The sequence below is a fragment of the Prevotella sp. tc2-28 genome (genome assembly GCF_900107705.1).
GTDB lineage: Bacteria > Bacteroidota > Bacteroidia > Bacteroidales > Bacteroidaceae > Prevotella.
In genome coordinates this window covers 57,672-158,268 of sequence record NZ_FNRE01000010.1, presented here as the reverse complement: position 1 = coordinate 158,268, position 100,597 = coordinate 57,672, and the positions used below count along the sequence as shown (strand labels likewise).

The following is a 100,597-nucleotide window of genomic DNA, read 5'->3' as shown; positions in this document are numbered from 1 at the left end:
AACAAATATGCTCCATTGCATTCAAGGTTTTGTCGCTTGAACAAATAACAGCCAATGTCTTTCAACCAAACATCGCTTCAATACGGGTTCTACAGAAGAATGGTTTCAAGCATAAGGGTACCTTACCAAATGCCGTCGTTAAGGATGGGAATGATTATGACTTGCTTATTTACGGATTGACAAAAGAAACGATATAAAGCATAAGCAAGATGAAACATACAAAACTTCTCTTTCTCCTAATTGCCGCCCTCGCCTTCGCCTCTTGCGGCAGCGACGAACCAAGATATGCCGACCCGGAGGCACACGAAAAGACCGTGAAGCTGAATGAGCAGTACGGGCCGCTCATGGTCGGCACATGGCACTACGAGAACATCAGTGACACGCAGCGTTACTTTGAGTGCCTCACGTTTCAGGCCGACGGCACACTGACGGGAATGTGCAAATGGCAAACCCGCAAGCCCGTCACCATCGACGGCGAGCAACGCTACACCGACTGGGAGGACGTGGAACTGAGCGGCACGTTCACAGGGACATGGCAGCTGAGATACTGGAGTCCCGAAGGCAACAGCGGCGAGAAGCGCAACTGCCTGCAACTGACCGCCACATACGACGATGCGGATCGCGACTACATGGCCTACTCCTGCGCCCTCACCTTCGCCTACGCCGACGCCACCACCCTCCGCATCCAAGGCTATTACGTCAAAGACCCCGACGGCTGGATCAACTACCAGCGCGGCGAGGTAGAACCAAGTTTCTGAAATGACATTTAATCACCTGCATATGAAACAAGCAAAACTTCTCTTCCTCCTGATTGCCACCCTCGCATTCGTCTCTTGCCGCCCAACGGCACGGCAGACGGTGGCAGATGCAGAACAGCCGACGGACAGCACCGAGGCTGCGACCAGTGCGGACACCCTGCGGCTCGTCATCACCGACAAAAGCCTCTCGCAAACCAACTCCCTCATACGGAGGATACTGAAACTTCCATTGGACTCTATTGTCGTGGAAATGATGAATAACACGGATCGCACTTGTATGACAGGCGAGGCATACACCATTGAGCAACGGGTAAACGATGTGTGGACGATACTACCCATTAAGCCGAGGAAAGACGGAGGCGTCTATGCCTTCAATGATATTGGCTACGAACTCGCCCCACACAGTACCCGCCTGTTCACTATCCATGTGGAACCAGACAAATACGACTTCGAGCGAGGGATGGAATACCGCATTGCCAAGGAGTTCTTCAAGTCTGGGCAAAACAATCCCCAAAGCGTCTATTGTAATTTTACAATTGAATGAGCACCCCTTGTCGGGGGCTTTTGTTGTCTATCTTTCACTCTTCTTAATCCTTGCCCTCATGCTTCTCACTGACACACGCTTCACGTTGAGGGCGGCGGCAATGGCCTCATCATCGTAGCGGAGGTCATCCTGCATGATGAGGAAGATGTACTGCGCGGTGGAGAGTCCGCTGTACTTGCGTTCCCACTCCTGCCAGCGCTTCGGGCGCAGTTGGGCGAAGTAGTCCACCAGGCATTGCTGCTCTTTGGCGGTGGCCTCAGCGATACACTGGTGCTGCTGCAACTGGCTGAACATCTGCGTGCCAATCAGCAGCGTTCCCGATATGCGCTCCATTCGGTTTTCCAGTTCCTCTTTCAGCCGTGCCATTTCCTGACTGTTCTCGGCTCCGCTCTTCTCCTGCAGCTCAATCTTTGTGCGCAGTTCGCTGATGCGTCTTGCGTCCTCGTCCAGCCGGAAACTTAGGCGACGCACCTTCCTGCGATGCCACCACATACCAACCACGATAGCAAGTATCACAACCACGATAAGAGCAATTATCAGAACCTGCATCCACGACGTACGACGGTAGAATTCCTTCGTCTGTCGCACCTCGTCGAACTTCTGCTGCCACTCTGCCATTTTCATGACCTGATTAACATATCTCATCGAATCGTTATACGCTCTTATCTGTTCTTTTGTCTTTAATGCCTGATCTTGATCGCCTGTCAACTCATATAGTTCCATGAGAAGTTCCAGGTATTTGATGCGGTTATGATGGTCACTATTTATCACTCTCATGTCTGCCCTTACCAGCTCTAAGGCCCTCTCATATTGTCCTTGGCTTTTTCGCAAGCGAGCCGCTGTGAGGAGGCCTAATCTGTGGTAAGAGTTTATTTCATCCCATTTCTTCAAATATTCCTCTGCCCTTGCGGTATCCCCCCTCTCCTCATACATTAATGACGTCATGCTATAGAGTTCAGCCAAAACGGACTCGTCTGCGTGTCTTTCCAACTCAAGTCCTTTTAAAATATAGGTATATGCACTGTCCTTCTGTCCCATTTCAGCATGGGCAGTAGCACACATGAGCAGATTTCTTAGTATCTTCAAACTGTCCTTGAGTTCTATGCTGCTATCTAACCACTTATGTGCATATTTCAAGGTTTGCGGATGATTATTGATAATCTCATTCACATAGTGCAGCATATTATATACTTTATTTTTCAGATCCTCATCGTCGGCTTTTTCCGAAATGAACTCGGCCACTTTAAAGTCCTTAATAGCATCTGGATTATCGCCAAATTTGGACATTCTGACAGTCCCACGGTAATAGTAGGCACGCCCACGGTGCCAGTCGTCGCCATGCTGATTGTAATAGGCTATACTGGCAGTTATTAGCGAATCATCTTCTATTTTTTCTGAGGTCTTGTAGGCAGCTATCGTTCTCAGCAGTCCATATTCGGCCTTTTCACCCTCCGTCAGGGAGTTCATACGCACCTTGGCCAAAACGACTTTCGCGGATTCGGGCTTTTCTTCTATCAGTCCCCATGCCTGTCTTATCTGGGGATTCTGCCATTCGGTACAACCAAGCACTACGGCCATGACTGCCAGTATGATGAATAGTTTCTTCATATCGATTGCTATTTGCCTGCAAAATTACGGCTATTTCATCATACTAGCAAGTCTTTTTCATGGTTTTTGCCTTCTCTGCCCGTTCCTCTCAGCCACTTTTTTCTCTGTCCGTTTTTACTTATATATCTTATTACCAATCAATTAACTTCAAAAAGTATGCAACACCCCCTATGGCAATTTCCCCCTCAAAACCTTGCGCGGTTCATATATTCATACTAACTTTGCCATCGGATGAAATCAAACAAATCATTAAGACTATAACGTTTATGAAGAAGAAAAGTATCTTATTTTTATGTCTGATCGGCCTGGCATCATTCATGTCGTGTTCAGACAAAAGTGGTGCAGAGTTTGAAGTGTCTCTCAAGGGACAACTTGTAAAGACAGACGTGAATAAAGGAAAATGGCCCAAGTGGATGTTTGGCGACAACCTCTATGCCCGGGATAGGGAGTGGAATGTTTATGCTGGGAAACTGACAAGAACAGAATGGCAGAAGGCTGAAAAGGTCTTTGCGTGCGGACATGGGCTGAATGAGTTCGGGGATATGAATCTGTCGCAAGGCGGTGATGGCGCATTATATGGTATAGATTGTTATATGGAAGACAATATGGTTTATAGAAATAAGTTGATTGCTCTGACTAAGATTCAGCATCCAGATAATTTGGCCGCCATAAAGAATCCGGATAATTGGGAGAAGTATGACCTTTCGAAAATGCCTCCTTTTGAGTTATGTGGTGACAGGTTCGTCATATTGTCAGACTCCACCATACTCACGGTAGGAACACCCTTAGACGATATGCACCACATCTTCTCAATCCTCAATTTCAAGAAGCAGACAGTAACTCCGCTTGACTATTGGCCCAACGATAGTACGCCGGAGGTCCTGAATGATGAGAAATTGATGGTATATACTAATGGGAGTGGCATTAAAGGGAATGGTAAAGATAGGTACCTGTATTGGGATGATTCGGGAAAGTTAGCCTTTATCTTTACTATTAATGGTACAAAAACGAACATCCTGAATCATATCTATTCTGACCGCCTCCCAATCCCGGGAATTGCCAAGACACCGTCACTCGAACGGATACATTGCTGCGCAGATAACGACAGGATATTTCTGCTTTATAAGCATTCTACTATCAAGGGCGAAATCATGGAGAATTATGATATGAAAGACCCCTTCCCGTGGGGTAATACCGTCGAAGTATATGACTGGAATGGTGTCAAGCAACACATCATTCATCTTGATAAGTTTGGACAGGAGATTATGATATCCAAAGATGGCAAGACGCTTTACCTCTATTCTGACTATATGCAGGATGGATCAGATCCTTATATTTACTCGTACGATTTAAGTTCTCTAAAATAAAACTCTTATAAAAAAGGTTATGAACAAGAAGTATTTGAAGTCTGCGATTTGTTCAATCGCTGGATTATTACTCATTTGTGGTTGCACGCTAACATCAAAGAACACGACAGACTCCCAAAAAGGATCTAAGCAGGAAGCAGTTGATACTTTACATATTCTGGAGGTAGGAGAAAAAGCCGTTGATGCAGAACTCCTCGACATGCAAGGCAATAAACATCATCTATTTGAAGCCTTCGCCGATGGACGCTATGTATTGCTCGACTTCTGGAATCTCGGTTGTGGCGCTTGCCGACAGTCAGAGTCTGAGTTGCTGGAGGTCTATGACCGGATGAATGGCCGACTGGAAATCGTTGGTATCAACTTGGATTCAATACCAAGATGGCAGAATCATGAGTGGAGCAAAAAGATCGTCTGGAAAAACTGGAATGACGGGAAGGGGTATAAAGGAGGCGTCAAGAGCCACTATTACGATTGGAATGCTGCACCCTTCTACGTCTTATTGTCGCCCGATGGCCGTATCCTGTGGGAGATGACTGGTTATGGCGTAGGAAAATTCCTTGGAATAGTCGACGCTCTCAATGGCCCTAAGCAGGACAATTATGCCAATCCAAATCTTGCCATCAGGAAAATCGATACCAACGCCAACGGCACCACCATTAGTTTCCGCTGTTATACAGAGAAAGGTCTCTGGTTCAGCATTGCCCATGATTCTTACCTCACCGCTAATGGCAAGAAATACAAACTGACAGCAGCCGACGGCATCACGCTCGACGAGAACAACACACCCCAAACCAAAGCCTACACCGTCAGGGCAAAATACGGAATCGACATCAATTACTGCGACTTCACGCTAACCTTCGAGCCGTTCGACACCATCCCCACCACCTTCGACTTCAAGGAGGGCGATGGCGAGGACGTCTTTATCATCCGTAATATTTCATTAGAATAACAAATAAGAAGATAAATATGATCAAGAAAACTATTATTACGATGATGCTCGCTCTCGTCGCAATGACAGGACTGGCGCAGACGAAGACAGCAACTGTCACAGGTTATTCACCCGCACTTGAGGACAGTACTTTGGTTTTTGCAGGAACAGGTAACTTCCTAAATATTGTAGATACAGTGAAAGACGGACGTTTCGCCTTCACACTACCAGTAGAAGAACTCACCGAAGGCCATCTCTTTCTCAAAGGCAAAGGTTGTCCCAATTTTGCGATGCCCATCTTTCTCAGCCCTGGTATTAACGTAAGACTTACGGGTACTGACAATTTCTACCCATTGTGGAAGGTCGAGAGTCCGCTTCCAGAACAGCATACGCTAAACCGTTTCACAGAACATTGCCATGATGTGATAGCAGAATTGTTGCAAATGGATTTGGCCCAAGCGCCTCGAGAGAAAAAAGATTCCGTTGCAGGGAAATGGGAGAAGCGCCGAATGGACATCCTACCCTCAATGCCTGTGGATGCTGCTACGATTTACTGGTTATGGCGCGCATCTATGACGGCAAAAAACACCCCCAACTTTCCATATATGGACCAATTAAGGAATTTGGAAAGTTCCATTGCAGCACATGCACCTAAAGGATCTGAGGATAGATTGGCAGAGATACATGCCAATATCTACCCAACACGTGTCTTACAGATAGGTGACGAGGCCGAAGATGCAGAACTCACAGACATGCAGGGACAGAAACATCACTTACTTGAAGCACTTGCCAACGGACGCTATGTATTGCTCGACTTCTGGGGGATCAATTGCGGTCCTTGTATGGCTTCTGAGTCAGAAATGAAGGTATTTTATGAGATGATGAAGGATAAACTGGAAATCGTCTGCATCAACCAGGACAAACTTTCTGCATGGCAGAAACACGAATTCAGTAAACGTATCACTAGTATAAACCTGAATGACAGCAAGAAGAGTGTTAGCAGCAGATACTGCGACCATAGTTCCATACCTTATTATGTCCTGATTTCACCTGACAAGCGTATCGTTTGGAAACATATTGGTTATGGACTGGGGAATTTTCTGGGACTGGCGGAGGCTTTTAATGGCCCCAAACAGGACAATAGCTCTAATCTACAGCTCGCTATTCGCAAAATGGAACTCAATGGTGATTGTACTACCATCAGTTTCCGCTATTACACCCATAAAGATTATGGGTTCCGCATCGCCAAAGATTCTTACCTCACCGCTAACGGTAAGAAATACAAGTTGACAGCAGCCAATGGCATCAAACTTGATGAGGACAACTATACCCAGGTGAAAGCCTCCGAATCTACAGACGAACTTTTGGGCAACATCTACTACTCTGACTTCACGCTCACCTTCGAGCCGTTCGAAACCATCCCAACCACCTTCGATTTCATAGAGGGCGATGTACAGGGTGCTTTTATCATCCGCAATGTTTCAGTAGAATAAACCATTATGAACAAGAAAAGTATTATTACAATGATGCTCGCCCTCGTCACTATGACAGGGCTTGCACAGACAAAGACTGCAACAGTCACTGGTTATTCACCCGCACTAAAAGACGGCACGCTGGTATTTGCCGGTACTGGTAGTACAGTACCTGTGGTAGATACCGTGCAGGCGGGACGTTTCGCCTACACCCTGCCCGTAGAGGAATTTACTGAGAGCACTCTCTCTTTCTATGGTGAAGGCTGTCCTAATTCTTACACTGTAATCTTTCTGTGTCCCGATGTGACTGTGAAAGTGACGGGCAATGACTGTCTTAACCCCTTATGGAAAGTGGAAAGCCCGATACCTGAACAGCAGACCCAGAACCGTCTGACGGAATATTGCCGCGACGTGAGGACAGAAGCCTTGCAGATGGACTTGGCTAATGCACCTTGGGAGAAACGAGACTCCGTTACGCTGATATGGATGAAACAACAAATGGATATCCTGCCATCACTGCCTGTGGATGCAGCCACAATCCGGGCACTATTGGGCATATCTGAAACGGCAATGATAAGGAAAGACTTTCCGTATATGGAGCAGCTGAAAGAAGTGGAAAAGACTTTCGCCGCCCGTGCGCCTAAAGGATTTGAAAATCAGCTGGCAGAGATTCATTCCTATGTTTATGCGAAGGATGAGCAGCGGATAGCCGGGGAATTAGCCGGCAATGAGAGTGTATTTTTCAAGAAATACGACGGCGTAGCGCCAGAGAACATACTCCAGACCATCCTCGACAACTATAAGGGTAAGGCCGTGCTCATCGATATGTGGGCAACATGGTGCGGTCCCTGTCGTGCAGGCCATAAAGCGATGGCCCCTCTTAAAGAAGAGTTGAAGGGGCGCAACATCAAGTTCATCTACATCACCCCGCCCTCGTCGCCTCCTACCACTTGGCTGGAAATGATTAAGGATATCGACGGTGACCACTACTACCTGACGGAAGAACAAAACCACTACATCCTCCAGCACTTCGAGTCCAGTGGCATCCCCACTTACGCCATCTACGATACCAAAGGCCATCAGACCTACAAGAGTATCGGTTTCCCAGGCAATGATGTCATCCGCAAAGAATTAGAAGCAGCAAGCAAGTAATATGATTACATTCAAAGACACCGACCTCCGCGAAGCACTACGCCGCAAATACGCTAATACACCGACATTGCCCGCAGACTTTATGGAGAGAATAATGAAAAGAGTTTAGAGAAAGATGAAACAAGCAAAACTTCTCTTCCTCCTGATTGCCGCCCTCGCATTCGCCTCTTGCCGCCCAACGGCACGGCAGACGGTGGCAGATGCAGAACAGCCGACGGACAGCACCGAGGCTGCGACCAGTGCAGACACCCTGCGCCTCGTCATCATCGACAAAAGCATCTCGCGAATCGACTCCGTGGTGCAGGCGAGGATCATTAACCCCAACGACTACGATGTGAACTACGGACAGGAGTACACCATCGAGCGCGAGACTGACGGCCACTGGCAGCAAGTTCCATTCCCCAAGAACTTCGGCTTCACCTCTGTCCTGAGCACCGTAGCCGCCCACGGCTCCGCCACCGTCTATGGCCATATCGGCCTGCTCCATCTCACGCCCGGCCACTACCGCTTGACCAAACAAATAGACGGCCGCACTCTCTCCGACGACTTCTACATCCCCAGCAACATCACCTTCCCCACACCTGTCTATAGGTAAGAAGTTGCTGTATAACGTAAACCTGTCAGCCCCATTCGTCACAATGACGTATGGGGCTGACTGCATTTGTGGAAGATTGTTAGTTACCAGCAAGAAAAACAGGTGCCACAAGATGGCTGTTTTTCATCGTTTGCTCTTCCTGCTCTTCACTTTGTCACTTTCCTCTTTTATCTCTTTGATATAGTCTTCAAGGAAACCAATGTGTCCATGCAGGAAGTCAATCAGATCTTTATCCCGCTCTATGATTTCCTGCTGGCTTATTATGGTGTTATCCTCTATGATTCCACGATTGTAAAGCCCAGCATGATAAATAGCTAATAGAGTTAATCCAACAAGTAAGGTGAAGAAAGCACTATCATAGAAATCAAAGAGGTAGAAAACTGCACCAACTATCAGCACAAACACGGACATGAATGCGATACTCTTAAAATCCTTTCTCATCATATCAAGCTACGTTAATGTTACCCTTATGTTTGCTGGCCAGTTCAAGAGCCTTGTCAGCGTTGACTACAATCTTTCGGCCTACCTGAGTGATAGCGTCATTGATGATGCCACTCTTCTTGATGCGACTGGCCGTTGGTATGCTGCAGCCGAATATCTGGGCGATACCTGCTATACCATAGACATTATGCTCCTCCTGTTTGGGCTGAGTCAGCAGCATCTGTGCCTGTTGGTTTGATGTAATACTTGTAATAAGGAATGCAAGTTCCTCACCGTCCATCTTGCAGATGGGAGTCTTCAGCAGCTCTGCGAGCTTCAATGAATCATTTGTTGTTGTCATGTCTTTGATATTTTAATTGTTATTATCCTGATTCTTGCGATTGGCTGTTTTCCGAATCGCGGTGCAAAAATGCGATTTAGCGAGTGCCAACAAACTCGTTTGATTGGCCGAGCGTGAGCATCTTCGCCGTTTGCGACGGCAAAGATAGACAATGTTCATCAAACAAATGGTCGGTTGAAATACTCCTTAATTCAACCGACCATTATTTAAGCTCTGTTAGCCGTCGAGCCTTATGCCTCCATCGCTGCTGATGGATGGCCTCGGCTTTCAAAGTGTTTGAGCATCAAAACACCAAAAAATTGTGCGTAAATCAGCGGAATCTCAAAAAAAATGATAGATTCCGCTGGTTTAAGCACATTTTTTATTATCTTTGCACCAAAATTCTAAGATTATGCTGATAGGAAGAGACAACGAAAGAAAAATACTGCAAGACGCGCTTACTGATGAGTATTCTCAGTTTATAGCGGTCTATGGCCGTCGCCGTGTTGGCAAGACTTTCCTGATAAGGGAGTCATACGACTATCATTTTACGTTCCAGTTCACTGGAGCGGCTAAGATCCCAGCCAGGAAGCAGCTGGCTCGTTTCCGCATGGCACTGAAGGAGCATGGGCAGACGGATATGCCGCCAGTATTCTCCAATTGGATAATCGCATTCTCTGAACTGAAGCGATTTATCACCCTTCAGCCAGAAGGTAAAAAGATCATCTTCCTTGACGAACTGCCCTGGATGGATGCCCCTCGCTCTGGTTTTCTTTCTGAACTGGAATCGTTCTGGAACGGATGGGCATCGGCCAGAAAGGACATCGTATTCGTAGTGTGCGGCAGTGCTACATCTTGGATGGTCAAGAAGATTATCAAGAATAAGGGTGGACTGCATAACAGGCTCACTCATAGAATAGCCCTGAAGCCTTTCTCTCTCCGTCTGTGCGAAGAGTTGATGGCATCTCGTGGTATCGAGATGACACGCAAGCAGATACTGAACGGATATATGATATTCGGTGGAGTACCCTACTATTGGAGTCTGCTGCAAAAGGGAGCCAGTCTCTCGCAAGAGGTTGACCGTCTGATTTTCTCCAAGGAGGGAGATATGTATGATGAGTTTAGTATGCTCTATGCAGCACTCTTTAAGAAACCAGAGCCATACATCAAGGTAATCAGTCTTTTGGCTGGAAAGAAAGAGGGTATGACTAGACTGGAGCTTATTGAGGAAGGAGGATTGGAAGATAATGGAAAACTGACAGACCTGTTGAACGATTTGGAATGGTGTGGTTTCATCCGTGGTTACTCCGTCATTGGCAAACAAACAAAGGATGAGATATTTCAACTCATCGACCATTACACACTCTTCTATTATGAGTATATCAATGGAAAACGGCACGGCATAAATTTCTGGCAGGCGACGGAGGGAACGCCCCGATATTACAACTGGTGTGGCCGTGCCTTCGAGCGCGTCTGCCTCTGTCATACTGACCAGATAAAACAGAAACTTGGTATTAGCGGAATTCTGACAGAGGAATACGCATGGCGATACATTCCCAAGAAGAAAAAGGAGGATGAAGAACCTGCAGTGGCAAAAGGTAAGAGGAAAAAGGAAGGTTGCCAGGTAGATTTATTGATAGACCGAAGTGACGGTATTATCGACCTCTGTGAAATGAAGTACCATGAGGGTAAGTTTACTATTTCGGAATCTTACCAAGAGGACTTGAACAACAGGAAGAATATCTTTAAAGAGGCATCCAAGACCCAAAAAGCCGTGCATAATATCATGGTCACAACCGATGGCCTTGCACACAATGCCTATTCCAAGGAAATACAGAATGAAGTGTGCTTAGGAGACTTGTTCCTTTAGCATAAGAACGAGAAATGTACTCAAACCAGCGGAATCTACCGAAATTTTATAGATTCCGCTGATTTACGTGCAATTTTTATAGAGCCTTATGCCTCCATCGCTGCTGCCTGGAATAGCTCTATGCCAAGACCCTCTTCAATCTCTGAGATTGTCTTGAACGAGAAGTTTACCTTGCCGGAAAGGATCTTGCTCACATACTGAGGACTGCCCCCCAGCTTCTCAGCAACATCGTTACGGGAAAGCCCATTATCCTGCATGTAGTCCATGATGGCATAGGCTACGCGACGGGATCTTCTCAGCCACGAGGCATTCTCCTGCCTCCACTTGGCATCGTCAACGAACGTGGAACGCTCACCTGACTGGTTCGCCTCCAAAAACTGTACTGCTTTTGAATTCATATATGCTGCAAAATTAAATATATTCTTTTAATTGTGCAACTTTTAAGTTGCGTTTTTGTATTCTTATATGTCATTTTTGCCGAATAGGACAGTCCATCGGTCAATTATTGCCTTTGCCTGCTGCCATTTCTTTCCCTTTGAGCCTAACAGTTTTGGATCAGCCATCAGTTCATGGTAGCGTCTTTGGGGGACATCCGGGCCTCCAAGTGGTTTCGGTGACAACGACTGCAAGGCTCGATGGAAGGTGATATAGTTGCAAGACTCAATATGACCTGACTGGCGAAGGGCATAGAGCAGGTAGGCCAAACGGGATGTGCCAGGATTCTCAGATAGGTAATCTTTGATATGGGCTTTCAATCTGGCTTTATCGCCAATGAGCAATTCATCAAGTGTCCGGCTGTCCTTCTGCTGGCCACCATGAGACTGGCAGGAACGCAAGGTGAACATGATTTCTTTCCAACAGTCATCGCTTGATGTCTCGTTGGCCAACTGTTGCCAGCCTTCCTTCGTGTCAGTCCTACTGGTTAGGCTATGCGCTATGAATGTCCGCAGACACATCCTGAACATTTCGGCTGTAAAACTGGTACTTTGACCGTCTACCATCTGCTTGCTGAATACGTCCGCCATCTGTCGAAGACCGTGGTCGAATGTGACGAAGAAGTAGATGCAGTAGGCGAGAAGTTCACCTTCAACGGCAATACGCTTGTAAAGTTGTTCAAGGTATTCGGGCACAAACAGGAGCGAATAGACATAGACAGTCTTTGTGACAAGCAGAGCCAAGTTCTGCAGGGCTATCCTGTCTTGATCTGCTAATGGGGTGTCAATGCCAGAGGCTATTATCTGGTTGATCAAATCATTGAGGACACACTTCATCGATGAAGGCATAGACTCAAAGCTCTCGCCGAGGTCATCAGTCCTGATGATGATGCAGTCACTGTCTGGAGTCTTTGTTTCCTCTATCTCGCCAGTAGACGAGTCCACCTTGATCATTGCGTGATGGAAAATACACTCCGCAGCCAACTGGTCGTAATCGGAAAATGCCGTCTGATCATCTGCTACCGAATCAGGGTTCATTATATATTTATATATGTACGCGTAGAAGTTCCTTGCATTCTGTGGCATACAATCATCGAGAAGCCCCATCGTTCTCTCCATTAACGACAGGTCGCCACTACCTATGGCTGCAACCTGCCGTTTGAAGTCACTATACGTCTGCTGATGGTGGCTCTTCCATTCCCTTACGGCCTTATTTGCCGCCATTCTGTTATCCTTTTCTGTCATCATATAAGTGTTAATTCTAAATAAGGGCTATCATTCAAAAATGCCCTCAAAACGTCATTTTCCCAATTTTGTCACCCTTTTGACTATGTGAGGAACAACCCAAAAATCGACTATTTTGCTATCCTTACATAGCTACAAGTTCTTGTTCTAGTTGCTGTAGCTCTTTCTTTTTGAGCATTATCAAAGCCTCTTTCAAATCTGCCTCGGAGAAACTGTGCATCTTCTCAAAGATAGCTTGCTTACCTGACTCGAATATTGTAATATTCTCTTGGGGCTGGTCACTCTTCTTGTTATCAAGATTAAGCAACAGGTTATTATAGGTCATCCTATCCTCGATAGTCCAAGGCGAAATGTAACGCATGGTTATCTGTCCTCTGTTGCCAAGACTATGCCCCATCGCATCTGAGATATAGTCTCTTGGAACCTTAGCCGCATGAAGATTCGTTGCAAACGAATGCCTGGCGTAAGTACCCGTTGGAGATACTGTCCACCCGATTGCAGCGGACACTTTCTTCATTCTGTCTGATATATAACCGTTCACGTCGCTAACTCTACGACGAACCCTTTCTTCGCCTACACTAATAGCATCCTCAGCAATAAAAGGAAGCACCAACTGATCTAACTTTGGCTCAGCAGCATAGTTATCAAGAAGTTCCTTCAATGGCTCAATGATTGGAACAATCACCTCCATTCCCTCACCATTAACCGTCTCGTCCTCAGTCTTATGCCTGATAAACCGAAAGGCGCGCCCATTGCTTTCAAAATAGAAACTATTGTATCGAAGTAACGCTAAATCATACAGATTACAGCCACAACACAGGTATTGCATCAGGAACATTGCCAATGCCTGATACCTCTGGGTACGCGATTTCTCGTCTTTGATAGCATACAATGGATTATCCTTTCTACGGGTATTGTGAATCGAGAAGTCAATATCATGGTTCTTCCAATGCAAGTAAAGCTCCGTCATCTGTTCCACAGAGAGAAACCAGCCCTTACGTGATGAACCTGCTGGAATCTTTATCTTATCACGAGTCTTTCCAAACATATAAGCCTTTGGCATCATGTAGCCCTCGCCAATACAGCGGTTTACTACGACTCGGCAAGCTCGAAGCTGAATGCCTTGTGTCGAGGATTTGATATTACGTTCTGTCATACCGTCAATCCATTTGTTGATTACCGCAGAATCCAAGGCGAAACCATCAGCATAGGTGAAGCCAGTAATACGCTTGAAGCACCTATAGGCATCCCCATAGTTTTCGGCAGTACCAGCTTTACCCAAAGCTCGTTTCTCATTGATAATCTCTTCCCACACGGAAAGGAAAGACGCTGTTTCGCATCGACCTGTCAAGGCCACCTTGATTCGTTCCAAAGTAAGTATGCCGCGCTCACTAACAGTCGTTACAACGTGTACCATACTTGCAAAGACTTCCTGAAGTCTCACCTTTCGCTCAAAGGTTGTTTCAAGTCCTATCCGTTTTTCGCGGTTGCCCTGAGACCTCGAAAGCTTATCCAAATCTTCGTAAGAACATTTCTCGCCAAGTCTGTAGTAATACCGAGAATCATATATTGTGAACCTGATGCACAGAGGAAACAATTTGCTGTTTTCACTATCGGGATGTCTCTTGTCAAGACACATGGCAATGGTGCATGATCCTACCCTATCTTCAAAAAGGGTTCCTTTTCCTATTTTTCTATTTTTCGATGTCATATTTGCTCACTAAATACTATTTTTCGACATCAAAGTTACTTATAATCTCAAAAGCAATCTTTAAATGCACGTTAAAAAATGTAAACCAGAAAAGGGTGTCAATTTTAATTATTATCTTTGCAAGCGCAATATGGTATAGCATAAAGCGTTCTTTCGCAAAATGTGACAAAAATGGGAACAAAGGGGGAACAATGACCCCTAAAAAAGCCCATAAAAACCATAGATTGTGTAAAAATATAGGTGTGGGAACAAACAGGGAACAAAGAACTTTCAAAAGTTAAAAATCTCTGCCTATCATCTTGATTATTAAGAATTTAAAGAACAAAGAAAGTGCCAGTCATAGGGCGTCACAAAGCCTCACAGAATGCGGATTCTTCTGCAACTCATAATCTGGAGGTCCCAGGTTCAAGCCCTGGCTGGTCCACACTGAAAATCAAGCGGTTACACCAAATGTAGCCGCTTTTTCTTTGTTCGTTGTGAAATTCAGGTGAAATTCGTGGCGAAAAAGTTGGAGTATGAAATTCAGTGCAATCTTTCAATATGGTATGCGATACCATGAACTGTTTATATGGCTCGGTATGTTGCTTCCTGAAACCTCTCTTCGCTAATAATCTATAAAAGGTGGGTGGGTTTGCACAATTCCTCATTATTTTGCTGTACCTTTGCAAACGGATTTCGCAGGTAAAGCGCTTTCCAAAGGCATTACGGGCTAAAAGAAATGGCGTTCGCTATCTCACTCAAAAGCCTCGGGATGTAGGGAGTTTCAAGAATAATAGTCAGAGAATAATATAGAGTCAGATAAATCGGAATTAGCAGAATGAACATAAAAGATATTCAGCGAATTAAATTCCATTTTAGCGAAATGAATGCTATTAGGATTCTGACATACATAGGCATTTCATTCATCTATTATAGTTGCAGCGACTATGAATCACGAATGATTGATGGCGGTAATGCAATAGTTGAACGGATTGAATCGTACATAGATTCCGTTGGTACAACCCCTGAATCTCTTTCGGATATAGGTATAGTGATAGTGGACGAGAGCAATCCCCCTTATTATTACGAGCAGATAGATTCAGCCAACTATACATTATATTTCGGAACTGTGCTTGGAGAATCAAAAACATATTACTCAGATTCAAAGAAGTGGGAAGATTTCTATAGACCCATAAAGTGTGATTAATAGTCTTCGTTGACAAATTCCAATTTACCGAACAGAATAAGCGAGGCCACATGGCTTCGCTTATTGAGTATTTAATGTAGAGGTTTCCCACGAATACTTCAATAAGTCTCTTTTCTTTCTAATCGTTGTTCATCGACCTTGCATGAAACAAAGTCGGTATAAGTAATTGATTATAAGGACAAATCAACAATTTAAACTGTTCAATGTTCCCGATTTGAGCGCACGAATCCCCTCAGAAGCCATTTTTTATCGCAAATAGCACCTTGGAAATCCATTTTTGGGTGTCTGAGATAGCAAAATGTCAGTAAACTGGCTTAAATAACAATAAAAACAGAAGAGAAAGGCCATTATCTCATTAAAAATTTGTAACTTTGCGCCCATGTAATGTGCGCATGACGAACAATCTACGTTACATTCATCGAAATATATATAATGATTTTCTTGATAGTCAGCTTTCCCAGTATCCCAAAGGAACGGTTAAATATTATGGTAAAAAATATACAATTCCGGCATCTGTATTCACGGATAAAACAAATTGGCAGAGAGGTTCTTTTAGTTATAGTTGGTCAAACGCTTCTAAATCCTTATATAATTTAAAAGCTACGGGGACTGCAGGACATTCTATATTTTGGAGGACAGAAAAAAAGATGAAGTATGTTATAATTCTAATCACACTTATTACCTTTTCAACTCAAAAAGTGAAAGGTAATGAGTGTATATCACAAATATGTGATGTAGAATCTTCTATAATCATACGAACACAAGAAAAAGAATATTTTGTTGTTCAATTATTTAGAGGATTTACAAAAGAAGGCGAGTTTGTGAAAAAACTTTTAATCAGCAAGAATAGAAAAGACATTGTAAGTATAGTTCTTCCTTCATCAGAAGAAGTAAAAAACTTCGATGCCAATATAAAGAAATATAGAACTGGATTTATCCTTGAAACCTTGTATGGTGGAGGAGAAAATTTTTACACACGTTCCTTCTATTTCAAGTGTATTAAAGGTAATTTGTTCCTATACCAAATTGTCGGCACACACATCATTCCAAACTCTGATAAGAAGCTAGTTAATACAAAGAATATACGACCACAAATCAATGTCAGAAATTTTAATATCCAATATTATTTAGAGAATACTCCTTAAGTTGTCAATTGCAACTCATTAATCCAATCAGAGGGGTCGGTTCTTCTGATCATTAAACGAATTCCAATTTATATCAGCATGAAACGGTTTGTAATAAAATTCTGGTGGGTGTTCCCTTGCCTTGTGGCATTGTCTTTATGCTCTTGCGGAAATAACAATCTTACAGGCAAGAGTTATCAAGGCTATTACAATTCTTGCGAAAGGATTTGTTTAGAGTTCGAATCGAACTCACAAGTAGAGGGAGAAATCTCTTCAACTGATTTTGTTGGCAGTTTCACCGATTATGTATACGGACACTATGAATACAAACATCCCTATATCATAATTACTTGGACTAAGACTGATTCGGATAACGAAGTATATAAAAGCGTAATATCAAATCCAGACTCAACTATTGTAAATGGGTCATTAGACACACTCAGGCTATATGAAGGAAATGAAGAATATATATTGCCAAGATACCATCTCTATCAGATAGACGAAAACGCCTCTTTCATGGAAAAGGTTGGTCAGTATTGTGGTCAATCATTATTTCTTGTATTTATCTTTGTTATAAGACACTTCTTCACCTTGGTTGCTGCCATTGCAATATTGGCATATGCAATGAAGTGGTGTAAAAAACGGAAAAGCTAAATCCAAATTATCCCTTAAAGGCAAATAAGGCAGATTTGATTGGATGGTAGAATTGAAGATACAGATGATTCGGGTTCGAATCAGAGTGTTTAATTGGCACAGCAATCACTTCGATTACTGTGCCAATAACCCAGACATATTACAAATGGACTCCTCTGTTTCGATTTTTTTGATGCTCTTCCTTCATATCCTGTACGATGTTGAACAGTTGCCCTTTCACTCGTTCATGCTCATCTGCCTTTAAGAAAGGGAGTGAGGCACTAAGTACGGTTTCTGCTGCTTCCTCCTTGTCGGCCTGGCTATTCATGTAACGTTTGACATCGCCCTCCTGACGGTAGGTGAAATTGCGATAGCCAGACTGAACAAAGTCAATAACAGCCCTAACAGCACCTCTTAGCAGTTCAGAGAGGGTTGACAGATAATGGCCAAGCCGCTCGCGATAATCATTGATAATGCTATCCTTTAGGCGGATAATCCTGTCTTTCTCTTGATTATCCTGCTGATGGCGGAATTTCTCACCATTATATTTGCCCTGAAGTTCCTCTATCTTCTTGTCCTTTTCAGTAAGTTGCAGGTTCAGACGGCTACGTTCTGTTTCCAAAGCCTGCTGGTATCGCTGTTGCATGGCAGCTCTTTGCTTTGGAAGTTCCTCTTTCAGCCGTTTATTCTCCTTCTCCATATCAGCATACTTACCCTTACCAAAGAGATTGGCTACTCCAGACACGATAGCGTTGCCGTTCTCCGCGTCAAGCCTTTCCCGTTTCTCGGCTATCTCGTTGTCAAGCTCGGCACTCTGCTTCCTCTGATTAGCCAAGATGTAGTCGTTACGTTCCAGATGTTCGGCACTTGTCTCTTCTTTGCGCTTACCTCTCTCCATCTCCAACGTTTCTGCAACCATGTCCTGAATTTGGGACATGTCTTCGGCTTTTAGCTTGAAGGATTTGCCTGTCTGGTGGTCTATCCAGTCCCAGATGATATGCGCATGGAGGTTTGGCTGCCATGTCGATTTGTCCTCAGGATTCTCATAATGCCCTTCATCTCTGTGCATGTGTATCTGGATGGCTCTGATGCCCCACCTCTCATGCACTCGATTGACATAGTTCAACAAATCGTCCATTTTGGTGTCAGGCTTGATGTTTACCACGCCTTCACGAATGGGGCTGCTGCCTTTACGGACTCTCGTTTTACCATTCTTGTCCTTATACTCCACATCCTTTTCTTGCATGGCCCTGCCAGTTTTTTCCTTGACCAATGCCTTCAAATAGTCGTAGTGCTGCTGAAGGGTAACACCCTCCATGCCTGGTGCGATATAGCATTCATTGTTGTGGGTTAGTTCGAGGCGTATGTATAGCCGTGCTGGATCGAGAGATTTGATATAGTCCTCGTCCCTTCTGTTGTGTCGTTCGCACTGAGCAATATTGCACGGCTTGATATGCTCAGATGCTTTAGCTATTTTTTCCATAGATTTCTCAATTTAGATATTTATACCATTGTACTACTATCCCCAAAGAGGTATCGGGGTGTGAACCCTGATTGGTGGGTGCAGGGAGAGAGTCACTTCCTGCTCAGGGTTCTTAGGGGCAGATGCCACTGAGCGGGGCGGTCAAGGGGGAGGGTCACCCCCTTGCGAGGTTCCATAGGGCAAGCAGCCCTTGGTGGGTTCTTAGGGCAAAGCCCTGAGTCCCTCGGAAGAGCCCACTAACTACGAAAGCGAAGCTCGTAGTTATAGTGGGCTATATCAAGGGCAAGCCCTTTATTACTCTCCGCACACTCGTTTCGGCTTACGGCACTTGCTGGTTATGGATGAAGTCTATCAGGTACTGGTTAATGTCACGTTGGGTAAAACTGTCATCTACCTTGAATCTACCACCGAAATGCTCTGCCCAGAAGTCGTGACAGAAATCATCTGGATAGAGGACTACCTGCCGTCCCATGAGTTTCTTCATCATCCCTTCCGTCAGGTTATTGCCGATACCAACTGCCAGCCAGTCGATATTAGGGAATGCCAGTGACCCAAGTAAAGCAGTTTTCTCCTCCTGAACGATGACCGTCTTTCCGTTTCGGAACAGATGTTCGCCAAAGAACACGTCTGGGTCAACATAATAGTCAAAGGCATACCAGGAATAGAGGTGGGCAACGAGGCTGTCCTTTTCAATTATAGTCCCGCCATCGGTATTGTAGTAGATGACACTGCCGCCAACAATCATCCCTTTCTTGTTTATACGAGGCAGGATGGTGCCAAAGTGTTCATTCTTTGTCTTATCGACAGCCCCAAGCCGATAGCGCATCACAAGGTTGTCAATCCTGTTTTGCATCTCACGACTATCCCCTAACACGCTGTCCAGATAGTCAGTCAACGAGGAATGATGTGGCGCAAAGCAATCTTTCGGTATCTCTATGAGAGACCGTTGATAGGCTGGAGCCTTGGTTGCGAGTATCTGTTTCAATTCTTTATCGTCCATGTCTTATTCAGTTTTATGCAGAATATTCAATTATGCAGCATGAATAATGTGAATAATGAATAATCTGCGACTATTCTTTCAGCAGTCTCGACACCTTACTTTGCGAGATTCCGAACTTTTCGGCAATGGCTGTCTGTGTCATTCCTATGGCAGAGAGTTCCCTTACACGAGCTTTTATTTCTTCCCTTTCTTTGCTATTCTCGATACTCAGGTGCTCTTGCTCAGTACCAAAGCCACGACTGACGAATCCCAGATTACCATATTCATCCTTGCAGCGTTCATAGACTGCCACATGGTCGGCTCCCATTGTCAATTCCCCATTGCGCCACTTACATTGTTTGACGTAAACAAGGTTTGAGTCAATGCTGGATTGTGCTATTCCTATAGCATCGTCAATGAGCTGGTTAATCTTGGCAGAGCCTTGCATGGCTGAAAGGGAAAGAGGGACATTACCTGAAAACATCTTGGGCACATGGTTGAGTACAACCAGCGTCCAGTTGTACTTCTTCTTCAGAGCATTGAGTGAAGCCATCAGGGTTCCTGCATCGGCACTTCTGTCAAGTGACTGCCCAAGAGCCGTGATGTTATCTATAAACACCACATTCACATAGTTGGCTACGGCTACTTCTTCTATCCCTTTTAGGATATCCTCGGCAGGATGCTCCCTATCCATCTCGGCACGGAGAAAAGTGGAAGGGAAATTGGCTGTCCCGTAGCGGTTGCCAAGCTGACGGGGAGTCATCTCGCAGTCCACGTATAATACCCGCTTGTCATGCTCGGCGATGTATCGGGCAATCTGCATGGCAAAGATGGTCTTGCCGATGCCCGACTGTCCGAAGATGATACTGAGATCACCTTCGAGCACGATGTCAGGATAGAGCGGAATCAATGGTGGCAGAAGATGGGCATCTTCGATGCACTTGTTCATTGGCTCAACATGGAATCCACCGCCATCAACAGGCTCACTATTCAGAAGGTCATTGAATGACTGGCTAATAATGTCTGTTCCCATACCCTATCCTTTTTTAATCAGTACATCCAAATCATTCTTAGAATAGAGACAGCGGCCACCGACCTTGTGAACAGCAATTTCCCCTCGCTGTCTCATTCTCCACAGTGTACTGGGAGTGACGTGCATGTAGTCGCAAGCCTGGTCACTTGTTAAATACTTGTTCTCATCAGTTGAGGGCATTTCTGCTAACTTGTGCGTGCTGAGATAATTCTCAAGCATCTTGGTGAAAGCCTTTTCAAGGTCTTCCTCCGAAATCATAATGAAATTACCTGTCATACTTTGTGCGATTTAAAATTTCGCTGCAAAGGTCATGCGTGGAAAAGTGCTAGCAAGTGGCACGCAAAAAAAATAAGTATTTTCTCTATTTGTTTAAAATTGGTTGATAATCAGTTGATTATTTATGGTCACACCCTTATAATTCCTTGAAAAACTCCTCGCTGTTTGCGTGGAAATGCGTGGAAACGTGTTTGCATGGCATTACATGAAACAAAATCGGCGCATATTCGATGTGAATATACGCCGATTTCGTTTAGATGGAGGTCAAAAACTACATCTTGGTATCGTAGCTGTCAAATAGTGAACTTAACTCATGCAACAGCTTTACATTTCCTGGTTTCATATTTGTCTCGTCTTTATATTTCTTGCTGATGGTATCGACTTTGTAGCCGCATTCGGCTGCAATGTCATTTATCCAATCCTCTCGTTGTTCATCAGACAACAAATTACGCAATCGCCACAAGATGTGATAAGCCAACACCTTCTTGCCAGAACACTCTACCAGTTTCTCCTTGTGGTCTTTTCTCTTGATAATACATCCCAATTCAGACTTGGAGGAAATATGCTTGAAAACGATATTGTCATAGTCATAAAGTTCTGATATAAGTTCTTCTGGAAAAGGATATTGGGGGCTTTCGTCTGGCTGATTGCCCACCTGCTCAGGGCTATTTTCTTCTACTTTCGTGCCTTCATCCTTTACTTCTTTCTTCTGTACCTCGTCAAGAATACCAAGAAGTACATCCTTGTTGGCCTCATGCTGCCTACGAACGAAAGTACGCCAGTCATCAACAGTCCGATAATTCAGTTTGATAGTTGTCAAAACAATACTATCTTTCACGTCGCCAAAGATTTGGGTATAAATGCCCATGCCCTTCACTTTTGCAAGGCTATCCAATGTAAGAACGGCATCTTCGAATGGTGCACCAGGCCTGAAAGCCTCATTGAATGCAGCCAGCATTTCATCTTGTCCCTTCTTGTCTGCGTTGTTGTAATATTCCGCCATCTTCTCAGCACCACCATGAGCCTTGATATAGTCAAGGGTCTTGCTCATGGCATGAATGTCCACACGTTCAACAAGCCTCTCTATCTCGTTCTTGATACCAGGATAGACCTGTTCCAGAATGTCGTTGATGCCCTGAAGTTTCTTCGGATCTATGGATTTGAGAATTTTGAAAAGTTTCTGGAGAGTCATCAACTTACGAATAAAGCCCATCATAACTACTTTTCCTTCAGTTCGTTTTCAATATCCTCGATGGATGGGAGAGAACTCTTGAAATTCTCAGGGAATGCCTTTGAAAGCTCATATTCCGAGATGCCCAAGGGCTGGTTATAGCCTTCAAGTGCATAACGTGCCATCACCTCATCCTTGTTCTTGCAAATCAACAGACCTATGGTAGGATTGTCTCCTTCTCCCTTTAGGACGTGGTTGGCACAGGATACATAACCACTGAGCTGTCCGAGGAAAGAGGGCTCAAAGGGCTGTGTCTTGATTTCGCAAATGATGTAGGAATGGATTTTGGTATTATAGAAGAGCATATCGCAAAACAACTCCGTTTCACCGACTACCATTCTATACTCTCTGCCCATATAAGCAAAGCCGTTGCCCATTTCCAGAAGAAGCTTTTGGATGTTATTTACCAACGCATCCTTCAATTCTGTCTCATCGTACTTCTCTTTGAGTTGAGTAAAATCAAAACAATAAGGGTCTTTGGTAAGTTGCTGTGCTAAGTCGCTTTGAGGCTTCGGCAACGTAGTCGTGAAGTTGGTAAGGCTCTTACCTTGCCGCTCGTAGAGGTCTGTATCAAGGAAGTTAAGCAGAACATTGCGGCTCCAATTGTTCTCTAATGTTTTGATGACGTAGAAGTATGATTTATGTGCATCGTATTTCTTGTCCAGGATATATCGTATGTGCCCCCAGGGAATACTACAAATAGTGTCAAGTGCATTTTGCGCCACAAGTTGTGGCGTAATGTCTCTTTCATTTTGCGCCACAACTTGTGGCGTATTTTCTAAGAGGGGCATAAAAGTGTTATACATCTGCCTCATATATTGCAGATTTCGGACTGATAAGCCTGACACCCCTGGCAAAGCATCCTTTAGGTCGGCACTGAGGGTGACAAATATTTTATCGCCCCATTTGGCAACGACATCTTTTGCCACTATATCCTTGCCCAATGACCAGTAAAACTTCAACATTTCACTGTTCACTTTCACTGCTGCCTTAACCTGGCTTTGGCGAAAACGCTGGTTGAGGGACTTCACCCACTCGGCATATTCCTTATTTACATGTATCAGTTTGCTCATGTCTGTATTATTTTAGTGCAAAATTACTGCTTTTCTATTAAAACGAGTCAACAAGCCCGACATTTTTACGTTGGCGTTGTCACTTAATTGACTTGGATAAAGCATCAAGAATTTCTTTCTGCTCTGCCTCGCTTAGCCCTTGAAGCTGTTTCAATAACACAGCACTACTGCTTTTTCCTCCGTTTTCATCGAGCAGATAGGCATTGTACTCTAGCATTCTTTTCAGTGGGTAAGCTCCGATATATTTAGAGGTAATATCCCCACTGCTGCTATGCCCCATACTGTCGCATATATATTTATAAGGTACGTTGTCTGAGTTGTTCAGATTTGTAGCAAAAGAGTGACGTGCCCATGTAGATGTCGGTCTTTCCTGCATTCCGAGGATTTCCGATACTATAGCCATGTGTTCACGGATGTATCGGTTATAGCGTTGTATGACCCAGATTTCTTGGTCGGCAGTAATGGACTTGCTCATAATCGGGAAGACTCTCTCACCCAGCATTGGCTCGTTGCCATATTTGTCGATTATCTTTTTCAGTTCATCCGTAACAGGGAATATGACCTCACTTGCACTTGCATTTCTTTCTTGCGTCTTATGACGGAAGAACCTCAGTTGCTTGCCATGTGTGGCAAAGTACCAGTCATCATAGGTTAAGCGCAGAGTGTCAGCCAGATTCTGCCCGTCACCAAGATACATGAACAGGAACAAACCCAAATCACGGAAAATAGCGTGCTTCTCTTTGGGAAAGAACAGTTCCTTCCCGTTTTCGTCTTTTGCCTCGTCTCTTTCCCAAAAGTCATACAGCATGCGCATGGTTGGGACTTCCAGATAATCGGCTTTCCTGCTCCCCGACTTATTATACCCCGTGTCCTTAAACATCTCCTTGGTATTACCTTTTATCAGTTTACGACTTATGCAGACATTCACGATGGCGCGAAAGGTGCGAAGGGAAATACCAATTGTCGTAAGACTTAGTTTCTTCTCCTTCATTATCTTAACCCATTTGTCAACAAACGATTTGTTGATGTCTGCAAATTGCACATTGGAACCCATGTGTCTTTCAAAACGTCTGCGCACATCTTTATTACATCTGGCTGTTCCTGCACTTTCTTTTTCCCTCTTGTTGTCGATGATAGAATCCCAGACGGAATAGATGGTACAATCGTTGTCTGCCTTTCCCTGATGGAGTTCTTGAATACGCCCCAAAGAGAAACTATCTTCTGCAATCAGTTGGTTGACCTGGTTCTCTACTTTCTGCATCAGGTTCTTCAGTTCCTTCCGTTCAGCAGCTTTCTTGTTCCTGCCCTGCTTTTCGCATTCACAGAGTTCAAGCCATTCCCCCATCGTATATTTCTTCCCAATGCGCAGATAGACTGTCTTTCCGTCATAAGCTACCCTTACAGCTACTGGCAGTTCCTGAGTGTCATCATCATTGGCTCGCCGAGTATCGAGAGCCAGCGTTCCATATACATTTCCATTAGCAGAAGTGAACTTGGCAAGGCTTGAAATGCCACGACTGCTATACTTTCTTGTGCCAAATTTCACTTCATCGGTGAAATTCATCTTTTCATTTTTCATAATAAACCTCCTATTTATAAGGGTTTTGAAACATGCAACGTGAAATTCAGGTGAAATTCGCGAGCGAAAACTGCTGCAAAATTACACAATTTTCTGCAAACGCCAAAAGAAATAATCCTTTTATTTACAGGCTTTTGCAATAACATGGCATTTCATGCAAAAACCGTAAATATGACTCATAATCTGGAGGTCCCAGGTTCAAGCCCTGGCTGGTCCACACAGGAGAATCAGCACTTACAAAAAATTTGTAGGTGCTTTTTTGTTTGCGATTTGACAAAACGCAACAACCCATGGACCACTTAACAATGAAAAAAAAACATTCCCAGTCTATCATACAAACGGGAATGATCTTTGTACAGATTTACAGTCCTGAGTTGATTAACGAACGGAACTGCTGGATGCCCTGGTGGTTGTTGTCCAGTTCTTCCACTTCCTTCAAATAGCGCTCGGCATGCACCTTGTCGTCCATACCGTAGTAGCCGAGGGCAAGCATGTACTTGCAATGGATGAGGTTCTTCGTGTCGAGGGAATCCTCCCAAATGAGCAAATCGGGCAGAGATACTGCGAAATAGTCCATAACCTGCTTCTCGAGCGACCTTGCGCCGTACTGATCTTGGCAGCTTCGAAATAGCCGGCATCAGCCCAAGCCTTGTTCCATGTGGCTTTCCAGAAGAGCTCGTAGGCCTCAGAATCCTTGCATCATTCTTTTCTTTCCAATTTACCAAATGTATGATCTGCGTTCCACGGGCAGGTATAACAGGTGGTTCCTATTGACGTTGTAAAGGTTATACCACATGTCGGTATTCATCACCACACCATTGACTCTAAGGCGGCCATGGGCGTGCACGTCGTCATGCTTGAGGATTTCGAACGTATTACTACCATACTGGATGCACCAAAGGTGGGCATAGGACTCATAGAACTTGCGGAGCTGCTCGTTGCGTGTCTCGCCGGTGAAGCCCTGTTGGTCGAGGCGCTCTTGGTAGGCGTCGAGGGCAGTGAGGAAACCACCCAGGTCGGCAATGTTCTCACCGAGTGTGCGCGCGCCGTCGCAGTAGACCAGCGGGTCGCGCTCGGGGTCGAGCTCCAGGAGGTTGAAGGTGCGGACGAGGGTCTCGCTACGCTCCTTGAAATTCATCTTGTCGGCAACGGTCCACCAGTTCCTTCGCTCGCCATACCTGTCCCACTCGGAGCCGTTGTTGTCGAAACCGTGGGTGAACTCATGGCCGATGATGGTGAAGACGGCATAGTAGCAGGCCTCGCTGACGTCGCCTGTGGGCATGAGGGGCGGCAGGAGCATGGCGGGGTAGATGGAGATGGAGTTGTCGGTGAGCATATAGAGGGCGTTGACCAGTGTGAGGTCGGAGGGGATGGGTTCCTCGTCGGGGCCTTGCATGGAGCTCATAATCCTGACGGCGAAGAGGTCGTCGGTGCCCACGAGCTTGGCCGTCAGTCGGGCATTAGCAGCCTTCAGCCGGTGCAGAGCCTCTACCATGGTCTTGCAGTCGGCGAGTGCGGGGAGACACTCCTTGTGCCACGTGTCGGGGTAGCCGACGCACATGTGGCAGTTGTTGAGCTTGTCGATGGCATTGTTCTTGGTGGTCTCGCTCATCCAGTCGACGCGAGCGATGCGCTTGCGGAGGGATGCCTGGATTTCTTTGGTGATGTTGACGAACTTGTCCTTCAGGCTCTGCGGCATGTATTTCTGCTGCACGTGGTAGGACATGAGGTAGTTCAGCTCCATTCGGGCATCGATGCGCAGCGACTTCAGCGTGGCCTGGTCCTTGGCAGGCAGTGTCTTGTTGAACTCGGCCAGTCCAGCCTCGTCGGCAAAGGCCTTATAGGTCAGAAAGGCACTCTGCATGACCTGATAGAGGTCGTCGACGCTGTGGCTGTCCCAGTAGATGTTCCAGCGCAGGATTTCTACTTCGGACATCTGCAGCATGGCAGGGTCTATACCCATTCCCTCGGCAACGAGTGTGAGTGCCGTCTCGCCATTTTCCCCCCTGGTGGTTGACAGGCTGCGGCGTGGCTGTGACTTCATGCGCTCTATGTTCTCTTGGGTGTTGATTCTGTACGCTGACATGGGCAGGATGGCGAGTTTCAGCCTGTCCTTGTCCCAGATAGGGGTGGCCTGTACGACGTCGATACCGTCCATGAACATCTTGCCGAGGGTGCGGTAAGCCTCTTCCTTGGTGGCGGGCTTCTTGTATTTCGCAGCCAATGCGGTGATGTAGTCGCGCGACTCCTTGGAGTAGTCGTGCATGTGGTCTGAGAGGGTGAAGAAGCGGCCGATGTCGGGAACGGTCTTCTTCAACTCCTGTACCCTTACTTCCATGGCTTCCTTGGCGGCATAGATTCCGCCGATGTTCTTGCTCAGGTCGTCGGGGATGGGGTTTTCCTTCAGCCACGTGCCGTTACAGTAGTCGAAAAAACTGTCGCCGGGCTTTACCGAGAGGTCCTTGTTGGCTAAATAGTCGTCAGGATAATGATACGGATCTGTCGCTGACGACGCCTCACCATCATCCTTCGAACAAGCGGTAAACAAACTCAAACTGCTGAAAGCCAAAAAGGTAATAAATACCCAAAGATTATCGCTCTTCATATACTTATAAATTTTACATTTTAATTTCCATCAATTGTGCAAAGGTAGTCATTTCTTCTGAAATAAAAGAATATATTCTTTATTATCTACAAAGTTTCCCATCGGCTCTCTTTTTAGTCCGTCCCGACGGACTGCCAGTCCGAACGGCTCGGACTGAGAGTCCGAAGCCTACGGACTCCCGGCTACCATTAATACCCAAGGTTGTTCCCTCATAACCTTGGGTTATTTCCCAATAACCGTTCCTTATTCATCAATAACCGTTCCTTATTCGCGCCACAAAAAGTTTTTGCGATTTTACCCTCCCTTCCTCCCTTTTTCGCTCGGAACGCCTTTATTTACTGGGGTTCACGGACGGGAGGGAGAATGATTGTCCCTCCCGTCTCCCTCCCGTCTAGGGTCCCTTGTTTTCAAAATGTGAGGGTGCGAACTAAAAAAGGGAGGGTAACGGGAGGGACATTTGTTTCCCCTCCCGTGCCTCAAATGCCCTGTACATCGGCATTTGAGAGGGGTGACGGGAGGAAGGGAGGGTAAAATCAAAAAAACTTTTTTGTGATGAAATTTAGCATGATAGTACCGAGGCATTTTCACGTTTGGTACTTTCATGCAATGCGGATTTCGTAAACCTTTACGTACATAGTATATAAAAATTCGTCGAAAAAGTTGCACCATTCAAAAAAAGTACTTACCTTTGCATTCGAATTCAAATTTATTGATTATAAACAGTTAACTAAATTTTTCATAATGATGAAGAGAATGTATTTGATGAAAGGCATGGCCGCTTTAGCATTTGGCCTTGTCGCCGTAAGCTGTAACAAGTCGGATATTTTTAATCCGTACGCACAGCAAGAAAAGAATCAACAGGAGTCAGAGAAAGCATTTGCTGAGAATGTCATGGATGGTCAGACAATTGACGCTAACCAGACATGGTCAACAGCAAACGCTATGGAAGTCAGCGTTACTCCAAGCGCCACAGGTACTCTGAAAATTTACACCGCTAATCCTATTGGAAACGTGGTTGCTCCTCTTTACACCGCTAATGTAACTGCAGGTGCTCAGACTACATTTACTGTCACAAAGCCTGCTGATGTTCAGGCGCTTTACGCTACTGTTTACAAAGCAGAAGGTCAGATTGTTAACTTGCAGGCTTTCGATGCTACCGGTTCAAAGGCAGAAGTTAACTTCAACTCCACTACCGGAAACCGCGCCGCTCGTCGTGCAGCTCCTGCAAAACCCACAGAGCCTGCTTACGATAAGACTAACCCCATTGTAGCTCCTACAGAGCCTACGGGCATGCCTACCGCAGCCAATGCTCAGGAAAAGATTACTGAAAACAAAACCGCAGAATGGGGTTATGATGGCAAAACTATTTTCCTTGCCGAGAATGTGACTCTGACCATTACACAACAGTGGGGCGCATTAAAGAACTCTAAGATCTATATGAGTAGTGGTAGTAAAATCGTAAACACTACTGGTACTATTAGTACGGAAAATACCACAATTTACAACAACGGTGGTACACTCGAAGGTGGATTGTCATTGAATAACAAAACCACTATTTGGAACTTAGGAACTATCGACGGCAAGAATGGAGACATTACTTATGTCAATGACAATAGTACTATCTATAATGCTGGAACCATTAAGAACGTTAACAATTTCACTGTAGGTCAAGGAGGTATGCTTTGGAATGTTGGTTCTATCAATGCAACTGGCACGCTGAAGGGTTACAATAACGGTTCTAAGATTTACAATGGTAATATTGCAAACAAAAGCATTACGGTTGGCAGCCTAGAGTTAGGAAACTCTAATGAATATTTCTGGAACGACGGTCTTGTCAACGTCACTGGAACCATCAAGTTTACCAATGAGGGAGCCAAATTCGCTAATAATGGTACTCTGAAGGGTAACAAGTTTGACATCTCAGCTGGAAGCCAGTTCGTAAACTACACAGATGCAGAGGTAGTCATTACTGAATCTACTGACATCACAAACGCCAATGCCATTTGGATTAACAACGGTACATATCAGTCAGGTTCCTATATGGTAAAGGCTGGTGGCAACCAGGTATTCAACAACTGCCGACTGACGGTTACTGGCAAGTTTACTATGGGTAATGACGATGGTAGCCGTTTCGTACTGAATGGTGATGCTGCTGTTATCGCAGATAGCTTCGACTGGGTTGGTGACAACTATTTCTGGATGGGTAGCAACTCACTGCTGCTCGTGAACGGCACACTGAAGTCAAACAACAAAAACGACGACGGCAAGGGCTTCCACCAGTATGGTAACGACCTGGCAGTTATCTCAGCTAATGCTATTACCACCGACAACGTTGATGCTCAGGGCAGAATCTGCTTGTATGGTAAGATTTGTGTTGATGCTAATAAGATGTTTACGTTGAAACGTGTAGACGCCATCAGCAAGAACAACTATGTGGCAGAGGGTGAGGTTACCTTTACCACAAAGCAGTTCACGGCACCTGTTCCTGACTCATGGAAGACTCCGACTACTTGTCGTCCTGCTTATATTCCCGAAAATCCGGATCCAGATCCCGTTATGTACTACTACTATGCATTCGAGGACCTCGGTACAACGAACGACTTCGACTTCAACGACGTAGTTATCCGCGTATCTGCTCCCATTAATGGTACGTCAACTGTTCAGTTGATGTGTGCCGGTGGTACCATGTCAACCAAGGTAACTTACGGTGAAACAATTTTATGCAAAGAGGTTCATGCTGCATTTGGCGTAGACAACATCAAGGATATGATTAATACCGGAGCTGGTCCTGAAAAGACCTTCGTCACACTGGGTACTATTAACCCGCCTGCTAATACTGACATGTCTAGGCTCCCATTCGGCATCACCTGTCAGGGTAACGAAGGACAGGTTATCAGAGTTGAGAACAGTGTTGAAAACCATGGTAAAGCTCCATTGCTAATCGTTGTTAACGGTTATCCCTCAGGAGATAATGCAGGTAAGTGGTTCTGGTCTAGGGAGTTCATCAACATTGTAAACCCATACGAGCAGTTTGGCGCATGGGGTGCTAATGTACAGTCAAATGCTAATTGGTACTTGAACTACAAAGAAAAGGATAAAGACGGAAAGCTAATCCTTTACAAATGGTAATTGAATTCATCAAATACATAAGATAAACTAGAAGGAAGGGGGTGTCTATGAGATATGGGCACCCCTTTTATCCATTAAATAAGGACGTAACTATGAAGCAGATAAATAGTGCACTGATTGTCATCCTGGCAACATCGCTGACACTAGGGTCGTGCAAGAGCAAAAACGTGTTCGACCAAGAAGGGTACAACGAGATCATTACAGGTCAGTTCCCCATCGAGCCGATTGACCAGACACAGATGTGGAATCTGTCTACGCGACGGACTGTCAGCATCAACGTCAATGCCAATCTGGAGAATATGGAGAAGCTGATGGTGCTTACAGCAAACCCTGCCGTCAATAGCGATGCTCAGATCATGGCTGAGGAGGCTAATCCCGAAGAGGGACGCACCTATACGATGCTATTCGTGGCTCCTGACGCAAAGACGACATTCTATGCTGCCATCAAGACAACAGACAATCGCTATGCTATCGTAGAATTTAAGGCGTCCGACAATACGGTGAACTTCAATAACAAGGTGATGGCTACGATTAACACGGAGCCCAAACGCCAGGCGTTCACCTACTGCTTTGAAGAAAACTTCCCCATGCCTGGCGACTACGACTTCAACGACTGCGTGATGCGCATGTCTTTAGAGCGTGGCAGTAAAAAGAATCAGGTTAAACTGAACGTCACTTTAGAGGCCGTTGGTGCGAAGATTCCAATGGCAGGTGCCGTCAGACTGTGTGACTACAACTATAACGACATTGAGAGCGTGGAGATAGCCGACGGAAAGGCATTTGACGATGGCTATCCATTGCAGAAAAAATACATCCCCGAAGACGCTACACTGCTTCGTGGACGCAACAACGTAGCGGTCATCCGACTATTTGAAGATGCCATGTGGTGTATGGTCAAGGAAGACCCCGACAATATCGGTATTCTGACTCGAAAGAACATCAACGTGACACGAGCCACAGATGAAACAAACCTTCACAGAACACCTATCACCAAGACCTATATCATTACCTTCAAGGAGAGTTCTGCTGCCCTTCTGAACAACTTTCTGGAAGACAAGTTAGACCCGTTTATCGTGACACTCTTCAACGCAGGTTATTGGGAGACGCACGTATACACCCATCAGCAGGCACAGGCGCTCTACGAGTATCCTGACCAGAACGATGTACACATGCTCTGGGCATTGTGCGTTCCATCAGGCAACTTCCGCTGGCCTTTGGAGGGTAATCTGATAGGCAACTACAAAGACAACATACTGACGGGAACCTACCGTGAGTATAACCACTCCTTCGGACAATGGGCCGCCCAAAAAGAACAGTCGAGAGACTGGTTCTACTACCCGACTGTTACGGAGGTATATTAATATAAAGATATGGTATTAAATTATATATGGGTAGCTTTCTTTATCGTTGCCTTCGTCATTGCAGCGATAAAACTACTTTTTATGGGAGACTATGAGGTATTCCCGGCGATGATGGACTCCACGTTCTCATCGTCGAAGACCGCATTTGAGATTTCGTTAGGACTGACAGGTGTGCTGTCACTCTGGCTGGGTGTGATGAAAGTCGGAGAGAAGGGAGGCGTCGTCAACGTACTGGCCCGCCTGCTGAGTCCCGTATTCACCAAGTTGTTTCCTGACATTCCCAAGGGACACCCCGTAACGGGTTCCATCTTCATGAACATAGCCGCCAACATGCTGGGACTGGACAATGCCGCCACACCGCTGGGACTGAAGGCAATGGAACAGATGCAGGAACTGAACCCGAAGAAGGACACAGCATCGAACCCGATGATTATGTTCCTGGTGCTGAACACATCAGGACTGACACTCATCCCCGTCAGCATCATGGTATATCGTGCACAAATGGGTGCAGCCCAGCCAACGGACATCTTCATCCCCATCCTGCTGGCAACATTCTTCTCGACATTGGCAGGCATTATCATCACCTCGCTTTTTCAGCACATCAATCTGCTGAACCGCACCATCCTGCTGACCTTGGGCGGAGCCTGTGCCGTAGTAGCATCCATCATCTGGGGTTTCTCACAGATGGATCCCGACACGATGAACCGTGTCAGCACCACATCAGCCAATATCCTGCTGATGACCATCATTACAGGATTCATCCTGGCAGGTGTGCGTAAGAAGGTCAACGTATACGACGCCTTTATCGAAGGTGCCAAAGACGGATTCCAGACAGCCGTTCGCATCATCCCCTATCTGGTGGCTATCCTCGTTGGCATCGGTGTGTTCCGTGCCTCAGGAGCTATGGATATGCTCATTGGGGGCATGCGCTGGTGCGTAGAACTAACGGGAGCCAATGCCCAATGGGTAGATGCTATGCCTACGGCGCTGATGAAACCGCTGTCTGGGTCAGGAGCACGCGGCATGATGGTCGACGCAATGACGACCTATGGTGCAGACTCGTTTGTAGGCAGGCTGTCGTGCGTCTTCCAAGGCTCAACAGATACCACATTCTACATCTTGGCAGTCTACTTCGGTAGCGTTGGCGTTTCCAAGACCCGTCACGCCGTCTCTTGCGGCTTGCTAGCCGATCTGGCCGGTATCATCGCTGCTATAGCTATATGTTATTTGTTCTTTAACTAGTAAGACAATGGGTAAGCTAACTACCATTTTCAAAGATACAGCCATCTACGGACTATCGAGCATTATAGGCCGCTTTCTGAACTACCTGCTGGTACCACTCTATACGGCACAATTCTCTGCTGCCAGTGGAGCCTACGGCATCATCACCAATATCTACGCCTATGTGGCACTGGCCATGGTGCTGTTGACATTCGGTATGGAGACAACCTATTTCCGCTTTACCAACAAGACGCATACGGACTCCGAGACGGTCTATGGCACCACATTGATTACCGTGGGTTCGATATCGTTGGTGTTTGCTGTATTGGTATTGCTATTGTTGTCGCCTATCAGTCAACTGATGGGTTATGGCGAACATCCCGACTACGTAGGAGTGATGGCCGTCACGATAGCTATCGACGCCTTTCTGTGTATTCCCTTCGCTCACTTGCGCCAACAACGGAAGGCCATTAAGTTTGCAGCCCTCAAGCTGTTGAACATCATGGTGACCATCCTGCTGAACCTCATCTACTTCTATTTCATGGACGGTAAGGATGTAGGTTATGTGTTCTATATTAATCTGGCTTGTACGGTAATGCTTGCCGTCTGCCTGATTACGGAATATACTGGTTTCCGTTGGAAACTTGACAAGGTGCTGCTACGCAATATGCTCAGCTATTCATGGCCTATCTTGATATTAGGTATCGCAGGTATTCTGAACCAGACGGCCGACAAGATGCTATTCCCGTACATCTATGAGGGCAGCGACATGCGGGCCCAACTGGGTATCTATGGTGCCTGTTCGAAGATAGCCATGATTATGGCGATGATCACGCAGGCCTTCCGCTTTGCCTACGAGCCTATCGTCTTTGCAGGAGTAAAGGACAAAGACCAACACGAGATGTACACGAAGACCATGAAGTTCTTCATCATCTTCACCCTGCTGGCTTTCCTGATTGTGGTAGGCTACATGGACCTTCTGAAATACATCGTCCGCAATCCAGACTACTGGGTAGGACTGAAGGTCGTTCCTATCGTGATGGCTGCAGAAATCATGATGGGCATCTACTTCAACCTGTCGTTCTGGTATAAAATCATCGACAAGACCATCTGGGGAGCAATCTTCTCCGGCATCGGTTGTGCCGTACTGTTGGCAGTCAACATCATCTTTGTGCCCAAGTACGGTTTCATGGCTTGTGCATGGGGTGGTTTTGCTGGATATGGTGTCGCCATGCTCGCCAGCTATTTCGTGGGACAGAAGTACTATCCGCTGAAATACCCTATAAAGGAAATTGTCCTCTATGTGGTGCTGGCGTATGTGCTCTTCCGCCTCATGGACTTGTCTGTCGACTGGCCGATGATGGGCCGACTGGCTTTCAACACCCTCCTTATCCTTATCTTTGTGGCAGTCATCGTCAAGTTCGACTTGCCGCTGGGTAAGTTACCTGTTATTGGAAAATACTTTAGATAATATCATCATGAGAAAACTATTCTTATCATTACTGAGTCTGTGTGCACTCGGAGCACACGCCGACGAGGGTATGTGGACCCTCTACAACCTGCCCACTGCCGTCTACGACCAGATGAAGCAGTATGGCTTCCAACTGCCTATGGAACAGTTGTACAAGAGTGACAATGCCGTGAAGAATGCCGTCGTCAACTTCGGTGGTTTCTGCTCAGGCGTCGTCGTTTCACCCGACGGACTGGTATTCACCAACCACCACTGTGGTTTCGATGCCATTCGTCAGCATTCTACTGTTGAACATGACTACCTGCTGAACGGCTTTTATGCCAAGTCATATGAGGAAGAATTGCCCAACAAAGATTTGTTCGTCAGTTTCATGATTGAACAGAAAGATGTGACCGACGAGATAACAGCAGCCTTGAAAGGGGTCAAGCGAAGCCGTCAAGGACATGTGGTAGACAGTATCGAGAATGCTTGGCAGAAGACTATCCGCCAGCAGGACTCAACCCTTCGCGTGGAAGTAAAGCCTTTCTACGAGGGTAACAAGTACTACTGCACCACCTACCGCGACTTCAACGATGTGCGTCTGGTATTCACCGTGCCTAAGTCGATGGGTAAGTTCGGTGGTGAGACGGACAACTGGATGTGGCCACGCCAGACATGCGACTACTCCGTATTCCGCATCTATGCTAACCCCAAGACCAACGGTCCTGCTGAGTATTCCAAGGACAACGTGCCCTATCACCCCAAGTCATGGGCTCCTGTTTCCATGCAAGGCTACAAGCCTGGCGACTTCTGCATGATTATGGGTTATCCCGGCTCTACCAGCCGCTACCTGTCCAGCTATGGCATCCAGGAGCGTCGCGATGCCTTGAATGCACCACGAGCCCAGGTTCGTGGTGTCAAACAGAAAGTTATGTTGCGCCACATGCGTGCTGACGAGGCTGTTCGCATCAAGTACGACTCCAAGTACGCCAGTTCCAGCAACTATTGGAAGAACTCTATCGGCATGAACAAATGCATCGACTCCATCGGACTCATCCAGCAGAAGCGCCAGTATGAGGAGAAGATCAGTCAGTGGCTCAGCACTCATGAGGCTCCTGAGGCTGCAGGACTTGATTTCAGCAAGATGGCCGACCTCTACCAAAAGCGGATGGCTGTGTCGAAGGCACGTACCTTGTTCATAGAGTCGTTTTTCATGCAAGACCAGCTGACCTACCGCGCCATGAGGATTCAGTGGAACATGCGCGTCGAGGGTCCCAAGGACAAGCCCAAGAAACAATATCACCTATTCAAGGACAACAGCGACGAGTGGGACTTCGATACCGACCGTGAGATACTGGTTGCACTCATGAAGAACTACCGAGAACAGATAACGGATGACACCTACCTGCCAGACTTCTACCAGACCATTGACAAGAAGTTCAAGGGAGACTACGAGGCTTATGTCAATGCACTCTACAACAAGTCTATCCTGATGAAGTCGGATAAACCCATCTATTTCAACAAGAAAAGCTATAAGAAGGACCTTGGCGTGCAATATGGCCTGTCTATCAGTGAGACGTTAGAGAAAATCAATGATGCTCGCCAGAAGCTGAACAGCGAGATTGCCGAGCAGGAGAAACTGCTGTGTGCTGCCGTACTGCGTATGGAACAAGACATGCCCAACTACTCGGATGCCAACTTCACCCTGCGCATGACCTACGGACAGATTGGCGAATACACGCTGGGCGGACGTCCTTCAGGCTATTATACCACCGCCCGTTCGCTGTGGGAGAAGATGCAGAAAGCCGACCAGAACTTTGAATACTTTGCCGAGCCCGTGATGCACGAGCTGATGGCACAGAAGGACTTTGGCCGTTATGCTGATGCCCTGACAGGCACCATGCAGCTCTGCTTCCTGTCGAACACCGACATTACTGGCGGCAACTCAGGTTCACCTATCTTTAATAATAAAGGTGAACTGCTTGGCCTGGCCTTCGACGGCAACTGGGACAGTTTGTCAAGTGATATCTTCTTCGACCGTCAACTGGCTCGTACCATCAATGTCGATGTGCGCTACATGCTGTACATGATGGACAAATGGGGACATGCCGACCGGTTGCTGAAAGAGATTGACGCAAAATAATATGGAATAATTTTGTAAGATGCAAAAAAATAATGTATCTTTGCAGCCGATTATCAATTTAACATTTAAACAAATTACACAAAATGAAAAAATTTCAAACTATGATGCTCATGCTGCTGGTTGCAGTAATGGGTATGACCGTACAGTCATGCGGTGATGATGACAACTCTACATCTGGTGATAACAAAGTAGGTTATATTAGAGAGGATTTTTCCAAAACTTTGAAATTTCAGGATAGATATTTTTCTGAATATTCCGATGAGGCTACTGTGAAGAAGCTTTCAGAAGACCAACAGATGACACTCCTTGCTTTCTTCACCGCTATTAAGGAAGCTGATGCAAGTTTACAAACACTGGTAGATGGCGGAACTACTCCTGCTGATGCCAAGGTGATTAGTACTTACAAAAAATATGTGGAAGAATTCACCAATAACAAGGGATTCGAAGGTACTATTAAGATTACTAAAGTCAAGAATGGCACCACCTCTGAAGTTGGTACCATCACATTCACAAAATAATAATCAGTGATTAAAAAAAATACCTCCAAGACAGCTTGGAGGTATTTTTTTATTTCTTCTTTCGAGGTTTTCGGATGGCCCAGCCTTCTTCAGAGAAATCGGGAATCTCGCCCTTTAACTTCATGCCTTTGGGGTTGAGGAACTGCATCCAGTCTTCTTTTTGGTGGGGCTTGTCGGACTTATGGGCCTCATGGGGCTTATTAGACTTATGGGGCTCATGGGCATGGGATTTGGGGCTATGGGCACCTTCGGAAGCATCGTTGCAACGAACGTCACGGTTCTTATAGCGCTGGCCGTCGATATATTTCATCACTCGCTCGGCATCTTCCTCGGGAACCTCAAAGTACGACATCGTCTGTAGGAGGTCAATATGACCTACAGCTACATGGCCATGTACGTTCTTGTTCAGGAACTGCATCAGTTCGCCGGGGTAGAAACCGTCCTTCTTACCCAAGTTGATGAAGAGCTTGCGGTAGCCTTCACTGGTTGGCGTAGCTTGCTTCTTTCCACGACCATCACCCTTCCGGCCTCTTCCGTCTTCCTTGTTACCTCTGCCTTCCCTGCTGCTAACCACACCTATCTCCGGTGCGTCGGCATAGTAGGCTAAGAACTTGCCGAACTCCAAGGAGACTATCTTCTTGATGAGGTCGTCCTTATCCACATACTCGAAGTAGCGGCTGATGTCCTGCATAAAGGGGGCAATCTGCTCTTCGTCCACATCGGCCTTGACTATCTGGTCCATTAACTTGTAAAGCTGTTTCTTGCAGATTTCCTCTGCCGAGGGGATGGTGCCTTGTTCGAACTGCTTACCAATCTCCTTCTCGATGTTGCGAATCTTGAACTTCTCACGGCTGTGTACGATGCTGATGCTGGTGCCCTTCTTGCCGGCTCGACCTGTACGGCCCGAGCGGTGGGTGTAGTTCTCGATATCGTCGGGCAGTCCGTAGTTGATGACGTGCGTCAGGTCATCGACGTCCAGTCCGCGGGCAGCCACGTCGGTAGCCACCAACAACTGCACGGTATGCTGGCGGAACTTCTGCATGGTCAGGTCGCGCTGTTGTTGCGAGAGGTCGCCATGCAACGCCTCGGCATTGTACCCATCCTTGATGAGCTTGTCGGCCACCTCCTGCGTCTCTATCTTCGTGCGGCAGAAGATGATGGCGAAGATGCGGGGATAGTAGTCCACCAGTCGCTTCAGTGCCAGGTACTTGTCCTTAGCATTCACCATGTAATAGATATGATTCACGTGTTCGGCACCCTCGTTACGGCTACCGACGACAATTTCTTTATAGTCATGCAGGTATCCTTTGGCAATGCGCTCGATGTCGCGGCTCATGGTGGCCGAGAAGAGCAGCGTGTTACGGTTTTCAGGCACACCTTCCAGTATGGCGTCGATGCTCTCCTGGAATCCCATGTTCAGCATCTCGTCGGCCTCGTCCAGCACCACGTTCTGCACGTCGTCCAGCTGTGCCACGCCGCGCTTCATCAGGTCGATCAGTCGGCCCGGCGTAGCCACGATGACCTGCACGCCTTTGCGCAGGGCGCGAATCTGCTGTTCTATAGATGCACCGCCATAGACCGCCTCGATGTGGATGCCGTCCAGGTATTTGGCAAAGTCGCGCATGTCGTCGGCAATCTGCAGGCACAGCTCACGCGTCGGCGCCAGCACGAGTGCCAGTGGAATGCCGCGTCCTATCTCGCCCAGCTGCGGGCGTGGTTTCTCTGCAATGCGTTGCAATACGGGAATGCCGAACGCCGCCGTCTTGCCCGTGCCCGTCTGGGCCAGTGCTATCACGTCGTTTTTGTTTCCTAACAAATAAGGTATTACCTCCTCTTGTACAGGCATGGGCTGTACAAACCCCATTTCTTCGATGGCTTTGCGAATCCCTTCGCTCACACCAAGTTCTTCAAATGTCTTCAAAATCAATATGTTTTCTTAATTCGGATACAAAGGTACGAAATAATTCATAATTCTTTGCCGATAAAGCAAGAAAATCTCCATTGCATAGTATAATTCATATTTTTATAGTATATTTGCAGATGCTATGAAGATAGGTATTTTTTGTTCGGCAAACGAGCAGTTGGACCCCGACTTCTTCACCATGACGGAGGAGCTGGGGCGGTGGCTCGCCACAGAGGGCCATACGCTGGTGTATGGCGGTGTTAACAGTGGACTGATGGAGTGCGTGGCCCGTGCGGTAAAACAAGCGGGCGGAAGGACGGTGGGCGTGCTGCCGCAGATAGTGGTGAAGGGCGGGCGCATCTCTGACTACGTGGACGTGGAGATGATGTGCGACAACCTGAGCGACCGCAAGCAGCTGATGGGCGACAGGAGCGACGTGTTCATAGCGCTGCCCGGCGGCATCGGCACCATCGACGAGGTGTTCACCATCGCTGCCGCCCATACCATCGGATACCACGACAAGCGGGTGATTCTGTATAACATGAAGGGTTTCTGGGACGACTTGACCGCCATGCTGGACCGCTTGCAGCAGCGGGGCATGGTGCGCGGCGAGTGGCGCGACTATATCGCCGTGGCCAACAGCCTGGAGGAAATTTCGGAATTAATCAAAGGATGATGGGGCTTATAGGGCTAATTGGCCTTATTAGCCCCATAGGCCTCATTAGCCTTAGCGCAGGGCTAAGGCGCGGTTCTCGGCAGCCTCCATCAGTTCGCGCTCGCCGGGACCTTTGTCGTTGATGCCGCAGAGGTGCAGGATGCCGTGGATGATGACGCGGTGCAGCTCTTCGTCATAGTCTTTCCCGAACAGCTCGGCATTCGAGCGCACCGTGTCGAGCGAGATGACGAGGTCGCCGTTCAGCACATCGTCTTCACAATAATCGAAGGTGATGATGTCGGTGTAATAGTCGTGACCGAGATACTCGCGGTTCACCTCCAGGATGTGCTCGTCGTCACAGAACAGATAGCCCACCTCGCCAACCTTCTTGCCGTAGGTGTCGGCCACGCGGCGAATCCATGCCGTGGTCTCGCGCCGCTTAATCTTTGGGAACTTAACGTTTTCTGCGCTATAGGTAATCATAATTACTCATTACTAATTACTCATTAATGTCTTCGTTTCGGCAGAAACGCACTGACGTCCATGCCGAAGTGCTGAAGTTCGCGCACCATCGTGCTGCTGATGCTGCTATACTGCGGTTCGCTATAGAGCAGGATGGTCTCGATGCCACTGATCTGGCGGTTGATGTCGGCCTGTTCGCGCTCGTACTCAAAGTCCTTCACGCTCCTGACGCCCTTGACGATGTATCGCGCACCCTCCGCCTTGGCAAAATCGACCGCCAGCCCGTAATACGCCTTCACCTCGATGCGGGGCTCGTCGGCATAGAGGTCGGCAATGGCACGGATGCGCTCCTCGGCACTGGGCATGCCGGGCTTGTGCACCTGGTCGCCCACCACGCCGATGACCATGCGGTCGAACAGCGGCAGCGCCCTGCGCACGATTGAATCATGCCCCACAGTAAATGGATTGAAACTTCCTACAAATATTCCAGTCTTCATATCTATTCTTTTTGGCACGGATGGCCACGGAATAACACGGAAAGCTGCGCTCAAGGAACAGAAAAAAATCCGTGTCCATCCGTGTCCATCCGCGCCTAATAAAACTCTTCACTCAAACAGGCTCGGTTCCATAATATTCCCGCTATACGGGTTGCGTCCGAAATGCTTATACGCCAGTTCCGTGACCATGCGGCCTCGGGGTGTGCGCTTGATGAAGCCCTCCATGATGAGGAACGGCTCATAGACCTCCTCCACTGTGCCGGCATCCTCGCCGATGGCTGTGGCGATGGTCGTGATGCCCACGGGTCCGCCACGGAACTTGTCGATGATGGTCAGCAGGATACGGTTGTCTATCTCGTCCAGTCCGTACTGGTCAATATTCAGTGCCGTCAGCGCTATTTTCGTAATGCTGGTGTCGATGCGACCCGTACCCTTCACCTGGGCGAAGTCGCGGACTCGGCGCAACAGGGCATTGGCAATACGGGGCGTGCCACGCGAGCGGCGGGCTATCTCCAGCGAGGCATCCGTCGTGATGGGCACGCGCAGGATGCTGGCGGAGCGCTCTATAATCTTCTGCAACGTCTCGGGGTCATAATACTGCAAGTGCATGTTGATGCCGAAACGGGCTCGCAGCGGTGCCGTCAGCAGTCCGCTGCGGGTGGTGGCTCCCACCAGCGTGAACGGGTTCAGGTCAATCTGTATGGAGCGTGCCGACGGGCCTTTGTCTATCATGATGTCGATGCGATAGTCCTCCATCGCCGAGTAGAGATATTCCTCGACAACGGGCGACAGTCGGTGAATCTCGTCGATGAACAGCACGTCGTTCTTCTCCAGCGATGTCAGGATGCCTGCCAGGTCGCCGGGCTTGTCGAGCACGGGACCGCTGGTAATCTTGAAGCCTACACCCAACTCATTGGCTATGATGTTAGAGAGTGTTGTCTTTCCCAGTCCGGGAGGACCATGCAGCAATACGTGGTCGAGCGGTTCGCCACGATACTTGGCAGCCTCAACGAAAACTTCGAGGTTCTCTACCACCTGTTGCTGTCCGCTGAAATCATGGAAAGCCAGCGGGCGCAGGGCGTTTTCGAACTCCTTTTCGCTTGATGAGAGTTGCTCTTGTCTGATGTCAAAATCTTCGTCCATCTTTGTTGTTTTTGGGTGCAAAGATACAAAAGAATTATGAATTATAAGTGATGAGTTATGAATTATTTTCGTACCTTTGCGCCTGCAATGAGGATAGGTAACATTGATTTAGGCGAGCGTCCCGTCTTTCTGGCTCCGATGGAGGACGTGACGGACATTGGCTTCCGACTGCTCTGCAAGCGGTTCGGTGCCTCTATGGTATATACGGAGTTTGTAAGTGCCGAAGCTTTGGTGCGCGATGTGAAGTCAACGGTCAATAAGCTGAAGATAGCTGACGAGGAGCGTCCCGTGGGCATTCAGATTTACGGTCGCGACATAGACGCAATGGTGGAAGCCGCCAAGATAGTGGAACAGGCCGGACCGGACGTGATAGACCTTAACTTCGGCTGTCCGGTAAAGAAGGTGGCAGGAAAGGGAGCTGGTGCCGGTATGCTGCAGAACATCATGCTACCCGACGGCAGCATCAACCCCGATGCCAAGCTGTTGGAGATTACCCGCAAGGTGGTCGATGCCGTCAGAGTGCCTGTGACCGCCAAGACGCGTCTGGGCTGGAACCACGAACAGCTCTGCATCACCTCGCTGGCCGAACAGTTGCAGGACTGCGGTATCCGGGCATTGACCATTCACGGACGAACCCGAAGCCAGATGTACACGGGTGAGGCCGACTGGACGCTGATAGGTGAAGTCAAAAGGAATCCTCGCATCCATATACCAATCATCGGCAATGGCGACATCAAGTCGCTCAGCGATGCCGACCGTGCCTTTGACACTTACGGCGTTGATGCCGTCATGATTGGCCGTGCCACCTTCGGCTGCCCCTGGATTTTCAGTCGTCAAGAGCTTACTTTGGATGAGAAGATTGATGTCTTGGAAGAACAGCTGCGCATCAACATCGAACGGTGCGATACGGAGGAAATACGCAAAAGCAAAAAATCTGCCGAACTCTGTGGCATCCTGCATACCCGCCGCCACCTGGCAGCTTCACCGGTCTTCAAGGGCATTCCCAATTTCCGCGAGACCCGCATTCAGATGCTCCGGGCAGAAAAAAAGGATGACCTGATAGCCATCCTTGAGAATTGTCGCGAAAGATTGCGCTCAGAACCACTGCATCAGTGAGCGTGCGCTTAGTACCACTGCATCAGTGAACGCAGATAGGCAGTCAGTTCTGCTGCCATCTTCTCATGTTGCCACTTGCTGGGATGCCACGATGCACCATAACCAATGTCACCCGTCTGGGGGGTGAAGTCAAAGCGGTAAACCTGTGGGTCGCCAGCCTTATGGGCTTCATCTACCACCTCGTTCAGCGTGTTTTTAGCTATTTCCAATTCTTTTCCGTTGAGCATGGAACCACAAAGGTAGACTATCTTAGCTTTGGGGTTATGGCTGCGCACTTGTTTCAGAAACTGCTTATAGGCCGCCTTCAGCCGCTTCACGTCATAGTTGTTGGTCGACAGGTCGTTGGTACCGAGGTTGATGCATACCAGCTGGGGCTGGTAACGGCTGAAGTCCCACTTCTCGCTGCGATCATAGAGGTTGGTGTACTCGTATTCGGTGGTCATCACGTTCTCGGGTGTTCCTGCCTTTGGTCCGTCGTAGCTGCGGTAAACACCGATGCCGCTGCGAGCGACCACATGGGCACGAGCCTCCAAGGCGCGACAAGTCAGTTGAGCATAGGTCAGATAGTGATTCTCCGTCTCATACTCAAATGGATCGCTAGCCACTATGGCTTCGTTGCCATAGCCACAGGTAATGCTGTTGCCAATGAACTCAATGGTACGTTCTGGCAAGGCTGGTGGAGGGAGCAGCATACTACCCTTGTCCAGAATAAACCCTCGGAAGTCAGGTTTCAGTTCATAGCCTTCGATAACATACATTAGTCGGATGGTATGACAACCTTGAGGCAGTGCGGTGGCAATGGTAACCACCGAATCTTTCTCACCCATCAGAGCTACCTTGAAGGGTTCTGCCTGATCTATCTGTGCCATGAAGTAACCGCTTTTGGGCTTGGCCCAGAGTTTCAGACTAGTCCCTGTGAAGCTAGCGTTGATTTGTGTACCAGGGAAGGTAAAGCGTGGACGCTCGGGATTGTCAAAACAGATACGTCCCACATACTGGATGTTTTTGTCTGTTGGTTTGATGACTGTACCCTGCAATGGGAGTGTCGTCGAAGCTTGAATACCCACCGACATAAAAGCCATCAAGGCTAGTAGTTTCATGTGTCTCATATTCATTTCCTATTTTATAAGATGATACGTTCCTCCTGCCAAAGGTTTCACGACACCTTTCATCTCCAAGGAGAAAAGCATGGCTGTCAGTTGACCGATGGGGATATTTGTTTTTACACTGATAAGGTTCAATTGCAAGTCATTGGTCTGTTGCAGCAGCGCGACCACCTGTTGCTCTTCAGCTGACAGGTCTGGGAAGAGCTGACGTTCTACTGCCTCCGGCTTCTGCTTGACGGTTTGCCATCCCATCGACTCAACAAAGTCCTGAGCCGACGTGATGAGCGCAGCCGTGTTGTTGCGTATCATACGGTTACAGCCCTCGGAGAATGGCATTCCAACGGCACCTGGAAAGGCAAATACGTCACGCCCGTACTCCTGAGCTACCCGACAAGTGATAAGCCCCCCACCCTTAATAGCACTCTCCACTAGGATGGTGGCATCCGACATACCCGCTACAATACGGTTACGCTGGCGGAAGTTATTAGGCAATGCCTGTGTCTGCGACATGTATTCCGTCAACAAGCCACCCTGCTTCAGCATCTCAACGGCGATGGATCGATGATGGGGCGGATAAATCTGGTCCAGTCCGTGTGCCAGAACACCCACGGTCTCGAATCCGTTATCCAAAGCCTGACGATGGGCACAGACATCAATACCATAAGCCAGTCCGCTGACTATCAGTACGTCGGGACACAATTGACGCAGGTCTCTAACGAAACGACGCACGATATCTTGTCCGTAGTTGGTACAGTGACGAGTTCCCACGATATTGATGATATGACACTGGTTCAAATCGGCCTCACCCTTATAGAAAAGGACTATTGGCGCATCTGGACATTCCTTCAGTCGCTGTGGATAATCATCATCCTGCAATGTCATCGCCTTAATGCCATTTTTTTCGATGAACTCCATCTCTGCTGCTGCCCTGCGCAAAGCCTCATCCCAAGAGAAGCGTGCCTTACACTCGTCATAGACAGCTTTGCCACCCCCCAGCGACTGATAGCGCTCGAGAATTACGGCATGGTTGACGCCTGTCAGACGCGTCAACGCAATGGAATAATATAACTCTTCGCTTGACATGATTCTATCCCTTTTTCAGGTAGGGAGCAAAAGCTCGGTCGTAATCCTCACTTTGCCCCAACCGTCCGTTGATGAGACAGACAAGCATAATCTTACCTTTGAAACAGATCGCCTCATCGGAGGCACGATAGATGTCTTGATGGAAAATATACTTGAAGCCGTCCTTCTCTAACCACAGGCGGGAAATAAACTCGTCATCACAACGCAAGGGAGCCTTGTATTGCAGTTCCATACGGGCCACTACAGCATCAACACCTTTCTCGTGCATCTGTGCGAAGCTCAGTCCGCACTCTTTCAGGAAAAGATGACGCGTATGCTCCGTATAGTGAAGGTAGTTGGCATTGTTCACAATACCCTCGATGTCGCACTCATAGTCGCGTACCTCCATCCTTGTCTCGAAAATGTATTTACTCATGATTTTTTCTTTTCAAATATTCATAACCAATACGACAGCGCAGACAGTCGCGCTTGTCGCAGTATTCGCGTTTCAACTGTATCAGCGCCTGTGAGTCTCCCGCGGAACTGACCTCCAATCCCACATCTGTCCACATGCGGATGATATAATTATTCTCGGCCTTCAGCTGTTCCAGGAAATCGAAGGCACGGTCGCACAGCTCTTCTTTCATGAGATGACGTCCATAGGCAAAGAGCATCGGTACACCAGTATTGATAATCAACAGGTTGATGGAGGCTGGCGATAGTTGTTTCTGACTACGGAAACTCTCCGATCCGAAGGTATAGTGTGTCTCCCAATAAGGAGTGACTTGTGTCTGTAACAGTTGTGCCAACCCTGCCATATCCCTACAGTCTGCCAGTGCCGACAGTGAGATTTTACGCTGATAGTAGAGGTTGGCTAACTGGGATATGCGGATGTGTGGGAAGTTTTGTGGGCGTAACCTAAGGAATCGCCATAACTTGTAATCCATCGGTTTCAACGAGAACTTATGTGCCAGATACTGATACTCATTGCGCAACTTAGCGAAATAGCCCTCATTCAGAGCATCTTTCTGATAGCGCTCAGGCACTGCCTCCAGTTCCAGAAGTCCTGCCTGTCCCATGAAAATGGCTTCTATCTGGAACAAGTCGTCGCGGTGCTTGCCTACGGCTTGCAAAGGGATATGGCGTGCCCACTCCTCAAAGGCATCTCCGTTGATGCCAAAGCCGTAGTTACGGGCCATCGTTACAAAAAAAGCATCTTCCCACGAACCGCCTGCCTGTCGAGCGCGCTCACTGATAGCTATCGTCTTCTGCTCCAGACGTTCTGTCTGCAGGGCAGCCATCCACGAATGTACCATCAAACGCGTGAGATCAGGGATAATGCGATAACAGGGGGGATAGGCATCTGTTCGCAACAGTTCTGCATAGTTCTCGTGAACATACTTTGGCACTTGCATCACCATTTGCGGCACGAAGTTGCCCTCCTGCGTCTGTACATCACGATCGGCAATGCCCACCACGTGCAATACCACATTATTATAATGGGGGTCCTTGTCGTGACCATGCACATACCAGTCACTCGACTGGTCGTGTATCTCGACATTGCCAACCCATAGCGTTCCCCCTATCTTCACCTTCGCATTGAAGAAATCAGGACCCGCATTGCGATTATGGAGTCCGGGGTCTATAACCTCGACAATACGACCATCAGTGGTCTCAAGACCACCCAATGGCCACATCTTATGTTTCCAACAATAATGCAGAAGTTGTTCCATCGTGACGACAAAGGTACAAATAAGCAAGTGAAATGCAAAAGAAAAATCGCTTTTTCTTTTGCATTTCCTGGCGAGAACAGCCTTACACCGCTATTTTATACCATCAAGACAACGAGACACACGCTCTGCCACTTCCTTTTTGCGAAGAGGATGAATATCATTATATTCGCCCAGGTCAAAGATGTCAACAGCTACAGCATAAGGATCCCTATCGGCTGCCAGGCGTTGTTGCTCACGCAGACGGGTCCAGTTCTTATAGGCTGGCTGGTCTTCTGGCGTCATATAGTTGGCCAGCTGAACGATACAGAACGGGAGTGTAGGCTCATTCCACAACGAGCGCCAACATCCCATCAACTTACCCAGCAGGTCGGCATAGGGTTCAGGATTGCCACTATTCGACTCGCCCTGATACCATACTACTCCACTGATGGCATAGGGAGCCAAGGGATAGACTACGGCATTATAGAGGGTAGTAGCCATGTTCTGCAGATTCACATCCCCACTGGGACAACTGGGCATTACGGCTCCTGCATGATGTTTCCACTGCTGACTGAGGGGTATGACATCCTTCGGCATAGGGTTTTGACTGAGACGGTCGTTACCAAAGCAGAGCATATAGGGTTTGTCCTTGATAAAGTGCACTATACCATATTTATTAATAAAACGGACGGTGATGACGTTGTCGCCCTCGCGGAGAAGACCCTCAGGAATGTCATAACGACGAGGGGGATACTGGTAATGGGTTTCACCTATCTTCTGACCGTTGAGGTAGGTTATATCATGGTCGAAAAGTGTACCTAACAACAGGCGGGCAGGTTTTCCTGCATGAGCCTTATCGATATGGACATGCTGACGAAGCCAGATGCTGCCAACGATACCACGCCTGTTACTTTTTGCCCATTCCATCGAGTACTGATCAACGGTTTCCCAAGAAGAATCATCATATTCTAAAGAGGTGAAATGTTGTTGCAGTCCTGGATCTTGCTCGTCAAGCAGAGCACTCCAGCGATTGCTTGCTTGTTGATTGGCTTTTTGTTGGGCTGCAATGAAATCGGGATTGTCGTAGAGTTCTGTCTTAGCTACCTGCATGGGATAATCGCGAAGAAGCGAGTCCTTGCTAATCCAAGCCTCGATAGGAGTACCACCCCAACTATTGACGATGATACCTTGAGGTACACCACTCTTCTCCTGTTTCAGCTTGCCTAGGAAAGATCCAAGGGCAGAGAAGAGCCAGGCGTTCTGCTTGTTAAGGGGCTTCCAGTTAATAGATGTGGGACGGATATCATCCTTCACACCATGCGTGCTCATCTCATTCTGCACACGAAACAAGCGAACCTTATCGTTGCCAAAATGGTCGATTTCATCGGTATAACGAGGGTATACACGTTCAATGGTTACGTCGACATTCGATTGACCAGAACATAGCCAGACATCACCTACCAGTACGTCAGTCAATAGCTCATCGCCCACTTGCAGTGTGTAAGGACCGCCTGCTTTCGTCTTGGGCAGGTCAACACGCCAACGGCCACTGGCATCTGCCACCACGGAATAGGCACGCTTTTGCCATCGGACGACAACTTTCTCCTGAGGGTCTGCCTTACCCCATAGAGGAATAGGTTTGTCGCGCTGAAGCACCATTCCTGACTGAAACAGTTGGGGGAGAACTACTTTGGCTTCGACAGCCATCAAACTTACAAAGAGCGAAATGAAAATGAGTAAATTACGTTTCATGTCTTGTTCCTTAGCTAATGGTTTTGGTGCAAAAGTAAAGAAAATATGGCAAACAAGTAACAAAAATAAGGTTTTTCTTTCTGCATGAAACAAATAAAGAGGATATTTGTAACATGAAAAAATGTCCGTTTCACCATAATATATTAATTTTGCAGCAGAAATATTAAAACCTATGACAAATGGCAACTAACGAAACTCAAGCCTCAAAAGGCTTCTACAAATTATCCTGGGTACAGCGTATTGGATTTGGCTCTGGTGACTTGGCGCAGAACCTAATCTACCAAACCATCAGCATGTATTTGTTGTTCTTCTACACCAACGTCTATGGTCTAGATCCTGCTGATGCCGCCACCATGTTCTTGGTAGTCCGTCTTGTCGACGTACTATGGGACCCTTTGGTAGGCACTTACGTTGACAAACATAACCCCCGACTAGGCAAGTATCGTTCCTATTTGGTACTGGGTGGTATTCCACTGACAGGATTCGCTATTCTCTGTTTCTGGAACGGATTCGCGCCCTCCCTCGTCTATGCTTACGTGACGTATGTAGGTATGTCGATGCTATACACCTTAATTAATGTACCTTATGGCGCATTGAACTCGTCGCTGACGCGTGACACTGACGAGATAACCACACTGACTTCTGTGCGCATGTTCCTGGCCAACGTGGGTGGACTCTGCGTGGCATCAGGCATCCCCCTCGTCGTAGCATTGTTTGCCCCAAAAGATGCCGTAGGCAATGCTATCATCGACAAGCCTGAGGCAGGCGAGGCGTGGTTCCTCACAATGGGTATCTATGCATTGGTGGGCTTAGCACTGCTCATCTTCTGTTTCACACAGACCAAGGAGCGTGTGGTGATGGATGCCAAGGATATGGAGGACGTGAAGGTGTCAGACCTCTGGACAGAGTTCGTACACAATCGCCCCTTACGCATCTTGGCCTTCTTCTTTATCACGGCATTTGCCATGATGTCAGTAGGCAATGCCGCTGGCTCGTATTATATGACATGTAACCTCCAGGCCACCAGTGACCAGTTGGCAATATTCATGGGACTCGGTTCCGTACCAGCCTTCATCTTCATGCCGATGGTACCTGCCATAAAGAAAAAGGTGGGCAAGCGTGGCATGTTCAATATCTTCCTGACTATTGCCATCGTAGGTATGGCCATCCTCTATGCAGTCAGCGTCATTCCTTCGTTGAAATCGCAGATGTGGATTGTTTATGTTGCACAGTTCATCAAATCAACAGGTGTCATTGTGGCTACTGGATACATGTGGGCACTAGTGCCTGAGGTAATCTCGTATGGTGAGTTCACCACAGGCAAGCGAATCTCTGGTATCGTGAATGCCTTGACAGGTATCTTCTTCAAAGCTGGCATGGCACTAGGTGGAGTAGTTCCCGGACTGGTGCTGGCCTATGTAGGTTTCAACGCCAAGGAGACAATACAGACACCGTTTGCTGAACAGGGAATTCTATGGCTTGTATGCGTCATCCCAGCCCTATTGCTGGGTTTAGCAATGTTCATCATCTCCAAGTATGAACTGACCGACGACGTGATTGACAAAATCAATATAGAGATTGAAAAAAGAAATCATCGAGCATGAAAACATTAAGGTTAGTAGTTATATTATTAGTAGTTTTTGCATCTGAGTCAGTGCTTGCTCAGAGCTTGAGAGAAGCTGTAGGTAAGTACTGCCTCATCGGTGCGGCAGTTAACCAATGGCAGAGCGACGGACAGGTGCCCGAAGCAGATGCCGTCTTAAAGCGCCACTTCAATTGTGCTGTAGCTGAAAACTGCATGAAACCAGAGGTATTGGCGCCTGCAGAAGGTATTTTCGACTTCCGCACAGCCGACAAGTTCATCAGTTATTGCCAACAACTGGGACTGAAAGCCACAGGCCACTGTCTGGTCTGGCATTCACAGGCTCCCGATTGGTGGTTCACTAACGGATACACTGCTGCTCCTGTCTCAAAAGAGGTGCTGAAGGAGCGCCTCATCAAACATATCAAGACAGTGGTTGGCCATTTCAAGGGCCAGGTCATCGGATGGGATGTCGTCAACGAAGCCATCGAGGATGACGGGTCATTCCGTAAGTCACCTTATTATAATCTGTTGGGCGAGGAATTCATTGAGATAGCTTTCCGTACTGCTCACGAGGCAGACCCTGATGCTGAGCTTTACTACAACGACTATTCAATGGCAAAGCCTAGCAAGCGCGATGCCGTCTGCCGACTTATCAGACACCTGAAGGAAAAGGGATTGCGCATCGACGGTGTGGGCATGCAGAGCCACAACGGATTGGACTACCCCGACCTAAAGGAATATGAAAAGAGTATTGAGGCCTTTGCCGCTTGTGGTGTGAAAGTGCTGATTACAGAACTGGATATCAACGTATTGCCTAACCCTGAAGGGTTCGGGGGAGCTGCCGTAGAACAGAACTTTGAGTTCCAACAGAAGTACAACCCCTATGCCAACGGACTTCCCAAAGCCAAGCAACAGGAACTGGACAAGCGATGGACAAACCTGTTCAAGCTCTATTATAAGCATCGCAACCAGATTGGAAGAATCACCTTGTGGGGTGTCAGCGACGAGAACTCATGGCTCAATGGATGGCCTATCAAAGGTCGCACAAACTATCCATTGCTCTTCGATCGCAACTATCAGGCAAAGCCTGTTGTCAACGAAATCATCAACATATTTAAATAAGCATATATATGAAACCACGTTATCTTTTCCCTAATGACTATATGGCCGACCCCTCGGCTAACGTCTTCAACGGACGCTTGTACATCTATCCCTCACACGACTGGGATGCCGGTGAATGTTTCGACGATGATGGCGGACACTTCCAGATGAAAGACTACCACGTATTGTCGTGGGACGACATAGAGAACGGACATGTTACCGACCATGGTGTAATTCTTGATGTAAAGGATGTGCCCTGGGCGGAAAAACAGATGTGGGACAACGATTGTATCGAGAAGGACGGCAAATACTACCTCATCTTCTCTGCAAAGGCCTACGACGGGGTGTTCCGACTGGGTGTAGCCGTCAGTGACAAACCAGAGGGACCCTTTGTACCACAGGCACAGCCCATCCGAGGATCGTTCTCCATTGACCCATGTGTATTCAAGGATGACGATGGACAGATATACACCTACTTCGGTGGACTCTGGGGTGGACAGCTGCAGTGGAGACAACCACTTACCGAGGGATATAACACTATCCGTGGAAAATATGGTGACGAGAACGGACTCATTGACTTAGGCGCAGCTCCCGACCATCAAGGTGAACTGTTTGCGAAACCAGGTGCTCCTGCCCTGAACAGCTGCGTAGTACGTATGAGCGATGATGTACTTCAGTTTGCAGAAGCTCCACGCTCAGTAGTCATCCTCGGTCAGGATGGTAAACCCATGAGAGCAGATGACCCGCACCGCTTCTTCGAGGCATCGTGGATGCACAAATATAACGGGAAATATTACTTCTCATACTCTACGGGCGACAGCCATTACCTATGCTACGCCATCGGTGACAACCCCTATGGACCATTCACCTACCAAGGTGTCATTCTCGACCCCGTAGTAGGCTGGACTACCCATCACTCTATCGTTGAGTTCAAAGGCCAGTGGTATCTCTGTTATCACGACTGCGTGCCCAGCAATGACATCACCCACCTGCGCTCACTGAAAGTGCAGCAGTTGTTCTACAATACGGATGGGACGATTCAAAAGGTGGTCAATGAATAAGCAATCACTATTATCCAACTATTATACTCAGCATCGCGAAGAAATCATCGGTTTCATCGCGATTAGGACAACGGATGCCGAGTTAGCGCAGGACATGGTTCAAGACCTGTTCCTGCGACTACTCGACAGTCGTTGTCTCATTACTCCCCAAACCTTGCCTAACCTGATTTACACGATGGCTCGTCATGCGGTAGCAGACTACTATCGCAAACGTCGTGTCTATGAAGAATACGAACACTATATTCGCCGTTCCGACACAACAGAGGAATCGATGGAATCGGTATTTTCTGCCAAACAGATTGCAGAACGCATGGAGCACTCATTGGCACGTTTGTCGACAGAATGCCGCACGGTATATCGCCTCCATATCTACGATGGAATGAAGGTAAGTGAGATAGCCCAGCAACTGGAACTTCCTTACAAACAAGTTGAGAATCGATTAGGACTGGCTCGCAAAACCGTACGTAGGCAACTGAGCGCCTGCATCTGAATAAGTAGTTCTAAAGGATTAAAGTCTGCAAGTGGTCTGGTGCAAAAACGTACTGAGCCACATCTTGTATTTGTGCCGGTGAAATGGCATCAATCCGTTGTAAGAGGTCTTCAATATCCCGCACTTGACCATAATGCAGGTAGTTCTTGGCAATATCCAGGGCAAACTGTTCACGGTTGTCGCAAGCAATTGCTATCTGACCTTTCAACTGACGCTTTGCTGCCGTCAACTGGCGTTCGCTTAAAGGGTGTTGCATCATCCGATCAAGCTCATTGTTAACTAAGCGCTTACAGCGTTTCACATCATGATGGTCGCAACCGAAATAGACAGACCAGCTTCCGGTATCACTGTAGCTTGCCATCGTACTTTCCACCGTGTAAACCAATCCGTGACGTTCACGAAGCGATAGGTTTAAACGGGCATTCATCCCTGGTCCACCTAACATGTTGTTCAGCAGATAGAGCGGGAGCCGACGCTGATCATCATAACCAAAGGTGCAACCACCCATCATGACATGAGCCTGATGGTGTGGTTCTGAGGCAAGAGATGAAGAATGACCGAGCAAAGAAGAATCCATAGCAGCTTTAGGGATGTCTTTTATCTCAGCGTGATCTGTTCTCGCCTCAATGCTTTTCACGAGTCTGCCAAAATCAATGTCACCATAGGCAAAGAAGATTGCATTTGAAGGACGGTAATGAGAAGCTGTAAAGTGATGGGCATGAGCTGAGGTAAAACTTTGCACTCGCTCGCGCGTACCTAATATATTATGTCCTAAAGGATGGCCTTTGAAAAGCATATTCTCGAATTCATCGTAGATAAGCTCAGCCGGAGAGTCGTTATAACTCTCAATTTCATCGCAAATAACATCCAACTCATGCCGAATCTCTTGTTCAGGATACTGACTATTGAAAACAATATCAGTCAATAAGTCGACAGCCTTGGACAGATGCTCTTTTAGGATTGCTGCATAGAAAAAAGTATCCTCCTTGTTGGTAAAAGCATTCAAGTCACCTCCAACGCGTTCCAGTCCGTTCAATATTTGAAGAGCTGTGCGCTTTTTTGTGCCTTTGAAACTTACATGTTCACAGAAATGGGCAACTCCCTCCTCACCAGGTGCTTCCTGTCGCGAACCTGCATTGATACCAATACCACAATAGACCACTGGCGATGTGGATGGCAGATGGATGACACGAAGACCGTTGTTGAGGGTTATTGTATTGTATTTCATCATAATTGTGTGCAAAGATAGTGCTTTTTTGAAAATAATGTGTACCTTTGTCAGCAAAAAATAGCATACTATGAGAAAAGTTATTGGAATAGGCGAAACCGTACTTGACATTATCTTCCGCAACGAGCAGCCCATTCACGCAGTACCAGGAGGTAGCACGTTCAATGCTATCATTTCCTTGTCAAGGGCAGGCATTAACACTTGTTTTATCGGTGAAACAGGCAATGACCACATCGGACAGAACATCATCCGCTTTCTGCGTGACAACGGGTGTAATGCAGACTGTGTCAATGTATATCCAGATTCCAAGTCACCCTTATCGCTTGCGTTCCTCAACGAGAAAAACGATGCCGATTATATCTTTTACAAAGATCATCCACATGACCGTCTGGATTTCAACTACCCAGACATCCAAACTGACGACTTGGTACTATTCGGTTCATATTATGCGCTGAACCCTGTTATACGCCCACAAGTCAAGGCCTTTCTGGAATATGCCCACCAGCACGGAGCCATTCTATACTATGATGTCAACTTCCGAGCCTCGCATCAACATGAGGTCATTAAACTGACTGCCAACCTGCTAGAGAACTTCGAAATGGCTGATATCGTGCGTGGTTCAGCAGAGGATTTTGAGATACTTTTCAAGAAGAACGACCCAGATGTTGTCTATCGCTCACAAATCTCGTTCTACACCAAGAAATTCATCTACACACAAGCTGCACAGCCCATCGAACTGCGTGCAGACGGTGGACTGTGCAAACAATATCCTGTTCCTCCTATTGAGGCGGTGAGCACCATTGGGGCTGGCGACAACTTCAATGCCGGCTTCCTTTACGGACTGATTAGCAACGGCATTACCCGTAGTCATATCGAACAAGGGTTGTCGGAACAGCAATGGGACAAAATCATACAGTGTGGCATCGACTTCTCCACAGAGGCTTGCCGAAGCCTATACAACTATATCTCGCCAGAGTTCGGAGCAAAGATTACTTCACTTTAGCAACTAGTTCTGCCGGATATTTCGGCATAGCTCCGTTCTGAGTGCAGACATAGGCTGACACCTCGACAGCTATACGGTGAGCCTCCTCGACGGGCTTCCCGTTCAAGATGGCAGCACAGAATGAACCAGTAAACGAATCGCCTGCACCAACGGTATCGGCAACCTTAACTTTTGGCGTGTCCTGGAACGAGTGCTTACCATCGGCAGTAAACACATGGCTTCCATTTGTGCCACAAGTCAAGACAAGCATCTTCAGGTCGTAATCCTTCACCATCTGCTCACAGACTTTACGATCATCCAAATCCTGATAGCCAAACATATGACTGACAACAACCAATTCCTCGTCATTAATCTTCAGAATGTCACAACGTTTGAAAGACCCCTCCAGTATCTCCTTTGAGAAGAACTGCTGGCGCAGGTTGATATCACATATCTTCAGGCAGTCCTTGGGTGTAGCATCGAGGAATTTCTGAATGGTCTCGCGACTTACCACATTGCGCTGTGCCAACGAACCGAAGCAGACGGCACGACAATTCTTAGCGACCTCTTCCACCTCTGCATTGAAGGGGATGTTGTCCCAAGCCACATTCTCTTTAATCTCGTATGACGGAATGCCATTTCCTGACAAAGTCACCTGTACCGTACCGGTTGCATAGGGCACACGGGGCATCAAGTATTTTAGTCCATTATGCTCCAATGCCGCAATGGTCTCCTCTGCCAGATTATCCTCTCCTAATGCACTGATAGCCATCGTGTTGAGTCCAAATTGGCCTGCATGATAGGCAAAGTTAGCAGGAGCACCACCAAGTTTTTTTCCTTCGGGCAGCATATCCCACAATGCCTCGCCCAATCCGATAATTAAATCTTTCATAGTTTTATGGTTTTAATGCTTAATCTTATTAATGAATGTAAACAGATAGACTACACCGACAGCCATCACTGCGACAGCACCAGCCTGTCCCATAGCATCACTGCAGAAGCCCATGATAAGGGGGAATACCGTTCCACCGAACAAGCCCATAATCATAAGACCGGATACCTCGTTCTGCTTTTCTGGAACAGAGAGTAATGCCTCAGAGAAAGCCATCGAGAATACGTTGGAGTTACCATAACCCACCAATGCGATAGCCAAATAGAGCTCGAACTTCGTGTCACCACCAAACATGAGAGCCATAGAGGCTGCCATCAGTACCACGCTGACAATAAAGAACCAGCGGGTTTTCATGACACGAAGGAAGAACGATCCTGTCAGCGCGCCAATGGTACGGAAGATAAAGTACAGTGAAGTGGCAAAGGCTGCCTCATTGAGCGTCATGCCTACTCGCTCCATCAACAACTTGGGAGCCGTCGTATTGGTACCAACGTCAATACCCACATGGCACATGATAGCTAGGAACGACAGCAGCACAATAGGTTTGCCCAGCAGTCGCAGGCAGTCCATGAACGACGAAGACTTACCTTCCTGTATATCTTCCTGAATCGGAGTAGCCCAAAGCAACGCACTTGCCAGTACTCCTACGATGAAGTAGACCATGAACAGTACACGCCAGTCGTAACCGAACGAAGGAATCACCTGAGTAGCACCCCACATGGCCAAATAAGGAGCGAGGAATGAAGCAATAGCCTTCACAAACTGACCGAAGGTAAGCGTTGAGGCAAGGTTCTTGTCGCCGATAATCAACATGGCCAGCGGATTGATACTGGTCTGCATCAAGGCATTGCCGATGCCTAACAGCGAGAAGGCAACCAGCATGATGGCGAACGAATTGCCGAACAGCGGAATCAGCAGGGACACCACCGTCACGATAAGCGACAGCAGAACGGTGTTCTTACGTCCTATCTTGTTCATCAGCATACCCGTAGGCACACTGAAAATAAGGAACCAGAAGAATACGAGCGAAGGAAACACATTAGCCACGGAGTCAGTCAATCCGAGATCTTCCTTCACATAGTTCGAAGCGATACCTACCAAGTCTACGAAGCCCATGCAGAAGAAGCAGAGCATCACCGGTATCAAGTAGATAGATTTATTGCTATTGTTAACCATATAATTAGAAAGGATAAATAGTTACTTTTGCTTTATTTGTCACATTGATTGTGTTATAGGGTTCTGATGGGAACACCAGATTGGTCATAGCCATTTTGCCATCACCGTCGAATGCCTCCAGCGAACTGCGGTCTATAAACAAGCGGAGCTGCTTCATCTGACCATGCGTTGGAGCAACTGTCGTGCAGGGGAAATGCTCACTGAACGATGTGTCACCACTCTTCGTGCGGTCCATTGAGAAAGTCTGCTTCTGCGCGTCATAACGCATAACCACTTTTTCACCTTTCGCGTTCTGGAGCGTAATCTCCGTAGAGCCTTTCAATGTAACAACGACCTCACAAGCGTCTGTCAACTGCTTTGAAGGCTTGCCACGCAGAGTCAGCATCTCAGGAGAGGGCATCACACCGCAATAAGTCTCGGTTCCATCGATAAACAAATCCAAATCACGTGGTATTGCATTGGCAGAACGGAACTGCTTGGTGGGCACCTCGTTGGCGTATTGCCAGTTAGACATCCACGCAATGGCTACACGACGATTATCCGGAGCATTGTCGAACGTTACGGTGGCATAATGGTCTTTACCATAATCCATCCACTTTGTCACTTCGGGACGCGAATCGCATGTAAACTTATGACCATCGAAGTTTCCGACGAAATACTGGGTAGCGGAACCTCCGAACGGACCACCAGGGTTGATGTTGCACACCAGCACCCACTTCTGCTGACCAGTACCACGGACAGGCAGGCGGAACAAGTCAGGACACTCCCAGACGCCACCATGATTACCATATTCGGCTCCAAAGCGACTCTCCATCGTCCACTGCTTCAAATTGGCAGAAGAATAAATCTGCATCTCCTGACCAACAGCCAACAACATGATCCAGCGCTGAGTCTCAGCATGCCAGAATAAGTGTGGATCGCGGAAATCAGGTACAGAAGATACCAGCACGGGGTTACCACTATATTTCTTAAATGTCTTTCCACCATCTGTCGAATAGGCCATCGACTGTGTCTGAGCCTCACCTGCCGACGTATAATAGGCAATGATGGCACCTTTGCCAAAACCGGCGGTGTTCTCCTTATCTACTACGCACGAACCGCTGAAGATTGTACCCAGTCCGTCAGCTTCTATAGCCGCTGGCTGAGCATCCCAGTGAATCAGGTCTCGGCTGGTCGAAGCGCCCCAGGTCATGTTCTCCCACTGTGATCCGTAGGGATTCCACTGGAAAGCCAGATGCCATACACCATCTTTATAAAACATACCATTAGGATCATTCATCCAACCATATTTAGGCGTGTGATGGTACTTGGGACGGAAGTGCTCACGGTTGGTCATGTCAAACTCGTCAACATACTTCATCTCATGCCAGCAAGCCAACTCGGACATCGCACCCTTCGTACGGCGGTCGCCACGGAAACTAATGTCCAACAGGTCAGCCTTCTTCAATTCCAGTGGGACAAAGTAGTCAACCTTGTCAACAGCCAGTCGGGCGTTCAGCGTCTGACAGACGTTGTTGTCTTTCAATACTCGGATGTGGGCAATCTCAGCCTTCTCCTCTACGGGCAGCAGCAAATAGCGTGTCTGCTTCTCCAACGACAACATGACATGACTATCACTCAAGATGCGAGGTGCTATTATCTGCGCATCCAGCAAGCAGCAAGTCATCATTGCCATCAGTGTCATTAACAGTTTCTTCATGCTTTTTGTTTTTAGTTATAAACGATTTTGCTGCAAAATTACCCTTTTTACCCATTTCATCCTATAACTTATGATGCAAAAACTAACAAAAAACGTTCATTGCATCATATTTCGTACTATTTGAAACAAAAAAGCTCCAGTTACTCGATCTTGACTTTTTAAAAGGAAACATCTTTGATGATCATTAGTCCGTCCCGACGGACTGCCAGTCCGCTCGGCTCGGACTGAGAGTCCGAGGCTTACGGACTCGCGGCTACCATTAATACCCAAGGTTGTTTCATCATAACCTTGGGGTATTTCATAATAAGGGTGCCTTATTGGAGAATAAGCGTTCCTTATTCGCATCAGAACCAAGGATTTTCAAAATGTCCCTCCCTTCCTCCCGTTTTTGCTCGGAACCCTTTTGTACAAAGGGATTGAGGCACGGGAGGGAAAACAAATGTTCCTCCCGTCTCCCTCCCGTTTTTGAGGACGCTCACTCACCTTATTTATTATATAGCAGAATTTGCGCAATAATACCGTGAAAAAACGTGCTTTTTTAGGTCAATTATTTGCAAACCGCATTATTTTTTTGTATCTTTGCATGGCATTTCGGAAGAGTGCAAATTGGGATAATGGCAATCATGGAAAACACAAGAAAAACACCATGAAAAACCAGCCAATAACAAATTTATAAACCATTAAAAACTTAAAGTAAGCTATGGAAGCAAAATCCTTAGTGGTAGTTGAACAGCCCCAAAATGTTCAAAAAGAGAGTGTGCTCATCATTGAGCAATTCCTGAACGACAACTATCGTCTGCGACGCAACATGCTGAGCGGAAAGGTCGAATTCAAAATGAGGTCAGAGATGACTGCTGACTATCGTCCGCTGACACAGGAGGCCCTGAACAGCATCATTATCCGGGCCCTTCGCGAAGGACTGGACGAGGAGTGCAACCCCAAGGCTGACATCACCATGTATGTCAACTCTGAAGAGGTGCGCATGTTCAACCCTGTCCTGGCTTTCCTGAACGACCTGCCCCAATGGGACGGACAGAACCACGTAGCCAAGCTCTTCTCACGTCTGCCCGGCCTCAGCACGGAACAGCTCGCCTTCTTAGCCGTCTGGCTACGATCTACGGTGGCTCATTGGTTACAGATGGACACCATGCACGGCAACGAGGTGGTTCCTGTGCTGATTGGTGCTCAAGGTTGTGGCAAGACCACCTTCTTGCGCCGACTGCTACCCTCTCAGCTTCGTGAGTACTACCTGGATCACCTGAATCTGTCGAACAAGTTCGACAAGGAGATGGCGCTGACGAACAACCTGCTGGTGAACCTCGACGAACTGGAAGCCATCCGGCCCAGTCAGCATGCGGCATTGAAGCAGACCTTGTCTAAAAACAAGGTGAACGGACGACCTATCTTTGGAAAGGCACAGGACGACCGTCCCCGCTATGCTTCGTTCGTGTCGACCACCAACAATCCGCATCCTCTGACGGATGCAACGGGCAGTCGTCGTTACATCTGCATTTCCATTCCCAAAGGTCAGCTGATAGACAATACTAGCGACATTGACTACGAGCAGTTGTATGCCCAGGTGTTGTACGAAATCCGTGAGTTGAATGCTCCCTATTGGTTCAACAACGAGGAGGTTACTCGTATTCAGCAGCTGAACCTCGCCTACATGCAACAGAAGGACATTGCAGAGATGGTGAAAGTCTGCTTTCGCAAGCCCAAGGAGGGTGAGAAGGTGAAGTCGATGAGCACCACGGAGATGCTGGAGATTATCCGCAATGCATACCCCAACGTGGCTGTTACTACAAAGGCGAAAGTAGAGCTGGGACGAGCACTTGTCAGTCTCGACTACGAGCACAAGAGTCACAGTAACGTAGCCTATTACAAAGCCGTTCCACTTCATGTTGCGTGAGGGTAAGAAGGCAAAAACGTTAGGGAGACGTTACCCTAAACATTCTCTCCCTAACGTGCCTCAGCCCTTTGTACAAGGGCATTCCCAGCGAAAATGTTAGGATGTGAGGGAGATTTTGAAATTCTCTAAAAAATGGAAACTAAAAAAATGGAAAACATGAATATCAAAGAAGAACTATTAATCAAGCAAGCCCAGGAAGGCTATACCGTATGTTACATTGAGAGCTGCCCATTGCGCGACCACTGTCTGCGATGGCTCGTAGGACAGCACCTGCCCAATACCGCCAGTACCTACCGATGTGTCAATCCGCATTTCGAGGGTGTGGCAACTGCAGAGTGTCCCATGTGTCGCAACGACCAGAAGGTACGCTTTGCCAAAGGCATGACCCACACCTTCACAAGCGACATGCCCAAGCGTGTGGAGAGTGAAGTCCGTTACGGAATAATCGGTCTCACCAACCGCACCTACTACTTCGAATACCGCAACGGCTCGCGCCTCATCCCCCCTGCCCTACAGGAAGACATCCGCAACCTGTTTCGTAAAAGCGGATGGACAGACGAAGTGAAATTCGACGGGTATGTAGAGGATTACAACTGGTAGTCACTATCCAAATAATGAGGGTATGCCAGTGGCATACCCTCATTATTGATTTTCTATTTATTATTTACTCTGGTAATGTATCTGACAATGGGTCAAACTTACCATCGGCATTTCGGCCAAGATCATGCCAACCAACAGTCTGGTGTAATGTTACATTGTTTTGCATGGCATTTCTCTTCAAGCCGAGGAAATAATATTTCGGATAATATTTAATGGTGACAGCATCATCGTTACCATCCGCATTAACATCCTTACGCTCCAGATATGTATCGTAGAAATTAGCCATAGCAGCCACCTTACTATCAGCGTAGATACCATCAGAATAACTCATATCCTCATCCAAAGTAAGTGCCGTGGGACGGTTGGCGAAAGCAGGGTCTGTGGCCTGAACCGTTTTACAATAGAGTACGATACTATGACGCTTCTTACCATTAAGCGGTGCTACGCCCAAATACGTGCAAGTATTGCCATCGAAACCTTTCAGTGCCCAGCTCGGCTTGATATCAGCCTGTCCAACACCACCATCGAAGAGCATCCAACGACGCATCGTGTCAAAAAGCTTTCCTTCATAGGCCAACTCAACCTGGCGCTCGTAGAATACGGCCTTCAATGCTTCCTGACGGGTACCCATTGAAGCCAATCCATAGTTATTTGCTGACGTATAGCCAACACGAGCACGTATCTTCTGCAAGGCAGACTCTGCCTCATCAAGATGTTTGGCACCTGCAGCAGCCTCGGCAAAGTTCAGCAGCACCTCAGCATAGCGTACAGTCAGCAATGGAGCCGCACACTTCATGAATCCCTTTGGATTAGAGTTGCTGACAAGGAAGGTATACAAGGTAGAAGGAGTCAGATTGGCATCCAAAGTACGTTTACGGACATAGACAGAATGACCTCCTGCCTTGTCAGAGCTGGCACTCAGCATATCAGGCCAATAGCCACTACTGGTTGTGATACTAGTCTGGTCAGTAGCGTTGTCTGTCCACTGGTAACTCCATAACTGGAATTTACGACCTGTCGAATAGAGGTCAGCCGGCACAATACTAGACAAGGCCTCATCAGCCAGATTAACGGCACCTTCATCGAACTGCCATTCTGTTCCTGGGAATGCAAAAGTACGATAGAAGCGTGGGTCACGATTCAACCAGAACTTCTTCTTATCATAGTGAATACTGCTCTCAGAAGGAGTCTTACCATCTGCCATTGGGAAGAGGTCGACCATTTCCGAGGTAGGTGTCAGACCACCGCCACCATTCATATTTCTTGGACGGATGGCATGCTCCCAGCGATTCCATTTACCAAAATCAGGCTGTCCGCTAACATTATCGTTCGTATTATGCAATGTTACAAACACGCCCTCACGAATATTACCGTTAACTTCGCTACCATCATAGGTTGTCCAAATACGGTTCCAATTCTTGGCATTCTGATCACCTCCCGTTGTGGCGTATGCTAAGTTAACACCACCGGCATTCAACAATTCGAGTGCTTTCTTGTTTGCTTCGTATGCTGCCTGCCAACGGGCATCAGCATCTTCACGATTGAACAACGGACTGGCATAGAACAGCAACACATAACCCTTCAGTGCTTGAGCCAAACCAGACGTTACGCGTCCAAAATCGGTACCATCTGCCCACTGAGTTGGAAGCATTGACACTGCCTTGTCCAAGTCAGAACAGATAAAGTCAATACAGTCTTTTGTCGTCTGGCGTTGCACAATCAGACTATTTGCCTGACTGCCAATAGGATCTTGTACATGGTCAATGATGGGAACACCACCATATAACTTTACAAGACTATAGTACATATAAGCACGGAAGAAATAAGCCTGTCCTAACAAGGGCTTCTTCTCTTCTTCACCAATACCCGTTGAGTTTTGCACACCCTCAATGATATCATTACAATTTCGGATATGTCCCCAAGGACTATAGGTGTCATTGGCTACGAAGAAATGGTCATAGACATTATCATAGGTAAGCTCCTCTTGTGGATTAACCCACATCGTTGAGATACCACCATATTCCAATGTGCTCTTTGCCCAATCGTCGGCATTTCCAACACTAGTCCAGTCGTTGGGGGCATTTGTGCCATTTCCACTACCACCAGAAGATACTGGTAGCAGCCAGAAATAGATATTATTCAGACGTTCCGTTGCAGCCGCAGCAGAACCATAGCTATCAGCCGCATTGAAATTTCCATAGTTTCTTTTTTCCTCAAGAAACTTATCGCTACATGCTGTAATTCCGACTACAGCGGTCAGCATGGCAGCATAACCTATTCTATATATATTTTTCATATTCATATCGCATATTAGAATGAAACATTGACACCCATAGTGAACTTACGCAGGTTAGGATAGCGACCATAGGTTCCACCCCATGAAGCCCAACTCTTGTCAGGATATGGGTTGTAGAAATTAACGGCATTCTGAACGGTCAGGTTCAGACGAACACTACTCAGTCCGACTTTGCTAATCCACTGCTTAGGCATCGTCCAAGCCAAAGTGACATTACGCAATGATACACTAGCAGCATTAACCATCCAGAAAGAAGAGGCTACCTGGTTAACGGAAGAATATCGCATATTAGGCATGCTGGCATTGCGATTGGCAGGAACCGTAATATTACCGCTTGCATCGTAAATGTCCTGATAGTTAAACATATCAGCAAACGATGACGGCATATTCGCATATTCATAGTCACTGGCAGCCTGGCGGAAGTCGGTCTGGATAATAGCCTTAGCACCCCATGCCGCAGCAAACTGAGCTGAAAGCGAAAGACTCTTCCACGAACCACCGAAGTTCAGGGTGAATCCATAAGGATTGCTACTGCGTTCACTGATTTGAATCATATCGTTCTTATCTACTTTTCCATCAGGCTCTCCCCACGTGCCATCACCATTGTTCTGTCCTCGTACATCTTCGTAAATCAACATACCAGGATATACGGCTTCTCTCTTCAGACCCATGTACTCAGTGATTCCGTATCTGCTGAAGTATTCATCAATGTCCTGGTTGCTACGGAACATACCAATGCACTTATAACCCCAGACACCACGATCAGCACGTTCACCACGTACAATACCATCAAGGTCAGGAATGGCCTGGAAATTGCTCTCCAGTATCTTGTTGTCGCTGTAACCGGTATTAATCTTGGCCCAATAGGTAATATCCTTGCCTATCTTATCACGCCAGCCAAGGGTCAACTCCCAGCCCCATGAATCAATCTCACCATAGTTTTCAGGAGTAGCCTGAGTACCTACAGTAGCTGGGAAATCAGCAGTACCGGTACGGGTGGCAAACAACTCACGTCCACGATCGAAGTAATAGTTGAAGTTCACTGACAGACGGCTCTTCAAGAAACGCGCATCAATACCGATGTTAGTCTTATAGGTCTTGTCCCAATGCACATCACCATTTACACCAGCCTTTGGCATCACAACACCGACATTGACAGGATTGTTGGTTCCCTTGTTGCCAAATACAGCACCCTTGGCATCGTTGCGGTTGTAAAGCTGAGTCCAAAGCCATGCCTTGATGTTATCACGTCCCATGAGACCCCATGAAGCACGAATCTTCAAGAAATCCATCCACTTGATATTCTCCTTGAACCATTTCTCCTCACTGACAACCCAACCAACACTGACAGAGGGGAAGAAGCCCCAATAATTCTTTGGTGCAAACTTGGTAGAGGCATCAGTACGCATCAGGAACTCAAACAAATACTTGCTTGCATAGGCGTAGTTGAGACGGCCTACATAAGAGAGCATACCACTCTCTGCACGACTAAACTCGGTGTTCTTCTCACCATCACTACCTATAGAGAAACTCTGGCCATCATGATAGGAAATAGGATTCGTTACCGTACCAATCACATACTCTGTTTCTGCCTCGCTCTTCTCTATCGAGAACAGTCCACTAACATCATGGTCTCCGAACTTACGTGCATATTGCAATGTCAAGTTAAACTGATAGTTCTGTGTCTCCGACATGTTACGACGCAGATAACCACCGCTTCCACCGCCTAACTGATAGAGACTGAACTGTGGATTCTCCTGGGCATACAGGTGACTACCGCTACCAGTGCGGTTTGCAAGTCCATAAACATTCAGGGCCGTACTAGCAGTATTTGATTTGCTGGAACTGATATTTTTCGAATAAGAAACCTTTGCAGTCAGTCCTTGTAATGCTTTAATCCAACCAAAATCAAACTCCAGGCTACCATTAACAGCTAAATTGTGTGACCTGGTCTGTACATTATCAGAGCTACTCTGAACGGCACCAAAGTTATAGAGGCGTGTTGCAGAAGTCGGAGTCTGATTCTCCATACCAGAATATACAATGGGATGGCCATCCATATAATCGGGTACAAATGGCAAATGAGTCATCAACCATTTATAGTCATAGTCGGTTCCACCACCCTCTGGTGCTACGGCGTTATTGCGTTCACCCCAGTCTCCACTTACCTGTAAGGCACTCTTCACATATTTGCCAATCTTGCCGTTCACACCAGCACGGAAGTTGTAGCGATCATACGAAAGACGACCTAAGTTACCTTCTTGCTTGAAATAGCTGACACTACCAAAATAGGTAGCCTTGTCTGTACCACCGTTGATATTAACATTGTGACGGTGAGTGAGCGCAGCCTTCCAGTTATCCTCCAGCAAGTTGTAATTTGTATTACGGACTGCCTCCATCTCGTCCAGTTGGAAAAGTTGGGTACGCAATTCAAGATTATCCTGAGTTGACGTATTAGCAGCACGCATGGTATTATACACCTTCATGTAATCATACGAACTCAGCATCTTGGGAGTATAAAGGGCATCTGTCCAACCAAACTGACCTGCATAGGAAATCTTAGGCGCACCTTGATCACCTTGCTTGGTCTTAACCAATACAACACCATAGGCGGCACGAGCACCATAGACGGCGGCCGAGGCATCCTTCAGCACGGTAATACTTTCAACCTCACTTACATCCAGATTATTGAATGCTTCCTCAGTAGAGATAAATCCATCAATAACATACAATGGAGCCGGATTGGCATCACCACCACGAGTAGCGTCAGGCGTTACACTGGTTGCTACCGAACTCTGACGGATGTTCAGTGAGGGAGTTTCACCAGGGCGGTTTCCTCCTGAAGTCACGCTGACTCCATTGAACTGTCCTACCAGGGCATCACCCAGACTACCAACTGAAAGGTCTGCGATGTCTTTAGGAGTAATTGTTTCGATAGCACCCGTCACATTCTTCATCTTCTGAGTGCCATAACCAACGACAACGACCTCCTCAAGACTTTGGCGGTCTTCTACCAACTTCACATTAGTACCAGCCTTCACTGTCTGAGGCAGATAACCAATATAACTAACGGTTATTTTAGTTCCTGCGGGAACATTCAGCGTATAGTTACCATCAAGGTCTGTCACGGCACCCATACCCTTTTTGCCGACAACGGTTATGGATGCGCCAATTACGGGCTCCCCATTCTCGTCGACCACATTTCCCGTCACCTTATTCTGAGCCATAGCTGGCATAGATACTAATGCCATCATAGCACTCAGGCATAAACTGATGATGAGTTTTCTTTTCATATCTTGTTTGTTTTAGTTATCGTAATCATGATTATTCTGCATTTGAAGCAGCAAACCAACGAGGATCACCCGTTTGCTTCTCAACCTGTTCAGCACCTCTGGGGGTAAAGTCTATCTCCGCAGGATTCTCAAAGTCAGGATTAGTGGTAAGTACGGTACCTGTATCGTAAGTACCCTGATCAATCTGTCCATCTGCATTCCAGTAGGTATTGTTATTCCATGTTGCAGAAGCATTTGTACCCAATCGACCATTACCCATGATACGACGTGCAATTGCTCCGTCACCACATGCATACCAGATATTATTCTGAACATTGTATACGGAATAGTTTGCAATGCCAGAATAGTTCGACCAGTTACCTGAACCGACTTTATAGAAGGTATTATTGGTATAGGTAATTGTAGTGTGGTCACTAGTAGTCCATCCTAAGCGGTCAACGCGTATAGAGTTATTATAGCGCAGGAAATACTGAGGATTACCATCACCCATCTGGAAGATGGTTGAGTTGGCCATTGAGAAATCCTTTACACCACCACCTTGGAATGAAATCCAAGCCTGGTTCTTTATCTTATCGGTTGTTGTTGTCAACTGAATAATAGAGTTCTTGATTAAGAAGTTGACAACACCATAAGCCTTGTTGTTATCATAGAACAAGCTACCAACGACACCAGCAATTGCACAATCCATGATACGCACAAAATCAATCAGGTAATAGTTACCGGGTTTCTCCAGAATACCATCCGGAGCTGTATCATAACTATATGCTTCAATAACAGGTTTTGTAATAGCACTGGCATTGATATTGACATACTTCAAGGTAAAGTCATTAGATGCGATGAAGTTGGCATCAGCAGCCAGTGTAATGGTTGCATGATGAGTCTTGTCAGAAGTACGGAGTACTACCTTGTGATAGTTAAACTCGAGAGGCTGTGAAAGTGTGTATTCTCCGTTAGGTGTCAAATCAAAATTCAACTCCTCTGTCTCTGTATCTGGAATAGGATTTTTTTGGAAATACTCATAAAGGTCACCTTCGGGAATTTTGGCATAAGTCTCCGTAAAAGTAGAATATGCTACTGTAGTGGCTGTAGGTGCCTCTGTATTGTTAAGCGAAGCGTTTCCTAGCGTGCGAATAAGAATCTTGTAGTTCATATCCTCCTCGCGATTCACGGTTACCTTACAGCCATCAATCGTCTTGCTGATTAACGGCGTTTCCTCATCACTCGCATTTAGCAACTTGAACTCATAACCACCTGCACCATATACGACAGGCCATTCAATAGTCATTGTGCTACCATCCGTACTGGCAGTAACAGTGATATCCGCCTCTTTTGGTGATTCTAACGTGGCATTCTTTACGTTGCTTTCAAACGTATCGTTGCCATCATAAGTATCAGCGCATGAGACCACAAATATACCTGCTGAGAATAGCAAGCATAACTTCATCATTGCTAATAAATGATTCTTTTTCATAAGTATAAATGTTAGTAATTACTATTTGTTTTAGTAGCGTTTGTATCATAAATGCTGTGCAAAGATACAACAATTATTGAAAATTCACAAATATTAATCAACATATTAACAAATAAAGCCCCAACTTTTTCAAGTCAGGGCTTCATTCTAAGCTTTTTCTTAATATCAATTGGGTACTACTGAACTTCCGGCTGTCAACGGGTCATAGGTTCCGTTAGCACCTCCGTTATGGTAGTCTTCCCAACCTACAGTCTGAGGCAGTGTCGGGTTATTAATCTGTTCACCCTGAGTCAATCCCCAGAAGTAGTAACGAGCATTCCACTTGTTATAAACGGGAACTGTACCAGTTGATGAGTCATAGCTGTCACCCTTCAGCGTCTTGCGCACTAAATAAGTGTTGTAGAACGTCTTGAGGTTCTCCAGCTGTGTTGCCAATGGTGTGGTAACAACCTTCTCGTTGATATCGACAGCATATGCATCACGTTCTGCACGAGTCAAACCGCCCATACCAGCCTTCAGCAGTGGATCTGGATTGGTTTTATCTTTTTCTTCTTGGGATGCCGTTTTAACACCAGACCAAGTACGTCCACTCGTACCATCTGTATAGTTCAAGTCGTCACGCAGACGGAACTCTATTTGGTCGTTTCGTACATTCTTGGTAGCATCACCATATGGTGTGAATCCCAACCAATTACAGGTATTTCCACCCCATCCGGTCAATGCCTTTGCTCCAATAGCCGCAAAACCTGTACCACCATCGAAGAGCAACCATCGGCGCATATCCTCAAAGCGTTTACCTTCGTATGCGAACTCAATCTGGCGTTCATAAAGGATCTGAGCCATACAAGCTTCTTGCTGTGCAAGAGCCTTTGCATCGATACCATACATACCATCATTACCAGAACCAAGTCCTGCACGCTTACGGATTCTCTTCAGCTGTTCTACTGCCGTGGTAAGGTCACCTGCACCACACGCAGCCTCAGCATAGTTGAGCAGTACCTCAGCATAGCGGATTTCCATCGTCATGGTCTTGCACTCACGGAAACCGACATTCTTACCAGCCGTATTGAAGTTGTAATTCTTTATACCGCCACGAACATCGAAATCGTCAGAGAACTTACGAATATACATGCCATGAACACTACCAAGCAGATTGTCTGCACCGAAATGGTCACTACTGGTAGGATCGTTATACTTTGTTGGATCATTGTACCATACATAGTTCCAAAGCACGTACTTATCACCCGTATAAGGATTGAAACTATCGCCTGTATTGGGATCACCACTAAAGCGCCAGTATTCACCAGGGAATGAGAAGGTGCGATAGAAACGCGGATCACGGTTCATAAACGGATACTTTGGATCATAATTGTACTTAGAAGAGGGCTCCAGTACCGTATAATTATTATAGGAATTGGGGCGCTTACCATCCAACATGGGGAAGAGGTCAATAATGAGATCCGATGGGGTTTGACCATTGTTTCCTAATGCGTTAGCAGGACGGATGCTCTGCTCCCATGTGTTGTTACGCTGGTAGTCTGGTGTCAAGTCTGGAGTCTTTGTGTTATAGCATGAAACAAATACTCCCTCTGGGTTGTCCACAATATCAAGGAACATATTGGCCCATCCCTGACCGTTCTTACCAGGATTGTCCTCATAGGCCAATCCGTAACCACAGGCAGTGATTGTAGGCAATTCTGCCTTGATAGTCTCATAGGCAGCCTTCCAACGGTTCTCATCATTCGCACGATTGAAGAGAGGACTTGCCCAAAGTACCATTACACGATGTTTAAAAGCCAGACAGGTACCTGTTGTCACACGACCCCAATTACCAGAATCCCACTTGCCTTCAACTGTCTTCTTTCTCAACAAGTCCGCTGCTGTGTTAAGCTCCTTGATGATGAAATTATACACTTCCTCTGCACTGGAGCGCGGAGTGGCTGCTTCAGGAACAGGATTCTGAACCTCAGTCACAATGGGCACACTACCATAGTAGCGGAACATCATGTAGTAACACCACGCACGGAAGAAATAAACCTGACCAAGCAGAACGTCTTTTTCCTCTTGTGAGAGTTTGCCACCAGTAATACCACGGATGACCTCGTTAATCTCACGAATACGTGCCCATGACGAGTTGAAATAACCAGGTCCCTGGCTCTTACCAGTTACCGTGTTCATGTCGGCAGTCGGATCCAAGAAAGTACTAAATCCATAGTACTCCTCAGTAGCCTGAGAATGGTTATCCTTTCGGCCTACACTGTTATATTGCCAGATCTGACCACCACCAGCCTGAATATTAGGCAGTGAGATACGATAAATCTCGTTTACACGGCCATCAGCGCCAGTATAATAGTCATAGATCTCAGTAGAAGTATTCGTGTAGTTCTTCTTGTCCTCGATGAACTCATCACTACAGCTACTCATCACGGTGGCTCCAGCTACAGCGAGCAGAAGGGCACCTATATTGAATATTCTTTTCATAGACTTCACGTTGTATTAGAATGAAATATTAAGACCAACGGTGAACTTGCGCAGGGTGGGATACACACCATAGCTCATCATCGGGTCGATGAAGTTGTCAGGATAGGGATTGTAAAGGCTCAGCAGATTCTGACCAGTTACATTGACGCGAGCCGAAGAAATACCTATGAAATTACAGATGTTCTTCGGAATCTTGTATGCCAAAGTCACGCGGTTTAGTGTTACGCGAGTTCCGCTGACACGCCAGAAACTTGAGGTTTGGCTATTTACGTTTGTCCAACGCAGGTTAGGATACTCTGCATCGTGGTTTGCTGCCATAATCAGATTTCCACTGGCATCGTAGATATCCTCGTAAATATACATGTTGTCAGGATTCCAGAATGAAGGCATGTTAACATACTCCAAGCGTTTGTAACCCAAAGAGTTGTTAGATGCAACACCATCACCAGGAGAGAGTGCGCTTCCAGGAACAAAGCTATAACCACCCCAGCTGGCACCTAACTGAGCAGTAATTGCAAAGTCCTTATACTCAGCATTCAGGTTCATCGTGAAATGGTAAGGATTGCTGCGATCAGAGAGGCGTACTAAATCCAAGCCATCGACGATACCATCAGGACCATTGTACTTGTCGGCACCCTCATAGTTGGCAGCATCAGCCTTCAGCTGTCCACGAACATCCTTATAAATCAGCATACCCGGGCGAACTTGATCTTTAGTCAGGCCCATATAGGTCGTAATGTTGTATTGATTGAAGTACTCTTCAATATCTTGATAATTACGAAACATGCCAATGCACTGGTATCCCCAAGAGCCACGGTCTGTACGCTCACCCTTGATCAAACCTCTGAAATAATCGCTGGTTGGCCACTCAGCCTGTAGCACTTTATTATCCGAGAAACCGGTGTTCAACTGTACCTTATATTTGAAGTCCTTGCCAATCTTGTCGCGCCAGGTTACTGAGATTTCAGAACCCCAGCTGTTCATCTCGCCATAGTTCTGAGGAGCACCTGTAGCACCTACCGTTGTAGGAATAGTACCACTGAATGCCAACAGCATATCACGATCCCATACGTAGTAGGCGTCGATATTGAAGCCCAGACGGCCCTGCAGCACGCTGAAGTCAAGACCGATGTTACCTTTGTAAGACTTATCCCATTTCATATCCTCGTTGATACGGCCACCATTGTTCATTGTAATATGGCTACCGGCTACACCATCGTCACCAAAGATAGCACCCTTGTCAAGCGCGATAGAATAGGTCTGCATCCACTGCCATGCAGAGATGTTATCACGACCTGTCAAACCAAACGAAGCACGCAGTTTCAGGAAGTCGAGCCACTTAATGTTCTTCATGAACTTCTCCTCGCTGACAATCCAACCTGCAGAAACTGATGGGAATACGCCCCAATAGTTGCGTGGATGGAACTTCTGTGATGCGTCAGAACGAATCAAGAACTCAAAGAGGTAACGATCCATATAGTTATAGTTCAGACGTCCAATGTATGAGAGTGTGCCACTTTCTGTACGACCCCAGTCAGATGAGGTAATACCACCATTGTTGGTATCAATAGAGTTGGACTGTCCCGTAGAGAATTCATAAGGCTTTGTTCCCTCACCGTACAGATTCTCATATTCCGATTCAGACTTCTCGACTGAGAACAGTGCGTTGACGCTATGAGGACCGAATTGGCGTGCATAGGTCAGTGTGAAGTTAATCTGGTAGTTGTCAGAACGATTCATAGAACGGCTGATGTAACCACCATCCTTACCATTAGATACCATCGCATTGCCGTGGCCCATCAGGAAGTTGTTGTCTGCCAAAATGGTTTCGTTATAGTAGTCTTCTGCGCCAGGCAGTGCGGTATAGAGGTGCTCACCACTACCCGTACGTTGGTTGAGTCTATAGACTGCAAACTGTGTACCAAACTCGTTGGTCTTATTTTGGCTGATTGCCTTAGAATAACTTACACGGGCTTTCAAACCCTTCAGCGCCTTCACAAAGCCAAAGTCCAAATCTACTGCACCGCTGATATAGAGATTGGAGTTCATGTTACGTGTATAGTCGCTGGAGTTCTGCAAATACTCATAGTTGTAGTCCTGGTTAGTTGCCAGCTCGTTACCACTCACACCATACTTAGCCATCGGGTGACCAGCAAGTGTTTCTGGAATATAGCCCGGATGGGTCAACAACGAGAGATAGTCCTTATCGCTTCCAGAACTTTGCACCTTCATCAAAGGAGCATTCTTCTTACCATAGTCGCCAGAAACAGAGAGCGAAGCCTTTACCCACTGGCCTACCTTTACCTCAGAGCCTGCGCGGAAGTTCCAACGGTCGTAGTCCAGCTTACCAAGGTTACCATCTTGATTGAAATAACCGATAGATGCAAAATAGTTCACCTTTTCAGTGGCACCACTAACATTAACACTGTGCTGATGAGTGATACCAGTCTTCCAATGGTCTTCCAACAAATTATAGTTCAGGCTTCTCATTGCCTCCAACTCGTCGGCCTGGAAGAGGTCATAGCGAGGATTAATGCCTGTTTCGGTATCATCAGCCATACGAACAGCATTCCACAGACGACCGTAATCGTATGTGTTTAGCATCTTCGGAGTGCTAACAGCACCTGTGAAACCGAATGTTCCGCTATAGGAAATCTGAGGTGCGCCCTGCTTACCTTTCTTTGTGGTAACCAGTACAACACCATTAGCTGCGCGAGCACCATAGACAGCTGCTGCAGCATCCTTCAGTACAGAGATGGACTCGATCGTCGAGGGATCCAAGTTATTGAAAGCATTGGCATCCAAGATAAAACCATCAATTACATAAAGAGGGGGCTGAGAACCAACACCTAAGGCAGTCAAGTTGTCAGCACCACGGATTGACAGGGTCGAGGCATCACCAGGACGGTTACCGCCGCTCTCGATGCTTACACCGTTTATCAAACCACGCAAAGAACCAGCAAGGTCGCTGCTTCCCAGGTCAGTAATTTCTTCCACAGGAACGGTCTCAATAGAACCCGTCAAGTGCGCTTTCTTCTGAGTACCATAACCTACTACAACAACCTCTTCCAATTGCTGAGAGTCTTCTTTCAGCGTAATCTTGGGATTGTTTAGGTTGCTGACTGTCTCTGAAATATAACCAATATACGAAACTATGAGTTGAGCCTTTGCAGGTACACCAGCCAACGTAAAATTTCCATCAAGGTCAGTAATAGTACCAGTAGCGCTACTACCTTTCACCTGTACTGTCGCACCGATGATAGGTTCACCATTCTGATCGACCACCGTACCCTTGACAGTGCTCTGTGCCAACGCAATCGTCGAGACGAAAGCCATCAGCATAAGGATGATATATTTTTTCATACGTATTTACCTTATTGTTAGTTAATAGCATTTATTGCAACCATCTTGGATCACCAATAGTACTGGAGATTGCGCCTGAAGCCTTGAAGTTAACACCACCGTTTGGCTTGGTCAAATCAAGTTCCTTCAGAGCTGCATTCAATTCTTCTACTGTACCATAGCCAAAGGCATTCTCTTCCGTTGCACAACGAGTCTTATCAGTTGCGTCAACAGCATTCTTCAGACCCCATACCGTATTCTTTGTGATGTCAAGGTTCAACGGGTTGTTACCCTGAATGAACTTCTGTAGGCGCCAGCAATCATAGCAGATATTGCCATTGAACGTTATTGTATATTCAACGCGGTTAGGTGTATTGTTCGCAAATTCCTTATCGCTCATCACCTTGATAAAGGTGTTGTTGGTAAGCGTTGCACCACCATACTGCGAATCGAACACACGACCCAACTGATTACTCTGGAAGCGAATCATACGGTTTTTACTATTGTCTTTCAGATTGTAAATAGTACTGTTCTTAATGGTGACGTTACGGATAGCACTGCTCCAAGTCTGGGAGTCATCACGATAGTATGCCGTACCACTATAGGTACCTATCACGGCAGCATCACCAAATGATCCATTGTTATCTAACTGCACAATACAATTGTCTATGCGTACATCTTCAAGCGCCCAAGCACGAGCGCCTGAGAAGAACAGACACATCTTCACATTCTTGAACCAGCAATCCTGGAAAATAATAGGATCGGCCAGATAGTAAGCCTTGTCAGGCCAACCTGCTTTATTCGTTTCCAATTCAGGAAAAGCCACGCTGGAGCATTCGAAAACACCTTTTGACTCTTGTGAAGTGCAATCAAACTTAATCCACTTCACCTTCAAGCCTGCAGCAGTACGGATACAACCCTGACCTGTCATTGTAACGATAGGATAGTCAATCTTGTTGCCACGGAAGGTTACCTTATGACGGCCAAAATCAATTTCCTCGTCAATGGTATAAGAAGCACCACCAACCAACTCAAAGGCTTGCTCATCATCAGTCTCAATGATATGTGTCTTTACAAAGTTCACAATGTTCTCACCCGCAGGAATAGTCTGAGCTTCAATCATTGTGCTGTAGGCATACACCGTTGCCTCCTTTGCCTCAGCATTGTTAAGCTTGGTATTGCCCAAGGTCTTCACAGTAACACGATATTTGGTGTCTTCCGCCTTCGGGAACAAGAACAAAGACTTGTCCGTGCTTCCTTCTACTAACAATTCGGGCTCACCACTATCCATGTTGTCCACACGATAGTAATAGCCACCGGCACCCATAACGGCATCCCATGTAACCTTAATACTTTCACTTCCGTCAGAATTAACCAACGTAGCGAAATTGGCCTTAGAGAGCGAAGGCGATGCCAATTGTGAGTCTCTCACCGTACTGGAGAAAGTCTCATCATTGTCGAAACCTTTCTGGCATGAAGCGAGCATCAAGGCTGAGGCCAAGATGATTCCTCCTAACCCGAGAAATCCGACTTTCATCATTTGTTTTCTCATAAGCAGTTTTTTAGTTAGTAATTAATACATTTGTTCATTCATTTAAATATCTCTTTCAGGTAGGCTACGTTGGTGCCGAAGTTGCCACGAACGTTGCGAACGTCCTTGGCATTGCGGCTTCGTTCTACAACCAGCCAGCCCTTCCATTTCATCTTGTCGAGGGTCTTCTTGACTTGATGCAGGTCGATGCGTGAGTCTTTGTCGAGCGTCACGCTGTCGGTGAGCGAGGCGTGAATCTGGATGATGCGCTTGCTGCCCAGTTGTTTCAGTTCCTTCACGACATCTAGTTTCTGGTCGACGGCGTCCTGCAGATTATAATAAATCTTGATGCCTTCGCTGTTTACCTCATCTAATAATTTAATGTTCGCGCGCGCGTCAAGCTGTGTGCGGATGCCTATCACCTTGCCTGCTGCCTGCGCCATCTCGCCTACTTCATGCAGTCGGCGCACCATTTCTTCATGTTCTTCACCTGCCTGTTTCCACTCATGCCCACTGCCTCCGAGGGGAAGGAAGGCAACTTTGGCATCGAAGACATCCATCGTGTTCAGACAGTCTTGAATCAAGTCCTTGTAATTCTCACGCTTGAGGAAACTCTGGGCAAAGAAACCAGACATGGCGATGGAGGGAACGGCAACACCTAATGAGTCGGCGGTACGACGGAAAAGCTTCTGGAAATGCGGTTCACGCAACTTGTTCTCAAACAGGACACGCTTTCCCAACGGGCCCATATCGACTTCCACTCCGTCTGCATGAATGTCCTTTGTTAATTGGAATTCACCCAGTTTCTGGCGTTTCAGCATCATCCAGTCGCATGCAGCCACACGATACTGCTGTTGTGCCAAGAGGCAGGCAGGCCATGTTATAAACACGGCTAAAGCCCCTAAAAACAGGCTTTTTCTGACTTTTGATTTGTCCATTTAGTAGCTACTATTGTAAAGCTTTACGTAATTTAAGACGTTTTAAGATTACAAATGTAACTATAATCTGTCTTTTTTCTGTGTCATATCAGCAAAAGACACCGTTACAATGTTGAAAAACGATGTCTAACAAGTGTTAAATGGCATCAGACTGCAAAAAAATCAAGGAAAAAGTTGTTGGTTTCGTAAAAATTCCCTAAATTTGCAGCGCATTATGTTACATTTCCCCCTATCTTGGGGACTCGTACACACAGATTTGGACTATAACGTTAAAACAATATTTTATTTAAACTAAAACAAAGATTATGAAGAAAAGTTTTATTTTTGGCGCAGCCCTAATGCTGATGGGCGCACTGAGTTTCCAGTCATGTACCAAAGCTGACAACCCCAGCGTACCTCGTGAACCTGCTGTTGCCGTAATCGACAACGGAATGGAGTTGGCAGATGCCATTGCTCAGTTTGCAAAAGATGGTGTTCTTTCCCTTCCTGAAGGTATTGAGTTAGCTATGAATAAAGAAATTAAGTTGACCGAACCCCTGATGATTGTTGGAAATGAAAAGAAACCTGCTCTTATCACTGCTAATGTTGGATTCAATTCTACTTCCGATTTGATTTTGTCAAACATGATTATTGATGCATCCGAATTAAAGACCTCACTGATTAAGTACGAGGAAGTAAATGGCAAAAAAGCAATGAAGAGTGAAACCGAAGCAAGTGCCTACACTATTCTGAATAATATTACCTTGAACGGTGTTATCGTTAATGGATTGGAACAGTCTCTGATTGAAAGTACTGCTGGTAAGATTCTCTTCAAGAATATCGCTGTTATCAATTCAGGTGTTGAGATTAGTGGTAACAAGAATTTCTTTGCTCTTGGTGGTGGATTCCCCGAGAATTTGTTAATCGAAAACTCAACTCTTTGGTCTGGTACGAGCCATACCGGTTTCTTCTTTAAAGCCGATGGAAAACCTGGTGACGTAACTAGTACAACTACAACTACTTGGACTGTAAACCAGTCTACTTTAATTAACATTGCTGTAGGAAAGAAGGCTAATAATAGCAATGGAGGCATTAAGGGTAAGAAAACAACGATTATGAACTTAAAGAACTCAATTCTCTATAATTTCGGCTCAAATAAGGGTAATGAAGTAAATGGTTGGCTTTGGGGCCAGAATGGTGGTGCCATTTCTAACTATGAGAATAATACTTATTGGAGTGCAGATGGTGCTGTAGCAGGATGGACAGATAGTTCTAAGGGTGGCTCTGACCAAACCGGAACAGCTTTGGCTACTGATCCTGCTTTCAAGGATATCAAAAATGCCATCTTCACTCCAACTGGCGCTGACCAGGTTGACAAGAAGACTGGTGACCCCCATTGGTACAATGCTAATTAATCTACATTTATAAATTAATGTACAGGCGCGCCCGCAAGGACGTGCCTGTATTTTTGCTATCAACAAATGAAAAGGCCTAAAATATTTGGTAGTATTACCAAATTTGGTTACCTTTGCCTCGATGAATAAGATACTGATTTGGACATTGATGTTGTGTAGCGTCGTGCTGACAAGCTGCGACAAGCTGGACGACAGTGACGACGGCATGATAAGAGAAGTGCTGCCAGGCAAGTGGGCTTTCTCATATATTATTAAGAGTGACGAGGATCCTGGACTGGAATTTAACTACAAGCAGGTCATCTTCAACGAGGATGGCACATGTGCCCTAACCTATATAGACCACGAGGACGAGGAAGGTAACCCCGTATGGGGAGCATTGCACGGAACTTACGTGGCTAGCACCACCATGATACGCATTACAAGCTCTGAATTTGACGGCACAGAGCATATACTGATATGGCGCATCACGTCACTCTCTGCCAGTCAAGTGGTGGTAGAGTACGACTTCTCGATGGAAGGAAGCAGTGGAATGACAGCTGTCGTCACACTGGACAAGCAATAATCGTTTATTCCTCGACCACTTCAGAGCGAATGAACTTGTAATTATAGCTTAATACATGACAAGCTGAGAAATAGCCCAGACACCCACCGGTGAAATTGGCAATAGGATTGGTGCCAGCATTGTCCATCACCTGCATAGAATACAGATAGTCGTAAGAAAGCTTGTCGATGGAACGTAACTCCAATCGGATGTTGTCACCATCACTCAAGGCTTCAGAGTCGCCTTTATCCATATCCTTTTCTGAACAGCATTGGAACAACTGAAGCAGTTCGCCGTTTCGGTTGTGCTCGTCTTTTATCACAGCCCATCGGTAGCCCACATTATTCCGATAGATATGTGCGAAGTAATAGCTGTTCTGGTCAGGGGTATCCTGGATTTTCAGCTCTCCAAAGAGATAACGTGTATTCAACACCTTTTTCCATACGAAGCGAAACGAGTTCATGACAGGCTCCTCCTGCATGGTGGATGATGACGAGAAATGCTTGTCGTCAACATAGATGTCCAAATCGTAAGTAAGCCCAGGTTCGCCTTTCAAGGTCGAGGTATATATACCATTCCTTGTATATTTCAGCTCCTCCGAATAATCGTATTTCTTAATCGTAATGACCACTTTGGCATTATCCACATAGTGACCAGAGCGTGAGTTGTCCGTCACATTCTGCGTTGTGCTCACTTGCACCTGGGTACCCTTCTGTGTTGTAGTGCCCTCAGCCACGTAAAGCGAGTTGACCTCGTGGTAATCCATAGGTATGTCCTTTTCGCAAGAGGTTAACGATAAAGCTAACGTGAGCGCCAACAGGTATTTATTATATTTCTTCATTGCAGTCATTAGAATTTCAGATTGAACGATACAGAAGGAACGATGCCGAAGAGGCTATACTGCTTGGCACGAGTGCCTCGTCCGTATTGGCTGTCCTCGAAGCGGATGAGATAGGGATTATAGCGGTTGTACAGGTTGTAGATGCCGAAATTCCACTCACGTGTCATCCTTCCACCTTTGATTTTCTTGCTCCACGTAGCACTCACGTCCAGTCGGTGATAGTCAGGAGCCCGATAGCCATTACGCTCAGCATAATAATAGATGTAATTGTCGATAATCTGGTATTTGGCACTTGGAGCCGTAAATGCCTGTCCGGAATTAAAGACCCATGCAGCATTGAACGTCCATGCATCGTTGAGCTTATAGGTTGCCACCACATTAATATCGTGACGACGGTCGTTGTTGGCATCATACCACTGTCCCTGACTGATACCATCGATACGTGTCTGCGACCATGATAATGTGTAGCTAAGCCATCCCGTCAGGCGTCCACTATTCTTACGAGCACACATCTCGGCACCATAACCTCTGCCCTCGCCTGCCAGTACAAGCCGCTCAATCTCAATAGCCGATGCAAAGCTGATACCGTCACGATAGTCGAGGACATTATCAACATGCCGATAGTAACCCTCGAGCGAGAAGTCATAGTCTTGTTGTGGTGTCATATAAAATACGCCAAGACTCATCTGGTCAGCAATTTCAGGTTTCACCAGATTGGTACTGATAGTATAGCGGTCGAAGGGAGTTGTTGTGCTCTGGCTCCGCAATGCATGGATGTTCTGTGATGTACGGCTATATCCTGCCTTTACGCTCCATTGTTCTGATGGCTGATAAACCATGCTTACACGTGGTTCTACCGTCAGATGTGTCTTAACAGGCATGTTCTTCGTACGCTTGTAAAGCCATGTGATGTTTCCCTTCTCATCAACGTCGTAATAATAGGGACCGCCAAGGGCAGAAAAAGCTGTCAGTCGGACACCAGCAGAGAACGTCCATTGCTCTACGGGACTGTACTGCCAGTTCAACCAAGCAGCATTGTCCCAAGCCTTACGTTGTTCTTTCTCATGGTTCGACATACGCGTCCACTCTGCTGACTTCACATCCGTCAACATGGATTGCAAACCCGTATTCAACTCATGATTTCCCAACATCAGACGGAAATTCTGGTGTATTCCCGTATGACGGATATGCCCTTGATAGGCGATGTTCATACCTAAGATACTGATACCGTTGTCTGTTTTGTAGGAAGAAGCAAAGAGCGTGGTCTGAGAAGTTGACCGTCCACGGAACTGATGCAACCACGACAGGCTCCCTGCCATATTAGTCCATTGCATGTCCACCATATCCGTAAGTGCTGTCTTATCATGACTGGCATAGAACGAGAGAAACAGACGATTGCGATCGTTCATCTTATAGTCCAGTTTCAAGTTGGTGTCAAAGAAGTACAAGGAGTTGTCCCGGTAATCGTCCGTCAGCTTCAGAAAAAGGTCTGCATACGAACGGCGCACATTGAAAACCAGCCCTAGTTTATCCTTTATCACAGGACCTTCTATGGAACCTTTGGCAGACAACAGACCTATGCTCACATTGCCACCCCATCGGTCTGTACGTCCCGCACGGCTAATGATATCAAGCACCGCTGATGACGCACCGCCATATTGGGCAGGAACCAATCCTTTGAAAAGTGTGGCAGTAGCCAGTGCATTATCGTTGAAAGTGGAGAAGAGGCCTGCCAGATGACCAATATTATAGACAGGAGCCTCATCGTAAAGTATCGTGTTTTGGGCGGAAGTTCCTCCACGAACCTGGAAACTGCTTGAACCGTCGCTCTCTGACTTGACGCCAGGTAACAGCTGTAACGAGCGCATCACATCAATCTCACCAAACAGGGCCGGAGCCGAGGTTAGTTCCTTTATCTGTATCTGTTCTGCACCAATCTGCACCGAACCAATGCGTCGCTGTGCATTATTCGCATTGACGATGACTTCCTGCAACTGTTGCCCTTTCACCGTTGTGGTGTCCTGAGCTCCAGCCGTCAGTGGCATTAGTGCCAACAGCAGTATCTTTAGTCTGTTCATGGCTGCAAAGTTACGACTATTTATTTAAATCTTATTGTAAATCTATGCAAAAAAACGTTTATCGAATAGACATTTGCTCATTTTGAACGTCTTATAGGCATAGAACCAACATTTTAAATCAATAAACATGAAGAAGATTTTGATGATGGCTGCAACAAGCCTGTTTTGTATGACGGCCAGTGCACAGTATCCTCAGTTGACTGATGAAGCTGCCAAGCTTATCAGCGAACAGAAAGCCCAATGGAAGGCACACTCCGACTCTGCGTGGGAGGTAGCATTCCCCATCGTGATAGAAGAAGCCAAGGCTGGTCGCCCCTATGTACCCTGGGCAGCTCGCCCCTATGACTTGCGTCAGGCTAAAATTCCCGCATTCCCTGGTGCTGAGGGTGGTGGTATGTTTACCTTCGGTGGACGCGGTGGCAAGGTGCTGACCGTTACCAACCTGAACGACGATGGTCCTGGCTCGTTCCGCTGGGCTTGTGAGCAAGGTGGTGCACGTATCATCGTGTTCAACGTCAGCGGTATCATTCGCCTGAAATCACCTATCTACGTTCGTGCTCCCTATATCACCATTGCCGGACAAACTGCTCCTGGTGACGGTGTCATCATCGCAGGTGAGTCATTCCAGGTTGATACGCATGATGTCATTGTACGCCACATGCGCTTCCGTCGTGGTGAGACGTTGGTGACCAACCGTGAGGACTCCTTCGGTGGCAATCCCGTAGGTAACATCATGATTGACCACTGCTCTTGCGAATGGGGTCTTGACGAGAATATCTCATTCTATCGTCATATGTTTGATATGCATGACGGCAAGCCTAACCGCAAGGAGCCTACTGTCAATGTAACTATTCAGAACACGATTTCAGCCAAGGCTCTTGACACTTGGAACCACGCCTTTGGTTCAACCATCGGTGGTGAGAACACCACCTTTATGCGTAACCTCTGGGCCGACAATACTGGGCGCAATCCGTCCATTGGTTGGGGTGGTGTGTTCAACTACATCAACAATGTTGTCTACAACTGGGTACACCGTACCGCTGACGGTGGCGAGTTCACTACTATGTCGAACTTCATCAACAACTACTACAAGCCCGGTCCTCTGACACCAAAAGATGGTCCTATTGGTCATCGCATCGTGAAGGCTGAAAGCCGCTCACAGGGTTTGTTCCCCTTCAAGCAGTTCGGTCGCGTCTATGCTGTCGGCAACATCATGGAGGGATATCCTGAAATTACAAAAGACAACTGGAACGGTGGCATCCAGACTGCTGACAAGGATGGTGAAATGGACGCTACCGAAAAGGCGCTGATGCGTTCGAATGAACCATTTGAGATGCCTTTCGTCAAGGTAATGGGTGCTGAACAGGCCTTCGATTGGGTGCTCGCCAATGCAGGAGCCAATATCCCTTGCCGCGACATCGTTGACCAGCGTATCTGTGACGAGGTTCGTACTGGTCAGGCCTACTTCGTAGATAAATATGAGAAGAAGGTGAAGGACAACCCTTACGGTGATATGTGGGGTCTGCACGAGAAGTCAAAAAACGATGAAGGTTTCTTCAAGTATCGTCGCTTGGGCAAAGACTCTTATAAACAAGGTATCATCACCGATCCTCGTCAGATGGGTGGTTATCCTGAGTACAAGTCGTGGGAGCCTTATGTTGACACCGACAATGACGGTATGCCCGACGAATGGGAAAAGCAGTATGGGTTGAACCCCAACGATGCCTCAGACGCTGTAAAGGACTGCAACGGTGACGGCTATACTAACATCGAGAAATATATCAACGGCATCAACCCAAATACCAAGACAGACTGGCGTAACCTGAACAACAACTATGACACGCTGGCTGCTAAAGGAAAACTGATGTAATAGCATATGAAAAAAGTTCTAGTTTTACTTGTCGGACTAATCACCTTAGTCTCAATAGAAAGCAAAGGTCAGGTCGTTCCTCTCAATACTGAGGGGCAGGATCCTAAATACGTAGAGACCATCAAGGGACGTGCACAGAAAATTGTTGACGGTCTGAACTTGGCAGATGCCCAAAAGGCAGAAAGCGTGCGCAATATCATTGCCAATCGCTATTTCTTGCTGAACGACATCCACAACAAGTATGACAAGACTCATCAGGATGCCCGTGACGCAGAGCTCTACAAACATCATTTCGAACTCGCATCTGCCCTCTCCCTCTATCTGACCAATGAGCAGATTGATGCCGTCAAGGATGGCATGACCTATGGTCGATTGAAACGTGACTATCGTGCGACGTTAGAGATGATTCCATCACTGACCGAGGAAGAGAAAACACAAGTGCTCATCTGGCTCCAAGAGGCTCGAGAGTATGCTATGGATGCCGCTGATTCCAAAGGCAAGCACTTTTGGTTCGACAAGTACCGTGGACGTACCAACAACTGGCTCTCTGCACGCGGTTACGACCTGAAGAAGGAACGTGACAACTGGATGAAAAGAATAGAAGAGGCGAAGAAAAAGTAAAGAGAAATGAACAAGCACTTATTAGTCGCTTTGACAGTATTATTTGTAATTCCATCGGCAGCCCAAGAGGTGCCGATGGATTACTCGTATTGTGGCTATCATCGTTCAGAACAACTTATCCCGTCAGCAAGGGTAGCCACCTATGTTCAACCGTCAGGACAAGACGATGCACAGACACTACAAGCTGCCATCGACTGGCTAAGCCAACAAAAACCTGACAAGCAGACAGGACTGCGTGGCGCCATCTTGCTCGGAGAAGGCACCTTTATCATCAGCGAACCCATTCGCATCCGTACTAGCGGTGTCATCCTACGAGGCTGTGGACGTGACAAGACTATCCTACGCAAGACCGGATACGACCGCGGTGCTCTTATATATATAGAAGGTACGCCCGATATTATAACAAAGGACACGTTTGAAGTGTCCGATGTGAAAGCCGGCGCAATAACCCTTCCCGTCGCCAGCAACACACGGTTGTCAGCCAATAGCAGGATCATCATCCATCGGCCCTCGACTGCCGCATGGATAGCATCTCTTGACTGCCTGTCATTTGGAGGTGGTAAGCGAATGGGATACTGGGCATGGCATCCTGGCGATATTGATCTTCGTTGGAATCGTCAGATTATGGCTGTAAACGGTTCTGATATCATCATTGATGCACCTATCACCACAACGATAGAAAACCGTTGGGGCGGAGCTCAAGCCATCGTTTACGAGCATAAAGGTCTTATCCGTGAATGCGGCGTAGAGAACATGACTTTGGAGTCTGACTACAACCGGGCATTACCAATGGACGAGAACCACTGCTGGGATGGTGTCTACGTGGCTGATGCAGAAGACTGCTGGGTGCGCATGGTGAATTTCCGTCATTTTGCCGGATCAGCCGTCGTCATACAGAAATCAGCACAACAGATTACCGTTGAGGACTGCCAATCGTTACAACCCATATCAGAAATTGGAGGTTTCCGCCGTCGTACATTCCTAACCTTTGGCCAGAAGACACTTTTTCAACGCTGCTACTCGGAACATGGAATTAACGACTTCGCTGTCGGACATACTGCAGCAGGTCCCAATGCCTTTGTGCAGTGTGACAGTTATGAATCATTCGGTCCCAGTGGTGCCATCTCGTCATGGGCACCTGGTATTCTGTTTGATATCGTAAACATCGATGGTAACGATATCGTATTCAAGAACTGGGAACTGGAAAAGTTCGGTGCAGGCTGGAGTACTGCTAACAGCACCATGTGGCAATCCACCGCCTCCGGTTTATTCTGCTACTCTCCCGACACACTGAACAGGAACTATTCACGAGGTTGTTGGGGACAAGTGATGGGTAACGGAGAATATACGGAGATGAACGAGCATGTGAAACCATATTCATTGTACGCGGCACAGTTAGAAAAACGCTTAGGACGCGATGTGACAGCCCAATGCAGGGTATTGGAAAGAAACACCAATGCATCCTCTTCACCAACTATCGAAGAAGCTATCCAAATGGCCAAGGAAGCTTTGAAACCACGCACTACCTTGCAGCAGTGGATTGATGGAGCCCAGTTTGAGGGGGATATCACTAGTAAGACTAGTAAATTTAAGATGACTAGTAAGACTAGTAAAACTAGTAAAACAAACTATACTATTACCAACGCGTGGCTCACCCAAGATGGCCATGTCCTTGTAGGCGGCAAGCACCAAACACCTTGGTGGAACGGACGAACTACTGACGCGGCTATGGCGAAGGCGAAATATGCACTGACCCGCTTTGTTCCGGGACAGGAAGGCAAGGGAGGTACTGACCGTATTGACAGTGTGATTATTGAGATGCAACGCTCTCACACACTTTTATTCAGTCAGAACTATGGTTTGTGGACTGATCGTCGTCGTGATGACCATGAGCGTATTCGTCGTAAGAATGGTGACGCATGGGCTCCTTTCTACGAACAGCCTTTTGCTCGTACGGGAAAGGAACTAGCATGGGATGGCATGTCGAAATACGACCTTACCCAACTGAACAAATGGTATTTCTGGAGACTGCAACAGTTCGCCAAAAAGACTGAACCCATCGGTATTTTGCTGAAAAACCAACACTACTTCCAACATAACATTCTGGAAGCTGGCGCCCACTGGGTGGACTGTCCTTGGCGCACTGCGAACAATATCAATCAAACGCCATTCCTGGAACCTGTTAACTTTACAGGCGACAAGCGTATTTTTACGGCGACCTTGTTCTATGACATCAACAACCCGACACTACGTGAATTGCATCGACAGTACATCCGCCAGTCGCTCGATGCCTTCAAAGGCCAGCAAAACGTCATACATTCCATCGGAGAAGAGTTTACTGGCCCGTTGCACTTCGTACAGTTCTGGCTGGATGTAGTAGGAGAATGGGAAAAAGAAAATGGCCCAGTTCTTGTTGACCTTGCCGTTAACAAAGACGTACAAGACGCTATCTTAGAAGACCCCATTCGCTCTAAGATAGTTGATATCATTGATATTGAGCAATGGTTTTACCACAATAAGGGAGAATATGCTCCACAAGGAGGTGTCAACATGGCACAGCGCCAGTATATGCGCAAGATAAAAACAGGAAGTGCTCGTTTTGAAGATGTCTATCAAGCAGTCAGTGAGTATCGTGCAAAATACAACAAGGCCGTCATCTATTCAGCCCAGAAATATCCAGAATTGGGATGGGCGTCGCTCATGGCCGGAGGTTCGTGTGCCGTCATTCCCGTAAAAGATGAAAAATTCCTGAGTAGCATTTCTTCGATGAAACCGGAGAAAATGGAAGATTATTATCTACTGAAGAGCACTGAGGGCATGGTGGTCTATTTACCACAAAACAGTGGACAAAACATCACTCTACCAAGCAAGGACACCTATATTTTGTATCAGATAGACGAGCGGACAGGCCAAATAAGACGAATAGGCAACATAAAAGATGATGTGAAGCTAAAAGAAAAAGGCATCTTCTGGTTGCAGAAAAAATAAGATTTCAATGGGAAAAATTAGTGAAATACCAATTTTTCCCATTTTTTTAACTGTTTTTCTAACTAAAGTAATCAATTTTTCCATATCTTTGCAGCAGATAAAACAAACTACTTAAAAACTAACCTCTACAAATTAATGGCAAGCAACCATCTTAAAGTTCGAACCCGTGAACTCGTAGCTGAGTTTTGCGCCGGCAACGATCAAGCGTTTGCACAGTTGTACGATTTGTATATACAGATTCTGTTCAACTATGGCATTAAGATTACCCAAGATCAGGAATTGTTGAAAGACTGCATCCATGACGTTTTCATGAAAGTATACAGTAAACGTAATGAGAAAACAGCCATCAACAATCTGGCTTCTTACCTGATTATCTCGCTGAAGAATCGCCTGTTTGATGAGTTTCGTCGCCAGACATTCACCTCAGAGGATGCTGTAGAGGATTATGAATTCCGCTGCTCGACCACCGATGTAGAACGTGACTATCTGCATACAGAACTGGAAAAGATACAGTCAGACAAAGTGGAACATCTGATGAAAAACCTCACACAACGCCAGCGTCAGGCTATTACCTTATATTATTTAGAGCAACGAAAATACGAGGAAATCTGCCAAATTATGCAAATGAACTACCACTCTGTACGTAACCTGATGCACCGTGGAATGCTGAAATTGCGAGAGGCCGCCTTGTAAAATAGTCTGTCTACTGATGACATGATTTCATATGTTTCGTCTTAATGATAGAAAAGACCGAAACATTTGAAACAAAACATTTACACCCATGTAGACGAATTCCTGCGTGATGATGATTTTATCCGTTACGTGATGGATGCCTGTCCAGACAAAGAATCGTATTGGGCTTCTTACCTCCATGCGGCTCCAGACATCCGTATGGCCTATCTGAAAGCCTACGATATCCTAAATCATCTGGACGATTGTAGTCTGCTGTCGCCAGAAGAGGTACACTGCCTGAAACAACGCATCATGCACTCTATCCAGCATATCAACTAAATATTTAGAACATCTGGCTGACACGACGGATACCAGCCACCAATACATCAATTTCTTCCTTCGTATTATATAAGGCAAAAGAGGCGCGAACGGTACCACTGATGCCCAAGCGGTCCATCAGAGGCTGTGCGCAATGATGTCCTGTGCGCACGGCTATGCCAAGTCGATCGAGCAATGTCCCCATATCAAGATGGTGAATGTCACCTACCAGGAAAGAGACCACCGCATCCTTATGCTCCGCCTCACCAAAGATACGAATGCCATCGATGGTTTTCAGCTGTTCCATGCAATAACGGGTCAGTTCCTGTTCGTGAGCTTTGATGTTATCAATACCTACGGAACAAAGGTAATCAATGGCAGTAGCTAAGCCATGGGTGGCTACGTAGTCAGGGGTACCCGCTTCAAACTTAAAAGGCAGGCGCTCGAAGGTAGTTTTCTCCCACGTTACCTTGTCAATCATCTCACCACCACCTTGATACGGAGGCAACTTCTCCAACCATTCCTCTTTGCCATAAAGAACGCCAACTCCCGTAGGACCATACATCTTATGGCCACTAAAAGCATAGAAGTCGCAGCCGATAGCCTGTACGTCAATCTTCATGTGAGGCGCGCTTTGGGCTCCGTCTACGAGAACAGGAATACCACAGGCATGTGCCATCTCAACAATACGCTTCACGTCGTTGACAGTACCCAGCACGTTGCTAACATGCGCAATGCTCACCAGCTTTGTCTTAGATGAAAGATGAGCATTGAAAGTGGAGAGATCCAGACAACCTTTGTCATCAATGGGCAGATGCTTCACCACAATGCCCCGCTTCATCGCCTGTAGTTGCCAGGGAACGATATTGGAATGGTGCTCCATGTCGCTCACCAGCACCTCGTCTCCCTCCTTCATCTGATTCTCACAGAACGATGATGCCACCAAATTGATCGCTTCCGTTGTACCACGGGTAAAAATGATTTCCTCAGTCTTGGCGGCATTGATAAACTGACGCACCTTTTCGCGCGCTGCTTCATGGAGATCAGTAGCCTGCTGAGAGAGATAGTGTACACCACGATGCACGTTAGCGTTCACGTTGAGATACTCTTCACGCATAGCATCCAGTACACAGAGCGGCTTCTGCGTCGTTGCTGCATTATCCAGATAAACCAACGGCTTACCGTACACTTCCCTAGAAAGAATCGGGAAGTCTTCACGTACTTTTCTAATATCGTACATCACCTATTCTCACTTACAAAGTTTGCAACCCTCACACTTGTTCAACTCACCGCGGAAACGCTTCTCCACCAAATAGTGCAGGCGGTCGCGAAGCGGTTCAAGTTCCATATGATCAATAACCTCATTGATAAAGGCATTCTGCAACAACAGACGAGCCTCTTTCTTCGAGATACCACGCTGTTGCATATAGAACAGTGCGGCATCATTCAACTGGCCAACCGTAGAGCCGTGGGCACACTTCACATCATCTGCATATATCTCCAGCATGGGTTGGGTGTACATACGAGCCATTTTCGTAGCCGTCAGGTTCTGGTTCGTCATTTGAGACGTCGTCTTCTGCGCGTCTTTCTTCACCAACACTCGGCCTGCAAAGGCACCCGTTGCCTCGTCGTCCAACACATACTTATACAACTCATTGGAGCTACAATGCGATACATGATGCGTAATCAGCGTGTTATTGTCAACATGTTGATTCTTATCAGCTATTACACAACCGTTGCATGAGCATTCTGCCCCCTCGCCCACAAGGTCGAGGTTCAATTTGTTGCGTGTCACTCCATTGTGTAGCGTGATGACGTTATGGTTCACACGGCTGTTAGCCTGTTGTTCTATGTAGACATTGCTCACACGAGTGTTTTTGTTATGTGTCTCTTCCAAGCAATATAAATCCAATTTGGCATTCTCGCCTACATAGGCCTCAATGACCTGAGTAGCCAGGAAGTGACGGTCATCCATGGCATGGTCGCAGAACAGAAACTTAACCTCGGCTCCTTCCTCCAAGACTATCAGCACGCGGCGGTTCACCATCAGGTCGACATCCGAACGTAGGATATTAATGACCTGTATGGCACGGTCAACCACCACACCTTTGGGCACATAGACAAAGAGCCCGTCCTGCGCCAGCATGGTGTTCAGGTCCGTAACGGCGTCTCCGTCCTTGCCTGCCAATTGGTTATAAAGCATTGTGGCATGTTCCTTCAACGACCCGACAATCACACCCTCAGGCAAATGACCTTTGGGGTGCGCTTGGGTATAGAACCCGTCGTTCACCACGAAATACAGCGAGGTCGAAAGGTTGGGCACATCACAGCGAAAAGCGTCATAGGGATTTACGGGAATCTCCAGCCGGTTCAGGTTCAATCCATAGTCAGGCTCAAAGAGCTTTTGAATGTCCGTATATTTATAGCGCTCCACCTTCCGCGTGGGAAAACCACCCTGACTGAACCGCTCGAAAGCTGCATCACGCTGGGCATTCATCACGTCTGACGAATGCTCGAAAATCATCTCACGACACTGCTCATACAGCTCTATGTATTGCTTCTCACTACTCATTGACTTCCGCCTTTATCCAATCATAGCCACGCTCCTGAATATCCTTAGCCAGTTCTGGACCTGCCGTCTTCACTATCTGACCCTTATACAACACATGTACCACGTCGGGGCGAATCATCTCCAACAGGCGGTCGTAGTGAGTAATGACAATGCACGATGTCTCGGGAGTCTTCAGTTTATTCACGCCCTCGGCCACGATGCGCATAGCATCGACATCCAGTCCAGAGTCCGTCTCGTCAAGTATGGACAACTTCGGTTCGAGCATAGCCATCTGGAAAATCTCGTTACGCTTCTTCTCACCACCACTGAATCCCTCGTTCACTGAACGACCAGCCAACTTATTATCCAGTTCTACTATCTTCTGTTTCTCACGCATCAACTTGATGAAGTCACCGGCTTTCAGTTCGGGCAATCCCATATACTTGCGTTTCTCGTTGATGGCAGCCTTCATGAAGTTAGTCATCGAGACACCAGGGATTTCCACCGGATACTGGAACGAGAGGAAGAGTCCCTCGTGCGCCCTATCCTCAGGTTTCATCTCCAATAGATTCTTTCCATTGAAGTATGCCTCGCCCTCCGTAACCTCATAGAGCGGATTGCCCACAAGCACAGCACTCAGCGTACTCTTTCCCGAACCATTAGGTCCCATGATGGCATGCGTCTCACCATCCTTGATGGTCAGATTGATACCCCTTAATATCTCTTTATCGCCAATCCTGGCATGCAAGTTTCTTACTTCTAACATACAATTTTTTCTATTATTGCGTGCAAAGTTACAACTTTTACCTGAGACAAGCAAAAAATACTGATTACGATTCGTTACAGGAATGCATAGCGGCAAATGAAGAGCACAGCCAGCAGGATGGTTGCCCAGTTCATGTTGTTGCGCTCGTCTGCGTCTTTGAAGGTACCAGACAGCAGGTGTATCAGCACATAAGAGATGACACCCATCAGGATACCGTCGGATATGCTATAGGTAAGCGGCATGAGCACGATGCATACGAAGCAGGGAATGGCCGTTACGTAGTTGGAGAAATCAACCTTACGAATGTCATGCATCATCATCACACCCACCAAGATGAGGGCTGCTGCCGTAGCCTGTGCCGGAATGGCAAGGAACAGTGGTGCGAAGAGCAATGCTACGGCAAAGCAGATGGCGGTAGTAAGACTGGTCACGCCAGAGCGTCCGCCCACATTCACACCCGAGGCACTCTCTACGTAAGTCGTCACCGTCGAGGTACCAAGCATAGCACCTACGGTTGTTCCGATGGCATCAGCCATAAAGGCCTGGTTCAAGTTCTTTACGTTGCCGTTGTCGTCAACCATACCTGCTCGGTTGGACACGCCAATCAACGTTCCAATCGTATCGAACATATCGATAAACAGGAAAGTGAGCACCACGACAACCATATCTACCGTGAAGATATTGTGCCACTCAAACTGCAGGAAGATAGGGCTGATGGAGGGAGGTGCTGACATGATGCCCGAATAGTTCGTGACGCCCAGGGGAATGCCCACGATGGTAGTCACCAAGATGCCAATGAGCAGGGCACCTGTAACGCCCCTTACCAAGAGTGCCGCCGTGAGGAGGATGCCGAAGATGCTCAGCAGTACGGCAGTGTCGTGCAGGTTGCCCAGTGTGATGAACGTCGATTCCGACGAGGTGACGATACCTGCGCCCTTCAGTCCCACGAAGGCGATAAAGAGTCCGATGCCCGGACTGATGGCTCGGCGCATAACCAGCGGAATAGCATTGACGATGTGCTGGCGCAGACCTGTAACGGTCAGTATGATGAAGATAAGACCCTCTATCATGACTGCGGTCAGTGCAAATTGCCACGAATACCCCATGGTGAGCACGACGGTAAAGGCAAAGAAAGCGTTCAGTCCCATACCTGGAGCCAGGGCGAAGGGCAGCTTGGCATAGACAGCCATCACTAAGGTGGCTACAACTGCCGAAATACATGTTGTGGTAAACACGGCACCGGCATCCATACCCGTCACTGAGAGAATGCTAGGATTGACAGCCAGGATATAGGCCATCGTCAAGAAAGTGGTAATGCCACCAATCACCTCCTTGCGCAAAGTCATTGTGGAGGAATCAAATCCAAATAGTTTTTCTAACATAATATTGTATTTTAAGTTTTAATATTTTACTTCTTACCACTCACCACTATGAAATGGGGAGCCGTGTCTATCGTGATAAGACCGTTGTTGCGCCGGGCTTCTTCCATGAGGATGCGCACAGCGTTCTCATTGTCCACTTGGTCTTTGCTCTTCAGCCGCGGTGTGTTGTTCCACTTCACCAAAGGGTTGTGCATACCTGTAGCCTTATCCACACGGTCACCAGTAGCAACAAACTGGCTGACTGCCACACGAACGCTGCGGTCGGCCCATCCCTCGGTCCAATGTCCGTCGGCATAAATCGTGGTGCCATCTTTCACCAGTGAGCGTAGCGTATAGCTTGCGTCGGCATTGACGGTCATATAGCAATCGATGCCTACCATTCGCGACAGCAGCATAGCTCCGTACTTGGTCATCGCATACTCCATCAACAGGAGCAAGTCGGCATAAGTGAGTTCATAGACATAGATAAGGTTGTCGAATGGGAACATTTCGTAGATGCTTGAAACCGTAATGTTTCGTGTCTTCGCCCCATGTAAGGGGAAAGTAGTGCGCACACCGCCATTGTTAACGAAACCGATGTCGGCATGGCCTATGCGCCGCACCAGGTCACTCATCCAGTTGCCCATCGTAGAGGCGCGCCCGCCACTTCCCTTCAGTGCCAGACTGTCGTCAACGTTATTGTAGTTCTTCACCAAATCAACATTGATGTATCCGATTACTTTCTCCAGCATGGGTTTGATATGTTCGATAGCACTGTCCGAAATCGCAAGGATATCGGCCTCCAAGTCCTCTGCGTGCTCACCGGTAGCGGTATGGGTGTCCTTCTTGCCGTCTACTTCTATGTTGCGACAATTGTCCACTTGAACCTTCGAGATCTTACCCGTACCGTCCACCTGGAACAACAGTTCTGCATAAGAATACGACTGGCAATATGCCTTTCCCTGCAGATAGGGGATTCCGTGGGCTGTTGTGTCGCACTGGTTCACATGACTATGTCCGCCCAGCACGAGGTCGATGGCCGACTGTCCGCCCAGGCTGTTTGCCGCCTCGTTGGCCACACCGTGAATCAACAGTACCGTAGCGTCGCAGAGGCCGTTGCGCTCCAGCGAATCGGCCAGGGCGTTGATGCGTGGATAGTCGATGCGGATATCGTAGCCCTTGTCTATAAACTGATGGACAAACATGCTTTGGGCTGCATAATGGGCCATGCCGATAACGCCGATTCTCACCCCCACGCGATGACCGTCGGCACTGATGGCCGACTTGTCGAGGATGACATAGTCGTGGGTGGTATGGGTGCGCTTGCCGTGACGGTACAGGTTGGCACACACCACGGGGACGGGGTTTGCACTGCGCTTGCCGGCATATTCGTAATCCAGCAGCGTTCCGTCGTCGTCCACCAGTTGCTCGAAGCCCCAGTCGAACTCGTGGTTGCCCAGCGCCACGGCGTCGTAGTCCATCATGTTGAAAGCCATGTAAAGGGGTTTCCCGCGCTGGATGTTCGAGAGAATAGTGCCTTGATAGATGTCGCCGCCATCCAGCAGCAGCAGTTTCTTCGGGTCGTAGTCGGCGCCACGGCCGCGGATGTCATTGGCCTTGTCGGCCACGTACGCCAGCCGGTAGTGGTTGGTACCGGTCGACGTGTTCACCAGCGTCCCGTGGACATCGGTGGTCTCTATGACGGGTAGCCTGTAACTTCCCGTAGGCACTAATGACTGACTTTGCCGCAGGTGGCGACTCGATGAGCAGCCTGCCATGATGAGCAGGAGCGCGGAAATGCCGGCTATTTGTTTTAGGCTATTTAAACGGTGCATATTTTCATTAGATTAACAATGATGTCACAAAGGTACAAAAAACATTACTATTCACCAAATAATCCATCCTATTCTTCCCCATTATATCTTTATACTGATTCAGAAAATTAGGGAGGTTCCTTTTGAATCAACCTTTAGACGAACCCTACAACCTTCTATCAGGGGATAGTTATAGGTGCTATGATGACCCACAGGAAAATCATAACAGACGGGGATAGGCAGCTGTTGCAAATACTCATGGAGCATCTCGTACATATCGGCAAAGTCGTTTTCCGGACTCTTGTATTTAGAGAAATGTCCAACGATGATTCCCTTGAGCTTGGAGAGGATGCCCCGAATCTCCAACTGATGGAGCATGCGATCTACCTTCGTCATCGACTCGCCGGTATCTTCCATGAAAAGTATCAGTCCTTCATCGGCACGGTTCAGAAAGTCATAGTCAGAGCCTGCCAAACCACAAAACACGGAGAAATTGCCGCCTACCAGGATGCCTTCTGCCTCGCCGTACTGGTTGAGTGGATGGGCAGGCACTTGATAACTAGGCAGTTCGCCTAACAACAAGTGATGCAGAATAGCATTCACGGAGTCACGCCTGCCCTGGGAAGAAATGCCGTCGCACATGGTGCTATGGATGCTCATCACTCCTGCCGACACCGCTGCGCTATGCAGGGCCGTAACATCGCTGAAACCCATCACCCACTTGGGATGACTGCGAAACTCGTTGAGAGGGATGTGTCTTAACACCTGAACGGCACCATCGCCCCCGCGGCTGCACATAACGGCCCTCACGGTAGAATCCTGTAACGCCCAAAGCAGGTCGCTGGCCCGCTCATCGACCCTTCCGGCAAAGTTATGGTAATTGTCTAAGGCATGGAGGCCGACAATCGGCACGAATCCCCATGTCCTGAGGGCGTCGCACCCTTTAACAACGGTTAGTGAATCGGGTGTGCTGGAGGGAGATATCACGGCAATAGTATCGCCTGCCTTCAAAAACGGGGGCATGATGATTTCCTGTTGTGCAAAGAGGGCCTCAGCCACACACAGCAACAGGACAATGAAAACATTTCTCCTCATACTCGTCACTAAGATGTTTGTTTCTTGAATATCAACCTACCGTTCCCTCCAGCGACACGCTGAGCAGCTTCTGAGCCTCAACGGCAAACTCCATCGGCAGCTTCTGGATAACCTCCTTGGCATAACCGTTGACGATAAGGCCGACAGCCTGCTCCGTCGGAATGCCGCGCTGGTTGCAGTAGAACAGCTGGTCTTCTGAAATCTTCGACGTCGTAGCCTCGTGCTCGAAGATGGCGGTGTCGTTGTGAACGTCCATATAGGGGAAGGTATGGGCACCACACTCCGAACCTAGCAGCAGTGAGTCGCACGACGAGTAGTTGCGGGCGTTGTCAGCATTCGACGTGGCACGCACCAGTCCGCGGTAGGAGTTCTGCGAATGACCTGCCGAGATACCCTTCGAAATGATGGTCGAGCGGGTGTTCTTACCCATGTGAATCATCTTCGTGCCGGTGTCGGCCTCCTGGTAGTTGTTGGTGACGGCCACGCTGTAGAACTCTGCCTGCGAGTTGTCGCCACGCAGAATGCACGACGGGTATTTCCACGTAATAGCACTGCCCGTTTCCACCTGCGTCCACGACAGCTTTGAATCGACACCACGCAGGTCGCCACGCTTGGTGACGAGGTTCAGCACACCGCCCTTGCCGTTCTCATCACCCGGATACCAGTTCTGCACCGTCGAGTATTTCACCTCCGCACGGTCCATCACGATAATCTCGACGATAGCGGCATGCAACTGGTTCTCATCGCGCATCGGAGCAGTACAGCCCTCGAGATAGCTCACGTAGGAATCGTCGTCGGCCACGATGAGCGTGCGCTCGAACTGACCGGTGTTGCGGGCATTGATGCGGAAATAGGAACTCAGTTCCATCGGGCAACGCACTCCCTTGGGGATGTAGACGAACGAGCCGTCGGAGAACACCGCCGAGTTCAGGGCGGCAAAGAAATTGTCGCGATAGGGAACTACCGTGCCCAGATACTGGCGCACCAAGTCGCCGTGCTCCTTGATGGCCTCGCCGATGGAGCAGAAGATGACACCCTTCTCGCGAAGCTTCTCCTTGAAGGTGGTCTTTACACTGACTGAGTCCATGATGGCATCGACTGCCGTATTGCCACTCAGCGCCAGTCGCTCCTCCAAGGGAATGCCCAGCTTGTCGAAGGTCTTCTCGAGCTCCGGGTCTATCTTACCGTCACCCTCAGGCTTCTTCGCCATAGGGTCGGCATAGTAGCTGATGGCCTGGTAGTCGATGGACGGCACGTGCACATGCCCCCATTTAGGCTCTTGCTGTTCCTTCCAGTATCGGAAAGCCTTCAGGCGGAAGTCCAGCATCCAGTCGGGCTCCCCTTTCTTAGCAGAGATGAGCCGAACGATGTCCTCGTTCAGCCCTTTCTCTATGATTTCTGTATGTACGTCGGTAGTGAAGCCGAACTCATATTTCTGCTCAGCTACCTGCTTTACAAACTCGTTTCCCATTACAGTTTCTGTTCTACCTCAATCTCCGTGAAGGTCTCGATGATATCACCTACCTGAATGTCGTTGAAGTTAACCAGCGAGACGCCACACTCCAGTCCGGTGGCTACCTCCTTGGCATCGTCCTTGTAACGCTTCAGGGCATCGATGGCAGCAGTGTGGACGACAATACCGTCGCGAACCACACGGGCCTTGTCCTTCGAGTGCACCTTTCCGTCTGTCACCAGACCACCGGCAACGGTACCCACCTTGGAAATCTTGAACACTTGTTTTACCTCTATCTCACCGGTGACGATCTCCTTCTTCACCTTGTCAAGCATACCCTGCATGGTCTGCTTCACATCGTCGATGGCATCGTAGATGATAGAGTAGGTGTTGATCTCGACACCCTCACGCTCAGCAGCACGACGGGCATCGGCAGAAGGACGTACCTGGAAGCCGATGATAATAGCCTCAGAAGCACTGGCCAGCATGACATCGTTCTCTGAAATCTGACCAACGGCCTTCGAGATAACGTTCACCTGAACTTTCTCGGTACTGAGCTTGATGAACGAATCGGACAGAGCCTCGATAGAACCGTCGGTATCACCCTTGACGATGATATTCAACTCATGGAACTCACCCAGTGCGATACGGTGTGATAACTCATCAAGACCGAGCTTGGTGGTTGTGCGCAACGACTGTTCACGCTGCAACTGAATACGCTTGTTGGCAATTTCGCGCGCCTCTTGCTCTGACTCCATCACATGGAAAGAGTCACCAGCGGTAGGCGCACCATTCAGACCCAGGATGATAGCGGGCTCAGCAGGACCGGCAGTGTCGATACGCTGGTTGCGCTCGTTGAACATTGCCTTGACACGACCCCAGGCTGTACCTGCAATCACGACATCACCGACTTTCAGCGTACCATTGCTGACGAGAACGGTAGATACATAGCCACGACCCTTGTCGAGTGAAGACTCGATAATGCTACCGGTTGCCTTGCGGTTGGGGTTTGCCTTCAAGTCGAGCAACTCGGCTTCAAGAAGCACCTTCTCCAGCAGTTCGTCGACACCAATGCCCTTCTTGGCACTGATTTCCTGACACTGGTACTTACCACCCCACTCCTCTACAAGCAGGTTCATGTTGGCCAGGTCCTCACGAATCTTGTCGGGGTTGGCACCCGGCTTATCTATCTTGTTAATGGCGAACACCATCGGAACGTTGGCAGCCTGAGCATGGGCAATAGCCTCCTTGGTAGTAGGCATCACGGAGTCATCGGCTGCGACGATGATGATGGCGATATCCGTTACCTGAGCACCACGGGCACGCATAGCGGTGAATGCTTCGTGACCTGGTGTGTCGAGGAAGGTAATCTGACGACCGTCTTTCAACTTCACATTGTAGGCACCGATATGCTGTGTGATACCACCAGCCTCACCGGCAATCACGTTGGTGTTGCGGATGTGGTCGAGCAACGAGGTCTTACCGTGGTCTACGTGTCCCATCACGGTAACGATAGGAGCGCGGGAGATCAGGTCGTTCTCGTCGTCCTCTTCCTCAGTAATTGCATTCTGCACCTCTGCAGATACATATTCTGTGGTGAATCCGAACTCATCAGCTACAATATTGATGGTTTCTGCATCCAGACGCTGGTTGATACTTACCATGATGCCGATAGACATACAGGTTCCGATAACCTGATTGACGCCCACGTTCATCATGGTGGCCAACTCAGAAACAGTAACAAACTCGGTCAGTTTCAGTACCTTGCTCTCAGCTGCCTCAGCTGCCATCTCCTCGTTCATGCGCTCAGCCACAGCGTCGCGCTTCTCCTTACGATATTTGGCACCCTTCTTGTTTTGATTGGTCTTCGATGTCAGGCGAGCAAGCGTCTCCTTTACCTGGCGTGCTACTGCCTCATCGTCCACCTCCAACGGCTTCACGTTGCGGTTCTTCTTATTCTTCTTGCCGCCGCCTTGCTGGTTCTGTTGCTGACCGTTATTGTTATTATTGTTATTATTCTTGTTTTTCTTGTTCTGCTGGTTAGCCTGCTTGGCTGCTGCCTCGATATCCACCTTGTCGGTACGGATGCGCTCACGCTTGCGGCGCTCACCGGCAGCCTTCTCCTCACGCTCTTTGCGACGCTCTTCCTTCGACTTTTTCTTAGGACGCGTGCTTTGGTTCAACGAGTCAAGGTCTATCTTGCCCAACACGTTCAGTTGAGGAGCATTCTGAGCAACTTTAGCATCGCCAGGAGTTTTTGCCAGATTGGTAGGCTGCTCTTGCTCGACAGGGGACTCTTCCTGTGGTTCTTCAACAACAGGTTCCTCTTTGGATATTTCGGGCTGTGCCTCTTCAACAACTTCCTCCTTGATAGGTTGGGGCTCCGACTCTGTTGTTTCAACAACGGGTTCTTCCTGTTTCTCTTCGACAACAGGTTCCGGTTTTACCTCTTCCTTGGGGGCAGGAGCTGGCTTGGGTTTTCCAATCTCGTCGAGGTTGATTTTTCCCAACGTCTTCAAATGCGTACGCTGCTCCATCAACTCTTCGGTCTTGGTGACTGCTTTCTCAGCCTTTTCAGCCTTCTTTTCTTTCACTTTTTTGGTGAACATCATCTCGGCTTGTGTCTTCACAGCCTTGTCACCATCGAACTCGTCGACCAATGCCTGATACTGCTCGTCGGATATCTTGGTGTTCGGAGTCATCTCGTCCTTTACCTCACCCAGCTCCTTCTTGTTTTTCAGGAAATCAACGGCCGTCTGGAGACCGATGTTCAGTTCTGATAATACTTTATTTAATCTTACTCCCATTCTGTTCAATTTGATAGTTGATAATTACTCAAACTCAGCTTTGAGTACTTCCAATACATGGTCAACAGTCTCTTCCTCCAAGTCAGCCTTCTCGATGAGCATCTCACGCGGAGCATTGATAACCTGCTTGGCGGTGTCCAGACCAATAGCCTTGATAGAGTCGATAATCCACTGGTCAATCTCGTCAGAGAACTCGTCGAGGTAGATATCCTCATCAGCCTCGTTTTCGCTAACCACACGGAATACATCGATGGTATATTCTGTCAGCATGGAGGCCAGCTTAATGTTCAGACCACCCTTACCGATAGCCAGACTGACTTCTTCTGGCTGCAAATAAACTTCTGCCTTGTGCTCTTCTGGGTTCAGCGTAATGCTGGACACCTTGGCGGGCGACAAAGCGCGCTGAATGAAGAGTTGTGTGTTGTTTGAGAAGTTGATGACGTCGATGTTCTCGTTGCACAGCTCACGGACGATAC

Annotated in this window: 79 protein-coding genes and 1 pseudogene (1 of these 80 running past the window's edge); 34 read left to right on the top strand and 46 right to left on the bottom strand. The window is 47.3% G+C overall.

Annotation, left to right across the window (positions count from 1 at the left end; genetic code table 11):
* The 3 genes from BLU47_RS14980 to BLU47_RS10295 all read left to right on the top strand — a co-directional run.
* Positions 1-197, top strand: a 197-nt coding sequence (locus BLU47_RS14980) for a GNAT family N-acetyltransferase (RefSeq protein WP_143025539.1), incomplete at its 5' end; no start/stop codon positions are given.
* Positions 198-209: 12 nt separating this feature from the next.
* Positions 210-758, top strand: coding sequence for a hypothetical protein (locus tag BLU47_RS10300; RefSeq protein ID WP_091962112.1), 549 nt, complete (start codon positions 210-212; stop codon positions 756-758).
* A 22-nt stretch (positions 759-780) separates the two neighbouring features.
* Complete coding sequence (locus BLU47_RS10295) at positions 781-1,302, top strand: immunoglobulin-like domain-containing protein (protein WP_143025538.1); 522 nt, start codon at positions 781-783, stop codon at positions 1,300-1,302.
* Positions 1,303-1,329: 27 nt separating this feature from the next.
* On the opposite strand, the gene BLU47_RS10290 is transcribed toward BLU47_RS10295, so the two are convergent.
* A complete protein-coding gene (locus BLU47_RS10290) occupies positions 1,330-2,910 on the bottom strand; it encodes a hypothetical protein (RefSeq protein WP_091962106.1) in 1,581 nt (526 codons plus the stop codon).
* A gap of 266 nt (positions 2,911-3,176) precedes the next feature.
* Between BLU47_RS10290 and BLU47_RS10285 the strand changes: the two genes are divergently transcribed.
* The 5 genes from BLU47_RS10285 to BLU47_RS10265 all read left to right on the top strand — a co-directional run bounded on the left by BLU47_RS10285 (position 3,177) and on the right by BLU47_RS10265 (position 8,424).
* Positions 3,177-4,277 carry a hypothetical protein gene (locus tag BLU47_RS10285; RefSeq protein ID WP_143025537.1) on the top strand — a complete coding sequence of 367 codons (1,101 nt, stop codon included), beginning with the start codon at positions 3,177-3,179 and terminating at the stop codon, positions 4,275-4,277.
* A gap of 19 nt (positions 4,278-4,296) precedes the next feature.
* Entirely contained in the window at positions 4,297-5,226 is a 930-nt protein-coding gene (locus BLU47_RS10280; RefSeq protein ID WP_091962100.1) for a TlpA family protein disulfide reductase, read from the top strand.
* 17 nt (positions 5,227-5,243) lie between these two features.
* Positions 5,244-6,698, top strand: coding sequence for a TlpA disulfide reductase family protein (locus BLU47_RS10275; protein ID WP_091962098.1), 1,455 nt, complete (start codon positions 5,244-5,246; stop codon positions 6,696-6,698).
* A gap of 6 nt (positions 6,699-6,704) precedes the next feature.
* On the top strand, positions 6,705-7,829 hold the full coding sequence (locus BLU47_RS10270) for a TlpA family protein disulfide reductase (protein WP_091962095.1): 1,125 nt from the start codon (positions 6,705-6,707) through the stop codon (positions 7,827-7,829).
* A 115-nt stretch (positions 7,830-7,944) separates the two neighbouring features.
* Positions 7,945-8,424, top strand: coding sequence for an immunoglobulin-like domain-containing protein (locus BLU47_RS10265; protein ID WP_091962091.1), 480 nt, complete (start codon positions 7,945-7,947; stop codon positions 8,422-8,424).
* 123 nt (positions 8,425-8,547) lie between these two features.
* Here the strand turns inward: BLU47_RS10265 and BLU47_RS10260 are convergent, their stop codons facing one another.
* A complete protein-coding gene (locus tag BLU47_RS10260) occupies positions 8,548-8,868 on the bottom strand; it encodes a hypothetical protein (RefSeq protein WP_091962089.1) in 321 nt (106 codons plus the stop codon).
* Between the two features lies 1 nt (position 8,869).
* Positions 8,870-9,205 carry a DUF3853 family protein gene (locus BLU47_RS10255; RefSeq protein ID WP_091962086.1) on the bottom strand — a complete coding sequence of 112 codons (336 nt, stop codon included), beginning with the start codon at positions 9,203-9,205 and terminating at the stop codon, positions 8,870-8,872.
* Between the two features lie 391 nt (positions 9,206-9,596).
* Here BLU47_RS10255 and BLU47_RS10250 point away from each other — a divergent pair, with 391 nt between their 5' ends.
* The gene (locus tag BLU47_RS10250) at positions 9,597-11,054 is read left to right on the top strand and encodes an AAA family ATPase (protein WP_091962083.1); all 1,458 of its coding nucleotides are present in this window, start codon (positions 9,597-9,599) and stop codon (positions 11,052-11,054) included.
* A gap of 86 nt (positions 11,055-11,140) precedes the next feature.
* Here the strand turns inward: BLU47_RS10250 and BLU47_RS10245 are convergent, their stop codons facing one another.
* From BLU47_RS10245 to BLU47_RS10235, 3 genes are all read right to left on the bottom strand, one after another.
* Complete coding sequence (locus BLU47_RS10245; protein ID WP_091962079.1) at positions 11,141-11,452, bottom strand: helix-turn-helix domain-containing protein; 312 nt, start codon at positions 11,450-11,452, stop codon at positions 11,141-11,143.
* Between the two features lie 63 nt (positions 11,453-11,515).
* Positions 11,516-12,736, bottom strand: coding sequence for a DUF6043 family protein (locus BLU47_RS10240; protein WP_091962076.1), 1,221 nt, complete (start codon positions 12,734-12,736; stop codon positions 11,516-11,518).
* Positions 12,737-12,857: 121 nt separating this feature from the next.
* Positions 12,858-14,150, bottom strand: coding sequence for a tyrosine-type recombinase/integrase (locus BLU47_RS10235; RefSeq protein WP_143025536.1), 1,293 nt, complete (start codon positions 14,148-14,150; stop codon positions 12,858-12,860).
* Between the two features lie 1,111 nt (positions 14,151-15,261).
* On the opposite strand from BLU47_RS10235, the gene BLU47_RS10230 reads away from it, so the two are divergent.
* From BLU47_RS10230 to BLU47_RS10220, 3 genes are all read left to right on the top strand, one after another.
* Positions 15,262-15,630: a hypothetical protein gene (locus BLU47_RS10230; RefSeq protein WP_091962071.1), complete on the top strand. Its 369-nt coding sequence runs from the start codon at positions 15,262-15,264 to the stop codon at positions 15,628-15,630.
* 392 nt (positions 15,631-16,022) lie between these two features.
* Entirely contained in the window at positions 16,023-16,775 is a 753-nt protein-coding gene (locus tag BLU47_RS10225; RefSeq protein ID WP_255402157.1) for a hypothetical protein, read from the top strand.
* A 78-nt stretch (positions 16,776-16,853) separates the two neighbouring features.
* Complete coding sequence (locus tag BLU47_RS10220; RefSeq protein WP_143025535.1) at positions 16,854-17,408, top strand: hypothetical protein; 555 nt, start codon at positions 16,854-16,856, stop codon at positions 17,406-17,408.
* Positions 17,409-17,547: 139 nt separating this feature from the next.
* On the opposite strand, the gene BLU47_RS10215 is transcribed toward BLU47_RS10220, so the two are convergent.
* From BLU47_RS10215 to BLU47_RS10175, 9 genes and pseudogenes are all read right to left on the bottom strand, one after another.
* Positions 17,548-18,870: a hypothetical protein gene (locus tag BLU47_RS10215; protein ID WP_091962066.1), complete on the bottom strand. Its 1,323-nt coding sequence runs from the start codon at positions 18,868-18,870 to the stop codon at positions 17,548-17,550.
* 319 nt (positions 18,871-19,189) lie between these two features.
* Positions 19,190-19,870, bottom strand: a complete 681-nt coding sequence (locus BLU47_RS10210; protein ID WP_091962063.1) for a DUF6371 domain-containing protein — start codon at positions 19,868-19,870, stop codon at positions 19,190-19,192.
* A 70-nt stretch (positions 19,871-19,940) separates the two neighbouring features.
* Positions 19,941-20,882 carry an AAA family ATPase gene (locus tag BLU47_RS10205; protein WP_255402155.1) on the bottom strand — a complete coding sequence of 314 codons (942 nt, stop codon included), beginning with the start codon at positions 20,880-20,882 and terminating at the stop codon, positions 19,941-19,943.
* Positions 20,883-20,885: 3 nt separating this feature from the next.
* Entirely contained in the window at positions 20,886-21,158 is a 273-nt protein-coding gene (locus BLU47_RS10200) for a helix-turn-helix domain-containing protein (protein ID WP_091962061.1), read from the bottom strand.
* A gap of 271 nt (positions 21,159-21,429) precedes the next feature.
* The gene (locus BLU47_RS10195) at positions 21,430-22,374 is read right to left on the bottom strand and encodes a DUF6043 family protein (RefSeq protein WP_091962058.1); all 945 of its coding nucleotides are present in this window, start codon (positions 22,372-22,374) and stop codon (positions 21,430-21,432) included.
* 2 nt (positions 22,375-22,376) lie between these two features.
* Complete coding sequence (locus BLU47_RS10190) at positions 22,377-23,462, bottom strand: PDDEXK nuclease domain-containing protein (protein ID WP_091962055.1); 1,086 nt, start codon at positions 23,460-23,462, stop codon at positions 22,377-22,379.
* A 79-nt stretch (positions 23,463-23,541) separates the two neighbouring features.
* Positions 23,542-25,041 (bottom strand): tyrosine-type recombinase/integrase, encoded by a 1,500-nt coding sequence (locus BLU47_RS10185; RefSeq protein ID WP_091962052.1) that lies wholly within the window; start codon positions 25,039-25,041, stop codon positions 23,542-23,544.
* 361 nt (positions 25,042-25,402) lie between these two features.
* Positions 25,403-25,648: pseudogene (locus BLU47_RS10180) on the bottom strand (hypothetical protein); the annotation flags it as partial.
* A 111-nt stretch (positions 25,649-25,759) separates the two neighbouring features.
* On the bottom strand, positions 25,760-27,646 hold the full coding sequence (locus BLU47_RS10175; protein ID WP_091962049.1) for a M13-type metalloendopeptidase: 1,887 nt from the start codon (positions 27,644-27,646) through the stop codon (positions 25,760-25,762).
* A gap of 744 nt (positions 27,647-28,390) precedes the next feature.
* Here BLU47_RS10175 and BLU47_RS10170 point away from each other — a divergent pair.
* The 6 genes from BLU47_RS10170 (at position 28,391) to BLU47_RS10145 (ending at position 37,468) form a co-directional block, all read left to right on the top strand.
* Complete coding sequence (locus BLU47_RS10170) at positions 28,391-30,775, top strand: autotransporter outer membrane beta-barrel domain-containing protein (protein WP_176780543.1); 2,385 nt, start codon at positions 28,391-28,393, stop codon at positions 30,773-30,775.
* Positions 30,776-30,867: 92 nt separating this feature from the next.
* Positions 30,868-32,136: an LruC domain-containing protein gene (locus BLU47_RS10165; protein WP_176780542.1), complete on the top strand. Its 1,269-nt coding sequence runs from the start codon at positions 30,868-30,870 to the stop codon at positions 32,134-32,136.
* A gap of 9 nt (positions 32,137-32,145) precedes the next feature.
* On the top strand, positions 32,146-33,378 hold the full coding sequence (locus tag BLU47_RS10160) for a nucleoside recognition domain-containing protein (protein WP_091962039.1): 1,233 nt from the start codon (positions 32,146-32,148) through the stop codon (positions 33,376-33,378).
* A 7-nt stretch (positions 33,379-33,385) separates the two neighbouring features.
* Positions 33,386-34,828 carry an oligosaccharide flippase family protein gene (locus tag BLU47_RS10155; protein WP_091962036.1) on the top strand — a complete coding sequence of 481 codons (1,443 nt, stop codon included), beginning with the start codon at positions 33,386-33,388 and terminating at the stop codon, positions 34,826-34,828.
* A 7-nt stretch (positions 34,829-34,835) separates the two neighbouring features.
* A complete protein-coding gene (locus BLU47_RS10150; RefSeq protein ID WP_091962034.1) occupies positions 34,836-36,950 on the top strand; it encodes a S46 family peptidase in 2,115 nt (704 codons plus the stop codon).
* Positions 36,951-37,033: 83 nt separating this feature from the next.
* Entirely contained in the window at positions 37,034-37,468 is a 435-nt protein-coding gene (locus BLU47_RS10145) for a hypothetical protein (protein WP_143025534.1), read from the top strand.
* Between the two features lie 49 nt (positions 37,469-37,517).
* On the opposite strand, the gene BLU47_RS10140 is transcribed toward BLU47_RS10145, so the two are convergent.
* Entirely contained in the window at positions 37,518-39,389 is a 1,872-nt protein-coding gene (locus tag BLU47_RS10140) for a DEAD/DEAH box helicase (RefSeq protein ID WP_091962028.1), read from the bottom strand.
* A gap of 124 nt (positions 39,390-39,513) precedes the next feature.
* Here BLU47_RS10140 and BLU47_RS10135 point away from each other — a divergent pair, with 124 nt between their 5' ends.
* Positions 39,514-40,047: an LOG family protein gene (locus BLU47_RS10135; RefSeq protein WP_091962025.1), complete on the top strand. Its 534-nt coding sequence runs from the start codon at positions 39,514-39,516 to the stop codon at positions 40,045-40,047.
* A gap of 51 nt (positions 40,048-40,098) precedes the next feature.
* Here BLU47_RS10135 and ybeY read toward each other — a convergent pair whose 3' ends face one another.
* The 3 genes from ybeY to ruvB form a co-directional block, all read right to left on the bottom strand.
* Positions 40,099-40,509: an rRNA maturation RNase YbeY gene (ybeY, locus tag BLU47_RS10130; RefSeq protein WP_091962023.1), complete on the bottom strand. Its 411-nt coding sequence runs from the start codon at positions 40,507-40,509 to the stop codon at positions 40,099-40,101.
* Positions 40,510-40,532: 23 nt separating this feature from the next.
* Positions 40,533-40,985: a pantetheine-phosphate adenylyltransferase gene (gene coaD / locus BLU47_RS10125; RefSeq protein ID WP_091962020.1), complete on the bottom strand. Its 453-nt coding sequence runs from the start codon at positions 40,983-40,985 to the stop codon at positions 40,533-40,535.
* Between the two features lie 108 nt (positions 40,986-41,093).
* A complete protein-coding gene (gene ruvB / locus BLU47_RS10120; protein WP_091962018.1) occupies positions 41,094-42,128 on the bottom strand; it encodes a Holliday junction branch migration DNA helicase RuvB in 1,035 nt (344 codons plus the stop codon).
* Positions 42,129-42,215: 87 nt separating this feature from the next.
* On the opposite strand from ruvB, the gene BLU47_RS10115 reads away from it, so the two are divergent.
* Entirely contained in the window at positions 42,216-43,244 is a 1,029-nt protein-coding gene (locus tag BLU47_RS10115; RefSeq protein ID WP_091962015.1) for a tRNA dihydrouridine synthase, read from the top strand.
* A gap of 8 nt (positions 43,245-43,252) precedes the next feature.
* On the opposite strand, the gene BLU47_RS10110 is transcribed toward BLU47_RS10115, so the two are convergent.
* The 5 genes from BLU47_RS10110 to BLU47_RS10090 form a co-directional block, all read right to left on the bottom strand.
* Positions 43,253-44,353, bottom strand: coding sequence for an SGNH/GDSL hydrolase family protein (locus tag BLU47_RS10110; protein WP_091962136.1), 1,101 nt, complete (start codon positions 44,351-44,353; stop codon positions 43,253-43,255).
* A gap of 9 nt (positions 44,354-44,362) precedes the next feature.
* Positions 44,363-45,433 (bottom strand): DNA-processing protein DprA, encoded by a 1,071-nt coding sequence (gene dprA, locus BLU47_RS10105; protein WP_091962012.1) that lies wholly within the window; start codon positions 45,431-45,433, stop codon positions 44,363-44,365.
* A gap of 4 nt (positions 45,434-45,437) precedes the next feature.
* The gene (locus BLU47_RS10100; protein ID WP_091962007.1) at positions 45,438-45,848 is read right to left on the bottom strand and encodes an acyl-CoA thioesterase; all 411 of its coding nucleotides are present in this window, start codon (positions 45,846-45,848) and stop codon (positions 45,438-45,440) included.
* Positions 45,841-47,145, bottom strand: a complete 1,305-nt coding sequence (locus BLU47_RS10095; protein ID WP_091962003.1) for a DUF2851 family protein — start codon at positions 47,143-47,145, stop codon at positions 45,841-45,843. Before BLU47_RS10095 ends, BLU47_RS10100 begins: the two co-directional genes overlap by 8 nt.
* Before the next feature lie 90 nt (positions 47,146-47,235).
* Positions 47,236-48,876, bottom strand: a complete 1,641-nt coding sequence (locus BLU47_RS10090) for a sialate O-acetylesterase (protein WP_091962000.1) — start codon at positions 48,874-48,876, stop codon at positions 47,236-47,238.
* A gap of 179 nt (positions 48,877-49,055) precedes the next feature.
* Here BLU47_RS10090 and BLU47_RS10085 point away from each other — a divergent pair, with 179 nt between their 5' ends.
* From BLU47_RS10085 to BLU47_RS10070, 4 genes are read left to right on the top strand one after another with little or no spacing between them, the layout of a single operon-like run.
* Positions 49,056-50,480: an MFS transporter gene (locus BLU47_RS10085; protein WP_091961997.1), complete on the top strand. Its 1,425-nt coding sequence runs from the start codon at positions 49,056-49,058 to the stop codon at positions 50,478-50,480.
* A complete protein-coding gene (locus BLU47_RS10080; protein WP_091961994.1) occupies positions 50,477-51,583 on the top strand; it encodes an endo-1,4-beta-xylanase in 1,107 nt (368 codons plus the stop codon). Before BLU47_RS10085 ends, BLU47_RS10080 begins: the two co-directional genes overlap by 4 nt.
* Before the next feature lie 8 nt (positions 51,584-51,591).
* On the top strand, positions 51,592-52,623 hold the full coding sequence (locus tag BLU47_RS10075) for a glycoside hydrolase family 43 protein (RefSeq protein ID WP_091961992.1): 1,032 nt from the start codon (positions 51,592-51,594) through the stop codon (positions 52,621-52,623).
* A complete protein-coding gene (locus tag BLU47_RS10070; protein WP_091961989.1) occupies positions 52,616-53,113 on the top strand; it encodes an RNA polymerase sigma factor in 498 nt (165 codons plus the stop codon). Before BLU47_RS10075 ends, BLU47_RS10070 begins: the two co-directional genes overlap by 8 nt.
* A 10-nt stretch (positions 53,114-53,123) precedes the next feature.
* Here BLU47_RS10070 and BLU47_RS10065 read toward each other — a convergent pair whose 3' ends face one another.
* Complete coding sequence (locus BLU47_RS10065; protein ID WP_091962135.1) at positions 53,124-54,341, bottom strand: M16 family metallopeptidase; 1,218 nt, start codon at positions 54,339-54,341, stop codon at positions 53,124-53,126.
* 70 nt (positions 54,342-54,411) lie between these two features.
* On the opposite strand from BLU47_RS10065, the gene BLU47_RS10060 reads away from it, so the two are divergent.
* Positions 54,412-55,344, top strand: a complete 933-nt coding sequence (locus BLU47_RS10060) for a carbohydrate kinase family protein (RefSeq protein WP_091961986.1) — start codon at positions 54,412-54,414, stop codon at positions 55,342-55,344.
* Here BLU47_RS10060 and BLU47_RS10055 read toward each other — a convergent pair.
* From BLU47_RS10055 to BLU47_RS10045, 3 genes are read right to left on the bottom strand one after another with little or no spacing between them, the layout of a single operon-like run.
* On the bottom strand, positions 55,331-56,215 hold the full coding sequence (locus BLU47_RS10055) for a carbohydrate kinase family protein (RefSeq protein WP_091961984.1): 885 nt from the start codon (positions 56,213-56,215) through the stop codon (positions 55,331-55,333). The two genes, BLU47_RS10060 and BLU47_RS10055, sit on opposite strands and share 14 nt — an antisense overlap.
* 12 nt (positions 56,216-56,227) lie before the next feature.
* Complete coding sequence (locus tag BLU47_RS10050; protein WP_091961981.1) at positions 56,228-57,391, bottom strand: MFS transporter; 1,164 nt, start codon at positions 57,389-57,391, stop codon at positions 56,228-56,230.
* 4 nt (positions 57,392-57,395) lie between these two features.
* Positions 57,396-59,090: a DUF4980 domain-containing protein gene (locus tag BLU47_RS10045; protein ID WP_369796976.1), complete on the bottom strand. Its 1,695-nt coding sequence runs from the start codon at positions 59,088-59,090 to the stop codon at positions 57,396-57,398.
* Positions 59,091-59,790: 700 nt separating this feature from the next.
* On the opposite strand from BLU47_RS10045, the gene BLU47_RS10040 reads away from it, so the two are divergent.
* Together BLU47_RS10040 and BLU47_RS10035 are read left to right on the top strand one after the other, a co-directional pair.
* Positions 59,791-60,999 carry a VapE domain-containing protein gene (locus tag BLU47_RS10040; protein WP_091961978.1) on the top strand — a complete coding sequence of 403 codons (1,209 nt, stop codon included), beginning with the start codon at positions 59,791-59,793 and terminating at the stop codon, positions 60,997-60,999.
* Between the two features lie 147 nt (positions 61,000-61,146).
* The gene (locus BLU47_RS10035; protein ID WP_091961975.1) at positions 61,147-61,599 is read left to right on the top strand and encodes a DUF6078 family protein; all 453 of its coding nucleotides are present in this window, start codon (positions 61,147-61,149) and stop codon (positions 61,597-61,599) included.
* Between the two features lie 64 nt (positions 61,600-61,663).
* Here the strand turns inward: BLU47_RS10035 and BLU47_RS10030 are convergent, their stop codons facing one another.
* The 7 genes from BLU47_RS10030 to BLU47_RS10000 all read right to left on the bottom strand — a co-directional run bounded on the left by BLU47_RS10030 (position 61,664) and on the right by BLU47_RS10000 (position 76,951).
* Positions 61,664-63,901: a RagB/SusD family nutrient uptake outer membrane protein gene (locus BLU47_RS10030; RefSeq protein WP_255402154.1), complete on the bottom strand. Its 2,238-nt coding sequence runs from the start codon at positions 63,899-63,901 to the stop codon at positions 61,664-61,666.
* A gap of 8 nt (positions 63,902-63,909) precedes the next feature.
* Complete coding sequence (locus tag BLU47_RS10025) at positions 63,910-67,188, bottom strand: SusC/RagA family TonB-linked outer membrane protein (RefSeq protein ID WP_091961972.1); 3,279 nt, start codon at positions 67,186-67,188, stop codon at positions 63,910-63,912.
* Positions 67,189-67,219: 31 nt separating this feature from the next.
* A complete protein-coding gene (locus tag BLU47_RS10020; protein ID WP_091961970.1) occupies positions 67,220-68,659 on the bottom strand; it encodes a DUF4992 family lipoprotein in 1,440 nt (479 codons plus the stop codon).
* Positions 68,660-68,824: 165 nt separating this feature from the next.
* The gene (locus tag BLU47_RS10015) at positions 68,825-71,140 is read right to left on the bottom strand and encodes a RagB/SusD family nutrient uptake outer membrane protein (protein WP_091961967.1); all 2,316 of its coding nucleotides are present in this window, start codon (positions 71,138-71,140) and stop codon (positions 68,825-68,827) included.
* A 15-nt stretch (positions 71,141-71,155) separates the two neighbouring features.
* Entirely contained in the window at positions 71,156-74,503 is a 3,348-nt protein-coding gene (locus tag BLU47_RS10010) for a SusC/RagA family TonB-linked outer membrane protein (RefSeq protein ID WP_255402153.1), read from the bottom strand.
* Positions 74,504-74,534: 31 nt separating this feature from the next.
* Complete coding sequence (locus BLU47_RS10005) at positions 74,535-76,022, bottom strand: DUF4992 family lipoprotein (RefSeq protein ID WP_176780541.1); 1,488 nt, start codon at positions 76,020-76,022, stop codon at positions 74,535-74,537.
* 50 nt (positions 76,023-76,072) lie between these two features.
* Positions 76,073-76,951 carry a sugar phosphate isomerase/epimerase family protein gene (locus tag BLU47_RS10000; protein WP_091961961.1) on the bottom strand — a complete coding sequence of 293 codons (879 nt, stop codon included), beginning with the start codon at positions 76,949-76,951 and terminating at the stop codon, positions 76,073-76,075.
* 305 nt (positions 76,952-77,256) lie between these two features.
* Here BLU47_RS10000 and BLU47_RS09995 point away from each other — a divergent pair, with 305 nt between their 5' ends.
* Positions 77,257-78,345, top strand: coding sequence for a DUF5123 domain-containing protein (locus tag BLU47_RS09995; RefSeq protein WP_091961959.1), 1,089 nt, complete (start codon positions 77,257-77,259; stop codon positions 78,343-78,345).
* 121 nt (positions 78,346-78,466) lie between these two features.
* Positions 78,467-78,907, top strand: a complete 441-nt coding sequence (locus BLU47_RS09990; RefSeq protein ID WP_091961956.1) for a hypothetical protein — start codon at positions 78,467-78,469, stop codon at positions 78,905-78,907.
* Positions 78,908-78,911: 4 nt separating this feature from the next.
* On the opposite strand, the gene BLU47_RS09985 is transcribed toward BLU47_RS09990, so the two are convergent.
* Positions 78,912-79,727, bottom strand: coding sequence for a DUF4249 domain-containing protein (locus BLU47_RS09985; protein WP_176780540.1), 816 nt, complete (start codon positions 79,725-79,727; stop codon positions 78,912-78,914).
* 8 nt (positions 79,728-79,735) lie between these two features.
* Positions 79,736-81,805, bottom strand: coding sequence for a TonB-dependent receptor plug domain-containing protein (locus BLU47_RS09980; RefSeq protein ID WP_091961950.1), 2,070 nt, complete (start codon positions 81,803-81,805; stop codon positions 79,736-79,738).
* A 127-nt stretch (positions 81,806-81,932) separates the two neighbouring features.
* On the opposite strand from BLU47_RS09980, the gene BLU47_RS09975 reads away from it, so the two are divergent.
* The 5 genes from BLU47_RS09975 to BLU47_RS09955 all read left to right on the top strand — a co-directional run bounded on the left by BLU47_RS09975 (position 81,933) and on the right by BLU47_RS09955 (position 88,295).
* Positions 81,933-83,675: a polysaccharide lyase gene (locus BLU47_RS09975; protein WP_091961947.1), complete on the top strand. Its 1,743-nt coding sequence runs from the start codon at positions 81,933-81,935 to the stop codon at positions 83,673-83,675.
* Between the two features lie 6 nt (positions 83,676-83,681).
* A complete protein-coding gene (locus tag BLU47_RS09970) occupies positions 83,682-84,296 on the top strand; it encodes a DUF3826 domain-containing protein (RefSeq protein ID WP_091961944.1) in 615 nt (204 codons plus the stop codon).
* Between the two features lie 6 nt (positions 84,297-84,302).
* Positions 84,303-87,284, top strand: coding sequence for a DUF6298 domain-containing protein (locus BLU47_RS09965; protein WP_091961942.1), 2,982 nt, complete (start codon positions 84,303-84,305; stop codon positions 87,282-87,284).
* Between the two features lie 135 nt (positions 87,285-87,419).
* Positions 87,420-87,977 carry an RNA polymerase sigma factor gene (locus BLU47_RS09960; RefSeq protein WP_091961940.1) on the top strand — a complete coding sequence of 186 codons (558 nt, stop codon included), beginning with the start codon at positions 87,420-87,422 and terminating at the stop codon, positions 87,975-87,977.
* Between the two features lie 66 nt (positions 87,978-88,043).
* A complete protein-coding gene (locus tag BLU47_RS09955; protein ID WP_091961937.1) occupies positions 88,044-88,295 on the top strand; it encodes a hypothetical protein in 252 nt (83 codons plus the stop codon).
* A gap of 4 nt (positions 88,296-88,299) precedes the next feature.
* On the opposite strand, the gene BLU47_RS09950 is transcribed toward BLU47_RS09955, so the two are convergent.
* The 9 genes from BLU47_RS09950 to nusA all read right to left on the bottom strand — a co-directional run.
* Positions 88,300-89,514 (bottom strand): aminotransferase class V-fold PLP-dependent enzyme, encoded by a 1,215-nt coding sequence (locus tag BLU47_RS09950; RefSeq protein ID WP_091961934.1) that lies wholly within the window; start codon positions 89,512-89,514, stop codon positions 88,300-88,302.
* A gap of 9 nt (positions 89,515-89,523) precedes the next feature.
* On the bottom strand, positions 89,524-90,846 hold the full coding sequence (gene sufD / locus BLU47_RS09945; RefSeq protein WP_091961931.1) for a Fe-S cluster assembly protein SufD: 1,323 nt from the start codon (positions 90,844-90,846) through the stop codon (positions 89,524-89,526).
* Positions 90,839-91,591: a Fe-S cluster assembly ATPase SufC gene (gene sufC, locus BLU47_RS09940; protein ID WP_091961929.1), complete on the bottom strand. Its 753-nt coding sequence runs from the start codon at positions 91,589-91,591 to the stop codon at positions 90,839-90,841. The genes sufD and sufC overlap by 8 nt, the downstream gene beginning before the upstream one ends.
* 74 nt (positions 91,592-91,665) lie before the next feature.
* Entirely contained in the window at positions 91,666-92,973 is a 1,308-nt protein-coding gene (locus tag BLU47_RS09935; protein ID WP_091961925.1) for an NCS2 family permease, read from the bottom strand.
* A gap of 26 nt (positions 92,974-92,999) precedes the next feature.
* A complete protein-coding gene (locus BLU47_RS09930; protein WP_091961923.1) occupies positions 93,000-94,787 on the bottom strand; it encodes a bifunctional metallophosphatase/5'-nucleotidase in 1,788 nt (595 codons plus the stop codon).
* A 99-nt stretch (positions 94,788-94,886) separates the two neighbouring features.
* Positions 94,887-95,861, bottom strand: a complete 975-nt coding sequence (locus tag BLU47_RS09925) for a S66 peptidase family protein (RefSeq protein ID WP_091961920.1) — start codon at positions 95,859-95,861, stop codon at positions 94,887-94,889.
* 31 nt (positions 95,862-95,892) lie between these two features.
* Complete coding sequence (gene sufB / locus BLU47_RS09920; RefSeq protein ID WP_091961917.1) at positions 95,893-97,332, bottom strand: Fe-S cluster assembly protein SufB; 1,440 nt, start codon at positions 97,330-97,332, stop codon at positions 95,893-95,895.
* Entirely contained in the window at positions 97,332-100,121 is a 2,790-nt protein-coding gene (gene infB / locus BLU47_RS09915; RefSeq protein ID WP_091961915.1) for a translation initiation factor IF-2, read from the bottom strand. Before infB ends, sufB begins: the two co-directional genes overlap by 1 nt.
* 24 nt (positions 100,122-100,145) lie before the next feature.
* A protein-coding gene (nusA, locus tag BLU47_RS09910; protein ID WP_091961912.1) for a transcription termination factor NusA crosses the window boundary here: on the bottom strand, positions 100,146-100,597 show its 3' portion. The gene runs 805 nt beyond the window's last position; the window shows 452 of its 1,257 coding nt (coding positions 806-1,257); its start codon lies beyond the right edge, outside the window; the stop codon is at positions 100,146-100,148.

What these genes read in the sequence shown, in the direction of transcription:
- BLU47_RS10210 (WP_091962063.1), bottom strand. Translation starts at nt 19,870, where the DNA reads ATGGACGATAAAGAATTGAAACAGATACTCGCAACCAAGGCTCCAGCC.
- BLU47_RS10150 (WP_091962034.1), top strand. Translation starts at nt 34,836, where the DNA reads ATGAGAAAACTATTCTTATCATTACTGAGTCTGTGTGCACTCGGAGCA.
- BLU47_RS10000 (WP_091961961.1), bottom strand. Translation starts at nt 76,951, where the DNA reads ATGGACAAATCAAAAGTCAGAAAAAGCCTGTTTTTAGGGGCTTTAGCC.
- BLU47_RS10020 (WP_091961970.1), bottom strand. Translation starts at nt 68,659, where the DNA reads ATGAAAAAGAATCATTTATTAGCAATGATGAAGTTATGCTTGCTATTC.
- ruvB (WP_091962018.1), bottom strand. Translation starts at nt 42,128, where the DNA reads ATGGACGAAGATTTTGACATCAGACAAGAGCAACTCTCATCAAGCGAA.
- BLU47_RS09995 (WP_091961959.1), top strand. Translation starts at nt 77,257, where the DNA reads ATGAAGAAAAGTTTTATTTTTGGCGCAGCCCTAATGCTGATGGGCGCA.
- BLU47_RS10025 (WP_091961972.1), bottom strand. Translation starts at nt 67,188, where the DNA reads ATGAAAAGAAAACTCATCATCAGTTTATGCCTGAGTGCTATGATGGCA.
- BLU47_RS10250 (WP_091962083.1), top strand. Translation starts at nt 9,597, where the DNA reads ATGCTGATAGGAAGAGACAACGAAAGAAAAATACTGCAAGACGCGCTT.
- BLU47_RS09950 (WP_091961934.1), bottom strand. Translation starts at nt 89,514, where the DNA reads ATGTACGATATTAGAAAAGTACGTGAAGACTTCCCGATTCTTTCTAGG.
- BLU47_RS10190 (WP_091962055.1), bottom strand. Translation starts at nt 23,462, where the DNA reads ATGAGCAAACTGATACATGTAAATAAGGAATATGCCGAGTGGGTGAAG.
- BLU47_RS10060 (WP_091961986.1), top strand. Translation starts at nt 54,412, where the DNA reads ATGAGAAAAGTTATTGGAATAGGCGAAACCGTACTTGACATTATCTTC.
- BLU47_RS10240 (WP_091962076.1), bottom strand. Translation starts at nt 12,736, where the DNA reads ATGATGACAGAAAAGGATAACAGAATGGCGGCAAATAAGGCCGTAAGG.
- BLU47_RS10090 (WP_091962000.1), bottom strand. Translation starts at nt 48,876, where the DNA reads ATGAAACGTAATTTACTCATTTTCATTTCGCTCTTTGTAAGTTTGATG.
- BLU47_RS10085 (WP_091961997.1), top strand. Translation starts at nt 49,056, where the DNA reads ATGGCAACTAACGAAACTCAAGCCTCAAAAGGCTTCTACAAATTATCC.
- BLU47_RS10265 (WP_091962091.1), top strand. Translation starts at nt 7,945, where the DNA reads ATGAAACAAGCAAAACTTCTCTTCCTCCTGATTGCCGCCCTCGCATTC.
- BLU47_RS10100 (WP_091962007.1), bottom strand. Translation starts at nt 45,848, where the DNA reads ATGAGTAAATACATTTTCGAGACAAGGATGGAGGTACGCGACTATGAG.
- BLU47_RS10065 (WP_091962135.1), bottom strand. Translation starts at nt 54,341, where the DNA reads ATGAAATACAATACAATAACCCTCAACAACGGTCTTCGTGTCATCCAT.
- BLU47_RS10005 (WP_176780541.1), bottom strand. Translation starts at nt 76,022, where the DNA reads ATGATGAAAGTCGGATTTCTCGGGTTAGGAGGAATCATCTTGGCCTCA.
- BLU47_RS09990 (WP_091961956.1), top strand. Translation starts at nt 78,467, where the DNA reads ATGAATAAGATACTGATTTGGACATTGATGTTGTGTAGCGTCGTGCTG.
- BLU47_RS09965 (WP_091961942.1), top strand. Translation starts at nt 84,303, where the DNA reads ATGAACAAGCACTTATTAGTCGCTTTGACAGTATTATTTGTAATTCCA.
- BLU47_RS09930 (WP_091961923.1), bottom strand. Translation starts at nt 94,787, where the DNA reads ATGCACCGTTTAAATAGCCTAAAACAAATAGCCGGCATTTCCGCGCTC.
- infB (WP_091961915.1), bottom strand. Translation starts at nt 100,121, where the DNA reads ATGGGAGTAAGATTAAATAAAGTATTATCAGAACTGAACATCGGTCTC.
- BLU47_RS10260 (WP_091962089.1), bottom strand. Translation starts at nt 8,868, where the DNA reads ATGATGAGAAAGGATTTTAAGAGTATCGCATTCATGTCCGTGTTTGTG.
- BLU47_RS10290 (WP_091962106.1), bottom strand. Translation starts at nt 2,910, where the DNA reads ATGAAGAAACTATTCATCATACTGGCAGTCATGGCCGTAGTGCTTGGT.
- BLU47_RS09975 (WP_091961947.1), top strand. Translation starts at nt 81,933, where the DNA reads ATGAAGAAGATTTTGATGATGGCTGCAACAAGCCTGTTTTGTATGACG.
- BLU47_RS10070 (WP_091961989.1), top strand. Translation starts at nt 52,616, where the DNA reads ATGAATAAGCAATCACTATTATCCAACTATTATACTCAGCATCGCGAA.
- BLU47_RS10030 (WP_255402154.1), bottom strand. Translation starts at nt 63,901, where the DNA reads ATGAATATGAAAAATATATATAGAATAGGTTATGCTGCCATGCTGACC.
- BLU47_RS10195 (WP_091962058.1), bottom strand. Translation starts at nt 22,374, where the DNA reads ATGATGGGCTTTATTCGTAAGTTGATGACTCTCCAGAAACTTTTCAAA.
- ybeY (WP_091962023.1), bottom strand. Translation starts at nt 40,509, where the DNA reads ATGATTACCTATAGCGCAGAAAACGTTAAGTTCCCAAAGATTAAGCGG.
- BLU47_RS10170 (WP_176780543.1), top strand. Translation starts at nt 28,391, where the DNA reads ATGAAGAGAATGTATTTGATGAAAGGCATGGCCGCTTTAGCATTTGGC.
- BLU47_RS10115 (WP_091962015.1), top strand. Translation starts at nt 42,216, where the DNA reads ATGAGGATAGGTAACATTGATTTAGGCGAGCGTCCCGTCTTTCTGGCT.
- BLU47_RS09970 (WP_091961944.1), top strand. Translation starts at nt 83,682, where the DNA reads ATGAAAAAAGTTCTAGTTTTACTTGTCGGACTAATCACCTTAGTCTCA.
- BLU47_RS10215 (WP_091962066.1), bottom strand. Translation starts at nt 18,870, where the DNA reads ATGGAAAAAATAGCTAAAGCATCTGAGCATATCAAGCCGTGCAATATT.
- BLU47_RS10010 (WP_255402153.1), bottom strand. Translation starts at nt 74,503, where the DNA reads ATGAAAAAATATATCATCCTTATGCTGATGGCTTTCGTCTCGACGATT.
- BLU47_RS10055 (WP_091961984.1), bottom strand. Translation starts at nt 56,215, where the DNA reads ATGAAAGATTTAATTATCGGATTGGGCGAGGCATTGTGGGATATGCTG.
- BLU47_RS10235 (WP_143025536.1), bottom strand. Translation starts at nt 14,150, where the DNA reads ATGGTACACGTTGTAACGACTGTTAGTGAGCGCGGCATACTTACTTTG.
- BLU47_RS10185 (WP_091962052.1), bottom strand. Translation starts at nt 25,041, where the DNA reads ATGAAAAATGAAAAGATGAATTTCACCGATGAAGTGAAATTTGGCACA.
- sufD (WP_091961931.1), bottom strand. Translation starts at nt 90,846, where the DNA reads ATGAGTAGTGAGAAGCAATACATAGAGCTGTATGAGCAGTGTCGTGAG.
- BLU47_RS10035 (WP_091961975.1), top strand. Translation starts at nt 61,147, where the DNA reads ATGGAAAACATGAATATCAAAGAAGAACTATTAATCAAGCAAGCCCAG.
- BLU47_RS10230 (WP_091962071.1), top strand. Translation starts at nt 15,262, where the DNA reads ATGAACATAAAAGATATTCAGCGAATTAAATTCCATTTTAGCGAAATG.
- BLU47_RS10075 (WP_091961992.1), top strand. Translation starts at nt 51,592, where the DNA reads ATGAAACCACGTTATCTTTTCCCTAATGACTATATGGCCGACCCCTCG.
- BLU47_RS09935 (WP_091961925.1), bottom strand. Translation starts at nt 92,973, where the DNA reads ATGTTAGAAAAACTATTTGGATTTGATTCCTCCACAATGACTTTGCGC.
- BLU47_RS10135 (WP_091962025.1), top strand. Translation starts at nt 39,514, where the DNA reads ATGAAGATAGGTATTTTTTGTTCGGCAAACGAGCAGTTGGACCCCGAC.
- BLU47_RS10040 (WP_091961978.1), top strand. Translation starts at nt 59,791, where the DNA reads ATGGAAGCAAAATCCTTAGTGGTAGTTGAACAGCCCCAAAATGTTCAA.
- BLU47_RS10015 (WP_091961967.1), bottom strand. Translation starts at nt 71,140, where the DNA reads ATGAAAAGAATATTCAATATAGGTGCCCTTCTGCTCGCTGTAGCTGGA.
- BLU47_RS10225 (WP_255402157.1), top strand. Translation starts at nt 16,023, where the DNA reads ATGACGAACAATCTACGTTACATTCATCGAAATATATATAATGATTTT.
- BLU47_RS10275 (WP_091962098.1), top strand. Translation starts at nt 5,244, where the DNA reads ATGATCAAGAAAACTATTATTACGATGATGCTCGCTCTCGTCGCAATG.
- BLU47_RS10145 (WP_143025534.1), top strand. Translation starts at nt 37,034, where the DNA reads ATGAAAAAATTTCAAACTATGATGCTCATGCTGCTGGTTGCAGTAATG.
- BLU47_RS09985 (WP_176780540.1), bottom strand. Translation starts at nt 79,727, where the DNA reads ATGAAGAAATATAATAAATACCTGTTGGCGCTCACGTTAGCTTTATCG.
- BLU47_RS10245 (WP_091962079.1), bottom strand. Translation starts at nt 11,452, where the DNA reads ATGAATTCAAAAGCAGTACAGTTTTTGGAGGCGAACCAGTCAGGTGAG.
- BLU47_RS10255 (WP_091962086.1), bottom strand. Translation starts at nt 9,205, where the DNA reads ATGACAACAACAAATGATTCATTGAAGCTCGCAGAGCTGCTGAAGACT.
- dprA (WP_091962012.1), bottom strand. Translation starts at nt 45,433, where the DNA reads ATGTCAAGCGAAGAGTTATATTATTCCATTGCGTTGACGCGTCTGACA.
- BLU47_RS10285 (WP_143025537.1), top strand. Translation starts at nt 3,177, where the DNA reads ATGAAGAAGAAAAGTATCTTATTTTTATGTCTGATCGGCCTGGCATCA.
- BLU47_RS10200 (WP_091962061.1), bottom strand. Translation starts at nt 21,158, where the DNA reads ATGACAGGTAATTTCATTATGATTTCGGAGGAAGACCTTGAAAAGGCT.
- BLU47_RS10280 (WP_091962100.1), top strand. Translation starts at nt 4,297, where the DNA reads ATGAACAAGAAGTATTTGAAGTCTGCGATTTGTTCAATCGCTGGATTA.
- BLU47_RS10295 (WP_143025538.1), top strand. Translation starts at nt 781, where the DNA reads ATGAAACAAGCAAAACTTCTCTTCCTCCTGATTGCCACCCTCGCATTC.
- BLU47_RS10045 (WP_369796976.1), bottom strand. Translation starts at nt 59,090, where the DNA reads ATGAAGAAACTGTTAATGACACTGATGGCAATGATGACTTGCTGCTTG.
- BLU47_RS10050 (WP_091961981.1), bottom strand. Translation starts at nt 57,391, where the DNA reads ATGGTTAACAATAGCAATAAATCTATCTACTTGATACCGGTGATGCTC.
- BLU47_RS10080 (WP_091961994.1), top strand. Translation starts at nt 50,477, where the DNA reads ATGAAAACATTAAGGTTAGTAGTTATATTATTAGTAGTTTTTGCATCT.
- BLU47_RS10300 (WP_091962112.1), top strand. Translation starts at nt 210, where the DNA reads ATGAAACATACAAAACTTCTCTTTCTCCTAATTGCCGCCCTCGCCTTC.
- BLU47_RS10165 (WP_176780542.1), top strand. Translation starts at nt 30,868, where the DNA reads ATGAAGCAGATAAATAGTGCACTGATTGTCATCCTGGCAACATCGCTG.
- BLU47_RS10205 (WP_255402155.1), bottom strand. Translation starts at nt 20,882, where the DNA reads ATGGGAACAGACATTATTAGCCAGTCATTCAATGACCTTCTGAATAGT.
- BLU47_RS10160 (WP_091962039.1), top strand. Translation starts at nt 32,146, where the DNA reads ATGGTATTAAATTATATATGGGTAGCTTTCTTTATCGTTGCCTTCGTC.
- BLU47_RS10095 (WP_091962003.1), bottom strand. Translation starts at nt 47,145, where the DNA reads ATGGAACAACTTCTGCATTATTGTTGGAAACATAAGATGTGGCCATTG.
- BLU47_RS09925 (WP_091961920.1), bottom strand. Translation starts at nt 95,861, where the DNA reads ATGAGGAGAAATGTTTTCATTGTCCTGTTGCTGTGTGTGGCTGAGGCC.
- BLU47_RS09960 (WP_091961940.1), top strand. Translation starts at nt 87,420, where the DNA reads ATGGCAAGCAACCATCTTAAAGTTCGAACCCGTGAACTCGTAGCTGAG.
- sufC (WP_091961929.1), bottom strand. Translation starts at nt 91,591, where the DNA reads ATGTTAGAAGTAAGAAACTTGCATGCCAGGATTGGCGATAAAGAGATA.
- BLU47_RS10155 (WP_091962036.1), top strand. Translation starts at nt 33,386, where the DNA reads ATGGGTAAGCTAACTACCATTTTCAAAGATACAGCCATCTACGGACTA.
- BLU47_RS10175 (WP_091962049.1), bottom strand. Translation starts at nt 27,646, where the DNA reads ATGAAGAGCGATAATCTTTGGGTATTTATTACCTTTTTGGCTTTCAGC.
- coaD (WP_091962020.1), bottom strand. Translation starts at nt 40,985, where the DNA reads ATGAAGACTGGAATATTTGTAGGAAGTTTCAATCCATTTACTGTGGGG.
- sufB (WP_091961917.1), bottom strand. Translation starts at nt 97,332, where the DNA reads ATGGGAAACGAGTTTGTAAAGCAGGTAGCTGAGCAGAAATATGAGTTC.
- BLU47_RS10270 (WP_091962095.1), top strand. Translation starts at nt 6,705, where the DNA reads ATGAACAAGAAAAGTATTATTACAATGATGCTCGCCCTCGTCACTATG.
- BLU47_RS10110 (WP_091962136.1), bottom strand. Translation starts at nt 44,353, where the DNA reads ATGAGACACATGAAACTACTAGCCTTGATGGCTTTTATGTCGGTGGGT.
- BLU47_RS09980 (WP_091961950.1), bottom strand. Translation starts at nt 81,805, where the DNA reads ATGAACAGACTAAAGATACTGCTGTTGGCACTAATGCCACTGACGGCT.
- BLU47_RS10220 (WP_143025535.1), top strand. Translation starts at nt 16,854, where the DNA reads ATGAAACGGTTTGTAATAAAATTCTGGTGGGTGTTCCCTTGCCTTGTG.